The following is a 99,805-nucleotide window of genomic DNA, read 5'->3' on the forward strand; positions in this document are numbered from 1 at the left end:
CTGCCGGGCGACATGAAGGAAAAGGTCGACCCTTATCTTCGTCCCCTCTACGACGCGCTCTACGACATGATCCCCGCTGACAAGGTTGAGCGGGCGATTGCCGCAGAGGTGATCGAGATCGCTCCGCTCGCCTTCATGCGCGGACGCACACTGCGCAATGCAGCGGTGATCCTCGATGAAGCACAGAACACCACCGCGATGCAGATGAAGATGTTTCTGACGCGTCTCGGCGAAGGTGGGCGCATGATCGTCACGGGCGATCCGTCGCAGATCGACCTGCCACCGAATACGCGCTCCGGGCTGGTCGAAGCCCTTCAGGTCCTCGAAGGCGTGCAGGGCATCGTGACGGTTCGCTTCAATGATGTTGACGTTGTCCGTCATCCTCTGGTCGCCGAAATCGTCAAGGCGTATGACCGCCACGGTGCCGGCTCAGGCCCAAGAGGACGCGAAGACATTTGATTGACATCGACATATCGGTGGAGGCCGGAGGCTGGGCCCCCGAAGCCACCCTTCACTCAATTGTGAACACGGCAGTTACGGCCTGCCTCGCCGAACTTGGCCTGGAAGGGGATAGCGAATTGTCCCTTCTCTTCACAGATGACGCGCATATTCAGGTGCTTAACCGCGAATGGCGCGGCAAGGACAAGCCGACCAATGTGCTGTCCTTTCCAGCATTCGATACGGCTCCCGGTGATCCTCTTCCACCCATGCTGGGCGATATCGCCATCGCCTTTGAAACGGTGGAATCGGAAGCGTCACTGGAAAAAAAGACATTCGATCACCATCTTACGCATCTCATAGTCCATGGGCAGTTGCATCTGCTCGGATACGACCATGAGGACGAAGAAGAAGCCGAGGAAATGGAGGCGCTTGAACGCCAGATCCTCGCAAGGCTTGATATTCCTGATCCATATGAGTAACTGAGATCGTCCAACGATCTGGAAGCGATGACCGAGAACGCACAGAGTGCTGCGCCTGCCGAGCAGGGTAACAGCAGCCACCAGGGCGCCGAGCAATCAGGCGAAGCCCCCAGTACACCCGCCGGGCGATCCGGCGCGAGACCAACCATCATTGATCGGCTGTTCGCCCGGTTCCGGCAGCGGAACGGTTCGAATCTGCGCGAGGATCTTGCTGACGCCCTGTCGGAAGATGCGACCGAAGATACCGGATCGACCTTCTCGCCGGCTGAGCGTGCGATGCTCAACAACATCCTGCGCCTGCGCGAATTGCGGGTCGAGGATGTGATGGTGCCGCGCGCTGACATCGAGGCGATCGACCTTTCGACCAAGCTCAGCGACCTCCTGACCCTTTTCGAAGAGTCCGGTCGCTCGCGCATGCCGGTCTATCACGAAAATCTCGATGACCCGCGTGGCATGGTCCACATCCGCGATGTCGTCGGCCACATCACCCGCACTGCCAAGCAAAAGCGTGGGCGCACCCGCAAGAACGGCAGCAACGGGGTGCTGGATCTGAGCTCCATCGACCTGTCGCAGACGGTGGAAGACGCCAACATCATCCGGCCGGTTCTGTTCGTTCCTCCCTCCATGCTGGCATCAGATCTGATGGCGCGCATGCAGGCAGAGCGCATTCAGATGGCGCTCGTGATCGACGAATATGGCGGCACGGACGGCCTCGTCTCGCTGGAAGACGTGGTCGAAATGGTTGTTGGCGACATTGAAGACGAGCACGACGACGATGAGCCAATGATCGTGCGCGCCTCCGAAGGTGTCTTCCTTGTTGATGCCAAGGCCGAGATCGAAGAGGTTTCGGAGGTCATCGGCGATGCCTTCGCCGCTGGTGAGCATGCTGAGGACGTCGACACCATCGGCGGCATGATCTTCAACACGCTGGGCCGCGTCCCGATCCGTGGCGAGGTCGTGCAGGCGATTCCGGGCTTCGAGTTCCATGTCCTCGACGCTGATCCACGCAGGGTCAAGCGCGTGCGCATCGTGCAGACGCGGGTGGCAGAGCGCCGCCGTGCGAAGGCTGCAGCAGCACGCGAGGCAAAGGCGATGACGCCAGCTGAGACTGTTGAGCCTGTGGAACAGACGGAAGCTGCTGCCAGCTAGTTCGGGAAGATCCCGCGTTCGGCGACCTGAATTCCAGCCGGACCGAGGATCACCGCGAACAGGACAGGCAGAAAGAAAAGGATCATCGGCACTGTCAATTTGGGCGGCAGTGCCGCGGCCTTCTTCTCCGCCTCATTCATTCTCATGTCCCGGCTTTCTGCGGCCAGAACGCGAAGCGCATGGGCAACCGGCGTTCCGTAGCGCTCGGCTTGCACCAGTGCCTGGGTGACGCTGCGCACAGTCTGCAATCCGGTGCGCGCAGCAAGGTTATCGTAGGCCTGACGTCGCTCCTGCAGGAACGACAGCTCCGCATTGGTCAGGACCAGCTCCTCCGCAAGTTCAACCGACTGAGCGCCGATCTCATCGGCGACCCTTCGAAAGGCGGCCTCAACCGACATGCCGGATTCCACACAGATGAGAAGCAGGTCGAGGGCGTCCGGCCATGCCTTCTGGATCGACTGCTTTCGCTTGGTCGCACGGTTCGAGACGTAGAGGTTCGGTGCATAAAATCCCGCATAGGCGAGCAGGATCACGACGAACAGCTTCATGAGCCCCGGCTGATCGGGAAGCCCCCCGAGCACGAAGATGTAGATAAGGCCGAGGGCCACGCCGACAAACGGGAGTATGAGCCGGAAGAAGAGAAAATAGGTCAGCGGGTTTTGGCCGCGAAAACCGGCGACCTTCAGTTTGGCAATCGTCTGCTCGTCCGCCAATGCGCGCCGCAGGTCAAGGCGTTCCACAATCTTGCGCATGCCTGCTGGTGAGGCATCTTCACGTAATCCGCGCCGCCTCCGGTCCGCCTCTGCTGCAAGACGTGCGCGCTGCTGCGCACGCAGTTCGTCGCGCTCGAGTGCCACCGATTTCATCCGCACCTTCAGCGGATCACCTCGCCATGAAGGCAGCAGCGTAATGACCGTTAGAAACACCGCCACGGACACCACCAGAGCAACCATGAAGGCGGGATCTGTAACGGATGAGGCAACCAGCTTGATCATGACGCCCTAGACCTCGAAGTTCATCATCTTCCTCATCACGAAGATGCCGATCGACATCCACACGCCCGCAACGGTGAGGATGAAGTGGCCTGTCGGATGAGTGAACAATGGCATGATGTAGCCAGGGCTCGACAGGTAAACGAGGAAGGCAACGACGAATGGCAGCGCGCCGATGATAACGGCCGACGCCTTCGCTTCCATCGATAGCGCCTGAATCTTGGCTTTCATTTTCTTGCGATCGCGCAACACCTTGGAAAGATTGTTAAGCGCTTCGGAAAGATTACCACCGGCCTGGCTCTGAATCTGGATCACGATGCCGAAGAAGCTTGCTTCAGGGCACGGCATGGTTTCCGGCATTCGCAAGACCGCTTCGGGTAGTGAAAGACCCAGCTGTTGAGACTCAACCACTCGGCGGAATTCACTTCTGACCGGCTCCGGCGATTCCGATGCGATAAGGCGAACCGCATCGTTCAACGGCAGGCCCGACTTAACCGCGCGAACGATGACGTCCAGGGCATTCGGGAATTCGTTGAGGAACGCCTTGACCCGCCTTGCGCGGATGAAGTTCACCGTCCAGCGAGGCAATCCGACTGCCCCGACACCCAGCGCCCCCGGCACAGCCAGAAGCGGCGCTCCGATCATCAGCACAAGCAGCGCACAGACGAGGCCGCACAAAGCCGAGTAAACGTAAAAGCGGCGCATCGAAATATCGAGCCCGGCCTGCCGCAGCTGCACCCGCATCGGTGGCTTGCTGACCTTGAGGTTCCGGCTCTTCTGCTTGGCCTCAAGCTCTTTGAGCGAATCCTGAAGCGACTTTCGTCGTCGAGCAACTTCCGCGGTTCTGTCCCGGGTGGCTCGCAGCGCATTCATGTCGGTCTCGGCGCGCTTGATCGCGTTGAGGCGCTGCCCAACCTTGCGCTCGCTCTCCACCGTCTTGAAAAGCAGCCCATAGGCCAGAGCGGCAGCGCTTGTTGCAGCGAGCAGAACGAAGATGAGGGTGCCGCTCATGCCCGACATGGCAGCCTCCCGGCGCTCTGCTCATACATACATTGAAGCCAACCGTTCATAAGGTCGCCTTTTCCATGGCTTCGAGAGCGTTCGCCAGGCGTGCTTCTTCGCCATAGTAGCTTGCGCGATCCCAGAAGGCCGGCCGCGCAACCCCGGTCGATACGTGCTGTCCCAGAAGGCGACCCTGCGCGTCCTCACCCTTGATGTCGTAGTTGATCAGATCTTGGGTGATGATCACGTCACCCTCCATCCCGATCACTTCAGTGACGTGAGTGATGCGGCGCGAGCCATCGCGAAGACGCGCGGCCTGGATGATGATATCGACCGAGCCGACGATGATTTCGCGCACCGTCTTTTGCGGTAGTGTGTAACCGCCCACCGCGATCATTGATTCGATACGGTTGAGGCATTCACGCGGGCTGTTGGCGTGGATGGTGCCCATCGAGCCGTCATGACCGGTGTTCATCGCCTGCAAGAGGTCGAACACCTCCGGTCCGCGTACTTCACCGACGATGATGCGTTCAGGGCGCATACGAAGGCAGTTCTTAACCAGATCGCGCATCGTCACCTCGCCCTCGCCTTCAAGGTTTGGCGGGCGGGTTTCAAGGCGCACGACATGCGGCTGCTGCAGCTGCAATTCAGCCGAGTCCTCGCAGGTGATGATGCGCTCGTCGCGATCGATATAGTTGGTCAGGCAGTTAAGCAGCGTCGTCTTGCCCGAGCCGGTGCCGCCCGAGATGACGACGTTGCAGCGCACACGGCCGATGATTTTCAGCACTTCCGCGCCTTCCGGCGTGATCGCACCAAAACGCACCAGCTGGTCGAGCGTCAGCTTGTCCTTTTTGAACTTACGAATGGTCAGCGCAGCGCCATCAATCGCCAGAGGTGGCGCGATCACGTTGACACGCGAGCCATCTGGCAGACGCGCGTCGCAGATCGGGCTCGATTCGTCGACGCGGCGGCCGACCTGGCTGACGATGCGCTGGCAGATGTTGAGAAGCTGCTGGTTGTCGCGGAAGCGGATGCCGGTCTTCTCAACCTTGCCACCGACTTCGATGAACACTTCCTTCGACCCGTTGACCATGATGTCGGCGATGTCATCGCGCGCCAGCAGGGGTTCGAGCGGGCCGTAGCCCAGGACGTCGTTACAGATGTCCTCGAGCAGCTCTTCCTGCTCGGAGATCGACATCGCAAAGTTCTTGATGGCGATGATGTCGTTGACGATGTCGCGAATTTCTTCGCGCGCAGCGTCTGCTTCTAGCTTCGCCAGCTGCGACAGATCGATCGTGTCGATCAGCGCCGCGAAGACCTGGCTCTTGGTATCGTAATAGCTATCACTGCGCTCCCGGCGTCCGCGCTGCGGCGGCTCGGAAAGAGCACTCATTGCTTCCGGCGCACGCGCCGTCGTTGCCGGGTATTGCGTTGCCACCGTCTGGCTCGGTTTCGCCGCCAGCTCGTTGAGAACCGGCACGCCTGGGGCGCCCGGGGCAATCGACGCGCTTGCCGGGCGAAACTCCGGCGTTTCGCGGATACCCCTGTCGCTACCTCTTCTGCCAAACATTTACGACCGCTCACACGTCCTGAGTTATTTCTTGATCCGCAGCCGGCTGATGATGCCGCCGAAACCTGCCTTCTTCTTCGTCCTGACTTCCGCCCGTCCTGTCACGACATGGGCGATCTCGTTCACCATCTTCACGATGGCGTGGTTGGCATCCATTTCGCCGAGCATCCGCCCGTTATTCGCGCTGGCTCCGAAAAATGCGGCGTCAAACGGGATCACCGCCATCGGCTCGAGTCCGAGCGGCTCGGCAAAATCTCCCGGTGAAATTTCCGGGCGCTTTGGAATGCCTACCTGGTTGATGATCAACTTTGGCGGCATGTCATTGGGCCGCAGTTTCTTAAGCGTATCGACGAGATTTTTCGCATTGCGCAGATTGGCCAGCTCTGGCGTTGCCGTGATGACGATCTCATCGGCATGCGTCAGCACGCTCTTGGACCAATTGCTCCATATATGCGGAACGTCGAGAACGATCAGCGGCGCGCTGCGCTGAGCGACCTCGACGATCGTGGTGAAGGCGTCGCCATCGAAATCATAGGTTCGATCCAGCATTGATGGCGATGCGAGAAGCGAGAGATGCTCCGCACATTGCGCAAGGAGGCGGTCGAGATAGACTTCATCGATACGCTCCGGCGCAAACACCGCTTCGGCAATACCCTGCGGGGGATCCTGATCGAAATTGATGTTGGCCGTGCCGAAGGCAAGGTCGAGATCCGCGACAATCACCTCCGACCGGAACAGCGTCGACATCGCCCAACCGACATTGTGCGCCATGGTCGATGAGCCCGCCCCGCCCTTGGCACCAACGAACGCAATCGTCTTGCCAAGAGGCTCCGCATCGGGCCCGACGAAGATGCCGGAGATCACACTCAGAATATCGACCAGCGTGACCGGCGCCACGACATATTCGGAAATGCCGAAGCGGATCAGCTCACGGTAGAGCCACACATCATTATAATGGCCAATCACGATGACGCGCGTCGACGCATCGCAGACCTCAGCCAGCTGCCCCAGTGAAGCAATCAGTTGCTTGGGCTCTTCCCGCGATTCAACGATGATCAGATTGGGGGTCTGCGCCTGCTGGTAAAACTCGATTGCCGTAGCAATCCCGCCCATGTGAACCTTCAGATGCGCCTTCGCCATCCGACGATCAAGCGCGGCACGCTCCAGCGGACTTGCCACCGCCTCCGTCTCGCAAAATGCCTGGATCGAGATACGTGGGATCAGGCGCAGATCGTTCAGGGCTGACGGGTCCTGCTCAGTCCGCAATCCGCTGTCTTCATAAGCAAGATTGTTCATCGCTCGCCCACCCGTCAGTAGTTAACTTCGGAAGCCCAGTCCGTGTAGCGATCGCGATAGTCGTCAATCGTCACACCCCGGCGTGCTGCATCGATTTCCGCAGGTTGCCTCGGCCCCAGGAGATCGGCGGGATTTGCGATCTGCGCGGCCAGATTGTTCTGATAGGAACATCCGAAATTCGCCCAGTGCTTGTTGTCCGAGGTCTCCAGGAGGTCCTTCGGCCAGCGTCCGCACTGTCCCGTCGACGCCGTCATTTCCGCATAAACAAGCCGGATGGGAGCGGTGGCACCATATTTCGATGCATCGTAAGGCTGATGCGCAATGTGCCCGGAAGGGACGCCCTTGGCATGAAGGCGTTTGGCTATACCTTCCGCCACCAGACCTGCCGCCACCTGATTGCCAGACCCGTGCGGGACCAGCAGAGATACGACCGGAGCAGCCTTGCGGTCGTATCCGGCCATGAAACCGTCCACGATCGTCTTCTGCACTCGGGTCATGCCGCGGTCCATGCTGCCGACCGGGATATCGACTTTCTTGTCTCGCTCACCGACGACGATCGGATGGTTGGTCCGGTAATCGTCCGGCACCGAGCCCACCGTGATGCTATCCCGGTTGGCGCAGCCCCCCAAAAGAGCTGCGGCCATGACAATCACCAGCGGCACGCTTCCCTTGCGAGATAGTGTCGTGAAAGCCCCTTCACACATGTGCCCGTCCCCAATCACTTGTAAATGAAGCCCACGACGCCGTGGTAGCGCCCGGCTGGCTTGTCGGTCTTCATGGTCCCGTAGACGCGATTGACGCGGTTCAGGAACATGCCGGCGCCATCGCTGGCGGGATTGAAATTGTCATCCGGCTTGGCCAGCGCGGTTCGCGCCACCGGCTTTGACAGGTAGGGCGTCACGATGATGACCAGTTCGGTCTCGTTGCGCACAAAGTCTCGGCTGCGAAAAAGCGATCCCAGAACCGGGATTTTCGACAGGCCAGGCAATCCATTGGCCACCTGCCGCACATCATCGCGCACCAGCCCCGCGATCATCATCGACCCGCCCGACGGGAGTTCGATCGTCGTGTCCGCCAGGCGCTTGCGGATGGAAATGATGTTGGAATCATGCGACGAGATCGATCCTTCGACGGTCGGTTCCGACACCGAAGTCCGCACCTTCAGGCTGATCCTTCCGGGGGACAAAACCACCGGCAAGAATTCGAGACCAATGCCATACTCGATCTGCCGATGGGTGTACTTGCGTTCCAGCGAGCCGTCATCGCGCTCCTCATTGCTGGTTTCGCTCAGCAAATTGAACTCGCCGCCGACGCGGAAGGTCGCCTTCTCTCCAGACACAGCAGTCAGAGTCGGCTCTGCCAGCGTCTTCATCACACCGGATTGTTCCATCGCCCTGAGGTAGGAGCTCAGCCGACCCTGCTGGAGCGTCAGATTGGAATCTGAGAGGGACTTTCCCAGACCGGGATACGTCTCGGACAGAGCGCTCCATGAGATGCCATCGACGTTGCCTGCACCAATCAGATTTACGCCAAGCTGCTTCATCACGCTGCGACTGACTTCCGCCACCGTGACCTTGAGCGTGACCTGATCTTCGCCGACGATCTTCAGCATGTTGACGATACGGCTGGTGCGGCGTTGCTGATCCGGGTTGTTGATGTCGACGCCGCCTGCCGCATTGCCGCCAGCGGCGGTCATCGCATATTGGCCAGTCGTCGCTTCACCACCGGACACAAACAGCTGAGCGAGTTCTTCGGCCCGTTTGGCGTCGAGCGGCGTCTCGACTGTTCCGGTCAAGACAACGTTGTCATTGATCAGTTCGGCCCGGATGTCCGATTCCGGCAGGAAGCGCTTGAGGTAGCCTTCCAAACCGGTCACATCGCGCTCGACCTGGATCTCGAGGCTCGCAACCTGCTCTCCGTTCGGGCCAAAGACGAAGATGTTCGTTTCGCCGACGGTCTTGCCGAACAGATAAATGCGTCTTGCCGTACGCGTCACCGCATCCGCAACTGCGGGATTGGCGACCAGAATGTCATAGGCATCGCGCGGAAGATCGATGACCCTCGACTTGTTCAGGCCAAGCTTGATCCGCTGATGAGCGCTTTGAGAAGAAACATTTACGGTTCCCTGCGCGTAGGCTGCAGGCAGCGAAAGGTTCATCGCTCCACCACAGGCCAGAAGCATCGCGATTACGCCTCCGGCAAATCGCGTCAGTATAGATGCTGCGGTCATTTGCCCGCCCCCACTTCCGTCACCTCACCGGAGCGGATCAGACGAACAACACCTCTTCGATCCATCCCGTAAACCAGATAGTCAGCCTCACGATCGACCTTTTCCTGCGCGTCAGCTACCGAGCGAAGCGCCAGCGTGAGACGGTCGGCCATTTGTTGCGCAACCGTGATGATTTCTGCCTGCTGCGGCGTCAGTTCGAGGGTCGCCGTATCGCCGACACGCACCAGCTTGCCGTCCTCATCTTCCTGAATGGCCTGATCGATCGCCAGAACCCTGATGTTCTTCAGGATCGTTTCGGTAACGTACCGTTCGCCCGCGCCGCTTTCTGTGTCGGTCGACCTGCGCGTCATGATGACGTCGACATTGTCATTGGGAAGAATAAAGCCGCCTGCAGACGTATCGGCCGCAATGCGCGTGGCAACCGCGCGCTTGCCGGATGGCAGGATCGCCGACATGAAGCTGTGCCCCTCACCAATCAGCTTGGCGCGGCGAAGAGGTTCACCCGCGTAAAGAGGAACACGCGCTATCGCGCCACCGAGTTCATCGAGTGCGTTTGGATCGCCGCTCTTGGTGATGAAGGCGTCGTTGACGCCGTCGGCTGGCCATGATTGCCAGGAGATGTTGCCGCCGATCGGCGCTCCCATCGGGACATCGCCGGATAGCACCATGACCTCAACCAGCTCTACCGCCGGCTCTTGAGCGACTGCCTGGAAATCCGTGTCAGCCGGCGTTGTCGCCATGTTCTTGGCGACGTACCCAGCTCCCACAGCTGCCGCAACAGCAATGCCGAGTATGATCACACGAGATGGTGCCATTCGTCCGGTCCCCATACAGACGCTCAATACGCCGACCGGACATTGACCTTCAATTCGTCAAATTATGGTTAATGATGAACTTACATCAATGCTTAATATTTAGCTTTTCATTGTTTCATCCAGTAACGACCCTATCGAGAACCGTTTGAACCAATGAAGTGGACGGGTAGACGTAGAGCCCTGCCGCCCCTAGGGCGATGCCATAAGGTATTCCGGCTTTCTCATCAGCAAGATTGCGCAAGAAAATGTTATGACCGCTATAGGCCGCAACAACTGATCCGCGATACATAAGAATCGCCAAGGTAATCGTTCCGCCAAATATTGCGCCATAGGTGAGGTACTCCATCAGAACCACCGATGGCCCCATCCAGAGGGCAGTCGAAGCAAGCAGCTTCGCATCTCCGCCACCCATGACACCCGCCGCGAAAAGGGCGAACGTAACGCACAAGACTACAATGGCAGCAGCGAAGTGGCCGGAAATGGTAAAGAGATCCATTCCAGCAAATGGCGAGACAATGACGAACGAGACGACAAGGATCGCCGAGACGCGATTGGCGATGGTCATCGAAAGCAAATCCGACACCATCGCGAAGACCATGCAGAAGGGAAAGACAACAAAGATCAATGCTTCAAGCATTCACAAAGCCTTCATGGCCAAATCGAGCGCTGACCTGCGAATCAGAAAGATCGCCGAGACGGCGACCCTCCTGATTCGATGCTCATTACTTAACAGTGGTCGTCAGCTTGCCGGCGATCGCCGTGAACTGTTTGTCCAGGTTACCACCAAGCGTCGTAGCTCCAGCGATAATCGCAACTGCAATTAGCGCGGCGATCAGACCGTATTCGATGGCAGTAGCGCCGGATTCGTCTTTTACAAAACGTGCAATGAACTTTGACATGCGAGACTCCTAGCTCCAGGTGTTTACAGCTCTCCGTCAACGTTCTGCCGTGTTGATCGGATGGCTTGACTATACTGACCCTCAATTGCCGCCACCTTAAGAAACACGATTACCGAAATCTTTACTTGGAGCTCTTCCTTGCTTGGTTAAGCTCCGATGAAGTACTACTTAAAATCCGATACAATTCTTTGCGCGCCCTTTCACAGCAGCAATTCCTGCAGGATCAAGCAGGTTGTTTAACCGTTGATTCACCATTCTCCCGCACTTTCCGCTCAGTAGTGGCGCGGGAGAACGCAGATGTTGCGTCAGGTTTCTGTTTATTTGAGCTCGGCAATACTGGGAATGGCTGTCGCCACGTTGATGGTCGGCGCTGCCAGCGCTGAACCGATCATGGTCGAGATGAACCAGGCCCGGATTGTAAAGCTTGCCCGCGCAGCAGACACTATTATCATCGGCAACCCGAATATTGCGGATGCTTCCGTCCAAGACGCCTCTACTCTTGTTCTGACAGGTAAAGGTTTCGGGGTCACCAATATGGTGGTTATCGATGCAGACGGTGAAGTCATCGTGGATGAGCAGATCGCCGTATCCCGGAACACAGCCAACACGGTCAGGGTGTACCGCCGCGCGCAGGTACAGACTCTCTCATGCTCGCCCTTCTGCGAAGGCGCCTATATGAATGAAGCGGAGCAGCAGGCGCAGAGCGCCCAGAACTTCGGTCACTGACGCGCCAAACGCCTCGCAACCTAGGCTTGATGCAGCGCGACAGGCGCTAACAAGTTCTTTCCGGAAACGGTCGCATTCGCGCAATCCCCAAAACGGGACATAAACACGACGCATGTAACCTTGCAGTATAAGTCGCGGGGGACTGCATCGTGCAGGTAAAATCAGATCAGATCAGGCAATCCGGAAAACGGAAGTTTGAACTGCGTTACTTCTCGCGGGACGATGCTGGCAGCGTCGTCGTCGAGTTCGCTGTTCTTGCGATACCGTTCTCGCTCCTGGTGTTTGCCATTCTGGAGAGCTGCATCTCCTTCGCCGGCAACCAGCTTCTGATGAACGCAACTGACGAGGTAGCCCGGGAGCTTCGGACCGGCCAGGTACGCGTACGAGATCTGGACAAGGACGAGAAGAAGAACATCGCCTTCGTTCGTGGCAAGGTCTGCGAAAAAATCGAAATCATTGTCTCGAAAGGCTGCCCGGGACTTCTCGTCGATCTGAAGAGCTATTCGACATTCACTGAGGCTGCCGATGCCCGGATCAAGTTCAAGAATGACGACGTCGATGACAGTGATTTCGGGGCGGAGCTTGGCAAATCCGGCACCATCAACCAGCTTCGCACCTTTTATCGCTGGCCGGTCATGACCGACATCCTGCGCCAGTCCATGTCCAACATTAAGGGCGGCAAGACCCTCCATTACGCCAGCGTCACCTGGCGAAATGAGCTGTTCGATGACTAGGAGCCGAGGCAGCGCTATGAATTCATCGATACAAGCCTTGAACCGGCCTTTCGCATGGCTCCGCTCGCAGCTGCGGTCTCTGGCCCACAACCAGCGCGGCGTCGCTGCAGTTGAGTTTGCACTCATCGCACCGATTTTGTTTGTGCTTTACTTTCTTTCCATGGAAGTTTCGCAAGCAATCGAGACAAATAAAAAGGTCAGCAGAATATCTTCCATGGTGGCAGATCTCGTGACACAGGGGAGCATGTCTGCCACCACCCTTGATGAGATCATGGATATCGGAAAGGCGATCGTCTATCCCTACAACCGCACCGTCCCTTCCATTGAGATCATCGGCATCGAGGTTACCAATGAAAACAAGCCTCGTGCACGCGTTGCGTGGTCAAGGAAGAGCGTCAACAACAAGACGTCCGCCGGAACTACGAAGGGTACCGAGGTTTCGATCCCGGAGAGCTTGAAGGTCAAGGGCACCTTTTTGGTTCAGGTGAAAGCCTCGCTGGATTATCGCCCCGTCATTACTTGGGCGGCAGATGCGAAAGCGTCCCTTGGCCTCGTAGGCGCTTTCGACAGGATCCAGATGGGCGAAAGCTACTATCTGCGCCCCCGCACGACATCCACCATCACCTGTAACAACTGCTGATCGGCTGTTCTCCCGACAGCTCTCGGATTGCCAACGCGGGGAGAGGATCATATCTGTGATCGATTCTTCATGGCGAACGGCGCATAAATGTCCCGAGCATTTCTCCTTGTCCTCGACTCCTTCGGCATTGGTGGCGCGCCCGACGCGGCTGCCTATGGCGACGAGGGTGCCAACACGTTCGAACACATCAGGACTGCGTGCGCGGCGGGACTTGCCGATGTAGAGGAGCTGCGTGCGGGCGCGCTTCATCTGCCTCATATGGAATCACTCGGGCTTGCGCACGCAGCAGCCCTTGCCTGCGCCCATGAATTGCCCGACACTATTACCAGCGGCTTCTTCGCTGCTGCCACCGAAACCTCGAAGGGCAAAGATACGCCCTCCGGCCACTGGGAACTGGCCGGACTGCCAGTCGATTTCGACTGGGGCTATCTTCCTCAGTCTGAACCATCCTTCCCGACCTCCTTTACGCACGCCTTGATGAGGCAAGCGAACATCCCGGGCATCCTCGCGGACAAGCACGCTGCCGGTATTCCCGTGATTGAAGAGTTTGGCGAGGAGCATATCCGGACAGGCAAACCGATCATCTACACGTCGGTCGACTCCGTTATTCAGATCGCGGCGCATGAGGAGCATTTCGGCCTCGAACGCCTTTACGAGGTCTGCCGCATTGCCCGCCTCCTTGCCGATGATCTGCGGATCGGCCGCGTGATTGCCCGCCCCTTCATTGGGGAAACGCGCGATACGTTTGTCCGGACCGCAAACCGCAAGGATTTCGCGACGCCCCCGCCGGCACCGACATTGCTGGACCGCCTGACCGCGGCTGGCCGCAAGGTTCATGCCGTTGGAAAAATCGCTGACATCTTTGCTCAAAGAGGCATAAGCACGATTCGCAAAGCGCCCGACAACATGCGTATGTTCGAGGCTCTGCTGGACGCCATGGCGGAAGCCGGTGACGGTGACCTCGTCTTTGCAAACTTCGTGGACTTCGACACCAATTTCGGCCACCGCCGCGATGTTGCAGGCTATGCTGCAGCGCTTGAGGCGTTCGATGCCCGGTTGCCGCAGGCGCTTTCCCTGATGCGGGATGGCGATCTCCTGATGATCACCGCCGACCATGGCTGCGATCCGACCTGGCAGGGCACCGACCACACGCGCGAGCGGGTGCCGGTCCTCGGGTCCGGTCCATCATTTGTGCCTGGCAGCGTCGGTGTTAGACCTTCCTTTGCGGATGTTGGCGAAACCATCGCGCAGCACCTTGGCATCGCCCCCGGCCAGCACGGCAATTCCTTTCTGGATCTGATCAAACGAGATGCCTGAACTTCCTGAAGTAGAGACAGTCCGACGGGGTCTGGAGCCCGTCATGGAGGGAGCCCTCATCCGTGATGTCGAGCAGCGGCGCCCCAATCTTCGCTGTCCGTTTCCCGCGGACTTTGTCGAGGCGCTGACGGGACGCCGGATTGTCTCCCTCGGCCGGCGAGCGAAATATCTCATCGTTCATCTTGACCGTGACCCGATCCTGATCTGCCATCTTGGCATGTCAGGATCGTTTCGCATTCAAAACGATGTGACCGACGGCACTGTCGGTGAATTTCACCACGAACGCTCAAAGAACGAAGCGCATGACCACGTGGTCTTTCATCTGGAAGACCGAGAGGGCGCACATCGACGGGTAATATATAATGACCCCCGTCGTTTCGGCTTCATGCTGTTCAGCGATGCTGCATCGATCGACAGCCACCCGTCCCTCATCGGGCTTGGGGTCGAGCCGACCGGCAACGCGCTCGACGGGCCACTGCTGCAGAGCCTCCTCGCCGGAAGGCGGACACCGATCAAAAGCGCGCTGCTCGATCAACGCCTGATCGCTGGCTTGGGCAATATCTATGTCTGCGAGGCCCTGTGGCGGACCGGCATCGATCCGCGCCGCGAGGCAAGAGAGATTGCCGCCGATACCATCTTGTGCGCCGCCCTCGCGGAGGCGATCAGACTTGTCATCGCCGAGGCCATCGTCGCCGGCGGCTCATCGCTGCGCGACCATGTCCAGACGGACGGCTCAATGGGCTATTTCCAGCACTCGTTCAAAGTCTATGATCGCGCGGGACAACCGTGCCTTCGCAAGGGCTGCGAGGGAGGGGTCGGCCGAATGGTCCAGGGTGGACGCTCAACCTTCTACTGCACCTCATGTCAGAAGTGACAATTTCAGGGAGATGATGATGGCTTACGAAACAATCCTTGTCGAAACCCGCGGCAAAGTGGGCATCATCACCCTGAACCGCCCTCAGGCGCTCAATGCCCTCAACACGACCGTGATGGCTGAGGTCGTTGCAGCGCTGCAAGGCTATGAAGCCAACGACGCCGTTGGCGCAATCGTTATTACGGGCTCGGAAAAGGCCTTCGCAGCCGGTGCCGATATCAAGGAAATGCAGAGCAAGACCTATGCCGAGGTCTTCGCGGGCGACCTGTTCGCGGAATGGGACGGGCTTTTGCGCATTCGCAAGCCCGTCATCGCTGCTGTTGCAGGTTACGCGCTGGGCGGCGGCTGTGAGTTGGCGATGATGTGCGACTTCATCATTGCCGGCGAGAACGCAAAGTTCGGCCAGCCCGAAATCACACTTGGCGTCATGCCCGGCATGGGTGGCTCCCAGCGCCTGACCCGCTTCGTCGGCAAGTCCAAGGCCATGGACATGTGCCTGACCGGCCGCATGATGGATGCCGCCGAGGCCGAGCGATCAGGTCTGGTGTCTCGCGTGGTGCCGGTAGCTGACCTTCTTTCCGAGGCAATCGGTGCGGCAGAAAAGATCGCGAATCTCTCCATGCCCGCAGTGATGATGAACAAGGAGGCGGTCAACCGCGCCTATGAGACAACGCTCGCGGAAGGGCTTCGCTTCGAACGCCGACTATTTCACTCCATGTTTGCGCTCGATGACCAGAAAGAGGGAATGAGCGCATTCGTCGAGAAGCGCAAAGCCAACTTCACGAACCGATGATCCGGCCGGATTCAACCGTTGACGTATGAACAAAGCTATTCTATAAGCCAGCGCAACTGAGGCGGCCCCCGTGCCGCCCCTTGTGTTATAGAGCGTTCTCGTGACCGTATCCTTTCGGTACGTCTTTTGCGAGTACAGACATCAGTTCGAGAGAGAGGCACCATGGCCAATACGTCTTCGGCCAAGAAGGCTACGCGAAAAATCGCCCGCCGCACTGCGGTCAACAAGAACCGCCGCTCGCGCGTTCGCACCTTCCTTCGCAAGGTCGAGGAAGCACTGGCATCGGGTAACAAGGAAGTTGCACAGGCAGCTTTCGCAGAGGCACAGCCTGAGCTGATGCGCGCTGCTTCCAAGGGTGTCATCCACCGCAACACTGCTGCCCGCAAGGTATCGCGCCTTGCTCAGCGCGTGAAGTCGCTCAGCGCGTAAGCGACGAGCCTTCAGTTTGAATTCGGAAAAACCCGGTACCTTTGGTGCCGGGTTTTTTGTTGCCCGAATTTCTTGGGAATAGTTTCCGCGCGCAGTCCTCGCGATGGAATCGGTTTGCAACCCTAGGTGTGAGGCGACTGAATCCGTGAAATTTTGACGATTCCCGCATCTTCAACCTCCTCATAAAATATCGTTTGTTTTCAAGGGCTTATCTACGGTTGAGATTCTATCGGAGATTCTCTCGCGGGCTCGGCGCTCACCCAATCATGTCAAGAAGAATTTGTTTGCCGGGGGTGATTCTCAGGCCGATATGCAAAAGGTTTTGAATCAAAAAGACTTTGTGGCCTGCCTCCTCTTGCCGGGTTGCGAGTCAAGGGCCGAAGCGGCCTTGAGGCAGGAAAAATTCCCGGTGGATCACTTGCCCTCTCGCCGCCATTTTTTGTAGTGTCTGGACATCGAAGGGCGGGGCCCAAAAGCCTTGCTGATCTAGCCAGACAGCAGCGACAGTGCACGTGAGCGCAAGCTCACGGGAGGCGACCTTTGCTCTTTCGAGACTAAGGGGACTACCCAGACTTAGGACAATTTGACTCAGGGCATGCGCTCTGGGAACGACATCATTTTGCCTGCCCGGCAGAGGAGTAAGCTCCGTGACGGGACGGGCTGTGCAGAAGGAAGGGCAAGCGCGAGGATCGCAAACAGCCGACAGGGCAACAGATAAACAGCGTGCCACCAAGCCGAGAAACACCCGACGAGATCGGGCCGATGCAAAGGCGTCGAGACACAATCGGCAGGGACACGCGCAGGGCGTTAAAGACAGGGATTTATTGCATGCACGGCGGCATTGCGGCGCGAGGCGAGAACGCTTCGCTTATTCATGGCAGCGGGATTGATGAGGGTGAAGGCATGACTCAGTCGAGCGGGCCCGAAGCAAACTTTGAGCGCGTGAAGGCGCAACTGAAGGCCCGGCTTGGTAATGATGTCTACTCCAGCTGGTTTGGCAGGATGCAGCTCGCCGAGGTTTCCAAGGGTCTGATCAGACTCTCTGTGCCTACGGCATTCCTGCGCCAGTGGATCAACAGCCACTATGTCGAGCTCATTTCCGAATTGTGGAAGCAGAGCGATCCATCCACCCTGCGCGTCGAGATTGTCGTGCGCTCGGCAGTGCGCGCGGTCATCCAGCCTGTAGAAGAGCGCACAACCACGCGTTCCACTCAGCGTCCGGCTGCGCCTGCTGCCACCCCGATGGCAGCGAGCGGCGAGCAGGCGGCCAGGGCTTCTGCAGGTCGCGGCAGTGCAGCACAGGACACGCAGGGCAAGCAGTCGGTGCTCGGCTCTCCGCTGGATGCACGCTACACCTTCGATTCCTTCGTTGAAGGTCCGTCGAACCGCGTGGCATTTGCTGCGGCACGGGCTGTTGCAGAGTTTTCGCCGACTGCCCTGCGCTTCAACCCGCTTTTCCTGCATGCCTCTGTTGGCCTCGGTAAGACACACATCCTGCAGGCAATTGCTGCAGAAGCGATCCGCCAGCGGCCGCAGGCTCGCGTCGTCTACCTGACGGCAGAGTATTTCATGTGGCGCTTTGCGACGGCAATCCGTGACAATTATGCGCTCCACCTCAAGGAGCAGCTGCGCGACATCGACCTTCTGATCATCGATGACATGCAGTTCCTGCAGGGCAAGTCGATCCAGCACGAGTTCTGCCACCTGATCAACATGCTGCTCGACAGCGCAAAGCAGGTGGTGGTCGCGGCAGACCGTCCGCCCGCAGAGCTGGAATCGCTCGAGCCGCGCGTGAGATCGCGCCTCAATGGTGGCGTGGCGCTTGAGCTTGCGACACCTGACTACGAGATGCGTCTTGCGATCCTTCGCCAGCGTTATGAGGCTGCTGCAGCGGAAGACCCGTCACTGAAGCTTCCGGACGAGATCCTGAGCCACATCGCTCAGGCAGTCACGGGCAGCGGACGTGAACTGGAAGGTGCGTTCAACCAGATCCTGTTCCGCCAGTCGTTCGAGCCGGAAATGTCGGTCGAGTGGGTGGATGAAGTTCTGGGCAACATGTACCGCTCGGGCGAGCCGAGGCGGGTGCGGATTGAAGACATCCAGCGCGTTGTCGCACGTCATTACAACGTGTCGAAGGTCGAGCTTTTGTCGAACCGCCGCACGCGTACCATCGTGAAGCCGCGTCAGGTTGCCATGTATCTGTCGAAGATCATGACGCCCCGTTCGCTTCCGGAGATCGGACGTCGCTTTGGCGGCCGGGACCACACGACGGTGCTCCACGCTGTGCGAAAGATCGAAGGTTTGACGGGGTCCGACAACACGCTGGCGCAGGAAGTGGAACTGCTCAAGCGTCTCATCAGCGACCAGACGAGCTGACCCGCTCGTCCCTGTTGAAATTTTCGACACGGATACAACTAGACCGGCTGGATGGCTTGCCTTCCGGCCGGTTTCCCGTCAGGGTCATTTTCCATTTGCGCCAGCCATTCTGACTGGAAATACTGGCCGCCCTGTAAAAACATACTGCGGGATATTGCGTGTCATGCGTGTCATTCTCGAACGCTCCAACCTGCTGAAGTCATTGAACCACGTCCACCGCGTGGTCGAACGCCGGAACACCATTCCGATTCTCTCCAACGTCATGCTGTCGGCATCGCAAGACGGCCTCGAAATGAAGGCGACCGACCTTGATCTGGAAGTAACCGAGGCGACTGCTGCCAGCATCGAGCAGACTGGCGCAACGACGGTTCCCGCGCATCTTCTGTACGACATCGTCCGCAAGCTGCCGGACGGCTCCGAGGTGATGCTGAAGCTCGACGAAAACGGAAACGCGATGACGGTCGCGTCCGGTCGCTCGTCCTTTCGTCTCCAGTGCCTGCCACAGGCCGACTTTCCCGAGCTCACCGCAGGCTCCTTCACCCACAGCTTCCGTATCGATTCCTCTGCCCTCAAGGGCCTGATCGAGAAGACGCAGTTTGCGATCTCGACCGAAGAGACGCGCTACTACCTGAACGGCATCTATTTCCACACTCATGAAGATGACGGACGTCTGACCTTGCGCTCGGTCGCAACCGACGGTCACCGCCTTGCGCGCGCTGAAGTCGAGGCACCATCAGGTTCCGAAGGCATGCCGGGCATCATCATCCCGCGCAAGACCGTCAGCGAATTGCAAAAGCTTGTCGACACACCTGACGTCTCGGTCCAGGTCGAGCTTTCGGACACCAAGATCCGCTTCACGATCGGAAGCGTGGTCCTCACTTCCAAGCTGATCGATGGCACATTCCCCGACTATCAGCGCGTCATCCCGACCGGCAACGACAAACAGCTCGTGATCGACCGTCAGAGCTTCGCGCAGGCGGTGGACCGCGTCTCCACCATTTCGTCCGAACGCGGACGCGCGGTCAAACTGTCTATCGCCTCAGGCCTCGTGACGTTGACGGTCAACAATCCGGACTCCGGCAGTGCGACGGAAGAGATCGCCGCAGGCTACGAATCTGATCCAATCGAGATCGGTTTCAACGCGAAATACCTTCTCGACGTCGCCGCGCAGCTTTCCGGCACCGAAGCCTGCTTCCTTCTGGCCGACGCGGGTTCACCGACCCTTATCCATGACACCAGCGACGAGCACGCGCTCTACGTGCTAATGCCGATGCGCGTGTAACGACACGCGCATCGACCGGCTGCCGTGACACAGGATTTCGATAGTGCGCTGCTGAAGGCGGAAGCGCAGACGCATGTGTCACGGCTTATCCTCACGGATTTCCGCAACTATCACAGCCTGTCCCTCGACTTCTCGCCCGGGGCAATTGTCCTGACCGGCGACAATGGTGCGGGCAAGACCAATCTCCTCGAAGCGATCTCATTTCTGACGCCGGGCCGTGGCTTGCGTCGCGCCTCTCATGACGACGTTACCCGCGCCGGGGCGATGAACGGATTTGCCATCCATGCCCGCATTGAAGGTGCTTTTGGCGAGGTCGAGATCGGTACCGGTACGATCGGCGATGGTGAGGCGAGCGGCCGTAAGGTTCGCATAAATGGCGCACCCGCCCGTTCAGCAGACGAGATGCTGGAATGGCTGCGTGTGATCTGGCTGGTTCCGTCGATGGATTCGCTGTTCACCGGGCCCGCCTCTGACCGCCGCCGCTTCATTGATCGGCTGGTTCTGGCAATCGATCCGTCGCATGGCCGGCGAGCCCTTGATTATGAAAAGGCGATGCGAGGCCGGAACCGCCTTTTGAGCGAAAATGCGCGCGATGAGGGATGGTTCGAGGCAATCGAGCGCCAAATGGCAGAGACCGGCACAGCAATCGCGGCAGCCAGAGTGGAGATGGTCCGGCTCCTGTGCGGCATGATCGAGCATTTGCCGTCCGATGGCCCCTTCCCCAAGGCAGACATCGCCTTATCCGGAACCCTCGAAGAAGCGCTGGCCTACCAGCCTGCGGTCGATGTCGAAGAAGCGTTTCTGCGCTCGCTATCGGCGAATCGATATCGTGACCGCGCTGCTGGCCGCACGCTTGAAGGCCCGCATCGCTCCGACCTCAATGTACGCCACCGCCCGAAAGATATGCCCGCAGGGCTTTGCTCTACAGGCGAACAGAAAGCGCTCCTGACCGGGCTCGTACTTTCGCATACGCGCCTTGTTGCCGAACTGACGCGCTCTGCCCCCGTCCTGCTGCTGGACGAAATTGCCGCTCACCTCGACGCGGGGCGTCGCGCCGCGCTGTTTGAAATTCTCGAAGAGCTGAATTGCCAGGCTTTCATGTCCGGCACCGACGCAGCTCTCTTCTCCGCACTCGAGGGCCGCGCACAATTCCTCAACGTTTCAGGCGGTAGCATCAGCTCACGCTGACATTGCTGCTTCAAGCCGTTATCATGGCGCCATGAACCAGACGCCGCCACTTTCCGATGAAGAACTGGAGCGCTACGCGCGCCATATCGTGCTGCCCGAAATTGGTGGCGCAGGCCAGCAGAAGCTGAAGCGCGCACGCGTCCTCGTCGTTGGCGCGGGAGGCCTTGGCGCACCGATCCTGTTCTATCTCGCAGGTGCCGGCGTCGGTACCCTCGGCATCATCGACGACGACACTGTCTCGCTCTCCAATCTGCAGCGCCAGATCATCCACGGCATGCCGACGCTTGGCATGACCAAGGTGGACAGCGCCGAAGATGCCATCAAGCGCATCAATCCGAATGTGAAGGTAGAGAAGCATCCAATCCGTCTCACCCCCGAAAATATCGCCGATATCGTCTCGCGATATGATCTGGTTATCGACGGGACCGACAATTTCGCGACCCGCTACGCCGTGGCTGATGCCTGCCATTCGGTCCAGCGCCCCCTGGTGACGGGTGCAGTCGGGCGCTTTGACGGATCGGTCACGGTGCTGAAGCCCTTCGAGGCAGGTCCTGATGCCCGTCCGAACCCGTCTTACCGCGACCTGTTTCCGGAGCCCCCGCCAGCCGGGCTGGTTCCGTCCTGCGCAGAGGCCGGAATTGTCGGGGCTCTTGTCGGGGTCATCGGCACTCTTCAGGCGATGGAAGCGATCAAGCTCATCACCGGCATCGGTGAGCCGCTGGTCGGGCGCCTGCTGATGTATGACAGCCTGGGCGCCTCGTTCGATACGGTGCGCTACCAGGCTAGCCGCAAGACCGTCAGGCCTTGATCGGCAGCACCCGATCCGGCGGACGATGACCGTCAAAGAAGGCGCGGATGTTGATGATGACCTTCTCGCCCATGTCGATACGGCCCTCAATCGTCGCCGAACCCATGTGAGGCAGGATCACCACCTTGCCTTTCGCGGCCAACTTAACCAGTTTCGGGTTAACCGCAGGCTCGTGTTCGAAAACGTCCAACCCGGCACCGGCAAGCTTGCCGTTTTCCAACATCTTGATGAGCGCATCCTCGTCGATGATATCACCGCGTGCCGTGTTCACCAAAAAGGCGTTGGGCTGCATCAGCGCCAGCCGTCTTGCTGACAGAAGATGGAAGGTGGCGGGCGTCGAAGGGCAATTCACCGAGATGATGTCCATACGGGCGAGCATCTGGTCGAGGCTCTCCCAATAAGTCGCCTCCAGCGCATCTTCGGTGGCGGGCGCAACCCGTCGGCGGTTGTGATAGTGGATCGACAGGCCGAACGCCTTGGCGCGGCGGGCAACTGCGGTGCCGATCCGTCCCATACCCACAATGCCGAGGCGCTTGCCCCAGATACGGTTGCCCAGCATCCAGGTAGGCGACCATCCGGACCATTTTCCATCGCCCTTCAGGACACTTGCGCCTTCGACCAGCCTACGCGGCACGGCAAGCATGAGCGCCATGGTCATGTCCGCCGTATCTTCGGTCAGCACGTTGGGCGTGTTGGTGACGACGATGCCCTTCTTGGCTGCCGCCGCGACGTCGATCTTGTCGACGCCATTGCCGAAATTGGCGATCAGCTTGAGGTTGGGGCCAGCCTGCTCGATCAAGCCCGCATCGATCCGGTCTGTCACGGTCGGCACGAGCACGTCAGCTTCTTTCACCGCAGCCACAAGTTCGGGCTGCGTCATCGGGCGGTCTTCGACATTTAGCCGCGCATCAAAAAGCTCCCGCATACGGGTCTCGATCGCGTCCGGCAATTTGCGGGTCAACACGACGAGAGGCTTTTTCCTGCCGGTCATAGCATCCTCATAAAAGGGTCTGTTGAGACCTCTTTAACCAAGATTGGCGACACTTGGAAATGGTGCCGGCAGTCTTCGGTCTCCGATCTTGTGTATCAAGCCGACCTGCCAATGACAAAGAAAAAGGGTCCCGGCGCGCCAGACGTGCCGAGGCGGAGTCTGTAGTAGAGCGTACTGGAAAAAATGGCCCCCCGCACGATGTCCAGAACCATCCTGATCGCCACGATGGCGGCGTTCGCAATTCTCGGATTGTCCACGTTCCTGCACCCCCCCCTCGTTTTCGCTCAGGCGACCGCAGTCGGCCCGAGCGGCCTTCCTCTCCCCCGATTCGTTAGCCTGAAATCCGGCAAGGTCAATCTCCGGATCGGCCCTGGCCTCAACTATCCCGTCGAGTGGATGTACACCAAGGCTGGCGTACCGATGGAAATCATCCAGGAGTTTGACAATTGGCGGCGCGTGCGCGACGCCGAAGGCGCAGAAGGCTGGATCAACCAGTCCTTGCTGTCAGGCCGCCGCACCGCGATTGCTGCCCCGTGGCAGCAGGGCAAGGAGGCAGAGCTGATGTTGCGAGCAGGACCGGACACAAGCTCGCGCATCGTTGCCCGCCTGCAGCCTGGCGTCATCGGCACGATCAAGGAATGCGACGGCCAGTGGTGCGAAATGGAGTTTTCCGGACATCGCGGCTGGATCAGCCAGACGCAGATCTGGGGCGCATATCCCGGCGAGGTCTACAAGGACTGATCACGCAGACGGCGGGATTCAGATCCCGCCAAGCCCTTCGCGTTTAGATCACGCCGCACTCAGAACGACTTTGAGCGCAGACGCACCACGATATCGACATTGGCGATTTCCATACCTTCCGGCGGCTCTGGAAGGTTGTTGACCGTCACTGCGCCCGTGTCGATGTCCATCACGCGGTTTTCACCTTCAACGAAGAAATGATGGTGGTCGGACGTGTTGGTGTCGAAATAGGTCCGCGAGCCTTCGACCGCCAGGATGCGAAGAAGTCCGACATCGGTGAACTGATGCAGGGTATTGTATACGGTCGCCAATGAGACGGTGACGCCCGCATCAAGCGCTTCTTCGTGCAGCTCTTCGGCTGAAAGGTGCCGATCGCCCTTCGCAAACAGGAGATCAGCCAGCGCAACTCGTTGACGCGTCGGGCGCAGCCCAGCCGCGCGAACCCGTGCCTCCAAATCACATGACTTTGTATTATGCTTATCCGTCAAGACAGCACTTTCCTGTTGCAGATGGCACTTGAGCCCATCATTCCATTGTCAACATATATTCGGTTCATGATAGCCGATCAATAGCGGCACGTTGACCGTCTCGTCTGAGCACGTTAAGCCGCTGCGGCGATTTCCTGTCCCATGCAGTCTATGATAGGGGATTGTCACGGATTATAAGCACGATACGACCGTGCCGAGGCAAAGGGACCGCTACGAACGATGTTCGAACAGAAGTCGAGCTATGAATATGAAGATCTGCTGGCCTGCTCTCGCGGAGAGCTGTTCGGGCCAGGGAACGCCCAGCTTCCAGCCCCGCCGATGCTCATGTTCGATCGCATCACCGAGATCAGCGAGACCGGTGGCGAGTTCGACAAGGGCTTCGTTCGCGCCGAGTTGGAGATCAAGCCGGACCATTGGTTCTTCCCTTGCCACTTCCCGGGCAATCCGATCATGCCGGGCTGCCTTGGCCTCGACGCCATGTGGCAGCTGACGGGTTTCTTCCTCGGCTGGCTGGGCGAGCCGGGCAAGGGCATGGCCCTTTCCACCGGCGAAGTGAAGTTCAAAGGCATGGTCACGCCTTCGGTCAAGAAGGTCGAGTACGGTGTCGACTTCAAGCGCGTTATGCGCGGCCGCCTGGTCCTGGGCACAGCTGACGGCTGGCTGAAGGCCGACGGAGAACAGATTTACAAGGCCACCGATCTGCGCGTGGGCTTGTCGAAGCAGGAATCGGCCTAAACGGCCGATCCCGCCGCGCAGTATTCAAGGAGCGCCATATGAGACGAGTTGTCGTCACCGGACTGGGAATCGTTTCCTCCATCGGAAACAACGCAGACGAGGTTCAGGCTTCGCTGTTTGATGCAAAGTCTGGCATCACCTTTTCGGATGTCTTTGCAGAGCACGGCTTCCGCTGCCAGGTCTGGGGCGCCCCGACGCTTGACCCGACGGATCTCGTAGACAGGCGCGCCATGCGCTTCCTGCACCGCGGTGGCGCATGGAACTATGTCGCCATGCAGCAGGCGATCACCGATGCAGGTCTCGAAGACAGCGATGTGTCGAATGAGCGCACCGGCATCATCATGGGCTCCGGCGGCGCCTCGACCAAGACGATCGTTGAAGCTGCCGAGATCACGAAGGCGAACAACAGCCCCAAGCGCATCGGGCCGTTCGCTGTGCCGAAGGCAATGTCCTCGACCGCCTCGGCTACCCTTGCCACCTTCTTTAAGATCCACGGCGTCAACTACTCGATCTCGTCGGCTTGCTCGACCTCGGCGCACTGCATCGGCAATGCGTATGAGCTGATCCAGTTCGGCAAGCAGGACATGGTCTTTGCCGGCGGCCACGAAGATCTCGACTGGACGATGTCGAACCTGTTCGACGCGATGGGCGCGATGTCGTCGAAGTTCAACGACCGCCCGTCGGTTGCTTCGCGCGCATATGACGCCAACCGTGACGGCTTCGTCATCGCTGGCGGTGCAGGCGTTATCGTTCTCGAAGAACTCGAGCATGCCAAGGCACGCGGCGCGAAGATCTACGCTGAAGTCGTTGGCTACGGCGCAACCTCGGACGGCTACGACATGGTCGCACCGTCGGGCGAAGGCGCGATCCGCTGCATGCGTCAGGCCATGTCCACCGTCACCGGCGACATCGATTACATCAACACGCATGGCACTTCGACGCCGGTTGGCGATTCGAAGGAAATGGCCGCCATCCGCGAAGTGCTTGGCGACAAGCTGCCGGCGATCTCGTCCACCAAGTCGCTCACCGGCCACTCGCTCGGCGCTGCTGGCGTTCAGGAATCGATCTACTCGATCCTGATGATGCAGGGCGGCTTTATCGGCGAGAGCGCGCATATCGAAGACTTCGATCCGGAGTTCGAGGGTATGCCGGTCGTGCGCGAGCGCATTGAGAATGCCAAGATCGATACCGTACTTTCAAACTCGTTCGGGTTCGGCGGCACCAACGCAACGCTGGTTTTCCAGCGCTACCAAGGCTGACCGGGAGCACGACACATGACCGGACTGATGAAGGGCAAGCGCGGCCTGATTATGGGCGTCGCGAATGACCACTCAATTGCATGGGGCATAGCCAAACACGCTGCTGAGCAGGGTGCCGAGCTTGCCTTTACGTATCAGGGCGAGGCCTTTGGCCGTCGCGTGAAGCCGCTTGCCGACAAGATCGGCACCAAATTGCTGCTGCCATGCGATGTCGAGGATATCTCGACCGTCGATTCCGTCTTCGAAACTTTGAAGGCCGAGTGGGGCAAGATCGACTTCATCGTTCACGCCATCGGATTTTCCGATCGCAACGAACTGAAGGGGCTTTACGCCGACACGACGCGCGAAAACTTCGTGCGCACGATGGTTATCTCCTGCTTCTCGTTTACTGAAATTGCTCGTCGCGCGGCTGATCTGATGGAAGAAGGCGGCTCGATGCTGACCCTGACCTATGCAGGTTCGGTTCGCGTCATGCCGAACTACAATGTCATGGGCGTCGCCAAGGCGGGTCTGGAAGCCAGCATTCGCTATCTGGCAAACGACTTTGGCCCGCGCGGCATCCGCGTCAACGGCCTGTCGGCTGGCCCGGTTCGCACGCTCGCAGGTGCCGGCATCGCCGACTCGCGCCTGATGTACAACTACCAGCAGCGCAATGCGCCGATGCGTCGCCCCGTGACCATTGAAGATGTCGGCAAATCCGGCCTCTACCTCCTGTCTGACCTGTCGTCAGGTGTCACCGGCGAAATCCATTACGTCGACAGCGGCTATCACATCGTCTCGATGCCAACGCTGGACGAGCTGAAGCGCACCGATCAGGATTAATGATCGGCAAAGCATGAAACAAAAACGGGCGCCTTGATCGGGCGCCCGTTTTGTATTCGGGATCTGGATGGCGGCTCTGCGGCTCAGCGAGCCGCCCACAGCACCTTGAAGCGCTCATCGCGGCAGATCTCGCCATGACGCGAGAAACTCGCCTCCAGCGTCTTCTCATAGGGCAACGAGCGATTGGCAACCAGGTACAGCCTGCCGCCCGGCTTCAAGGCCGCAGAAGCGGCGCGGATCATCCCCTCGCCTATTGAAGGCTCGGCCGCCCTGCCCTGATGGAAAGGCGGGTTCATGATGATGTTGTCGTAGACGCGCTCCAGCTTTTCCGCGAGGAGGTCAATCCACTGCACGCGGCATTCGATATGCGCGGCGAGGTTGTCCATATTGGCCTTGGCGGCAACACACGCCTGGAAGCTTGCATCGAACATGTCGATCGTGAACGGCTCCTTGGCGATCTGTGACAGGCGAACCGCCAGATAGCCCCAGCCCGTACCGAAATCCGCGACCCGCCCCTTGATGGTGTCGGGCATATTATCCGCCAGCAGGCGTGAGCCCTGATCCTCGTGCTCTTGTGAGAAGACGCCCGGAACCGTGAGGAAGCCCCCATCGAGGATCAGCGGCGGGTTTGCGGCTTCAAGGGCATCGATACAAGCAACCGACTCTTCGGTCCGCGTCAGCCAGAAGGCAACGCCGTGGTTCTTGGATGCATGGTCATCGATGACGTGCAGCGCCGACAGGCGCTTGCGTAAGCTTGCAATGCCGTCTGTCTTGCCGCCAGCGACAACGACGATGCCGCCCAGCCGAACCCTCTTCAGCGCCTCGGCAACCCAAAGCTCGTTCTGGCCGCGATGTCGTCCGGTCAGCACCAGGACCGTGTCATACTCCTCGCCGAAGGGCTGGGGCTGAACGACATGCGCTCCACCTTCAAGGCGGCGGAAGAACGGCCTTAATTCCTGCTGGAGGGCGACGGCTTGAGGGAAGTTCTCAGGAAGAGCGAAGCCCGGAGCAGCGTTCAGGAACAGGACCCGCGCATCCTCGCCTGGTCCGTCCAGCATTCCGCTCTCGAAAGGATAGAATAGCGTCTTCAGCGATCCGTCGTTCATCAGCAACTCGTTCCTTCAAGTGAAACGGGCGCAGACCTTTCGGCCGCGCCCGCCCCAATCATGTCTGGTGCAAAAGTCAGGCGTCAGCTTCTTCAGCGTCTTCGGACTTCTTCTCCTTGGCGAGTTCCTTGCCGGTGGTCTGGTCGACGACCTTCATCGACAGGCGAACCTTGCCGCGCTCGTCGAAGCCCATGAGCTTGACGAAAACCTTGTCGCCTTCCTTGACCACATCGGTCGTCTTCTGCACGCGGTCTGCTGCGAGCTGCGAGATGTGAACGAGGCCGTCCTTCGGGCCGAAGAAGTTGACGAATGCGCCGAAGTCAGCGGTCTTGACGACGGTGCCTTCGTAGATTTCGCCGACTTCCGGCTCAGCAACGATCGTGTGGATCCACTTCTTCGCCGCCTCGATTTCCTTGGCGTTCGACGAAGCGATCTTCACGGTGCCATCGTCTTCGATGTTGATCTTGGCGCCGGTCTTTTCAACGATCTCGCGGATGACCTTGCCGCCCGAACCGATCACGTCGCGGATCTTGTCGGTCGGGATGTTCATCACTTCGATGCGCGGAGCGAACTCACCGAGTTCCGAACGGCCTTCGGTGATCGCCTTGGACATCTCGCCAAGAATGTGCTCGCGACCGCCCTTGGCCTGCTCCAGAGCGATCTTCATGATCTCTTCGGTGATACCCGAGATCTTGATGTCCATCTGCAGCGAGGTGATGCCTGCGTCGGTACCGGCGACCTTGAAGTCCATGTCGCCGAGGTGATCCTCGTCACCAAGGATGTCGGAGAGAACTGCAAAGCGCTCGCCTTCCTTGATCAGACCCATGGCGATACCCGCGACAGGCTTTGCCAGCGGAACGCCCGCATCCATCAGCGCCAGCGAAGTGCCGCAAACGGTAGCCATCGAGGACGAGCCATTCGACTCGGTGATCTCAGAGACAACGCGGAGCGTGTACGGGAACTGCTCAGCCGACGGCAGCATCGGGTGCAGCGCGCGCCATGCGAGCTTGCCGTGACCGATCTCACGACGGCCGGGCGAACCCATGCGGCCGGTCTCACCAACGGAATATGGCGGGAAGTTGTAGTGCAGGAGGAACGTCTCCTTGCGAGTACCGGTCAGCTCGTCGATGTACTGCTCGTCTTCACCGGTGCCGAGAGTGGCAACGACGATTGCCTGCGTCTCGCCGCGGGTGAAGAGCGCCGAACCGTGCGTGCGCGGCAGGATGCCGACTTCGGAGACGATCGGACGAACGGTCGAGAGGTCACGGCCGTCGATACGCGAACCGGTATCGAGGATGTTCCAGCGAACGATCTTCGCCTGCAGTTCCTTGAAGACGGTGGAAACCTGCTCCGCCGACCACTTTGCTTCCTCGCCTTCAGCCGGCGTGAAGTGTGCCTTCACCTTGGCCTTGACCGCGTCGACAGCAGCATAACGGTCCTGCTTGACGGTGTTCTTGTAAGCTTCGCGCAGCTCGCCTTCGACCAGCGAAAGCATCTCAGCCTCAAGTTCCGAATAATCGGGTGCCGAGAAATCGCGCGGATCCTTCGCAGCAACTTCGGCCAGCTTGATGATGGCGTCGATGACCGGCTGGAATGCCTTGTGGCCGAACATGACGGCACCGAGCATGATTTCCTCCGAAAGCTCCTGAGCTTCGGATTCCACCATCAAAACTGCATCGCTCGTACCGGCGACGATCAGATCGAGCTTCGACTCGGCCATCTCATCGAGGTGCGGGTTCAGCTTGAATTCGCCGTTGATGTAGCCAACACGAGCGCCGCCGATCGGGCCCATGAAAGGAACGCCGGAAAGCGTCAGTGCAGCGCTGGTTGCGACCATGGACAGGACGTCCGGATCGTTCTCAAGGTCGTGCTGAACGACGGTGACCACGATCTGGGTGTCGTTCTTGTAGCCCTCTGCGAAGAGCGGGCGGATCGGGCGGTCGATCAGGCGGGAGACCAGCGTCTCCTTCTCGGACGGACGGCCTTCACGCTTGAAGTAGCCGCCGGGGATCTTGCCGGCAGCAAACGTCTTTTCCTGGTAGTTGACGGTAAGCGGGAAGAAGTCGAGGCCCGGCTTAGGCTCCTTGGCGGAAACCACCGTCGCCAGAACTACGGTCTCACCGTAGGTTGCGAGCACTGCGCCGTCGGCCTGACGGGCGATCTTGCCGGTTTCGAGGATGAGCGGACGACCGCCCCACTCGATTTCCACTTTGTGCTGATTGAACATGTCTTGTCCTTAACTGCTGGTGCGGATCGCAATCTTGCGAAGCTTCGCACCTGGCTTCGTTCGGGGACGAGCCACGGGCAAGACAACGAGACGCTTTTCTTATTCGGGCAACGGTCAACCGTCAAAAGCGCCCTGCAATCCTGCCCCATGACCCTGTCCCGGGGCGTCCGCGCAACTGCATGAACTATGCGCGAAACTAGTTGGCCATCTATGGCCGAGTCGATCGGCCGGCAACACGCCAAGGCGCCGCCGGCCAAACTTTATTAACGGCGCAGACCGAGCTTGCCGATCAGAGCCTGGTAACGAGCTTCTTCCTTACGCTTGAGATAATCAAGCAGGCTACGACGCTGCGAAACCAGAGCCAGAAGACCACGACGGGAATGGTTGTCCTTCTTGTGGTCCTTGAAGTGTTCGGTCAGGTTCTTGATGCGCTCGGTAAGGATCGCAACCTGGACTTCCGGAGAACCGGTGTCGCCCTTGACGGTCGCGAATTCGGTCATCAATTCCTGCTTGCGCTCAGCGGTAATCGACATCGCGTTTTTCCTTTCTTGTTTTCAGGAAACGGGACGCCCTCGGCCGGGATGTCGTCCAGCAGGGGCCAGTGAACATGCGCCAAGATGGCGGATGCTCGGCGGCATATAGGGCAAATTGATCCCTGACGCCAGTGAATTCGCCGAACAGCCACCGCCTCCGATCATATGTGCCCGGCGCGCTCCGGCTCCAGATTGGCGGTAGGCATGATGACCCGGTAGTCCAGACCATCGCTCCGTAACTCTCTTTCAATGGTTGCTCCAAGCGTGCCGCCAAGCATGCGCTCAATGACTTCGGTTCCAAAGCCGCGCTTGTCGCCATCAGGGCTGGTGACCTGAACGTGTTCGCGCCACCTGAACTCAACGGCATCGGCCGCGCGTTTCCAGGAGATCTGCAGCGTCCCCTCATTGGAGGCAAACGCTCCGTATTTTGCGGCGTTGGTGGCGAGTTCGTGAAGGGCGAGCCCAAGCGTCTGCGCCGCCTGGTTCGATAGACGCAGCGCCCGGCCCTCAATGGTCACGCGTTCACCGCTTGGCCTGAACGGCTCAAGCTGCACCTCCACGAGCTCGCGCAACTCCACCCCGGCAACGCCGCCTGCAATCAGCAAGTCAGTGGAACGCGCAAGCGCGTGGATCCGCTTCTGGAATGCGTCCTGAAACCCTTCGAAACTCGCGGCGTGCCGGCCCGTCTGCTTGGCGATCGACGATACGACCGTCAACTGGTTCTTCGAGCGATGCGCAACTTCCCGCATCAGAAAGCGGATTTCGTTTTCTGCCTGCTGCCGTGCGTTCGATGCCTGCTCCAGAGCCTCGGAGACGGTCGCAATCTCGGAGACAATGTAATTGACCGCCTTCACCTCTTCGCCTGCGCCAAGCCTTCGAGCATCGCGTGCAAGCGCACGGATCGGGCCGGTGATCTGCCGCCCGATCACCCATGCAAGCACCGCCCCGATAGCGATGATAGCCAATCCGCCCATCGCGAATGCTCTGAAGGTTCGGGCGCTCGGCGCGCGCACTGTTTTGGTCGGCGCCCAGACGATCGTCTCCCATTCGCTCGTTTCCGAGCGGGACTGGACGATATCGTACGTTTGGCCGTCAAATTCGATCTGGTGATGACGAGTGCCCTGAGCTTCGGCGATCTCGTCTCGCAGGAAGAAAGGCTTTCCGATGTCGGAGGACATGAAGGAGGACGCCGCAACAACACCATTGCCGTCAATGATAACGGCATTCCAACCACCGCGCAGGTTTTGGCTGGAAATCGACTTTTCCAACCCTTCCACCGGCTGCGAGAGCATCAGGAAGCGTACGGGGCCGCCAAGCTCGGCAAGCGGGTAGATAACCCTGAAGCTCCACTGATGGGACGTCTCGTTGTGAAAGAGGCGGGTTACGACCGGTTGGTCCGCGCCTAACTCGCGGTTGCCAAGATCTGCCTCAACGAATTCACCAAGAGGGGTGGTAAACTCATAGCGCGTATCAAAAAGCTGCTGAAGATTTTCATCAAGCCCGATGAGATAGGTACCGCTGCCTTCGAGTGCGAAACGTGCACGCTGGTGAAATTGGCGAAGATTTCCTGCGGGCAGAGACTGCGCGGTGCTGAACACCCGCAGGTTCGTTTCCATCCCCTCGACATGACGCTCAAATGCCTGCGTGATGGAAGCGGCGGTCGCTTCTGCGAGCGCCGTCACCATAGACTGCTGAGCCCTGTCGTTCCGCTGCAACAGGATGATCGCGGAGAACAGCGCCGGCAAGATAATTGCGGCCATTAATAAGGCCAGGATGGCGCTGACTGAGATTTCACCAGCCGGGGCGTTCGATGCACCAACTGGTGCCACGCTGCCGGGACTTTCGCTGGCCTGAAGTTCCAACTGCTACAAGCTCCGTACGGTTGCCCCCGCTACGGTATAGCGTAGCGATAGCCGTTCGCAGGAGCTTTTACCAGTGGCCAGCGAAAGCCTGTTCCCGATTAGGCCGCAAAGACCCGCTTGGGGCGGAACATCCCCGCTTCGATCGAGCCGATCGCAAGAAGCTTGCCATGGCTGAATGCGCAGGCCTCATCGGCCTCAACAGGTGCGTCACGACCACGAACGATCGCCGGGTTACCCGAGCGGATGCGCGCGGCCGTATCGTCGCTGACGATGATCTGCGGCAGCGATTCAAGGCCCGCACCTGTATCGAGCAGGAGCTTGTCGAGAAACTTCCACTGATCTGGACCAGGCTTCGGAGAGCGCGGACGCTCATCGCCTTCGCGAGGTTCCGGTTCAGGCATCGGAACCTGAGCAAGTGCCTCCTCGATCTCCTCCATCGTCACCATGTCTTCTTCGGTGAATGGATAGACTTCGGTGCGGCGAAGGCTGGATATGTAGCCATAACATCCAAGATCGCGGCCCATATCGCGAGCGAGCGAGCGAACATACGTTCCCTTGCCGCATTCGATCTCGAAGACTGCCGAATCCTCATCGACGATTTCGATCAGATCGAACCGGGCGATTTCGACTTCGCGTGCAGGAATGTCGACCGTTTCGCCATCACGCGCCATGTCATAGGCACGCTCGCCAGCGATCTTGATCGCCGAGAACTGCGGCGGAACCTGCATGATGATGCCGGTATATTTCGGCAGCAGAGCAAGGATCGATTCCTTGTCCGGACGCTGATCGGAGCTCTTGGCTACCTCACCTTCCAGATCGTCGGTCGTGCGCTCTTCGCCCCAGCTAATTGTGAAACGATAGACCTTCGCGCCGTCCTGAACGTAGGGAACCGTCTTGGTTGCCTCGCCAAGGGCGAGCGGCAGCATCCCGGAAGCGAGCGGATCGAGCGTGCCGGCATGCCCTGCCTTCTCCGCTCCGAACAGCCACTTGATCTTGGATACCGCCTCGGTAGACCCCATGCGATACGGCTTGTCGAGCACCAGCCAGCCGGAGACGGGCCTGCCCTTCTTTTTACGTGGACGGGACATTAATCCTCTTCTTTTTCGTCGCCAGACAAATCCCGGACGACCTCGGGAGAACGCAATAGATTGTCGATCCGCGACATGTTCTCGAAGCTCGTATCGAGGCGGAAGCGGAACTCCGGCATGTATTTCAACTGTCGAAGCGCGCTGGAGACCCGGCCGCGGATGAATTTTGCATTGCGTGCCAGCGCCTTGATGACAGCCTCGTCATCGGAGGCCCCAAGCGGAGATACGAAGGCCGTGGCGATCTTCAGGTCCGGGGACATCCGCACCTCGTTGATCGAGATCACAGTATTCTCAATCACGTCGTCGCGAACTTCGCCTCTCTGCAGCACCGCCGAAAGGGCGTGGCGAACCTGTTCACCGACGCGAAGTTGGCGCTGCGAGGGGCCTGAACTTGCAAACCGTGCCATGACGGATTTCCTTATTGCGCGGCGGACGGACTAGGACCGGCCCCGCGATCAACGAACACAAAGGGCGGCGGAATATCCGCCACCCTGGGATCGTACTACCTGCGCCGCGACTAGAGTGAGCGCTTGATCATCTCGACGCGGAAGGCCTCGATGACATCGCCTTCGCGCATGTCTTCGTAGTTCTGGAACGCCATACCGCATTCCTGACCGACCGGCACTTCCGAGACTTCGTCCTTGAAACGCTTCAGGGTCTTCAGCGTGCCTTCGTGGACCACAACGTTGTCGCGGATCAGGCGGACGCCTGCGCCACGCTCCATCTTGCCTTCGGTGACACGGCAGCCGGCAACCTTGCCGACCTTCGTGATGTTGAAGACCTCGAGAATCTCGGCATTGCCGATGAAGGTCTCGCGACGCTCTGGCGACAGAAGGCCGGACATGGCCTGCTTAATGTCGTCCACGAGATCGTAGATGATGTTGTAGTAACGGATCTCGATGCCGTCCTGATCAGCTGCAGCGCGTGCCTGCTTGTTGGCACGGACGTTGAAGCCGAGGATGACTGCACCCGAGGTCTCTGCCAGCGAAATATCGCTCTCGGTGATCGCACCAGCGCCCGAATGGACGATGCGTGCACGCACTTCGTCGGTGCCGAGCTTGTCGAGCGCGACGTTGATCGCTTCGACCGAACCCTGCACGTCACCCTTGATGATGAGCGGGAACTGCTTGAGACCCGAGGTCTGCAGCTGCGACATCATCTGCTCGAGCGAACCGCGCTGACCAGCCTGGCGTGCAACGGCCTTTTCACGGGCAAGACGCTGACGGTAGTCCGAAATCTCGCGCGCCTTCGCCTCGTTCTCGACTACGGCGAAGCGGTCACCAGCCTGCGGCGTTCCCTGAAGGCCGAGGATCTCGACCGGCATGGACGGACCTGCGCTCTTGATCTGCTCGCCACCGTCATTGACCAGGGCGCGCACACGTCCCCACTCATTACCGACGGCAATGATGTCGCCAACGTTGAGCGTACCGGTGTTAACGAGAACCGTTGCAACCGAACCGCGACCCTTGTCGAGCTTGGCTTCGATGACGACACCTTCGGCGGTGCGGTCCGGGTTTGCCTTGAGGTCGAGAATTTCGGCCTGCAGCAAAACGGCTTCGAGCAGCTTGTCGATATTGAGCTTCTTCGTCGCCGAAATCTCGACGTCGAGAACCTCACCACCCATCGATTCCACAAACACGTCGTGCTGCAGAAGCTGGTTCCGAACCTTCTGCGCGTCTGCTTCGTGCTTGTCGATCTTGTTGATGGCCACGATGATCGGCACACCGGCCGCCTTCGCATGGCTGATCGACTCGATCGTCTGCGGCATGACGCTGTCATCTGCAGCAACCACCAGGATCGCAATATCGGTCACCTGCGCACCGCGGGCACGCATCTGGGTGAACGCGGCGTGGCCCGGCGTATCGATGAAGGTGATCTTCTGGCCATTGTGCTCGACCTGATAGGCGCCAATGTGCTGGGTGATACCACCGGCTTCACCGGAGGCCACACGCGCATCGCGGATCGCATCGAGCGTCGAGGTCTTGCCGTGGTCAACGTGACCCATGATCGTGACAACCGGCGGACGCGACTGCAGATCTTCGGAGCGATCCTCGATGTTGAACATGCCTTCTTCAACGTCGGATTCGGCAACACGCTTGACGGTGTGGCCAAACTCAACGGCGATCAGTTCAGCAGTATCCGCATCGATCACGTCGCCTGGCTTCATCATCTGGCCCTGCTTCATGAAGAACTTGACCAGATCTACGGCACGCTCGGCCATACGCTGGGCGAGTTCCTGGATCGTGATCGTCTCTGGCAGAACGACCTCACGCGAAATCTTCTCGCGCGGTTCGTTATGCATCGAGCGCTTGAACTTTTCCTGGCGGCGACGCATCGAGGACAGCGAGCGGCCACGGGCTTCGTCACCCGAAAGCGCCTTTGTCAGCGTCAGCTTGCCACGACGGCGATCTGGCTCAGCCTTTTTAACGGGCTTGGGAGCAACCACTTCCGGCTTGACCGGGCCCCGCTTGACGGCTGTGGCACCGCGCGGGCGCACATCTTCATCATCATCGGCAACCACCGGCTTTACAGGAGCAACGACCTTTGGCTTCTCCTCGGCAGGCGCGCGACGCTTGGCCTCTTCTTCGGCGCGGCGGCGGGCTTCGGCCTCGGCAGCCAGGCGTGCATCTTCCTCAGCCTGACGGCGGGCAGATTCTTCCTGTTCCTTGCGGCGACGCTCTTCTTCCTCGGCGCGACGTGCGGCTTCCTCGGCTGCGCGCTTGCGCTCCTCAACCTCACGCAGACGCGAATCCTGGAGGGCGCGGCGACGTGCCTCCATCTCTTCGCTGGACAGCGTGTTCAGCACCATCCCAGCACGCGGCTGTGTAGGCGCGGGGCGCGGAGCCTGTGTCGGAGCCGGCCTCGGAGGCTGCGGCGCGCGCGGCTTCAAGGTTACTGTCGGCGCAGGAGCTTCAGGCTTCTCGCCAGGCAAAGAGAACTTACGCTTCTTTGTCTCAACGACGACAGCCTTTGAACGCCCGTGCGAGAAGTTCTGGCGCACAGTGCCCTGCTCAGAGCCGGGGCGCTTCATCGTCAGAGTCTTCTTGGAGTTGACGCCCAGCGTCTTGTCGTCTTTCGTATCGCTCATTCCGTATCCTCTGCGGCGTCATCATGATCGCCGGTCGCCGCCAACATCGTCCGGTCTTCGGGGGAACCGCCCCTATATCGGTCAAGCGCCACCATGCGCTTCAGCACAGCCTTGCCCGTGTCTCCGGCGAGCACGGCTGCATGTATCACATTTGTGCCCCCTATTGCCAAACCCAATTCGGCCTCCGAAAAGAGTTTATAGGCGGGGATCGACGGGCCATCCTGATATACGACCCAACGACGGGCCTGATCGATCTTGCGGACGCCATCCGGTGCAGCTTCATTCGCATGCAGGACCAGCATCGCTTTGCCCGAACGTACAGAGGCCTCGACCTTCGCGGCCCCCATCACGACCTGGCCTGCCTTGCGGGCAAGTCCAAGCGAGCCAAGGACAGACTGCGCTAACAGCCTGTCCACCATTTCCCCGAGATCGTCGGGAGAAGTCACTTTAGCCTTAAAAGCGCGCGTGAAGAGATTCTTCTTCGCCGCCTGCTCTACAAAGCTGCGTTCAGCTGTAACCCAGCATCCTCGTCCGGGGAGCTTGCGCCTGATATCCGGGACGACAGACATGTCCGGTCCCACGACGAAGCGCAGCAAACCTTCCGGCTCGCCGACCTGCCGCGTTACTATACATGTTCGTTCGCTCATAACTTTCAAGCGCTACTCCATCCGGACGCATAATCATGCTCCGGCTTCTTCCTCTGCCGATGCCTCTTCCTCGTCGCCTTCGGCAACGAGATCGTCTTCATTCAGCCAGCCCATCTTCAGGCGCGCTGCCACGACCATCTGCTCAGCGTCGGCACGGCTGACGCCGAAGTCGCTCAGAACGCCGGGGTAAGAACGGCTCTCGCCATCCTTGCGCTCCTTCCAGCCGACCAGATCGTCGACGGCGTAACCGGCGAAATCCTCGATCGTCTTCACACCGTCCTGTCCGACTGCAACCATCATTGCGGTTGTGATGTTCGGAAGGTCGCGCAGCTCGTCCTCAACGCCCAGATCACGACGCTTGGCGTCATGCTCGGCTTCGATACGGTCGAGATATTCACGTGCGCGGGTCTGGATTTCTTCGGCGGTCGATTCATCGAAGCCGTCGATCGACGAGATTTCGTCCGCCTCGACATAAGCAACTTCCTCGATCGAGGTGAAGCCTTCCGACGCCAGCACCTGGCCAACCATCTCATCTACGTCGAGTGCGTTCATGAACAGGTTCGAACGCTCGACGAATTCCTTCTGGCGACGCTCGCTCTCTTCCTGTTCGGTCAGGATGTCGATATCCCAGCCGGTCAACTGCGAAGCGAGACGAACGTTCTGGCCGCGACGGCCGATGGCCAGCGACAGCTGATCATCGGGAACCACGACTTCGATGCGCTCGGCATCCTCGTCGAGAACCACCTTGGCGACTTCCGCCGGCTGCAGACCGTTGACGATGAATGCCGCGGCATCCTGTGACCACGGAATAATGTCGATCTTCTCGCCCTGAAGCTCTGCGACAACCGCCTGAACACGGCTACCACGCATACCGACGCACGCACCGACCGGATCAATCGAGGAATCGCGCGAGGTGACCGCGATCTTCGCACGGCTGCCCGGATCACGCGCAACCGACTTGATCTCGATGATGCCGTCGTAGATTTCCGGCACTTCCATGGTGAAGAGCTTCGCCATGAACTGCGGATGGGTACGCGACAGGAAGATCTGCGGACCACGCTGCTCGCGGCGAACATCATAGACATAGGCACGGACACGGTCGCCGTACTTGTAGCTCTCGCGCGGGATCAGCTCGTCACGACGAATGATACCTTCGCCACGACCGAGATCGACGACAACGTTACCATATTCCACGCGCTTGACCGTACCATTGACGATCTCACCGACGCGATCCTTATACTCGTCATACTGGCGATCGCGCTCGGCTTCGCGAACCTTCTGAACGATGACCTGCTTGGCAGACTGCGCAGCGATGCGGCCAAAATCCATCGGCGGCAGAGGCTCCGCAATAAAGTCACCAACCTGCGCATCAGGATTGCGCGTGCGCGCATCGACCAGCGAAATCTCGCGGGCATATTCCTCGACGGTCTCAACGACCTCGAGCAAGCGCTGCAGCTTCATCTCACCGGTGTTGTGATTGATGTCTGCCCGAATATTGGTCTCCTGACCGTAGCGCGAACGAGCAGCTTTTTGGATTGCATCAGCCATCGCTTCGATGACGATCTTCTTGTCGATCGACTTCTCACGCGCGACAGCATCCGCAATCTGCAGAAGCTCCAGCCTGTTTGCACTGACTACCATGTCGGTCTCCTCGGACAACTCCGTCGCCTTAGCGGCGGGTGCTCGTCTCAGTTTGCGTTTTCGTCATCGTCCTGCGCATCGCCCAGCTCGGCCTCGCGCTGTTTCTTGGCGAGCTTGTCACGTCGCAACGCCTCATCGATCAGGTCGTCGGTCAGGATCAACTTTGCCTCGGCAATAGTATCCCAAGGGATCAACACCTGCGGCTCTTCGCCGTAAGCAACCTGATCGCGGGCGATGGTGACACCCTCCTCGGAGGAGGTAACAATCTTGCCGCGGAAGCGCTTGCGATCAGCAACCATCACCGCTGTTTCCAGCTTGATGAGATGACCCGAAGCAGCTTCAAAATCCGAGATCCTCACCATCGGGCGATCAATACCCGGAGAGGACACCTCCAAATGATAAGCCTTGTCGATCGGATCTTCCACATCGAGCGCCGGAGAAATTGCACGACTGAGCTCTTCACAGCCATCAACATCCATCGTCCCATCCGGGCGCTCGGCCATGATCTGCAGCGTGAGACCATCCTGATTCAGCAGGCGAACCCGCACGAGCCGGTAACCAGCAGCCGAAATAACAGGCAGGACAACGGCCGCCACGCGGGCGTCAATACCAGTTTCCTTGATGAGGCGATCGTCGCCGGAATTCTCTTCAGCCATGCTCTCTCCAGAGGCCGGCTAACAAAAAAGAGCGGGACCGGGTGGACCCACTCTTCGCCATACCGACCAAGAATTTGAGCGGTATATACACCCTTAAAGGCTCGTAATCAAGCAGGCGCAGCGTTGGTTACTGCGTTTGCCACTGATAGAAAGACAGAACGATTCGCGGGGGACACCCACTCCTATGGAGCATCTGGCCGGCAAGGTAATACTTCTATCCGGATGGCGGAGAGCGCTGCTCGCATTTGCGGCTGGCGGCTTTTGCGCCCTTGGGCAACCACCCTACGATTTCCCTGCCGCGTGCTTCATCGCCTTCCCAATCCTGGTCTGGCTCCTGGACGGTGCCGCTACAGTTCCCGGGCACTCGATCCTGCGCCGCCTCGCACTTCCATTCCTGATCGGCTGGCTATTCGGCTTTGGATATTTCCTTGCTGGTCTCTGGTGGATCGGAAATGCACTTCTCGTTGAGGCGGATCTCTTTGCCTGGGCGCTCCCCCTCGCCTCGCTCGGTCTCCCCGCCCTCATCGCGATTTTCTACGGCGCCGCCGCAGCTTTTGCGCGACTGATCTGGAGCGACGGCGCTGGCCGCATCGCAATGCTCGCCGCCGCGTTTGGCCTGTCCGAGTGGCTTCGCACCTTCATCCTGACAGGCTTCCCCTGGAACGCGATCGGCCAGCCGGTGATGCCGGTGCCAAGCCTGATGCAGTCCGTTGGCATCGTCGGCATGATCGGGATTAATACACTAGCCGTGTTCGTCTTCGCCGCCCCGGCCCTCCTGGCATCTACCCGGGGGCTGCGCGCCGGCTGCGGCCTTGCCGCCCTGATCGCCGCGCTCCACATCGGCTACGGCTATATGCGGATTGCCGGAGCGGATGCACCGGCGGACAAATCCATCCAGGTTCGCCTCGTCCAGCCTTCGGTCAACCAGGGCGAAAAATGGGATGAGGAGATGCGCGACCACATCTTCGAGACCTATCTGGACCTGTCCCGCACGACGGAAGACAGCGGGCCCTCACTGATCGTCTGGCCTGAAACGGCAGTACCGTTCATCCTGTCGCAGCAGCCGGAGGCGCTTGTGGCACTCGGCGAGCTGATCGGGGACAGGCAAGACCTTCTGGCAGGCGCGGTACGCATCGAAGGCAGCGGAACCGATGCCCGCTTCTACAATTCCGTTGTGGCGATCAACTCCGGCGGCGAAATCTTCGATGCGGTCGACAAGATCCGCCTCGTGCCGTTCGGTGAATATCTTCCGCTCGCCGATCTGCTCTCCAACTTCGGCATGCGCAGGCTCGTCGAATCCGTCTCCGATTTTTCCCCCGGAGGTCAGCGTCATCCGATCATCCTTTCGGATGACATAAAAGTGCTACCCTTCATCTGTTATGAGATCATCTTTCCGGGCATTGCGGGATACTCTGACGCAGACTCGGATCTGATCCTCAACATTACAAACGACGCGTGGTTCGGCGACACCCCGGGCCCCTATCAGCATTTTCGACAGGCCCAAATCAGGGCTGTCGAGGCAGGGCGGCCCCTCATCCGGTCAGCAAATAACGGAATTTCGGGGGCCGTGGACGCCTATGGCCGCGTAATCGACGCCTACGGGATCGACGCCGTCGGCGCGTTGGACGTGACCGTCCCGCTGCAACGCCTACAACCTATGGTTAAGCACCCTGACCTGCTCGGCGCCGCGATCGTCGCTGTTTTCGGGGTTTGGGGAGCAGCCTCCAGCCTCGCCTCAAGACGGCGTTTCGATTGACAGCAAATGCTCCACAACACATAGTAAACGGATCTTTCCCCAAGGATTCGAGCCGCCGGGACCGGGCTGTTCGCGACCGTACTACCGTCGCGGTGAGGACATGATGCCGACGCAAAAGAAACAACCTAACCCGATAGACGTTTATGTCGGTAGCCGGATCCGGATGCGCCGCAACATGCTTGGCATGAGCCAGGAAAAGCTTGGCGAGAGCCTCGGCATTACATTTCAGCAAATTCAGAAATACGAAAAAGGCACCAATCGGGTGGGTGCATCGCGCCTGCAGGCCATAGCGTCCGTGCTGGAGGTTTCACCCTCGTTCTTCTTCGACGGCTCACCCGGCGCTGAACAGGGTTTTGCCGAAGACAGCCAAGCCAGCTACGTCGCGAGCTTCCCTGCCAGCCCGGAGGGACTTCAACTCAACCGTGCCTTTGCCCGGATCCAGGATCCGAAGATCCGCAGGAAAGTGGTCGATCTCGTCCGCGCCCTCGCTGGCGACGAATAGCCCCACTTCATCGCCTGCACTTCGCGCGCAAAAGACGCGCATGCGCCTTGACGCGCCAATCCCCCGACAGATAACAGAATGTGCATGTGTCGATCTGTTCGACTTCTTTCTAGAGGGGATTACCCGTGGCACGCCAGAATTACCTTTTTACGAGCGAGTCGGTTTCCGAAGGCCATCCAGATAAGGTCTGCGACAGAATTTCGGACGAGATCGTAGACCTTGTCTATCGCGAAGCAAAAAGGACCGGGGTCGATCCCTGGAGCGTGCGCATCGCCTGCGAGACGCTTGCAACGACGAACCGCGTCATCATCGCTGGCGAGGTCCGCCTTCCGGATTCGCTGATGAAGCTGGACAAGAACGGCAACAAGGTCATCAACCCGACCAAGTTCCGCTCGCTCGCCCGCAAGGCCATCCGCAACATCGGCTATGAGCAGGAAGGCTTCAACTGGAAGACCGCGAAGATCGACGTCCTCCTGCACTCGCAGTCCGCTGACATCGCTCAGGGCGTTGACAATGCTGCCGACCAGCAGGGCCAGGAAGGCGCTGGCGATCAGGGCATCATGTTCGGATATGCCTGCAACGAGACGCCGGACCTGATGCCGGCGCCAATCTACTACGCGCACAAGATGCTCGAGCTCCTCGCCGACGCCCGCCACAAGAACGAAGGCGAAGCAGGCCGGCTCGGCCCGGACGCCAAGAGCCAGGTCACGGTTCGTTATGTTGACGGCAAGGCGACCGAAGTCACGCAGATCGTGCTGTCGACGCAGCACCTCGATCCGGATTGGGACTCCAGCAAGGTCCGTGAAGTCGTGGAGCCCTACATCCGCAAGGCGCTCGGTGATCTTCAGATCGCGGAAGATTGCAACTGGTACATCAATCCGACAGGCAAGTTCGTGATTGGCGGCCCCGATGGCGATGCTGGCCTTACCGGTCGCAAGATCATCGTCGACACCTATGGCGGCGCAGCGCCACACGGCGGCGGCGCATTCTCCGGCAAGGACACGACCAAGGTGGATCGTTCCGCAGCATATGCCGCGCGCTACCTTGCAAAGAACGTTGTAGCTGCAAAGCTCGCGGACCGCTGCACCATCCAGCTTTCCTATGCCATCGGCGTTGCCCAGCCGCTATCGATCTATGTCGATCTGCACGGCACCGGCAAGGGGGTTAACGAAGCCCAGATCGAGGATGCTATCCGCAAGGTAATGGATCTGTCCCCAAGCGGCATTCGTCGCCATCTTGACCTGAACAAGCCAATCTATGCAAAGACGGCTGCGTACGGCCATTTTGGCCGCAAGCCAGGGCGCGATGGTTCGTTCTCCTGGGAAAAGACCGATTTGACCAAGGCTCTGAAAGACGCGATCGCGGCTTGAGCCAGCAACGAGAGCACTGAGTGACATGACGGCCGAACGACCTTCACGTAGCACCGAAGCGTTTTTCGGCCGCAGACACGGCAAGCCATTGCGTCCGCTTCAGGTTGATGCAATGGCCACGATCTTGCCGAGGCTCAAAGTCGATCTGGAAAGCCCTGCGCCGTCAGATTTGCGCAGCCTGTACGACAAGGCTGTCGACGGTGTTCGTCTTGAAATCGGCTTTGGCGGCGGCGAGCATCTGCATCACGAGGCCAGCCGCTTCCCGTCCACCGGCTTCATCGGCGTCGAGCCCTTCATCAACGGCATGGCCAAGATGATCACGCGCCTTGCCACGCAGCCGCTCGACAATCTGCGCGTTCATGACGACGATGCTACGCAGTTGCTCGACTGGCTGCCGGCAGATTCGGTCGATGGCATCGACCTCTTCTATCCGGACCCGTGGCACAAAAAGCGTCACTGGAAGCGCCGCTTTGTCAGCCCCACCAATCTCGACCGTTTCGCTCGCGTGTTGAAGTCGGGTGCAAAATTCCGCTTCGCCTCGGATATTGACTCTTATGTGAACTGGACGCTGCAGCATTGCCGCGCGCATGACGCGTTCGAGTGGGTGGCAGCATCGCCGCTTGATTGGCACACGCCCTATGAGGCGTGGCCGGGCACCCGTTACGAGGCCAAGGCGTTCCGCGAAGGCCGCACCGCTGCCTATCTCACCTTCATCCGCCGATAGGCGAACAAATCGCCCAAAACAAAAGCGGCCCCGCATCCTCTCGGATAGCTGAGCCGCCAGACGGTCAGATGAGACACGCTTGATTGGCGTGTGCTTCTTGTCGCGCTGTTAGAAGCGCTTGATTTCGCGGAAGCGCTGCGGGTCGATACCCAGACGCTGCAGATCGGAAGTCCGCGCCTGGCGGCCTTCGCGGGTTGCTGCCGAAACAGCTACGGCGCTACCCATGATGTCGAAGAATTCCGAAATTCCCCTGGTGAAACGGTTGGACATTGTCCTGTGCCTTTCGTTGTGCGTTGCAACATAGGTAGGGATGGCAACCCACTATTTGAAGGCCTGAATCTTCATATCATCCATGCAATTGTGCAATGCAGCAGAAAGCAGAAGAAAAAAGCCACCGTGGCGGAGGGGAACCACGGTGGCCTCATTAAAATGCAGCGGGAGCCCGGAGAGGGGGATGAGGCTCCCGCAGTGTCCGGTGCAGGCGGGGGACGGGCCTTTCTCCGGACTCGGCGATAATTGCCGATGAGGAGCATTTGGGACCCGGATAGTGGCGATTCAAGGGCACGAAACATTACAGTTCTGTAACAAGGGCGTGATGGCCTTTATGCACTCTGTTTCTGACTAATCGCCCCCAGTCTCCTGATGCTTTGGGATGGACAGTGTCCACCGCGCGCGTTACCCGTTCAGGCCATGAAACAGGGTGATCATCTCTTCCTCGTCGATGGCTCGGGCTACATTTTCCGCGCTTATCACGCACTGCCACCGCTGACCCGCAAATCTGACGGCCTGCCCGTCGGCGCCGCGGCGGGTTTCTGCAATATGCTCTGGAAGCTCATGCAGGATGCGCGCAACACCGATGTCGGTGACGCGCCGACGCACTTTGCCGTGATCTTCGATTATTCGTCGAAGACATTCCGGAACGAGCTTTACCCTGAATACAAGGCCAATCGTTCCGCTCCACCGGAAGACCTGATCCCGCAATTCGGATTGATCCGCCATGCAACCCGCGCATTCGACTTGCCATGCGTCGAGATGGAGGGTTTTGAGGCAGACGACCTGATCGCCACCTACGCTCGTCTGGCTTCCGAGGCCGGCGCGGAGACCACCATCATTTCCTCCGACAAGGATCTGATGCAGCTGGTCACTCCTCAGGTGTCGCTTTACGACCCGATGAAGGACAAGGAGATCAAGGTTCCCGAGGTGATCGAGAAGTGGGGCGTCCCGCCAGAGAAGATGATCGATCTTCAGGCGCTGATGGGCGACTCTGTCGATAACATTCCTGGCGTTCCTGGCATCGGCCAAAAGACCGCTGCCCAGCTTCTGGCAGAATATGGCGACCTCGACACGCTCCTCTCGCGTGCCCACGAGATCAAGCAGAACAAGCGCCGGGAATCGTTGATCGAGCACCGTGAAAAGGCGTTGATGTCACGCGAGCTGGTGCGGCTGAAACAGGACGTTCCCATCACGGAAGGTCTTGAAACCTTTACTCTCCAGCCGCCGAACGGTCCGAAGCTCATCTCGTTCCTCAAGGCGATGGAATTCACCACGCTCACCCGGCGCGTGGCTGAAATCACGGATTGCGACGCATCGGCCATCGAAGCCGCGCATGTCCCGGTCCAATGGGGCAAGGAGGCGCGCGGCCCCGATCTTGATCCTGGCACGGCTTCCGCAACATCGACTCCGGTCGCTGCCGACGCTTCATCCCATAATGGCGTGACGCACTACACGCCGGCTGCGCTTGCCAGCGCGCGTGCATCCGCTGCCGCAGGCGCGCCTTTCGATACAAGCGCCTATGTGGTGATCCATGATCTGGCCACCCTCAACGCTTGGATCGGCGAAGCGCGCGAAGCTGGCGTCATCGCCTTCAACACCAAGAGCAATTCCGCTGATCCGATGCAGGCCGAACTGGCCGGTTTTGCCATTGCCACACGCCCGGGCCGTGCCGCCTATGTCCCGCTTGGCCACAAGTCCGGTGACACCGACATGTTCGGCGGCGGCCTTCGCGACGGACAGATCCCGGCGCGCGATGCCCTTGCAGCGCTCAAGCCGCTTCTCGAAGACAGCTCAGTTCTGAAGATCTCTCAGAATTTGAAGCACGATTTCGTGGTCATGAATCGCCACGTCATCGACATCAGGGCTTTCGACGACACACAATTGCTGTCTTACGTCCTCGATGCAGGCACCCACAGCCATAGCTTCGAGGCCTTGGCCGAACGCTGGCTTGGTCACCAGGTCATTGCGGCGAAAGACATTTACGGATCAGGCAAGAGCTCCCGCAGCTTCGACATGGTCGAAATTGCACAGGCCGCCGCCTATGCCGCAGAAGATGCGGACGTCACCTTGCGTCTGTGGCGCGTGCTAAGACCACGTCTCGTTGAAGACGGGCTGGTCAATGTTTACGAGCGTCTGGAGCGTCCTCTGGTTCCGGCGCTTGCCCAAATGGAGCAGCGCGGCATTTCGATAGACCGTCAGATCCTGTCCCGCATTTCCGGGGAACTCGCTCAAGGCGCCGCCGCGCTGGAGGAAGAGATTCAGGTGCTCGCCGGCGAGAAATTCAATGTCGGCTCGCCAAAGCAGCTAGGCGAGATCCTGTTTGGAAAACTGAACCTGCCCGGCGGCAGCAAGACCAAGACGGGTCAGTGGGCAACATCGGCCCAGATCCTGGAAGATCTCGCCGCCGAAGGACACGAACTTCCGCGCAAAATTGTCGACTGGCGCCAGCTGACCAAGCTGAAGTCAACCTATACGGACGCTCTCCCCGGTTTCATCAACCCGGAGACGGGGCGCGTTCATACGTCCTACGCATTGGCGGCTACCACCACCGGCCGCCTCTCCTCCTCCGACCCCAATTTGCAGAACATCCCAGTCCGCACCGCCGAGGGAAGACGCATCCGCGCAGCCTTTATCCCGGAGCCGGGCAATGTCCTGATTTCGGCGGACTACAGCCAGATCGAGTTGCGGGTTCTCGCGCATGTTGCCGAAATTCCGCAACTTCGCCAGGCTTTCTCCGACGGCGTCGACATTCACGCCATGACCGCGTCGGAGATGTTCGGAGTACCTGTCGAGGGGATGCCGGGTGAAGTTCGGCGTCGCGCCAAGGCGATCAATTTCGGCATCATCTACGGGATCTCGGCATTCGGCCTTGCCAACCAGCTGTCGATTCCGCGGGAAGAGGCAAGCGCCTATATCCGCAAGTATTTCGAGCGTTTCCCCGGCATCAAGGACTATATGGAATCGACAAAGGCCTTCGCCCGCGAGCATGGCTATGTCGAAACCATTTTCGGCCGTCGGGCTCACTATCCTGAAATCCGGGCCTCGAACCCCTCCATTCGCGCCTTCAATGAACGCGCCGCAATCAATGCCCCGATCCAGGGTTCTGCAGCCGACATCATCCGCCGCGCCATGGTGCGGATGGAAGAGGCCCTGGCAAAGGCTGGTCTCGACCAGACCCGCATGCTCCTTCAGGTTCATGACGAATTGATCTTCGAGGCGCCGGAGTCAGAGGCTGAGGCAGCCATCCCAATCATCCGCTCGGTGATGGAGGGTGCGGCAATGCCTGCAGTTGCGATGAAGGTTCCGCTCCATGTTGATGCACGCGCCGCGCGCAACTGGGATGAAGCGCACTGAATACTGAATAGCTCAAGATATTTTGCTTAACGCAATGTTAAGCGACAATTGTCACCTTCTCTCAACTTGTCCGCGGGGGAGAACACGGATGAATGTCGCAGCATTGCGTTTGGCCCATGATGCCGACGCACATTCGCATGACGTCGACATTGCAGCTATCGGCGAACGCGGAAGTCGCCTTGGTGTCGAAATCGCTGATCTCGTCGGGCTGATCGAGGACGTTGGTGCCCTCGGGCGCCAGCAGATGCAGACCTTGCGCGACGTCGTCCGTTCCGCGCAATCCTCTGGCGAGACCAACGCCCAGCTTGCGGCGTCGATGCAAGAGGTCGGAACATCTGCATCGCAGACGCGGTCGCTGCTGGCGAGCAGCGCCGACACGGTGGCCGGGACCCTCGACGGGGCGGTCACAAATATGCGCGCCCTCAGCGATGGCGTGATGGAATTCTCCGAAACTCTTTCCAAGGTCTCGGAGACCATCAAGCTGGTGCGCGATGTCAGCGCATCGATCAACGAGATCGCGCGAGAGACCCAGCTTGTTGCGATCAACGCCTCGATCGAGGCTGCGCGGCTGGGTGATGCCGGAAAAGGCTTTGCCGTGATCGGATCTGCCCTGAAGGCGCTGGCCGATCAGGTTGGAAACGCGGCCAAGCGAAACGAGGCGAGCCTTGCCGCACTTCAGGACACGCTTGGCGAACTCACCCAAAGTGCGCATTCCAGCGCCCACACGGCAGAAGAGGCAATTACCGCATCGGCAAGAGCGACGGAAGCAACGCGCACGATCCAGTCGCTCGTACAGTCCGTCGAGGAGCTGGCAGACAATATCGACCTGATGGCAGAGCCGGTCCGGCGCAACATCGAAGCCAGCGACGAGGTGCGCGGCCATCTGCGCTCGATGGTCACCGCTGTAAAGGCTTCTGACGCGAAGCTTGCCGCCGCAGACGAACGCTCGCATGCGATTCTCGACATTTCCGAGGACTTCATCCTCTTCATCGCCGGCTCAGGCATCGAAACCCCGGATACGCCGCTGATCGAAATCTGCAAATATCGCGCAGGTGAAGTTTCTGCGCTCTTTGAAGAAGCAATCGACCGGGGCCGCATCAGCATGGCGGATCTTTTCGATGAGGGTTACCGTCCGGTGCTGGGCACGAACCCTGAGCAATTCCTGGCCCGTTTCACCTCATTCACCGACGCCGTACTGCCCTCGATTCAGGAGCCTGTGCTGCAGATGGACGAGCGGATTGCCTTCTGCGCCGCCATCGACCGCAATGGCTATCTGCCGACGCACAATTTGATCTATTCAAAGCCGCAGGGAAATGATCCAGTCTGGAACATGGCCAATTGCCGGAACCACCGCATGTTCCGCGACCGCACCGGCCTTGGCGCCGGCCAGAACACCCGCCCGTTCCTGTTGCAGACCTATCGCCGCGACATGGGCGGCGGCGAGTTCGTTCTGATGAAGGATGTCTCTGCCCCGATCATGGTGAAAGGCCGCCACTGGGGCGGCTTCCGTATCGGTTACAGGGTGTGAGCTAGACGGCGCGGCCAGCGGCAAGGTCCGCTGCTGTGCGGATCGCCTCGATGTTGCGCGCGTAGCTTTCCTGCGAATTGCCCTTGAAGACGGCCGAGCCGGCAACCAGCACGTTGGCGCCGGCAGCTGTCACCAGCGGTGCAGTCTCCGGCGTCACGCCGCCGTCGATCTCGATATCGATCGGGCGGTCGCCGATCATCGCCTTCACGCGGCGAACCTTTTCGACCACCGACGGAATGAACGCCTGGCCACCAAAGCCCGGATTAACGGTCATCAGAAGGACGAGGTCGAGACGGTCGAGCACGTATTCGATCACCGATTCCGACGTCGACGGGTTCAGCGACACGCCCGCCTTCTTGCCAAGCGCCTTGATCGCCTGCAGCGAGCGGTCGAGGTGCGGACCAGCTTCGGCGTGAACCGTGATGATGTCACAGCCGGCATCCGCAAAGGCGGCAAGGTAGGCGTCGGTCGGCGAGATCATCAGATGGCAATCGAACACCTTGTCGGTGCGATTGCGGATCGACTTGATGATCTGCGGCCCGAAGGTGATGTTCGGCACGAAGTGGCCGTCCATGACGTCGAGGTGGATCCAGTCCGCTCCCGCCGCGACGACAGTCTCCACCTCATCTCCGAGGCGTGAGAAATCGGCTGAAAGAACGGATGGCGCGATGATGGTACCGGTCATGGCGGACAGCTAGCTCCCTTGATCTGCCGCCCGCCTAGCCTGTGACGCCCTGCTTGTCGAGAGCGCGAGTGACGCAGCTATTCGATTCCCATCATCTTGCGCACCGCAGCGCGGTCTGTGCCCGTGCCCGCGAAATCGTCGAAGGCCTTCTCCGTCACCTGGATCAGATAGCTTTCGATGAAGGGCGCACCTTCCGCCGCGCCCTGCTCGGGATGCTTGAGGCAGCATTCCCATTCAAGGACTGCCCAGCGATCATAGCCATACTGCGTCAGTTTGGAGAAGATGCCGCCGAAATCGACCTGTCCGTCACCCAGCGAGCGGAAGCGTCCCACGCGGTTCGTCCAGCCCTGGTAGCCTGAATAAACGCCCTGTCGGCCGGTCGGATTGAACTCCGCATCCTTCACATGGAAGGCCGAAATACGCTCGTGATAGATGTCGATGAATTCCAGATAGTCGAGCTGCTGCAGGAGGAAGTGGGAGGGATCGTAATTGATCATGCAGCGCTTGTGTCCGCCGACCGCGTCGAGGAACATTTCAAACGTCGCGCCGTCAAACACGTCCTCGCCGGGATGAATTTCGAACCCGACATCGCAGCCTGCATCTTCATAGGCATCAAGGATCGGCTTCCAGCGGCGGCCAAGTTCGGAAAAGGCCTCCTCGACAAGTCCGGCAGGCCGCTGCGGCCAGGGATAAAGATAGGGGAACGCAAGCGATCCCGTGAAGGAGACCGAGCCCGGCAGGCCAAGATTGGACGACGCCTTCGCTGCCTTCAGCATCTGGTCGACGGCCCATTCCTGCCGCGCCTTGGGATTGCCGCGAACCTCCTCAGGCGCAAATCCGTCGAACTGCGCGTCATATGCCGGGTGGACCGCTACCAGCTGCCCCTGAAGATGGGTCGACAGTTCGGTAATGACGACCCCGGCCTCGGCGCAGATCCCCTTGATTTCATCGCAGTAATCCCTGGAGCTTGCGGCCTTGTCGAGATCGAAGAGACGGGGGGCGCTGGTGGGAATCTGAACCCCTTTATAGCCAAGCTCTGCTGCCCAGCGGGTTATGGAAGCAAGCGAATTGAATGGTGCATCGTCTCGGGCGAACTGCGCCAGGAATATTCCGGGCCCCTTGATCTGCGTCGGCATTGGATTTTCCTTCGAAAGTCGCTGCCAGCCTGCCGGCTGGCCTGTCCTGAAATCGTGCGTGTTCGTGCTTTCCTATTTCCGGGCCGGGCCGCTGCGCTCAGCCGAGGCCGCCCAGATGTTGACGTTCCCGTCGCGCGCATATTTGTCGATCTCGGACAGTTCCTCCGCGCTGAATTCACGATTGGCGAGGGCTCCAAGGCAGTCCTCGATCTGGCTCGGCCTGCTGGCTCCGATGAGCGCCGATGTCACGCGGCCACCTCTAAGCACCCAGGCGAGAGCCATCTGCGCCAGCGTCTGCCCGCGATTTCGGGCGATCTCGTTCAGGGCGTGGATATTGGCCAGCGTGTCATCTGCCAAGAATTCCGGCCTCAGCGACTTGCCCTTTGCAGCCCGCGCATCTTCCGGCACGCCCTTCAGATATTTGTCGGTTAGCATGCCTTGGGCGAGCGGCGAGAAAACGATCGACCCGACCCCGAGATCATCGAGCGTATCGAGAAGCCCGTCTTCCTCGACCCAGCGATTGATCATCGAATAGGATGGCTGATGGATCAGGCAGGGCGTGCCAAGCTCCTTGAGGATCGCGACTGCCTCGCGGGTTCGCTTCGAATTGTAGGAGGACAAACCCACATAAAGCGCCTTGCCGGAGCGCACCGCCTGATCAAGCGCCATCATTGTTTCTTCAAGCGGCGTTTCCGGGTCGAAACGATGCGAATAGAAGATGTCGACATAGTCGAGCCCCATGCGCTTGAGGCTCTGATCGAGCGAGGCGAGGAGATATTTGCGGCTGCCCCACTCGCCATAGGGTCCGGGCCACATATTGTAGCCGGCCTTGGTCGAGATGATCATCTCATCCCGATATCCGCGAAAGTCGGTGCGCAAGATCTGGCCGAATGCAAGTTCCGCAGATCCGGGCGGCGGACCATAATTGTTGGCAAGGTCGAAATGGGTGATCCCGAGATCGAATGCCTTGCGGCACAGGGCCCTCTTGGTCTCATGCGCCGCGTCATCGCCGAAATTGTGCCACAGGCCAAGCGAGATAGCAGGCAGCTTCAGGCCAGAGCGACCGCACCTGTTATAGGTCATCGTGTCGTAGCGCGTGGCGGCAGGCATGTAGGACATCAATTCTCCCCTCCCCATAGACGATGCGTAGTCGTAGCCGGTTCTTTCGAACCAGCATAGTCTTTCACATCTTCAGGAAAAGCCGCAAACAACCTGAAAAAAGAAAGGCACGCGTTCGACTGCGTGCCTTCACCTTCTCGATTACAAGCTACAGCCGTTCTCAGGCAGAAGCCGCACCCGACCCCCAGGGGCCGTGATGTTCTCCACCCTCATCGATCCGCTCAAAGCCGTGCGCGCCGAAATAGTCACGCTGTGCCTGAATGAGGTTTGCCGTGCTGCGCGCCTGACGGAACGCATCGAAATAACCGAGCGCTGCCGACAATGCCGGAACCGGCAGGCCAGCAAGCGCGGCCTGCGCGACGACGCGGCGAAGCGCTGGATGCGCCTCTTCCATCATTGATACGAAATCGTTGATGAGCAGCAGGTTCTCCGCATCCGGATCCGCCTCGAACGAACGCGCGAGCGTTCCAAGGAACTGCGAGCGGATGATGCAGCCTGCGCGCCAGATACGCGCAATGGTCGGCATTGGCAGGTTCCACTGGAACTCGTCCGACGCCTGGTCCATCACGGCAAACCCTTGCGCGTAAGCCGCGATCTTGCCCGCGAAAAGCGCCAGTTCGAGGTCCTGGATCACCGAAGCATCGGGCTTGGTGTTCGTCGGTGCCGGTGCGCTGCCATAGGTTTTCGATGCAAGGAGGCGCAGCTCGCGGTCTGCCGAAATGCTGCGTGCAGCGACGGCCGATTCAATCGCGGTCGCCGGAACGCCCATCATCTGGGCCTCGATCGCCGACCAGCGCCCGGTGCCCTTTTGACCTGCTCGGTCGAGGATCCGGTCAACGATCGGATCACCGGACATCGGATCGTCAGCCTCGAGAACCGCGGCTGTGATCTCGACCAGATATGAGTTCAGGCGGCCCTCGTTCCACTTGGCGAAAATGCCGCCAATATCCTTGGCGCCCATGCCGAAGCCGTCTCGCAGGATGCCGTAGATCTCGGCAATCATCTGCATATCGGCATATTCGATACCGTTGTGAATGGTCTTCACGAAGTGACCAGCGCCGCCATGGCCAAGCCAGGCGCAGCACGGCTCTCCTTCAAATTTTGCCGCAATCGACTTCAGAACGCTTTCGACACGCTCATAGGCCTGCTTCTCGCCACCCACCATGATGGACGGTCCGTGGCGCGCGCCCTCTTCACCGCCCGATACGCCCATGCCGATGAAGGTCAGGCCGGAATTTTCCAGTTCGTCAAAACGGCGGATGGTGTCGCGGAAATTTGCATTGCCGGCGTCGATGATGATGTCGCCAGCGGAGAGGAAATCACGCAGTCCTTCGATCTGCTCGTCAACGGCCTTGCCGGCCTGGACCATCAGGATGATCGGACGCGGCGGCTTAATCTGCGCGACAAATTCTTCCAGGGTTGCGCACGGAACGACGTTCTCACGCAGGTCGCCGGCGTTTTCGAAGAAGGTACCAGTCCGCGAAGCTGTCCGGTTGAACACCGCGACAGGGTAGCCCTTCTCCGCGATATTGAGAGCGAGATTGGCGCCCATCACGCCCAGGCCGATCAGGCCGATTTCAGCTTTGGACATCGCCATCTCTCCATAAGACACTGCCAGCTTATCATGTGAATTGGTTTGCTACCGTCAACCGCCGCAACTGCATGGCAGCCATGCCACAACTTTCCGCGGGCGACCCAGCGTCCTTCGCATGTAAATTAACGCGCGTTCAACCTATCAGTTTCATATATGCCCGCGCTTGGGGCGACGAAGATCCGCTCGGCCGGGGTGGCGCGAAAAACATGATGACAGTCCTATATTGCATCAGGGACGACCATAACATCGTCCTGGTGTTGCTGGCGGCCGCAGTATGCGTGGGAGGCACGATTACGATCAAGCGCCTGCTCACCGACGCTACACGAACATGCGGGATGCAGAAGGCGGCTTGGCTGTTCATTGCTGCCGTAGCGGCTGGCGCATCCATCTGGTGCACGCATTTCATCGCCATGCTCGGCTACGAACCCGGGGCGCCGGTATCGTTCGACCCGGTCATGACGGTGATCTCGTTGCTGGTTGCTGTCGGAGGCTGCGGTGTCGGCTTCACCGTTGCCACCAGCGGCAAGACGCGGCTGTCACCGGCGCTCGGCGGAGCATTCGTCGGCTTGTCCATCGCCGCGATGCACTATACCGGCATGATCGCATATCGCATTCAGGGCATCCTGACATGGGATATGAACTACCTTTACGCGTCGATCGTCCTCGCGACGGTTTTCTCGGCGCTCGCGCTGCATATTTTCATGCGCCCTCCCCTGCCGCGCGCACGTCTGGCAGCAACCGGATCGCTGGTTCTGGCGATCGTCAGCCTGCACTTTACCGGCATGGCTGCATTTCGCGTCGAGCCAATGCTGATCGACGGATCCTTCTCTGATCCTGCAGCCCTGCGGGCACTTGCAATTGCGATTGCCGGTGTGAGCATCATCATTGTCGGCTCGGCCCTTGCCAGCCACCTCATCGACGGAAGCGTGCGGGCGGAATCCATCGAGCGGCTGCGCGAAATGGCGTTGACCGACAGCCTCACCAGCCTGCCGAACCGCGTCAGCTTCAACGATCGGATCGATCATGAAATCGAGCTGGCAAATGAATCAGGCGGGAAACTCGCGCTGATCTGCATTGACCTTGACCGTTTCAAGGAGATCAACGACTTGAGGGGTCATGCGGCCGGCGATCTCGTCCTGCAGACAATCGGCCAGAGGATGCGTGACCGGCTTCAGGGACATGATTTCATCGCCCGGCTGGGAGGTGACGAATTCGCCGCGCTTCATCGCTACAAAAGCAAGACAGGCCTCTCCGATTTTCTTGCCAAGATCGAAGCTGCAGTCAATGAGCCCATCCAGATTGACGAGACCGAGTTCTCGCCGGGCGCAAGCATCGGTGTCGCGCTCTTGCCAGACGACGCGATCTCCAAGGAAGCCCTGATCAACAATGCGGATCTGGCGATGTATCGCGCCAAGGCCGATCTGGTCCATTCGATCTGCTTCTACGAACAGTCAATGGACGAGACGGTTCGTGCGCGCCGGACGCTGACGGCAGACCTCAAGGAGGCCATCGAGAAGGATCAGCTCGACATCCACTATCAGGTGCAGACATCGGTCGCGACGGGCGAAATTCGCGGATTTGAGGCTTTGCTTCGCTGGAAGCACCCGGAGCGTGGACATATCTCGCCAATGGAGTTCATCCCGCTGGCAGAAGAAAGCGGCCTGATCCTTCCGCTCGGTGAATGGGTTCTGCGAACAGCTTGCTCGCGGGCGGCCAACTGGCAGCCGGCCTACAAGGTGTCGATCAACATCTCGCCGGTGCAGTTCGTTCATGCAGATTTACCGCGCTTGATCGATGAAATCCTCAAGGAGACCGGCCTGCAACCAGCGCGGCTTGAGCTTGAGCTGACCGAATCCACGATCTTCGCAGACAAGGAGCGCTCCTTCGCCATGTTGCGGCAGATCAAGGAACTTGGTGTCAGCATCGCGCTCGATGATTTCGGGACCGGCTATTCCTCCCTCGAAACGCTGCGCTCCTTTCCCTTCGACAAGATCAAGCTCGATCGTTCTTTCATGGGAGAGGCAGAGACCAGCCCCCAGGCGAAGGCGATCATCCGTGCCGTGCTCGCGCTCGGCAAAAGCCTTGAGATCCCCGTCCTCGCTGAAGGCATCGAGACGCAGGGGCAATTGTCGCTTCTCAGCGCTGAAGGGTGTGACGAAGCGCAGGGCTATCTGCTGGGCCGCCCGGTCCCGTTGTTCAACATCATCGAATCCGGCCAGGTTAAACTCGCGACCATCGCACTGCCCGATGCAATTGCGTGTCCCAACGGCATCAAGGGCGGGCAGGCGGTCGCCTGACACGCTATTTCTTGCGCCGTCGCCGCCCGTAAAGCTCAAGGCGATGGTGCACGATGTCATAACCGAGCGCACGGGCGATTTCCTGCTGCAGCTCTTCGATGCGCTCGGAGTGAAACTCGATCACGTCGCCGGTCTCGATATCGATCAGGTGATCGTGATGCTCACCGATTGCCGGCTCGAAGCGTGACGGCCCGCCTTCAAAGGCGTGGCGGTGGATGGCGCCAATCCCTTCCAGCAGCTTCATCGTCCGGTAGACCGTCGATAGCGAAATGCTCGGATCCAGAGCGACCGCCCGCTTGAAAATCTCCATCGCATCCGGGTGATCTTCCGCATCTGTGAGGATGCCAAGGATAACCCGCCGCGGACGCGTAATACGCACACCCGCTTCGCGCAGTGCCGTCTCATAATCCGGCTTCTGAATCACAGTCTCAGTCATCGCGCGACTATGCGACAGCGGTGCCCGCGATGCAAAGCGGCCATGAAAGATGCGCCCAGCTTTCCATCAGCTTGCCCCGCAACCTTCGAGAAATGAGTTCCTCTGCGGGCGGCGTCCGGACCTTACCGACCTTCCTGTCAAAACTTCAGCTCTTTGCGCGGGATTGCCACCAGCCAAAATCGCGACCGTCGCCCGTGCGGACAGCCACTGCCTCCTGACCTCTGACCTCTGACCTCTGACCTCGTCGGATGAAAAACACCGCTCTAGTTGCAAACGATTTGCAATTGCATTGACAGCTTGCGTGACCTCCCCTACGTTAGGCACGCAATCTTCCATTCCGGAGTACAAATGCGCCTGAAGACAATCCTATTAGCGGCCGCCACGGGACTGACCCTGATGACCGCTCCTGCCCTTGCTGAAAAGTTCAAGGTCGTGACCACGTTCACCGTGATCGCCGACATTGCCAAGAATGTTGCGGGCGATGCGGCTGAGGTGGAGTCCATCACTCGCCCCAACGCCGAGATCCATGAATATCAGCCGACACCCGGCGACATGCTGCGTGCGCAGGATGCGGACCTCGTCCTGTGGAACGGCCTCAATCTCGAACTCTGGTTCGAGCGCTTCTTCAACAATCTGCGCGACGTGCCGAGCGTTACCGTCAGCGACGGCGTCGAGCCGATGAGCATTTCGGACGGCCCCTATTCGGGTAAGCCGAACCCCCATGCCTGGATGAGCCCGTCCGACGCGATCAAATATGTCGAGAACATCCGCGCAGCATTTGCCGAGCATGATCCGGAAAACGCCGAGATCTATGCCGCCAATGCTGCAAGCTACACTGCCGAGATCGAGGCTGCCGTCGCGCCGATCCGCGAGCAACTCGCTGCGATCCCGGAAGAGCGCCGCTGGTTTGTCACCAGTGAAGGCGCATTCTCCTATCTCGCCCGCGATTTCGGCCTGAAGGAGCTTTATCTCTGGCCGATCAACGCCGACAGCCAGGGCACGCCGCAACAGATCCGCAAAGTCATTGACGCGGTGCGCGAGCACAAGATCCCTGCCGTCTTCAGCGAAAGCACGGTCTCGTCCGACCCGGCCGAGCAGGTCGCACGCGAGACCGGCGCCAAGTATGGCGGCGTCCTCTATGTCGATTCACTCTCTGATGAAAGCGGTCCGGTCCCGACATATCTGGATCTCTTGAAGGTCACCGCGCAGACCATTGCCAAGGGGCTGTCTGAATGAACCAAGTCGTGCTCAAAAAAGCACCGAAAGAGGCCGGCACTTCGGGTGCCGGCCTCGCCGTTGACTCGGTCACCGTCAGCTACCGGAATGGCTTGACGGCGCTGACCAATGTCAATTTTTCCATCCCTCGCGGCACGATCACCGCGCTTGTCGGCGTCAACGGCTCGGGCAAGTCCACCCTCTTCAAGGCGATCATGGGCTTTGTCCCGCTCGCGGGCGGCTCCGTCTCGATCATGAGCCTTCCTGCCAGGCAGGCCTTGACGAAAAACCTCGTTGCCTATGTGCCGCAGGCCGAAGAGGTCGACTGGAATTTCCCGATCCTCGTCGAAGACGTCGTCATGATGGGCCGCTACGGCCACATGAACTTTTTGCGCATCCCCTCGTCCAACGACCGCCGCAAGGTTGATGAGGCGCTCGAGCGGGTTGGCATGAGCGCTTATCGCAAGCGCCAGATCGGCGAATTGTCGGGCGGTCAAAAGAAGCGCGTCTTCCTTGCCCGTGCGCTGGCGCAGGAGGGGCAGGTCATCCTGCTTGACGAACCATTCACCGGCGTCGACGTCACCACCGAAGAAGCAATCATCGCGCTATTGCGTGACCTCCGTGACGAAGGCCGTGTCATGCTGGTCTCGACGCACAATCTGGGATCTGTGCCAGAATTCTGCGACCGGGCCGTCCTGCTTCTCAACCGCACGGTTCTTGCCTCGGGCACGACCCACGACGTCTTCACGCGTGACAATCTCGAGCAGACCTTTGGCGGCGTGTTGCGCCACTTCGTTCTCGGCGGATCTGCTCTGCACGACGACGAAGATGCGCGCTCAGTCACGGTTCTGACCGACGATGAACGCCCCTTCGTGCTCTACGGCGACAAGGCGCATTCAACCAGCGGACCGACATCAGCGGCCTCTGAGGAGAAGGGTGGATCGTGAGCCTCCTCCTTGAACCCTTTTCCTATGGCTACATGGTCAATGCCATGTGGGTCTCGGCGCTGGTGGGCGCGGTCTGCGCGTTCCTCTCGGCCTATCTGATGCTCAAAGGCTGGTCGCTGATTGGTGATGCGCTCTCGCACGCGATCGTGCCGGGCGTTGCCGGGGCCTATATGCTGGGCCTCCCCTTCGCCGTCGGCGCGTTCCTGTCAGGCGGGCTTGCGGCCGGCGCGATGCTGTTTCTCACCCAGCAGACCAAGCTGCGCGAAGATGCCGTCATCGGTCTCATCTTCTCGTCCTTCTTTGGCCTTGGCCTCTTCATCGTCTCGCTGTCGCCGACCTCGGTGAACATCCAGACTATCGTGCTGGGCAATATCCTTGCTGTCACGCCCTCCGATACTCTGCAGCTCGTCCTGATCGCCGGCATCTCGCTCGCTATCCTGATCGTGAAGTGGAAGGATCTGATGGTCGTCTTCTTCGACGAGAACCACGCGCGCTCGATCGGGCTTAATCCCGGCCTGCTGCGCGTCCTGTTCTTCACGCTTCTGGCTGCCTCAACTGTCGCCGCTTTGCAGACGGTCGGTGCATTCCTCGTCATCGCCATGGTGGTGACGCCGGGCGCGACCGCTTATCTCCTCACCGATCGCTTTCCGCGCCTCATTGTCATCAGCGTCGCCATTGGCACGCTGACGAGCTTCGTCGGTGCCTATGCCAGCTACTTCATCGACGGCGCGACCGGCGGCATCATCGTTGTTTTCCAGACGCTGATCTTCCTTGCTGCATTCGTCTTCGCGCCCAAGCACGGCGTGCTGGCCGCACGACGTCAGGCGCGCAAGGCACTTGCGGAGGCGACGCGATGATCGAGACATTGCTTTTGCCGTTCCAGTTTCCGTTCATGCAGCAGGCCTTCATCATCGGCCTGCTGGTCGCGCTGCCGATGGGGCTTCTGTCGCCGTTTCTGGTGCTGAAGGGCTGGTCGTTGATGGGAGATGCCATCAGCCATGCTGTGCTGCCCGGCATCGTGCTTGCCTATCTAGCCGGTCTGCCGCTGGCGGTTGGCGCGTTCTCTGCCGGCATGGTCTGCTCGCTGGCGGTCGGCTACCTCAAGGAAAACAGCCGCGTGAAGGAAGACACCGTCATGGGCGTCGTCTTTTCGGGAATGTTCGGCCTTGGCATCGTCATGTTCTCGATGATCGAGAGCGACCTGCATCTTCTGCACGTGCTCTTCGGCGACATTTTGGGCGTCACCTGGCGTGATGTCATCGAGACGGGCGTGATTGCGCTGGTGACGCTTGGCTTTGGCGGGCTTTTGCGCCGCGATCTTCTGCTTGCCGCCTTCGATCCGCAGCATGCGCGCGCCATCGGCCTGCCGGTGCGCGTCTATCACTACGGATTGCTGGCGATCCTGTCGCTGACGATCGTTGGCGCGCTGAAAGCAGTCGGCATCATTCTCGCCATAGCCATGCTGATTGCGCCCGGCGCAACCGCGTTCCTTCTAACCCGCCGCTTCGAAGCGATGGTGGCGGTCTCGATGCTGATCGCAACCGCCTGTGCGTTCTTCGGCGTCTATCTGTCGTTCTTCATCGACAGTGCGCCGGCACCGACCATCGTGGTCCTGATGGCGCTGGTTTTCATCGCCGCATTCATCAAGACCACAGTGTCAGCCTCTAGGGCCGCGGCGGCACGTTAAGGCCGATTTGGCTTGCCGGGCGAGCGATGCAACGCTCGACCCAGGCCTTGGTGTTCGGCAGATCATCAAGGCCGAGTACCTCGGCAGCGCCATAACCTTCGCGCAGCGAGCGCACCCACGGGAAGATCGCAAGGTCAGCGATGGTGTACTCGTCGCCCATGAACCAGGTGCGGCCTTCCATGCGCTGTTCGATCACGCCGAGCAGGCGCTTGGCCTCGTTCTGGTAGCGCTCAAGCGGGCGCTTGTCCTCGATGTCCTTGCCGGCAAACTTGAAGAAGAAGCCGAACTGCCCAAACATTGGGCCGACGCCGCCCATCTGGAAGAATACCCACTGGATGGTCTCTGCACGCAGTGCCGGATCTTGAGGCAGCAGCTTGCCTGTCTTTTCAGCAAGGTAGAGCAAGATCGCACCGGATTCGAACAGGCCGAACGGCTTGCCGCCCGGACCGTTGGGATCGACGATCGCCGGGATCTTCCCGTTCGGATTGAGCGTCAGGAAATCTTCCGTCCAGGTCTCATTCTTCCCGATATGGACCAGATGAGCTTCATAGGGGATGCCGAGCTCTTCGAGCGCGATGGAAACCTTCACACCATTGGGCGTCGGGAACGAGTAGAGCTGCAGCTTGCTCGGGTCCTGCGCTGGCCAGCGCTTGGTGATGGGGAAGCGGGAGAGATCAGTCATGAGGTGGGTATACCTTTCGTGCATGGTCCGGCTCAGCGGAACATTGAGAGATAGCCATCGCTGGTAAAGGCGCAAGCAGAACGGACAGCTTCACCGCTTATGTCGCGATGACAGCCGACGCCGGACCTATTCGGTCTCCGGCTTTTTTCCCCTGACGAAAATCGTCACGCCGTTCTGATCGTCGAATTCGAGCGCAATAACGTCAGTGAGCATGACCGACCGCGAATCGACGGCGTGATAGAACATGGCACTGCCCTGGATCGACTCTCGGAGCTCGGTGATCTGGGGCTTGTATTCCAGCAGCTTCGCCTCGACGTCGGTGTCCTCGTCGTTCAGATCCGGGATGAAGACGATCTCGACCCGGTCCAGCGAGAATTTGCGCCTGACGGTCGCCGCCGCCTGCGACGCGTTTTCGATCGCGGCAATGATGCGGCCCTCATCCTTCGTTGCGGCTTCCTCGCCCGTGGTGACGTCGGAGCCCACGATCGTGTCGATCGCTCCCTCTTTGTCCAAGCCTTGGGCAAAAGACGTGACTGCCCCTGCAAACAGCATGGCAATCAAAAGGAGAAGTCTCATCCGCAGATTTCCTCACTAAACGTGTTTCGGGATATTTTGGGTGAACGGTGCAGATAACCTTTGCGTTCCTTAAACCAAAACGACGCGAAGGGCTCGCGTCGTCAGGTCTGTCTGAATGTCAGAATTATCTATAGCTGATAAAGGACCAGTGCGCCATTACCGGCCACTTCAGCGCCCACTATGCTTGATAGATCAACGCCTTGAGCTGCGAGGCTGTCCGCCACTTCAGGATTGCTCGCTATGGCCGACTGAAGCTCATATACCGACTGTCGATTTTCCGAGACGACGAAATTGATCTGCGCGTTGTCAGCGCCGGTGATACGGGTAACCGTAACTCCGCTGAAGCTGTCCATTGACGTGATTGAACGAATTGCGCCGGCGCTACCGGTAACCACGGAGAATGCGTCGCTGGTGTTCGCCTGTTGATCGATGGAAGCTGTGGTGCCTTCATCGATTTCCGCACCAAGATCAGCGCTTACCTGCGCATAAACCGGGGCGGAAACAACGGCTGCACCCATTACGAAGGCGGCGGTCGTAGCTTGAAGACGTTTCATAGGGGTTGTCCTCCTTGGGACGGTTCCGGCTTGGAAGGAGGCGTCCTCGCGTCCACCTTGCAATGATGGGCTCTTAAGAAGCCTCATGGCCGGGAACGTCATCTGAAGGAAATTTTACGGCGAGATTATGGAACGCGACCAGAGGGAGGGAACACCCCATCCAGAGCGCTCCCAAGGAGGAACGTCCACCCTGGTCGCCCACCTTTCCTCTACGGCAAGATTCCAGATGTTTTTCAAGAAGCCGCGTGTAACATTGGTGTAGAGCGGGAAAACATCTCGCCACACGCGGGCGGAACGGACATCAAATCTTCTCCGCGTGCAATAAAGAAACCGACAGGATGTGGACCAGATGAAGCGTATTGTTCTAGGCCTCATGGCCGCCGCCGCAATGACCGCCACGTCATGGGCTCAGGAAGATATACAGCCCGGCCTTCTCTTTGATCTTGGCGGAAAATTCGACAAATCCTTCAACGAAGCTTCCTTTAACGGAGCCGAAGCTTTCAAGAAGGAAACGGGAATCTCCTACGTCGAGTTTGAAATCTCCAACGACGCCCAGCGCGAGCAGGCGCTTCGTCGCTTTGCCGAAGACGGACGCAACCCCATCGTAATGGCAGGCTTTTCCTGGGCATCCGCCCTCGAAATCGTTGCCGACGAATTCCCGGACACGCATTTTGCGGTGATCGACGTCGTCGTGGACAAGCCGAATGTCCGCTCGGTCGTTTTCAAGGAAGAAGAGGGCTCTTATCTTGTCGGACTGCTGGCAGCCATGGCCTCGCAGACGGGCACCGTCGGCTTTGTCGGTGGCATGCAGGTTCCGCTGATCGGCAAGTTCGAGTGCGGCTATGTGCAGGGAGCGATCGAGACCAAGGAAGGCACCAAGGTCATCCGGAATTACACCGGCGACACGCCTTCGGCCTGGAACGATCCAAGCCGCGGTGCCGAGATCACCCGCTCGCAGATGGATCAGGGCGCAGACGTGATCTATCACGCAGCTGGCGGCACGGGCGTCGGCGTTCTTCAGGCAGCGGCCGATGCCGGCAAGCTCGGGATCGGCGTCGATTCCAACCAGAACGCAATGCACCCTGGCCACGTCCTGACCTCGATGATCAAGCAGGTCGATGTCGCGGTCTATAATGCGTTCAACGATGCAAGGTCCGGCAAGTTCACCGCTGGCCTCAACCATCTTGGGCTTGCTGAGGATGGCGTCGGCTATTCGCTGGACGAGCACAATGAAGCGCTGATCACCGCTGAAATGAAGGAGGCCGTCGAGACCGCGAAAGCGAAGATCATCGCCGGCGAAATCAAGGTCCACGACTTCATGAGCGACAATTCCTGCCCGTTCTGATGGCAGCTCTTAGAGGACACCTTACCGCCGGGCGTTCGTCCGGCGGTTATTTTTGACCAGCAGATTTCAGCACATCCCTTTATGACAGCCATACCGGTTTCCTCGCGCGGCAAGCGTTTGACTGCCGTCATCCTCATCCTTCTCGCCGGCGTCACCACCGGCGCCCAGCTTGGCAAGATCGCGCCCCTGATACCCTGGTATCAGGCCGAGCTTGGTCTGCCACTGGTCGCAGCGGGCTGGCTGGCCTCCATCCTTGGCATTTTCATTGCCAAGGCCGCCCTTCCCACCGGATGGGTCATCGCCCGCATCGGCGTGATCCGTGGCATCGCCGCCGGCGTCGCCATCATGTTTGGCGGGGGCATGCTGCTCGCGTTCTCATCTGACCCTGTGATCGTCTTTTCGGCGCGGCTCATCGAGGCCGTGGGCTACCTCATCCTTTGTGTCGCGCTTCCGTCCGCCCTCAATGCCATCTGTCCTCCCTCCTGGAAGGGCCCGGTGCTGGCAATCTGGAGCGGGTTCGTACCGCTAGGCTTTGCCTTGGCGGATCTGATGGCGAACGCCATCACCGCTTACTTTTCGCCAAGGGTGTTTCTGTTCACCCTGATGGTTCTGTTCGGACTTTTCTCCGCAGCAACGTTGTGTCTCCTGCGGGGCCTTCTGAATCAAGGCACACAACCAGCGGCAATCTCGGGACGCGTCGCCGATTCCATCGGGCGCAACATCACGTTGAACGCGCTCTCCTTCGCGTCCTATGTCGTCCTGACCGTCTCGTACTTCAATTTTCTGCCGGTGTTCATCTCGAGCGCGGGCGCGCACTTCCTCTTGCCCGCAGGAGCGATCACGCTTGCAGTGCCCATCGGCAACATCCTCGCCAGCATTTCGGTGCGGGGCAGATCATCGACGTTCATCGCCAGGCTGACGATCTGCGGCTTTCTGGTAGGAACCGCTACGATCGTCCCTGCCCTCACCTCGCAAAACGCCCTTGTCGCAACTTCCTGCGCGATCCTTGCAGTGATCGCAGGTGCCGTCGTCGCCTCGGCGCACTTCGCGCTGGTGCCGTTCCTCACCCCGGAACGCGGCTCCACCCCGATGGCCTTCGGGATGATGTCGCAGATGGGAGGGATTGGCACCATGTTCGGACCACCGCTTGCTGCCGGGGTCATCGACGCACAGGGCTGGGCGATCTTCGCCTACTTCCTTGTTGCCTTCGGCGTTCTGGGGGCGGCGTTCATGGTGCCGCTCAGCGCTCGATCGCGCTCGCGACACCCTTGAACAAAGCCGGACCGGGTGCCTGCCCCTGGCTCACGCCCGGCGCATCTTCCAGCGTTATGGAATAGGTGACGCCGTCTCGCGGCAGTGGAAGCTCCGGTCCGCGCAACAACGCCTCGAGACTGGAAGGCAGCACCGCGACCGGCTTCCCGTCGATCCAGAACTGGAGCACCTTGCCCTCAGGCACCTCGGTCCTGTTCAATGGAACGAGGCGCACACTTCGGTCCTGCCACGCCTCTATGAAGACAGCGGGATTATCCGCGTCATCGGCCAGCAGCGACAAGGCGACCGGGCTCGGCAGTCGCGACGACTGCTCCCCGACGACATAGCCCATCCCCAATGCCGCGATCAGTCCAAGCGAAACGATTGTCGCTTTGAACCCTGCAAAATGATGTGCCAGCGGACGTCGCAGCTTTAGCATCCCCTTTCGCGAAGGATCGCCATCATTGCTCAGCGCCAGGCCCGCCAGGTGTTCGGCAGATCCTGCCCCGGCCATCTGCGGCAAGGCGGCAATTCGCTGGCTGATTTCGTTCCAGGCACGGTTCGAAAAGGAGACCGATCCCCGCTTTTCCTGACGCAGGCGACGAAGCTGCTCAGCGAGGACCATCACACATTCACGGAATTCGGGATCGATTTCCATGTCGCGCTCAGCCCGATGGCGCTCCTGCTCGTCCATCAGCCCAAAGACGTAATCTTCGGCGCGGGCCATACGATCGCTGAGCGTCATCGGCTGCATTCTCCCTACCAGTGCGGAGGCTGCGTGATCGGCACCTCTGGCGCCGACTGTTCTTCGAGTTCAAGAAAGCGATTGATCAGCGCGTTCAGCTTGCGCTCCAGCACATTGACGACCTTCCATTGCTCCGCAAGTTCGTTTGAAAGCTCGGCGATCGTCCGTTCCTGCTCCGCCACGAGAATTTCAAGTTGGACGATACGTTCCTCGGTCATTCGAGATCCTTTCAACGCCTGTGCATGTTGCATGCGCTGAGCCTTTTCCATCCCTCGGTCGAAGATGGCAATGGCTTTCACGATTGTCGAGGGCAGGGGCATGCTCGCATTGGCAAGCGCCCGGACGGCTGCTAGACCTTTTGCAGAGAAGACAAATAAGCTTCCGGGGGATCGCTTGTATAATGGCAGAAACCGCGATCGAACTTGTCGGCATCAACAAGACATTTGGTACTGTTCATGCCAATCGCGACATTAATATAGCCATTCCGCGCGGAACAATTCAGGGCATCATCGGCGAGAACGGCGCGGGCAAGTCCACGCTGATGTCGATCCTCTACGGCTTCTACCGCGCAGATTCCGGGGAAATTCTCGTCAATGGCGAGCCACGGACGATCGCCACTTCCAATGATGCGATCGCAGCCGGAATCGGCATGGTCCACCAGCACTTCATGCTGGTGCAGAACTTCTCCGTCCTCGAAAATGTCATACTGGGTGCAGAGGGTGAGGCGCTGCTTGGACGGTCCATCGCGAAGGCCCGGGCGGAACTTAAGCGGCTTGAGCGCGAATATGGCCTCGACGTTGATCCGGATGCGCTGATCGAGGACCTGCCGGTCGGACTTCAGCAGCGCGTCGAAATCCTCAAGGCGCTCTATCGAGGAGCGGAAATCCTCATTCTCGATGAGCCAACCGGCGTGTTGACCCCGGCCGAGGCGGACCACCTGTTTCGCATCCTCGCCCAGTTGAAGGCCGAGGGGAAAACGATCGTCCTCATCACCCACAAGCTGCGGGAGATCATGGCGATCACCGACAATGTGTCGGTCATGCGCCAGGGCACGATGGTTGCGACCCGCAAGACATCCGAGACGAATGTTGAGGAACTGGCGGAACTGATGGTCGGCCGTCGGGTCCTGCTGCGGGTGGAAAAGGGCGAAGCAGCGCCTGGCGACGTCCTCCTCTCGGTGAAAAACCTGACGGTTCGGGATTCCCGGGATTGCATCGTCGTTCAGGACGTCGGCTTCGATGTCCGAGCCGGTGAGATCGTCGGCATTGCCGGTGTTGCCGGGAACGGTCAGTCCGAACTGATCGAGACGATCAGCGGCATACGTCGCGCCGAAGCCGGGACTGCCTGGCTGAAAGGCGACACCATCGACCTCACCGGTGATGTCGGTTCCGGAGAACTGCGAATGAAGGGGCTCGCCCACGTTCCGGAAGATCGCCACCATGTGGGCCTCGTCCTGCCATTCGAGGCGAGTGAGAACACCATCCTCGGATACCACGATCAACCCCGCTATCTCCACGGGCCGATGCTGGACATTGACGCGATCCGGCAAGGGGCGCGCGATAAGATCGCCCGCTACGACATCCGTCCGCCCAATGAATATCTGAAGACCGCCAACTTCTCCGGTGGCAACCAGCAAAAGCTTGTCCTTGCCCGGGAGATCGAGAACGATCCTGATGTTCTGATCGTCGGGCAGCCGACCCGCGGCGTCGATGTCGGCGCGATCGAGTTCATTCACAAGCGACTGATCGAGATGCGCGATGCGGGCAAGGCCGTCCTGCTTGTATCGGTAGAGCTCGACGAGATCCGCTCCCTGTCAGACCGCATCCTCGTCATGTTCGATGGCCGGATTGTCGGCGAGCGTGCCGGCGACGCAAGCGAAGGCGACCTCGGCCTTCTCATGGCAGGTGTTGAACACAGAAGGGCTGCCGAATGAGTGTGCCTTTCGCGAAATTGCCAGCCTGGGCAGATTACGGCCTCATACCGTTGATCAATCTTGTCGTCGCCTTTGCGGTAGCAGGGCTGGTGGTTTTGCTCGTGGGTGAAAGCCCCTTTCGCGCAGCAGCGATCATGGTTGAGGGTGCCTTCGGCTCAGGTCGCAACATCGCCTACACGCTCTACTATTCAACGAGCTTCATCTTCACCGGGCTGGCTGTGGCGGTCGCCTTTCATGGCGGGCTCTTCAACATTGGCGGCGAAGGTCAGGCTTACATTGGTGGGCTCGGCGTTGCGCTGGTCTGCCTCGCATTCGATTCAATCCTGCCCTGGTGGCTAACCTTTCCGCTTGCGGTCCTCGGGGCAGCTGCCATTGGCGCAGGCTGGGCTTTCGTACCTGCCTATCTGCAAGCCAAGCGCGGCTCCCACATCGTCATCACGACGATCATGTTCAATTTCATCGCCGCAAGCCTGATGGTCTATCTGCTGGTAGGCCCTCTGAAGCCTGGAAACTCCATGGCCCCGCAAACGCGCAATTTCCTTGAGGGCGGCCAGCTCCCAAAACTCAACTGGCTGATCGAGCTGTTTGGCGGCACGGTCAGATCCTCTCCCTTCAACCTGTCCTTCCTGTTGGCTCTTTTATGCGCGTTTCTCGTCTGGGTGCTGATCTGGCGCACACGCCTTGGCTATGAGATCCGAACGCAGGGCCATTCGCCGAAGGCGGCGCGCTATGCAGGCATAGGCGAAACGCGAATTATTCTGACTACCATGATGATCTCCGGCGCGCTGGCGGGGATGATGGCGCTTAATCCGGTAATGGGCGATCAGGGACGGCTGCAACTCGACTTCGTGACAGGGGCAGGCTTTGTCGGCATTGCCGCCGCGCTGATGGGCCGTTCGCACCCGGCGGGAATTGTTCCTGCAGCGCTGCTCTTTGGCATGCTCTATCAGGGCGGTGCGGAACTTGCCTTCGAGATGCCCGCCATTTCGCGCGACATGATCGTCATCATCCAGGGGCTGGTCATCTTGTTTGCCGGGGCGCTGGAAAACATGTTCCGCCCCTCGATCCAGACGCTCTTTGCCAGTGTCAGCCCTCGGGCAGTGGGCGTTGCAAAATCGCGTGGCGGGGAGGCCTGAGATGGAACTCCTCAACACACTCATCGTCGTCCTCGACTCGACAATCCGCCTTTCGATCCCCCTGTTGTTTGCCTGTCTCGCCGGTCTCTATTCCGAGCGTGCCGGCGTCTTCGACATTGGACTTGAAGGCAAGATGCTGATGGCTGCCTTTGCATCAGCTTCGGTCGCCGCGATCAGCGGTTCGGCTTGGTTCGGGCTGGGCGCGGGCATCCTCGCCTCAATTTTCTTTGCCCTCGTACATGGCTTTGCTTCCATCACCCATCGTGGCAACCAGATCGTCTCGGGCGTCGCGCTGAATTTCGTTGCCGCTGGAACGACCGTGATTCTGGGACAGGCATGGTTTGCGCAGGGGGGGCGCACACCGTCTCTGGGGACCGACGCGCGCTTCAATGCGATCACCTTGCCCTTCGCCGACGCCGTGCGTGAGATCCCGGTGGTCGGCTCCATCTATTATGAATTGCTGTCCGGTCATTCGATCCTCGTCTATTTCGCCTTCTTCATGGTGTGGGCGACGTGGTGGATCCTGTTTCGAACCCGCTTTGGGCTGCGCTTGCGGGCGGTGGGAGAAAATCCCGCTGCCGTTGATACCGCTGGCATCTCCGTTGCTGGGCTGCGCTACCGCGCGGTGATCTGCACGGGGATATTGTGCGGGCTTGCCGGAACCTATCTGGCGCTGGCTCAAAATGCCGGCTTCGTGAAGGACATGACGGCAGGCAAGGGCTACATCGCGCTGGCGGCCCTCATCTTTGCCAAATGGCGGCCCGTTCCCGCCATGTTCGCCTGCCTGCTTTTTGGCTTTCTCGATGCGCTGGCGATCAGGCTGCAGGGAACGCCGTTGCCATTGATCGGTCGCGTCCCCTCGCAGGTTTTTCAGGCCCTTCCCTATGTCTTGACGGTCATCCTGCTCGCCGGCTTCATCGGCAAGGCCATCCCGCCACGCGCAGGCGGAATTCCTTACGTCAAAGAGCGGTAGACGTATGAATATGGACCGGCTAGGCGCGTTTACGAAGCACAATCGAGGGTGTCGACACGATGTCTGACAATCTTTTCCTTGCGGCACGCGAAGCCATGGCGATGGCCTACGCGCCCTATTCACGATTTCCAGTCGGCGCAGCACTGCGGACGAAAGATGGCCGGATCTTCAGCGGTGCCAACATCGAGGTCGCTTCCTTTCCTGAAGGCTGGTGCGCCGAGACCACAGCACTCGGCCACTACGTCATGGGTGGCGGCGGACCCATTGCGGAGATAGCGGTGGTTGCCGAGAAGATGGACCGCATCACGCCTTGTGGCGGCTGCAGACAGCGCCTTGCAGAGTTTGCGGCACCAGACACGCTTGTGCATCTTTGTGACCAGACCGGCATTGTTCAGACCCTGACGATGACGGAACTCCTGCCCCTTGGTTTTGCCGGAGACACGCTGAAATGAACGAGACGGTCACCAGGATCATCGAACAGCTTCAGGGACGAACGCCACGCGTCGCACTCGTGCTCGGATCTGGTCTTGGCGGCCTGATCGACGAGGTTGAGGAGGCTGTGCGGGTTCCCTACAGCGACCTTCCCGGCTTCCCGCATAGCGGCGTCACCGGTCATGCCGGACTGCTGGTGTCGGGAAGGCTGGGAACGACCGACATTCTCATGCTCGCCGGCAGAGCCCACTATTACGAGACCGGCAACCCGACCGCGATGCGGCCCGTTCTGGAGGCGCTGGCCGGGATTGGCGTTGAAGAACTGATCCTGACCAACGCGGCTGGCTCCCTTGAAACCGAAATGACCCCTGGCTCGGTCATGCTTGTCACCGACCATATCAATTTCTCCGGCACCAACCCGCTGATCGGCGAGCCGAGTGACCGGCGTTTCGTCGGGATGACGGAAGCTTATGATCCGCAGCTTTGCGCTCGTATTGAAGCAGCAGCGATTGAAACCGGAACGCCACTTCATCGCGGCGTCTATATGTGGTTCTCCGGACCCTCTTTCGAAACGCCGGCCGAAATTCGTGCCGCGCGCATCCTTGGCGCTCAGGCTGTTGGCATGTCGACGGTGCCTGAGGTCATCCTTGCGCGTTATCTTGGCCTGCGGGTCGCAGCATGTTCGGTCATCACCAATTTTGCCGCAGGGATGACCGGCGATGAACTGTCGCACGATGAAACCAAACAGATGGCGCCGATCGGTGGTAAGCGTCTCGCAACCATCCTGCGCCACATGTTTTCGACAGTATCGAGCACGCCTGAGACATGATCATCCTCGCCATCGACACCGCTGCAAATCTTTGCGCCGCCAGCGTCTTCGACACGCAACGCGGTGAACTTGGCCAGCACGTGCTTGACCTCGGCAAAGGACATGCCGAGCAGTTGATGGGCACGATTGAGGCAGCTCTTGCGGCAGCTGGCGTCACCTATGCCGATCTTGGCGCCATCGCCGTCTCCATCGGCCCCGGCTCGTTTACCGGCGTACGCGTTGGCGTCTCGACCGCCCGCGGCCTTGCGCTGACGCTGAAGATCCCGGCAGTTGGCGTCAGCACGCTTGAAGCCCTTGCCAGCGAGGCGGCCTCCGGCAAATCCGTTATCGCCCGCATCGATGCAGGCCGGGGCCAGGCTTATGTCGCGCGATATTCTGCGGACGGCGAAACCGAATTCGGACCCGCCGCGCTTTCCCTCGACGAGGCAGACGTGATGGTCGCCAGCGGAGAAGGTGAAGCGGATATCGTTGAGGACAAGGCAGCCAGCATCAGCGTCTATGCAAGGCTCGCAGCCGCGAAGCTTGCCTCCGGCAATGCGGCACCACCCAAGCCGCTTTATCTGCGCGATGCCGATGCCAAGCCGCAGACCTCGTTCGCCCTGCCCCGCAAGGTTGCATCGTGAAGCTTCCCTTTCTGGCAAAAGAATACGCGATCGAAGCGCTGAATGTGGACGATGCCGAAAAGCTGACGGCAATCCACGAAGAGGACTTTGTCCGGCCATGGTCGCCCAACGAGTTTGAATCCCTGCTCGAGCAGGACACCGTCTTCGGCTTCGCCGCCTGGCGGGTTGGCCATCGCCGCGGCGATCCTGCCGGGTTCGTCCTTGCCCGGCTTGCCGCGGGCGAAGGCGAGATCCTGACCATCGCCGTCAGCCGCGCCCACCGCCGTCAGGGCCTTGGGCGCGATCTGATGGAGGCCGTGCTGCGCGAGCTTCACGCCGAACGCGCCGAAGCGCTGTTCCTCGAAGTTGATGAAACCAACAACGCCGCCATCGCGATGTACAAGCGGCTCGGATTCACCGAAATTGCACGGCGGCCCGGCTATTACGAGCATGGTGCCGACAAGCGGCGGACCGACGCGCTGGTGATGCGGCGCGATCCGAAATGATCGGAACGCTTCGAAGCGCCGCAGCAATCGCCCTCATCCTGATCGCCTCGCTGCCAATGGCCCTCTGGCAGATCATCGCGCTCAAGAGCAATGGCCGCCTCGACGACGGCCGGATCCCGCGACTGTGGCACCGCATGGCGGTCAGACTGCTTGGCATCCGCATTCATGTACGCGGCGCACCATCCAAAAAGCGCCCGCTCCTCATCGCCTCCAACCACATTTCGTGGTCAGACATCATGGTGCTGGGCTCGCTCGACGAGGTTCATTTCATCGCCAAGGCCGAGGTCGCCACCTGGCCGATCTTCGGCACACTCGCGCGCCTTCAGCGCTCCGTCTTCGTTGAGCGTCAGGCTCGGCGCAAATCCGGCGAACAGGCCACCGAGATCGCCAGGCGCATGAGCGATGGCGATCCGATGGTGCTCTTTGCCGAGGGCACCACCGGCGACGGCAACACGCTCCTGCCCTTCAAATCGACGCTCTTCGGCGCGGCGCAGATGGCGCTCAGCGAGGGCGGCAGCGAGACCGTCTCGATCCAGCCGGTCGCCATTGCCTATACGCGCCTACAGGGCCTGCCGATGGAGCGCCGCCACCGCCCGCATGCGGCCTGGATCGGCGATCTCGACCTCATGCCGCATCTCCTTCGGCTGCTGCGCGAGGGCGCAATGGACGTCGAAGTCCATTTCGGCGAACCGATCACGTTTACCCCCGGTGATGACCGCAAGAAGCTGGCCCGCGAGGTCGAACGACAGGTGCGCGACATGTTCGCGGCGGTGCTCAGGAACCCGGCCTGACGCCGGAGACTTGTCGGTCCTGCTCAAGCGTCAGCGGCACGATGCCCGGCTCGATTGCTGGCGTCTGCGGCTCTGTGCCGACAACACCAGCAGCTGCACCAGCCGCAACGTGATGCGCCGCCCCTGACGATCGCGCGCCGGCGCAGCCGCCAAGGGCTAGCGCCGCCATCACGCCGATGAACGCGACGGGCCGCAGTCTCATTTCGCCGCCGTGTCGAGCCAGATCGTCACCGGCCCGGAATTGACCAGCGCGACCTGCATGTCCGCCCCGAACTCGCCATTGGCAACGCGGATTCCCTGACCCGCAAGCGATGCCGAAAAATACTCATAGAGCCGCCGCCCGTCTTCGGGCGCAGCTGCGCTTGAAAAGCCGGGCCGGTTTCCCTTGGTCTCGGCGGCCAGCGTGAACTGGCTGACCACCAGCGCCTCACCACCAATATCCAGCAGCGATCGGTTCATCCGGTGTTCGTCGTCGCGAAAGATCCGCAGCTTCGCAATCTTCTGCGCCAGCCAATCGGCTTCCTTTTCCGTATCTCCCTGCATGGCGCAGACGAGGACCAGCAAACCGGCTCCAACCTCGCCGACCACCCGCCCGTCAACCGTGACCGACGCCGAAGAAACCCGCTGAACCAACGCGCGCATATGCAGACCTGTTTTGTGATTGAGTGAAAAGGTGGGAATGAGGCCGACGATAGAAGCGTACCTGACGGACCTGTGTGCCCTTCATCGGTTCCCGTAATGGGCTAAGTTGCAGAAAGCATCTCGGGCGGAAGGTTTTGCCGCGCGTTCATGACTTCCATGCCAACGATACGGCCATCGCAGTCGAAATCGAGAACAATACCAACTGAAACACCATCGCTTTCTTGTACGGGTTCTGACGAAAACCCTATGTAAGCAGCATCAGCTTCTGGATCGTATTTGAATGTAGGCGTCATTCTCGCCTTCTCGCTCGCCGGTCTAGAAAGGCCGTTATTATACGGATTTCAGACCCCGTTTCCACCACAGCTACCCGCACCACACGCCCATCCCTCTCAGGAAGCGCGAGAAGCCGCCGTTCCACGGCCTCTTGCGTCGGATCGGTGTCGACCCATGCCGGCAATTCCACTGCCCTCTCGATCAATTCCTCCCCTTTAGTTGCGCCTTTAAGAGTTTCCGCGCCCAGGCAACCAGTCCCGCTCAATCGCTTCAGAGCAAAAGGGGTGATACGCGCCGGTTTGGTCTGCCTCGACTGAAATGATTAGCCGGGACAGGGCTTGAAGCTGCGCGCAGGGAGGAAAGATACTGTTCAACAGTGATGTCTGCGCATCAAGAGGTAGCCGCATGCCAGGCGAGACTACAAAAACTTCGCGTCAACGCGTGGAGGCGGCTGACACTGCGCCGGCAGCGCCCGTCGACGTCGTCCACATGGCGGCGGTGCTGGTCTCCGCTTCCGTCGTTGTCGCCGCCCTATACCTTGGGCGCGATGTCCTTCTGCCACTGGCCGTCGCCTTTCTGATCGGCTTTGCTCTCAGTCCGCTTGTTACCTGGCTGGGCCATCGCGGTCTTCCTCGCCTGCTGAACGTCATTCTCGTCATGGCACTCGTGCTGGTGGTCCTGGGTGGCCTTGGCGTTCTCCTCACGCAGCAAGCCCGGTCACTCTCTGCGCAACTGCCTACCTACCAGACGACCATTCGCGGCAAGCTGAGCGATCTGCGGGAAATGATGCAGGGGCCCGGCATCTTCGATGGCGCAATACGTACGGTGGATGTGGTTCAGGATGAGGTTACGACCGAACCTGCCCAGGAAATTGGGCCGCCGCCGCAAAAGGTGGAAGTCATCGAGCCTGCCCAATCGCCTTTCAAAACCGCGATTGAGTGGCTGACCCCGGCCATCGAGCCGTTGACGACCCTTGGCATCATATTCGTCTTCGTCTTCCTGGCTCTACTCGACCGGCGCGATCTGCGTGACCGGCTTCTGCGACTTCTGGGTGGCAATCTGCATCGCTCGACCGCAGCAATTGAAGAGGCCGGCGCGCGGATCAGTCGCTACCTCCTGATGCAACTCCTGGTGAATGTCAGCTACGGCATTCCGATGGCGCTCGGTCTCTGGTTCATCGGCGTTCCGGGTGCGCTGATGTGGGGAACGCTTGCAGCGGTCATGCGCTTCATCCCCTATCTCGGGCCAGCGCTGTCCGCGATCTTCCCCATCGCACTTGCCTTCGCCGTTGATCCCAGCTGGAACATGGTCCTGATGACGGTCGCGCTGATTGTCTTTCTCGAGCTCGTTTCCAACAACATCGTCGAGCCGCTTCTATACGGAACGAGCACAGGCCTTTCTGCTCTCTCGCTGATCGCCGCTGCAACATTCTGGACGCTGCTTTGGGGGCCGGTCGGCCTGATCCTGTCGACCCCGCTGACCGTGTGCCTGCTGGTGCTCGGTCGAAATCTGCCACAGATGCAGTTCCTGGTCACGCTGCTTGGCTCGACGCCTGCGCTCGACACGCCAACACGCATCTACCAGCGCCTCATTGCCGATGATCCGGAAGAGGCGGTGGAGATCGCGACTGAGGCGATCGAGGAAACCTCGCTGGTCGACTTCTACGACGATGTCGGAATGGAAGTCTTGCGGCACACCATCGCCGACTATTCGCGCAACTCCACTGCCGAGTTCCGGCTGCGCATTTCGAATGGTCTCGACGACATGCTCGAAGACCTGCGTGAAGATTTCCCGCCATCACCAAATTCTGCCGTCGGACCGCGCATCCTGTGCATCGGCGGCAAATGGGAACTGGACGCGGTCGCTTCGGAAATGCTCGCTCACGCGCTTGTGCATGAAGGCATGCGCGCGGAATTCCACGGTTTCAGCGCCACCGGATTGCGCAAGGTCGCCAAGCTTGAACTGGGCGATGTGGACACCATCGTCATCAGCTACTTCAGCGACAAGCCTGCGGCACCAGCGCGCCAGATCAGCCGGCGAATCCGCCAGCATTGGCCGAACGTGAAGATCGTTCTTGCCCTATGGGATGCCCCGGAAGATATGCTGAGCAAAGACGCACATCAAAGCCTCGGCGCAGACGCCCTCGTCACCACCATTGGCGAAGCAGTTGCCCGGCTGCGGCGCATGGTCAAGCCTGACGAAGCACAGGCCGTCGAAGCGGTCATCGCTCCTGACAATGATGCCGAGCGCATTGAAATCCTGCACGAGACAGGGGTGCTGGATGGCCACGCACGCGAGGACCTCGATCTTCTTGCAAAGCGTGCAGCTGATGTCTTCAAGGTGGGCTTTGCCGTCATTTCCGCGATCGACGGCGACAAGGAGTTCATCATCGGCCAGAGCAAGGATCTGCCGGGGGCTCGTACGCGGGACGGAACAGACATGATCGTCATGCCGCGGGACGATGCGGTCTGCAACCACGTCGTCTCGACAGGCGAGGTTATGGTGGTGGATGACACCGAGCGCGACCCGCGTTTTGCCGATCATCCCGCAGTCGACCTCTGGAAGATCCGCTTCTACGCCGGCGCTCCGTTGAAGACGGCTGAGGGACATGTCCTCGGCGCGTTGTGTCTGCTCGACACCAAGCCCCATGAACTGACGGACAATGAAACCGCCCTTCTGGAGACACTTGCGGGCGACGTCGTTGCGGCCATCACCGGCGATGAGGATAACGAGGTGGACGTGCGGCATCCCGAGGAAGAAACCGCCTCCGCCACGGTGGGACAGAAGGTGCCGAATTAGCGGCACCGGTTTGGGAACATATTGAAACGTTCGCCATTCCCCAAAGGAGCGAGGGGAGAAACGGATGGCACAAGCCTATTGTGGACCGGCACCGGAGCCGCACTCTCTGGCCACGGCATGGAATTTCGACGTCGTCGCCTTGTCGATGTCATGCGCGCTTCTGTGTCTTTTTCTGTCGTCCGGCAGACGCGATGGAAGCCTGCCCCTCGCTGCCGCTCTCGGCGTCTTTCTGATCCTCTTCGTGTCACCATTTTGCGCCCTGACGGTGGCGCTGTTTTCCGCTCGGGTCGCGCACCACGTTATTCTCATCGCCATCGTCGCCCCGCTTCTTGCGTTGGCGTTTCCTCGGCCAAACAAGCTGTCTCTGCAGTTCCTCGTCGCCATCCACGCGCTGATCGTTTGGCTCTGGCACGCCCCGCCCGTCTACGATTTCGCGATTGCCTCGGCTTTGCCGTACTGGACCATGCAGGTAACTCTGCTCGGGAGCGCTTTTCTGCTATGGCAGCGTGTGCTTTCGCCGCAAACGCAATTGGCGTCGGCTCTGCTCGCGCTTCTCGCGACGCTGGTTCAGATGGGGATGCTGGGGGCGCTCCTCACATTTGCGCGTGAGCCACTCTATCAGGCGCATTTTTCAACCACGCTTCCCTTCGGCCTGACGCCGCATGCCGATCAGCAGCTTTCAGGCCTCATCATGTGGGTGCCTGCCGCGCTGCCTTACATGGTTGCGGCCGCGCTTCTGGCGACACGGTCGCTGGACCGACATCGCGCATCGGCCACTCGATGATCTGGCTGAAGCTCCTCCACTTTGCCGCGATAGCGATCTGGAGCGCCGGGCTCATATCTCTGCCATCTCTCTATGTCCGGCGCGCCCAGGTGCCTGACGATGAATCCAGGCACAGGCTTCAGGCGCTCGTCCGCTTTTTCTATGTGGTGATCATTTCCCCCGCCGCCTTTGTGGCGGTGGCAAGTGGCACGGCGCTGATCTTCCTGCGTGCAGCCTTCGAGCCATGGTTCTCGCTGAAGCTTCTCCTTGTCGGAGCGATGGTGCTGCTTCACGTCTTCACCGGCCTCATCATCATCCGCCTTTTTGAGGTCGGCAAGACCTATCCGCTCTGGCGTTCCGCGGCCGCAACCACGCTTACCAGCGCGATTGTCGGCTCCATTCTTCTCGTCGTCCTCGCCAAACCGGACCTGCCCAATCTCATGCCCGAAATCTTGAATGAACCCGGCGGACTGAAAAGGCTCGCCGCCGACCTCAATCCTTTTCAGAGATGATGAGGCCGACGCCGTGATCGAACACCAGCTTGCCACCATGCCAACCCGCCAGTCCGGTGAAGACGCTCGCCAGCACCGACAGCATCAAGCCATGCGGCAGGACGACATCGGGATCGGCAAGCCGAAGTCCCCAATTGAGGCCGGCAATCGAAATCAGCATCATCGCCGCAAGGGCATGGGTCCAGCTGGCGACGCGCGCACGAATGCCCGGAACCAGCAGCAATTCGGCCGTGCCAATCATCCCGGCCGCCACGCCGGCAGCGAAACCGAATCCTGCTGCCCACACGCCAGCCCGCAGCCAGAACGAATCGGCGCTCCACCAATAGAACACGTCGCATCCAAGCGTCGCGATGACAAAGGCGATGGGGAAATGCACGCTCATCGCATGCAAGGGATGTCCGGCAACAGCAACTGCCGATTCCACCGGCTTGCTTGCAACTTTCTCGATGACGGGGTTGTGGCCGCTGGTTCTGGTCTCGCTCATGAAAGATCTCCCTCTCGAGCGAGAAGCGATTTGGTCGCCGCATGGTTCCGGAGTTCTGCGGCAATCGTGTCAATCATCAGCCTTGCGGCCTGTGCTGGTCCCTTGTCTGCACTTCAGCCGGAAGGTCCTGCGGCTCGAGGCACTGCCACCCTTTGGTGGTCGATGCTGATCGGGGCTGCGGTGATCTTTCTCGCCGTCCTGGCCATTTCGGCGCTGGCTATTCTTCGCCCTGCCGTCGTCGCGTCCTTCGGTGCGCGTCGTACCATCTTGTGGGGCGGACTGATCGTCCCGACCGTGATCCTCACCATCCTGGTCATTGCAGCCTTTGCGCTTGGCGAGCGCCTGCTCGCAACGCCACGCGAGGAGATGCCCTTGCGCATCGACGTGACCGCCCGCCAATGGAACTGGGAATTTCGATACCCGGGTGGAGAGAGTACTGCGAACAAGGTGCGCATCCCGGTTGGCGAGGACGTCGATTTCGCGCTTACCAGCGAGGACGTCATCCACGGCTTTTGGATTCCGCGCCTCGGCGGCAAGCTCGACGCCATTCCGGGGCACACCAACGTCATCCGACTCCGCGCCGACCGACCCGGCACCTATGGTGGCGTTTGCGCTGAATATTGTGGCACCGGCCATGCGGTGATGCCGTTTACGGTCGAGGCAGTGTCGCGAGAAGAATTCTATTCGGTTCCCGCACAATCTGCGGAGCTGCGGCCATGAGTCTCGACCGGAAGCCCGATCCGATCCGACTGCACAAGGAGCTCACCGCCATCTGGGAGACGCCGCCGGGATGGGCCCGCCTTTCGGCGGTGAACCATACGACACTTGGCAAACGGTTCATCATCACCGCCTTTGTTTTTTTCGCGATTGGCGGTCTTCTGGCGATGCTGATCCGCGTCCAGATTGCCACCTCCTCTACGGCCTTCGTCAGCCCGGAACTCTACGGCCAGTTCTTCACCATGCACGGCACGGTGATGATGTTCCTCTTCGCGATCCCGATGTTCGAAGGGTTCGCGATGTATCTCCTGCCCAAGATCCTCGGCGCGCGCGATCTCGCCTTCCCCCGCCTCTCGGCCTACGGCTTCTGGTGCTACCTCTTCGGCGGCTCGATCCTTATCGTGGCGCTGTTGCTCGGCGCTGCGCCCGACAGCGGCTGGTTCATGTACACGCCGCTCTCTTCGTCGACCTATTCGCCCGGCATCAACAATGACATCTGGCTGCTCGGCATCACTTTCGTTGAGATCTCCGCGCTATCGGCCGCCATCGAGATCATCGTCAGCATCCTGAGATTGCGTGCGCCCGGTATGAGCCTCGAGCGCATGCCGATCATGGCCTGGTATCTTCTCATCACGGCCATGATGATGCTGTTCGGCTTCCCACCGCTGATCCTCGGCTCGATCCTGCTTGAACTCGAGCGCGCTTTCGACCTGCCGTTTTTTGATCCGACACGTGGGGGGGATTCACTTCTGTGGCAACACCTCTTCTGGCTGTTCGGCCACCCCGAGGTCTACATCATCTTCCTGCCTGCAGCAGGCGCGATCTCGATGATGATCCCGACCTTCGCCAGACATGAACTAGTTGGCTACACCGCGATCGTGGTTGCCGTCGTCGCCGTTGCGTTCCTCTCCTTTGGCCTTTGGGTCCACCACATGTTCACGGTGGGAATTCCACATCTGGCGCTAGCCTTTTTCTCTGCTGCAAGTGGCCTCGTAGCGATCCCTACAGGCGTGCAGATCTTTGCCTGGATCGCGACACTGGCGCAGGGACGACGCCCCCGCTGGGACGTGCCCATGCTTTATCTCGGCGGCTTCCTGTTCATCTTCGTGCTTGGCGGCCTTACCGGGGTGATGGTCGCGATGGTCCCGTTCAACTGGCAGGCGCACGACACCCATTTTGTCGTCGCGCATTTGCACTATGTGCTGGTCGGCGGCTTTGTCTTTCCTATGATGGCGGCGACCTACTACTGGCTGCCGCATTTCACTGGCCGCGTCAGCGATCACAAGATTTCGATCCCTGCCTTCTGGCTCATCTTTGGCGGCTTCAACCTCACCTTCTTCCTGATGCACCTGACGGGGCTTCGCGGCATGCCGCGCCGGATCGACGCCTATCCGGCGGAGGCAGGCTGGGACTGGCTCAATCTAATCTCGTCGATCGGTGGCTTTGTCATGGCCGCCGGCTTTGCTCTCTTCGTCGTGGACCTGGTGCTTCAGGTCAGGTTCGGCACGGCGGCACCGCGCAATCCCTGGGGCGCCAGAACTGCGGAGTGGGCTATGCCTACGCCCCCTCCTGCCTATGCATTCGCCTCTCTGCCGCAGGTTCAGGATCGCGCAGACCGGCTTGACCCGAACAGTCTCGGGACTGACCTTGCCGCTGGAAAGGGCTACCTTCCCTTCGCTCGCAACGGCTGGATGGAAACGCTCGGTGTCGACATGGCAACCGGCAAGCCGGGTGAAGTCATCGTCCTGCCCAATCGCACCTACAAGCCGCTGATCAGCGGGGTGCTGACCTGCGCCTTCGTGCTTTGCCTGCTTTTCAAGTTTTATTGGGCGTCGCTGCTTGTCCTCGCACTGGTCGTCGGCTCGTTGCTTGGATGGGCTTCAGGCATGGGCTCGCGGCGGGATTGCGCGCTGCTGGAGGCAGGCAGGGGCCTCGTCCTTCCTCCGCATTGGCAAACCGAAAGGCCGCCATCCTGGTGGGCGATGGTGCTTGTCTGCGCAGCAGATGCGACGCTCTTTGCTTCGCTTCTGTTCGGCGGGTTGTTCTTGTGGCTGGTTGCTCCGGCATGGCCACCACCTCTTGTCGCTCAACCTTCGCTGACAATCGCACTCTTTGCAGCGATGATGGTGATTGGCGCTTCTTTGTCCGGCCGGCTCGCGGTGTCTGCGTTGCGGCAGAAGAGATCTGCAATTGTCATGCTGAGGCTTGCTGGCGTTGCTCAAGCAGCCGGCTTTGCCACCTTCCTCCTGATGGCGCTGCAGGTGCCGGATCCGACGGCTCACGCTCATCTGGCGGTGATCTTCGTGGTCCTGATCTACGCAGCAATCCACGCAGGGATCGGCGTGATCCTTGCACTGCATGGGCTGTGGCGGTGGCATGGGGGCTACCTGTCTGCGCTGCGCAGCCTTGATCTGCGGATCGCTCAACTTTGGCATTATTATGCAGCTGTCACCGCCATCATCTCGCTTCTGGCGACGTTCCTCTTCGCGTTCCTTGCCAGCCATGCAGAAGGGCCTCGGTCATGACGAGCCAGACCTTGAGCGGAAAGAAGATCGGCGGTGGAACGCTGCTGCTACTGGCAGCGGGTTTCACCATTTGGGCCGCCGCCTTCGTTGCGCTTTACGCGATGCAATCCGTCGGCTGTGCATATGGCTGGCAGGAGCTTGAGATTTTGTCGGGCGTGACGCTGCAGCGCCTGCAGATGTCAGCGATCTTGACGATACATTTGGGTGCGATCGCTCTTCTTGTGCGTCTGCTGCACAATCACCGGGACCAATTCCTGCTGCGCGCAGCCTATTGGGCCGCGCTGGCAGCACTCGGCGCGAGCATTTTCAACTTCGCGCCGATCTTTGTGTTGTCGCCCTGCACGTAAGTCCAGGGACCGAGCTTGTGATCAGGCCGTTTGCTGCTGCTGTTGTGGGGCCGCCGTCGCGCGCTCGTCGGACGTGCGCAGGCCGGTGGCGACGACAGACACCTTGAACGTGCCTTCCAGCGTCTGGTCGAAGATCGCACCGACGATGATGTCGGCATCGGCGTCGACTTCTTCGCGGATACGAGTAGCCGCTTCATCGACCTCGAACAGCGTCATGTCCGGTCCGCCGGAGATCGAGACGAGGACGCCACGCGCACCTCCCATCGATGCTTCATCGAGCAGCGGATTGGCAATTGCAGCCTCGGCTGCGGCCATGGCACGGCCCGAGCCATTGGCTTCGCCCGTCCCCATCATTGCGCGGCCCATGTCGCGCATCACGGAACGAACGTCCGCGAAGTCCAGGTTGATGAGGCCTTCCTTGACGATCAGGTCGGTGATGCAGCGCACGCCTGAATAGAGGACCCGGTCCGCCATGGCGAACGCATCGGCGAAGGTGGTCTGCGCATTGGCGACGCGGAAGAGGTTCTGGTTGGGAATGACGATGACGGTGTCAGCGCATTGGCGCAGGCGTTCAATGCCTTCTTCCGCAGCGCGCATGCGGCGCGTGCCTTCGAAAACAAACGGCTTGGTGACAACGGCGACGGTGAGAATGCCTGCCTGGCGAGCAGCATGTGCAATAACCGGGGCCGCGCCGGTTCCGGTTCCGCCACCCATTCCGGCGGTGACGAAGCACATATGCGTACCGGCAAGCCGGTCCATGATTTCGCCAATCGATTCTTCTGCAGCCGCATAGCCGATTTCCGGCAGCGATCCTGCACCAAGGCCCTCAGTCGTCAGCGCACCAAGCTGGATCAGGTGCTCTGCCTTCGACATGCCCAAAGCTTGCGCATCGGTATTCGCGACGATGAATTCGACGCCTTCCAGGCCCTGCGTGATCATGTTGTTGACGGCATTGCCGCCGCCACCACCCACGCCGACCACGGTAATGCGGGGCTTCAGTTCTACGATATTATGGGTGGCAGTCATCGCCAGTCTCCAGCAAATCAGTTTTCCCGCCTGCCATGCAGGCAGAAAGTATCCGAATCAAGGCAATCTCCGCCTTCTATAGGTGACCAGAGAGAGACTCGCTTCGCAAGGTCCGCAACGCGTCTCCGCGCGCGATCACGGTCACATTTTAGGTCAGAGCGCACAGCCCGGTGAGCGGCCCTCAAAGGGCGAGCTGTCGTGAGGTTCTAAAAGAGCGTTCCCGTCTGGTCAGGTGCCGAACGTATCGGTTGCCATCAGCGTTCGACGCGCCATGATGATGCGTTTAAGCTCATCTTCGGAAGTGACGCCGCGCTGAAATTCATGCACCAAAAGGCTGGCGAGATGCAGACCTTCTGCACCCTTTTGCATTAGGCCCGTTTCATCACACACCGCCGCATGGACGCGCATGATCATCGACATATCATCTGAAGAAAGGTGCTGCTGCGGGGAAGACATCAAAATCCTCCTTTCATCCATTTGCCGAGGCAACGGATTGGTCCACACAGATCCTTGCTCAACGAGGATCAGAAATAGTCTAGAAGTCCTCCCGCCAATAGGCGAGGAGCATGTTCGTTGCTTGCCACATGGCCTGACGTACGGGGGAAGTGCGGAGGCTTTACTTGCCCTTGCGAATGGTACGCCGCTTTGCGGCCGGTACGGGCTTTTCAACGGCCTCGGCCTCTGCAATTTCTGCTTCGCGTGCAAGGCGTGCTTCGCGCAGTCGCGCGGTTTTCGCATCGCGCAGCTTAGCCTCTTCGCCGATGATTGCACGTGCTGCCGTGTCCGTGAGGTCAGCCTTCGTCTGGGCTTTGCTTGCCTGCGGCTTGAAGAGGGAATGTTCGGTGAGGGGCTGGGTCATAAAGTCACCTTTCTGTCCAGAAAAACAAAAAGGCCGGGCGAACCCGACCTTTCTCCTGCAACTCGATGATCAGTGCCAGTACATCCGTGGTCAAAGATCAGAGCTGCAATCCTTAGGCAGCCTGAAGGTTGTCGGCGGCGTTCTTGCCGCTGCGACGGTCAGCTACAACGTCGAAGCTGATCTTCTGGCCATCAACGAGGGTACGCATGCCTGCGCGCTCAACAGCGGAGATGTGGACGAAAACGTCTACGCCGCCATCATCCGGCTGAATGAAGCCAAAACCTTTGGTTGCATTGAAGAACTTAACGGTACCAGTAGCCATGACGATTTCCTTTTCAAATAGTCAGGTAGTTTTCCCTATCACAACAGCGCGACAGGCGGTGAGATCGATTTGAAAGAGGAAGATCGTAGTGGGCGATAAACGCCGTAGACAAAGTTCAACAAGCAAGATCGATAGGCTCTAGATAAAGGAAATTGTTGTCGAAAACAAGACGGCCTGCGAAAATATCCCCGAGCGGGGCGAGAAAGATGCCGCGAGCAGCCCCTCTCGACGCCTTGGCCGTCGCTGGTGCAGATTGCTGTGCGCATCGCGGCGCAATTGCCAGCCTATCATTGCCTGAAGCGCCGCCATGGTCGATTCTGGCTTCAATGATTCCAGAAGACCAGAAGCCATCGCGCCGGCGTCGGAAGCCAAAGCCGCTCCCGGGCCCGCTCGAACATCCCGTCGCGCCAGTGCCCGCCTGGCTGCGCGACGCATCCCGCTCGCCCGCAAGCCTTGAGGAGGCCAGCTTTATTGCTGGAACCGCGCTGGGTGCGCTCGACCATCTGGTCCGGCGTCGTCAGATCTGGGCAGGTCTCTGGCGCCAGCGCCTTGCGCTTGCCAGCGCTGCCACGACTGTCCGCCGCATTGGCCGGCTCGAGGATGAAGAGGCTTTGCGCGACGCAATTCACCTGACGCGAAACGGAGATTCCGTTGGGCCGGCGGGTGAGATGCTATTGGCATGGCGCGACGCTGTCAGCTTGCCCCCGCAAGACTGTTTGCTGCCCGAAGCCCTTGCGACGCAGTTCCAGCGCTTTGGCAGGCGCGATGATGACGCAGTCGCAGTTCTTGCCGACGCTTTGGCAGACAATGCGAACGCGGGCGCGATCTCGCAAACGATCGACAGCTTTGAGCTCGTCCTTCGCCATAGTGCAGTCCCGGAGGCCGCACCTTTCGTCAGCGACCTCATTCTCGCGCGCGCATTCGGATGGGAACGGGCCGTGCCGCTCATCGCCCCGGACGTTGCACGGGGCGGTTTCACTCGCGCCATTTCGGAAGAGCCGGCACCCATTCGGGAAGAGCGTCGTATCAAACTTTTGTCCGCCTATGCGTGTGCCGCGATACGTGCCATCGATCTTTCCATCGATCTTGGCCGCAAGTCAGAGCGTCTCCTTGAGGCAGCGCCCGAACTGCGCGCCAAGGCCTCCGGAGCTGTTGTCGAGAAACTCTTGTCGGAGGATTCGCTGACGGCTTCCACGCCAATCGTTGGTATCACGCGCTGGGGGATGCATCGCATCTTTGAGCGGTTGATAGCGTTTGGCGTGCTGCGTGAGCTTACGGGGCGCAGCACGTTCCGGATTTACGGGGTCTGAGCATGTCGGCTCGCGGGACAAGGAAAAAGGGGCAGAGCGCGTCACTTTTTGATCCCGAGCTTGAGCATCTGCCTCCCGAGATGCGCTGGCGCGAATGGATGAACCGGGTCGAAGCCGTCATCTTTGCCGCCAGCGAGCCAGTCCCGCGTGTCGATCTTGCCCGCGTGGTAGGACGCAACTGCAACATCGACCTCGTCATCGACGACATCCGTGAAGAGCTACGCGGCAGGCCCTATGACATCGTCCAAGTGGCAGGTGGTTATCAGCACCGGACCCGGCCTTCCTACGCGGATGCAATTCGCACTGTCAGCGGCGCGGTGGAGAAAGCGGTCGATTTGAACCAGACAGAGGCGTTGGTCTTGATGACGATTGCCTACTTCCAGCCGATCACACGCTCGGAGCTGTCGACCTTCTTTGGCCGCGAAATCTCGCGGGACCTGATCTCAACGCTACGAGGCTTCGGGTTCATCGGCTACGGTCCGCGTTCGCCACGGCCCGGCGCACCCTACACCTATGTGACCACGGCGGCCTTTCTGAGCCATTTTGGTCTCGCATCGCTCCGCGACATGCCGGACTATGAAGCGCTGGAGGATGCGGGCCTCCTGTCGAAAGAAAAGGCGCTGGCGGGTGATCTCATGCAGATCAAGCTTGAGGACGAAGGAGAGTAGCCATGCGATTTTTCGACTTCAGCTCATGGCAGGGCGTGCTTTTCACGCTTCTTGGCATCGCGATGTTCACCTTGATCAGCATGGGCATCCGCCTTGTCATGATGTTCACGATCCAGCAAAAGCAGCAGCGCACCAACCGGCAGATCAATGAACGGCTGAAGACGCTGATTGCAGCGTACAAGACCCTTGGCGGCTCTTTCACGGGCACGCTGAGCGTTGATCCAACGCATTTGCGAGACCTGCGGCGCAAGGCCGAGATCGAGGGCGAGGAAGTCGAGGAGGAAGCCCTGGTTCTTCCGGATACCAGCTTTGATCGCCCACGTCGTATTCGCGACGCAGTGGAAGCCGCTCTCGCCGATATCATTCTCCTTGGCACCGAAGAGCAGGTAAGGCTTGCGGCAGAAGCGACCCGCGATCTTGTCGCGGGAAAGCCCGTCTATACGGACGAGCTTGTCGTTTCGCTTCGCGACTTCATCCGCGATGCGCTCGATCTCGCTCCGGTGCCAGCTTCGATTGAAATTCCCTCGCAAGGCCCGACCCGTCCTTCCTCCTCTGGCGGTCGCTCGCGCGGTGGCGGTGGCGAAGGTGGCGGTGGCGAAGGTGGCCGTGGCGGCGGCGGGGGTGGTGGTGGCGGAATGGCCGGCGGCGGCGGTATGGGATTGGGCCTTGGCCTCGGCAGCCGTCGCGACGACAGCTAGTTTAGCCGCCTGCCACGCGCTCATGCGGCGCTCAAAGATCCTATGTCTAGGCCGCCAGCGATGGGCGTGCTTTGCGCAGCTCCTGCGGGCTGACCTGAAATTTTCGTCGGAACATGCGCGACAGATGCGAGGAATCGCAGAAGCCGCATTCGGCGGCGATTTCCGCGATCGACTTGTCGCTGTTTTCGAGAAGGTGGTGCACCAGCGACAGGCGCATATTCATGAAGGCCGCAAAGGGCGAACAGGACAGCGCCTCACGAAAATGTCGTTCGAGCCGACGCTTTCCGACATTCAGCTGCTTGGCGATCTGCTCGATGGAAACGGGCATGTCGATACATTGCTGCATCAATAAGAGCGCCCTGTGAACGAGGGGGTCGCTGGCCCTGATGTCGAGGGTGAGCCCCGGTTGGGGTGTATCTCCTGTTTCAGCCTCCGGGATCATCATGATGTGAAGGCTCTTGGTGGCAGGTGCGCGGCCGATATGGCGCTCAATCAGGAATGCGGCGAGATGGGCCGTGCTTGCTCCCCCCGCTGAAGTCAGCCGGTCGCGGTCGATGACGAAAATCTGGTCCGAAACGGGTGTAAGGCCGTCGAACTGCGACAGAAATTCCTTGTGGTGGAACCAGCTGACGCAGCCTCGCCGGCCATTCATCAGGCCTGCGCGAAACAGAATGAAAGTGCCGGTACAAAGCCCCACCAGCGGAACGCCTGCGGCCGCTGCCTGTCGCAAGAAGGCGTCGATCTGGTCCGCGTTGCGATCTGCCTCGTCAAGCAGGCCTCCCACCACCACGATGTAGTCGAAGCGCGTGGGATCACCGAACGTTTCCTGCGGCTGGATCTCAACCCCGCTGCTGGACGGAATTGGCTGCATGTTGGGGGCGATGACCTTCCATCGGCAGTGGATCGGACGACTGCGATCACCCTCATCGGCGGCAAGACGCAGCACATCGACAAAATTTGCAAAGGCGCAGAGGGTAAATCGCCAGCACAGAACAAAGCCCACGTTGAGACGTGGCAGACTTTCTGCCTCGCCTGCCTTGTGGGGATGAACAGAAAGCGATGCTTTCATAGTCGCCGTCTCATTTGTACCGCCCAAATGTCGCAGACATTCTTTGCATCTGCGTACGCTGCGTCAATACTTCAAAAAAAGTTACAGAAACGGCGCCATCAGGGACGCCGTCAGGGGAACTGACATGGACAGGTTGGAGAAGACTCGACGTCTGTTTGTTTTCTATCTCGTGCCTGATTTCACAATGCTCGCCTTTACCTCTGCTGTTGAGGTGCTTCGTCTCGCAAACGAGACTCTGGGCGAAGACGTGTATGAATGGCGCCTTGCGTCGGCTGACGGCGGCAAGGTGCGCTCCAGCTGCGGCCTGAGCCTTGATGTGGACGGTTCCGTCGCCGCCGAACGAGCAGCTCTTTCCAGCATGCAACGGCCGTTCATGGCCTTGGTCTGCGCCGGTCATCATGTTGAGGAACACACGGACAGGCTTCTCGATGCCTGGCTGCGCGAATGCCGCCAGCGCGGTGTTGCGGTAGCTGGCCTCTGCACCGGCGCGCACATCCTTGCTCGCGCAGGTCTCTTGGCAAACCGCCGCTGTACAATCCATTGGGAAAACTTCCCGGGTTTCACCGAGCAGTTCCGCTCGAGCCAGGTTTCGCTTCGGTTGTTCGATGCCGATGGCGGGGTCCATACCTGCGCGGGCGGCACTGCCGCCTTCGACATGATGTCCGAGATCGTGAAGGCGGACTATGGCGATGCCGTGGTTGCGGGTATCTGCGAACGGGGCCTGGTAGACCGGGTGCGTTGCGCTACCGAGCGTCAGCGTCTGCCATTTGCCAAGCGGGTCGGCGATATCCACCCGGCGGTGAAAGAACTCATCGAGAAGATGGAGAACAACCTCAGCGATCCGATCCAGATCGATCGTCTGGCGACCTCATCGCGCCTGTCGCGCCGTCAGATCGAGCGTCTTTTCCGTGCCGAGATGGGCTGTTCGCCAGCGCGCTATTACGTCAAGCTGAGACTGGAGCGAGCGCGTCTGCTCCTGTTGCAGACGTCGATCCCGGTCGTCGAGGTCGCGATTGCCAGCGGGTTCCTGTCCGCGTCACACTTCTCACGCTGCTATCGCGAGACGTTCAACTGCTCGCCTCAGGAGACCCGCAACATGCGCATGGAAACGGTGCCGGGGTGGCTGGAGGAAGCCCCCGCGCGCAAGGTCCCGGCATCGCGCATGCCAAATTTGCTGGTTAACGCTGCCTGAGGGGGCAGCGGGACGCAAAATTGCGTCCGGTTCGGGTTCGACTGTCCGCGTAAGCGGTACCGCGGGCAGTTGTGATGAAGGCACCGCAGGGAGGAAATTTCATGATGAAGCATCTTCTGGCCACGACCTGCCTTGCACTGGGATTGGGCGTGATGGGCGCGACCACTGCCTCGGCAGAATGCGGCGACGTGACGGTCGCCAGCATGAACTGGCAGAGCGCGGAGGTTCTCGCCAGCCTCGACCAGTTCATTCTCAACAATGGCTATGGCTGCAACGCCTCGATCATCGTGGGTGATACGGTGCCGACCGTCACCTCGATGGTAGAAAAGGGTGATCCAGACATTGCGCCTGAAGGCTGGATCGACCTTATCCCGGAAGTCGTCAACCAGGGCATTGAGGAAGGCCGGCTGATCAAGGCAGCCGTCGCCCTGTCCGACGGCGCGGTCCAGGGCTGGTGGATCCCGAAATACATTGCCGACGCCAACCCCGACATCAAGACGATCGAAGACGCGCTGAAACGCCCGGACCTTTTCCCGGACTCCGAAGACTCCAGCAAGGGCGCGGTTCACAATGGCCCGCAAGGCTGGGGCGGCACGGTCGTCACCACCCAGTTCTTCAAGGCCTATGGCGGTGAAGAAGCCGGCTTTACCCTCGTCGATACCGGTTCTTCGGCGGGCCTCGATGGCTCAATCGCCCGTGCTTACGAGCGTCAGCAGGGATGGCTCGGCTATTATTGGGCTCCGACCGCGCTTCTTGGCCGCTACGAGATGGTCAAGCTCGAGCACGGTGCCGAGCAGAACATGGATGAGTGGAACCGTTGCAACACGGTTGCAGATTGCCCTGACCCGCAGAAAAACGACTGGCCGGTCGACACGGTCCAGACCTTGGTGACACCGAAATTTGCCGAGCGCGCTGGCGAGGACGTGATGGGCTACCTCAACACCCGCGCCTGGTCGAACAACACGGTCAACGCGCTGATGGCGTGGATGACGGAAAACCAGGCCACCGGCGAGGACGGTGCCAGATACTTCCTCCAGAACAATGAAGAGCTTTGGACGAAGTGGGTCAGCCCGGAAGTTGCCGAGAAGATCAAGGCAGCTCTCTGACCCGATTGCACTGGCGGCGGAGCGTGCATGCGCGAACCGCCGCCATTTTTGTCAGCATTTGCATTGACGTGAAAGGTCCGGCCCCTGCTCTATGGGCCGGTGGGGCACCAAGGGGAAAGCAATGGACTGGTTCTGGTCGTTCCCGCATCTCAGCGATGACTTCCTGCGCGACCTGAGACGCGCCATCGACGACAGCTTCCGCACCTTCACGCGAAGCTATGGCGACATGCTGGAAGCGTTCTTCGATCCGCTTCGCATCTTTCTCATTCAGTCCGAGCGTTTGATGCTCAACACGCCCTGGCCGATCGTCCTGCTGGTCATTGCCGCGATTGCCTGGTTCGCAAGCCGCAGCATCTGGATCGTTCTCGGCAGCGTTGTCACCCTCTTCCTCATTGGCATGTTCGACATGTGGGAAGACACGATGCGGACCGTATCGATGATCTTCGTCTGTACGGTCATCGCCATTGCCGTCGGCATCCCCCTTGGAATTTTGATGGCGAAATCGGACCGGGTGCGCAACGTCATCAACCCGATCCTCGACGTGATGCAGACGATGCCAAGCTTCGTCTATCTCATTCCCGTGGTCATGCTGCTGGGCATCGGCCGCGTTCCCGGCCTCATCGCCGTTGTCATCTACGCGATCCCGCCCATCATCCGCCTGACCAATCTTGGTATCCGCCTTGTCGACCGTGATGTGCTGGAGGCTGCAGATGCCTTCGGATCCTCAAGCTGGCAGAAGCTCAAGAACGTCCAGCTGCCGCTGGCGCTGCCGACCATCATGGCCGGCATCAACCAGACCATCATGATGGCGCTGGCCATGGTGGTGATTGCGTCGATGATCGGCGTTCAGGGGCTTGGCCAGCCAGTGCTGCGCGCGATCAACAACCAGTATTTCACCCTCGGCGTATTTAACGGCCTCGCCATCGTCGGCATTGCCATCATCTTCGACCGCGTCAGCCAGGCCTATGGCAAGCGGCTCCAAAAGCATCTGGAAATTGTTCATGGCTGACATGCGCAACGATCACGGCATCGAGATCCGGGGCCTGTCCAAGATCTTCGGCCCCAATGCTCACCAGCTGGCCCCGCTTCTCGACCAGGGCATCACCAAGAGTGAGCTCAACGAGAAGCATGGTCATGTCCTCGGCCTGAAAGACATCAACATCTCGATGTCCGCCGGCTGCATTCAGGTCATTATGGGCCTTTCAGGCTCCGGCAAGTCCACCCTCATCCGCCACATCAATCGGCTGATCGACCCGACGCGCGGCGAAGTGTTGGTGGGCAGCGAAGATGTCGTGAAGATGTCGCCGCGCGAACTGCGAGAGTTCCGCCGTCACAAGACCGCGATGGTGTTCCAGAAATTTGCGCTTCTGCCTCACCGGAACGTCCTTGAAAATACGGTCTACGGCCTCGAGATCCAAGGTGTGCCGCGCAACCGCCAGGTCGATGCGGCGATGCACTGGATCGAACGAGTGGGCCTCAGCGGGTTTGAAAAAAGCTATCCAAATCAGCTCTCGGGCGGGATGCAGCAGCGCGTTGGCCTTGCCCGCGCACTGTCCAACGACGCGCCGATCCTGCTGATGGACGAGGCGTTCTCCGCGCTTGATCCGCTGATCCGCGTGGACATGCAGACGATCCTCCTTGAACTCCAGAAGGAGATCCGCAAAACAATCGTCTTCATTACCCACGATCTGGACGAGGCGCTGCGCCTTGGCGACCGCATCGCGATCTTGCGTGACGGCGAGGTGATCCAGCAAGGCACCGCGCAGGAGATCGTCCTGACACCGGCCGACGACTACATCATGAGCTTCGTTGAACACGTCAACCGCGGCAAGGTCGTTCAGGTCGACACCATCATGACGCCGCTGCATGAGGGGCAGGTGCCGCAAGGTGGCGTCACCATTATGCAGGGAACGCTGCTGGAAGACGCCGCGCGTGAAATGCTGTCTGCGGGCAGCGACCGGCTGACCGTTGTCTCCGCAGATGGCGCACCGATCGGCAGCCTGTCCCTGCAAAAACTGATGTCTGCGATGGTGAGGTCCGACAAAGCGGCATAGGACTGACCGAGGCCCGCCTATTGCTGGCGGGCGTTTCCCCGGCTACCCCTGAAGGGCTTCCGGATCAGTCAGGTTCTTCATGTCAGATAATTATCGCGGCGCATTGTTCATGACGCTTGCCATGTTTTGCTTTGCACTCGAAGACATGGCGCTGAAGGCTGCGGTGCAGGAGGTGCCGGTTGGTCAGGCAATCCTGATCTTCGGGATTGCTGGCACGCTCGTCTTCACCTTGATTGCGCGCGCGTCATCGCAGCCGGCGCTTCATCCGGCGATCACCTCCCCGGTGATGCTGCTGCGCTCGCTGAGCGAAATCTGCGGCCGTCTGTTTTATTCCGTCGCCATCGCGCTCACGACACTTTCCAGCGTCTCGGCGATCTTACAGGCAACGCCCCTGATCGTGGCGTTGGGCGCGGTCCTTTTCTTTAACGAGAAAGTCGGCCTGTCACGCTGGACCGCAATTGCCGTCGGTTTTGTCGGCGTCCTGTTCATATTGCGGCCAGGGGTAGACGGCTTCGAACCTGCCTCGATCTTCGCTGTCCTCGGAACACTTGGCTTTGCCGGGCGCGATCTTGCAACCCGAGCAAGCCCTGTCTCCATGACAACGGCTCAGCTTGGCGTCCTCGGCTTTTCCGTCTTGTCAGTCTCGGGCCTCATCCTACTTGCATGGTCGGGCGAAGCTGTCTGGCCGACGGCGCGTGCCTGGGCTCTATTGGCACTGACCACCGCAGTTGGCTGCATCGCTTATGGTGCCCTGACGCGGGCGATGCGCAGCGGCGACATTTCGGTGGTCGCTGCGTTCCGCTATTCCCGCCTGCTTTTCGCCTTCGCACTGGGTATCTTCGTTTTCAACGAGCGGCCTGATCTGCTGACCTATATCGGCTGCGTCATCGTGGTCGGAAGCGGCATTGCCCTGTTGCGAAGCCCCCGGACTTCCCGTACGGAAGCGGGTACAGCATCACCGCTCTAAAATAACACTTATCGCAATATGAGATTGCGGTGAGCAGCGCGGTTGTGAGGCCGACGGAAGGAAAGGCGTTCAACAATGGGGAATGAGGCAAGGGGGCCTGCGCCACTCGATGATCAGCTTTGCTATGCGATCTATTCTGCGGGAATGGCGATTCAGCGCTTCTACAAGCCGCTGCTCGACCAGATAGGTCTGACCTATCCGCAATATCTTGTCCTGAATGTTCTATGGCGCCAGGACGAGCAGACGGTCGGCGGCATCGCTTCTCAACTTGCTTTGGAATCCAGCACGTTAACGCCGCTTCTGAAGCGCCTCGAAGCTGCGGGTCTTCTACGCCGCACGCGCAACCCTTTAAATGAGCGTCAGGTCGTGGTCGCGCTGACCGACAAGGGGCGGGCATTGCAGCGTGAAGTCGGCTCCCTTGGCTCAGCGCTTACCGCCGCTTCCGGTAGTTCTCAACAGCGCCTCGAAGAACTCAACGGCGACATTCGCTGGCTGCGCGACACGCTCTACCAGCATCTTGGCACCTGGTCAGCCGCCGCGAAAAATCGCGATTAATCGGGGACCGTGACAGGGAACGAACCACCCCTCATTTTCCGACAAACCGGCCATCGGGCGTGGCCCGGATATGGCCGTAGATCGACAGGTTCATCAGCATCTGCGCAACACGCGCCTCAATCTTCCGTCCGCCATTCTGGAACGAACGCGCGATCGATACAGCATCTGTTCCAGTAGAGGTGCTGTTTATGACGGCTTCGACGGCGAGAAGCTGAAGGTCCCGTTGCTTTGGGAAGGGTGGTTTGCGGTCATCGACCGTTGTCGCAGCAGGAGTTACCTCAAGTTCCATGTTCTTGCTCCCCTGCTTGGAGAAGCGCTGTACTTGATAGCTCGGCCGCAGCCACATGACGCTGCCCTGCGCTTCTTCCTTCGCCCGTTCCAGATTGAGCGCGACCAAGCGAGATACGATCTCTTCATCCCCAAGATCGTGGGGCCATTCGTACGCTTCGGCAGTCAGAGCATCGATGGTCTCGTGCAACTCGCGCAAGATGACGACGAGCCCGCGCCGTTTAACGTCTTCCTCCCTGGCGGTCAGCGCCACGTCGGATTTTATCTTCTCGAGCACGTTGTAGAGACCAGTCAGCGTCAGATCTGGATTGTCGTGCAGAGCGCGCTTACGCAGCGCGTCAAGCTCTTCGCCTGCATTGCGAAGCTGGCGCCGAATTTCGCTCGACGGATCGGGAAACGGGAATGGGTCGAAGCAGCGGGATTTCACATAAACTGCTTCCCTATCATAGACACCGAGCATTCCTGAATTTGCTAGAAACCAACGTTCGTGAATGTTGGAATGAAGTATCGCCAAATCTGCACCGTCATCGAGCGCGATGCAGACGATTTTGTTATCCGGCAAAATCTCCGCATTCAGGAATTGGAAAACCCGGTGCTTTGCCGTCTCAACGGTCGCGATGTAGCGGGGCAAGCCTTCGAGCGCCTCCCGCAATTCTCTGCGCGGCTCGCCGAAGAGCCACCATTTGCTTCGGTAGGTCGGGCGATTGTTCCACTCTCGGCCAAGTCGTCGCCCTCGTCTGTCCGTTCGCGGCTGACCGTCAGGGCCGAGACTGTACCGGACACGCTCCGTCAGATGTTGATAAAGCATCGGAAAGTCATGCCGGACCTGTCCTGCCGTCAGGCCGTAAAGGTCAATCACCAGCTTGTTGCGGGAGTGGCCAGTAAGGTCGCTGCCATTTCGGTAGGCGCGGATATGGCCTGAGATGGAACTGTCATTGCCAACACCAAGACTGCGAGCCTCTTCCCGCGTCACGATGAACCCGTCGCCCATGAGTTGTACACCCCGCGAGCAGATTCCCACCGAGGCCCGCAATTCCTTCGCTTCGTTCAGATTGACCCCGATCGAAAGATCCGAGTTAATCGGACCGGCCTTCACAGCATATTCAATTCTCGGTGCGTCGGATGAGAGATCGCGCTCATCGATTACAGTGTATCTGGTTCCCGGTTTCCGCCCCGCTTCGACAACGGTCATCGCAATCCGAACCGCTGCGCTTTCCTTGCTGGCTTTTGTCCAAGGGTGATCTGGAATGGCCATCACGATGCTGACCGGCTTCTTCCCACCGAGATGGCGCTCAACCGTCCGCCGCTGAAAAACCTGACATATTGAATTGGTCGTAACAAAGCCGAAGCGCTTGAGTGATGTCCCCTTTCGTGTGAGAGCTTCAGCTGCCCGGTCCCACCAATACATGACAAGATCTGCACTCTCGTTCATGTGGGGATATGCTTTCCAAAGCGCTTCGGCATAGGCGTCGCCTAGACGCGAGCGAAGATCTTTACCGCCCATATAGGGGGGATTGCCAACAATGAAGTCGGCTTTTGGCCATGCGCTTGGGCGGGAATTTGGGCAGGTTTCAAATCGCTTGCCATCTTTCGCGACAACTGCGATCTCGGGCGCATCATCCCAGGAAATCAAAGCATCGTACCCGGATCGAGCACCGTAATTGATGTTGGTGAACGCTCTTAAAATGGGCTCGCTGGGATGACCGGTGCGCGTGCGGTAATGCTGCTGCAGGTAGCCAATCCAGATTACGAGTTCTGCAATCGCAGCGGCACGCAGGTTCACTTCCAGACCAAGGAATTGATGCGGTCCGACGGTTAGCAAATCCAGTCCCAGCGCATCGCTGACACCAAGCTGCGCCAGCATCTCCAGCACTTCACCTTCAAGCCGCTTCATCAGCTCCATGCTGACATAGATGAAGTTCCCGGTTCCGCAGGCGGGGTCCAATATGCGTAGCGCGCACAGCCGCCGGTGGAACGCTTGAACGATGTTGATGGCCTCCCGGCCATCTCCACGTTCTGTCGCATCTTCTGCGAGCTTTACTGCCGTTGCCCATTCTGTTCGTAGGACCTCCATAATCGTTCCTTCGACCAGACGCTCCACATAGGCACGCGGCGTGTAGTGCGCACCCAGTTTGCGACGTTCGTCTGGCTCCAGAGCCTGTTCAAGCAGTGTCCCGAAGATTGCGGGATCGACATCAATCCAGTCAAATTCGGCGGCAGCAATGAGTTCGCCAATAGCCTCGCTGCTTAGGGACAGGACACGGGGATTACGGTACAGGTTTCCATTGAAGTGCCTCACATTACCGCAAAAATAAGCGAAGAATCTGTCCGCGCGATCGGCGGTATCCATCTTGGTCCAAAGTTCAGTGAGGAGCGGAACCAGCGCCGCCGGAGATTTCTGGCATTCTTCAAGCAGGGCAACGAATCTTCCTTTGGGCAGAAGAGCGACGCTGCTGGCAAACATGCAGAAGATGCAGCGCATCAGGAACAGCGCGACTTCCTCAGGGTGATGGTCTTGCTCAAGCGCCTTGCTCACCACCGCAAGCCTTCCCGCAACCTTCCGCGTGACGAGTGCTTTCCTGCGAGCGGGGTCCAGACTGTACGGGTCAGTCCAGATACGTTGGAAAAACTCCCTTATCTCCGGCCGGCGGAGCTCATGAATGGAAATGCGGTATTGATTTCTGTCCGGGAAGTGAGTGTAGCCGCGCCCCGTCCCCGAGAAATCGGCGTATATTTCAAAAACATTGCCGACATCGTAGACGAGGATGAAGGGCGGCGCGGGATGATCAGGTTCGAGCAGAAATACATATTGCTCCGCCTGTCGTCGTGCATTGCGCATCATCACGTCCCAAGATGACGGCATACCCTGCTTTACTCGTCCCGCATCGCCTGCGCCGGATTGCCTGGGAGGCAGCGCATTACGCGCTCCCGGCATTCTCGATTGCTTGGCTTCAAGAATGAAGCAGCCGCGCTTGTAGAGGTCGATGCGCCGGTACGAGGTCACCCCGTCGCTGTCGCGCCGCCGCACCGCGCGCTCAAACACATAGTCATTGAATTCACGGCTGGCGCCAGCGGGGTCAGGCCTCGCGACCAAAATGACATCGCAAAACTCGCACATGCTCATCGCCTGGTTCGAGCGCTCCGCTCCTCCTTCGCCTGGGCTCCAGCGCACGATGTAAGTCTCGGCATCCACAGCTGCCCCTCCCCATCATCGCCATGCGGCGGACGGCACCTAAGCCGCAACTGCAATTATCGGTTGTAAATTTGCCTATGCAACCAAAAAGTGCAATTCGCCGCCTGTTCTTTGCGTGGATGCACCGCGGATTGGCTGGCGTCGCATTTCGTCCGGCCTTCTGATGCGACGAGGTCCTCTGTGCTTCGCAAACGCTTGTTAACCCATTGCTCCCCTGCTAAAGCGCGGGGTATGAGCACACCTCTTTCGCACATCCGTAATTTCTCCATCGTCGCCCACATCGACCATGGCAAATCCACGCTTGCCGACCGGCTGATCCAGAACACGGGATCGCTGGAACAGCGCGAGATGAAGGAGCAGGTGCTCGATGCCATGGACATCGAGCGCGAGCGCGGCATCACCATCAAGGCGAACACCGTTCGTCTCGAGTACAATGCCAAGAACGGCGAGCACTATGTGCTGAACCTGATCGACACGCCCGGCCACGTCGACTTCGCCTATGAGGTCTCGCGTTCGCTGGCAGCGTGCGAAGGCTCGCTCCTCGTCGTGGACGCCTCGCAGGGCGTGGAAGCGCAGACGCTCGCCAACGTTTATCAGGCGATCGACAACAATCACGAGATCGTCGTCGTTCTCAACAAGGTCGATCTGCCCGCCGCCGAGCCGGACCGCGTGCGTGAGCAGGTCGAGGAAGTCATCGGGATCGACGCCTCCGAGGCAGTCCTGATTTCCGCAAAGACCGGCATCGGCATCGATGATGTGCTTGAGGCCATCGTCCATCAGCTGCCCGCGCCCAAGGAAGGCGAGATCAACGCGCCACTGAAGGCGATGCTGGTCGACAGCTGGTACGACACCTACCTCGGCGTCATCGTTCTCGTCCGCATCATCGACGGCACCCTGAAGAAGGGCCAGCAGATCCGCATGATGGGCACCAACGCCAAGTACAGCGTGGATCGCGTCGGCGTCATCACGCCGAAAATGGTCATGGTGGACCAGCTCGGACCAGGTGAGATCGGCTTCATCACCGCTTCGATCAAGGAAGTGGCCGACACGCGCGTCGGCGACACCATCACCGATGACAAGCGTCCGACATCAGCGCCGCTGCCAGGCTTCAAGCCAGCCCAGCCGGTTGTGTTCTGCGGACTGTTCCCGGTGGACGCCGCCGACTTTGAAGATCTGCGCGCCGCGATGGGCAAGCTGCGCCTCAACGACGCCTCGTTCTCCTTCGAGATGGAAACGTCGGCAGCGCTCGGCTTCGGCTTCCGCTGCGGTTTCCTTGGCCTGCTGCACCTTGAGATCATCCAGGAGCGGCTGGAGCGCGAGTTCAATCTCGACCTGATCGCGACCGCGCCGTCGGTGGTCTACCACATGCACATGACCGACGGCTCGATGATCGAACTGCACAATCCGGCTGACATGCCGGACGTCGTCAAGATCGATCGCATCGAGGAGCCGTGGATCCGCGCCACGATCATGACGCCCGACGATTATCTCGGCGCGATCCTGAAGCTGTGCCAGGAACGTCGCGGCATTCAGGTGGATTTGAGCTACGTCGGCAAGCGCGCCATGGCGACCTATGATTTACCGCTCAACGAAGTCGTGTTCGATTTCTACGATCGCCTCAAGTCGATCTCGAAGGGCTACGCCTCGTTCGACTACCAGCTGACCGATTATCGCGAGGGCGACCTCGTCAAGATGTCGATCCTCGTCAACGAAGAACCGGTCGACGCGCTGTCGATGCTGGTGCACCGTTCGGCGGCGGAAAAGCGTGGGCGCGTCATGTGCGAGAAGCTGAAGGACCTGATCCCCAAGCACATGTTCAAAATCCCGATCCAGGCAGCGATTGGCGGCAAGGTCATTGCCCGCGAGACCATCTCGGCGCTGCGCAAGGACGTGACAGCCAAGTGTTATGGTGGCGACGTCTCGCGAAAACGCAAGCTTCTGGAAAAGCAGAAGGAAGGCAAGAAGCGCATGCGTCAGTTCGGCAGGGTCGAAATCCCGCAAACCGCCTTCATCGAAGCCCTCAAGATGGGCGACGAATAGTCGAGACCAAAAGGCCGCCATGCGCGGCCTTTTTCTTTGGCTTGGCCCGCCGGTAGCACCGCCTCACAAGCCGCGGCCACATGCGAGACGCAGAAATCATCTGCGTCACAGACACCCGACGGCCATCATGACGTCGCGAGCTTGAGTGCATAAAGCACATTGCACTGCGCGCGTTCCAGCCATAGCGGCGACACGCGCCGGGCTGGCCCAGTGGCAGGTGCCGCGGATCGGTGTCTTGCGAAACGCGAACGCTCACGCTTTCCCCCTCCGGCACTTCGTGCCACCTTGTAAGTTAAATCCCGCCGCATCTGCTATCATTGTTGGTGCGGTGGCGGATGCGAGGCCGCAGCCACCTGGGGACACCAAGCCCGTGGGGGAGCAAGGGTCCACATCCGCCGTTCCATCGAACCCGAACAGTCGCCTGGGCCGCTGCAAACGAAGCCCGTTTAGACAAGGATGGGACAAGATGGACGCGCATTTTGTTGGCATTGACG

General features: G+C 59.8%; 97 protein-coding genes (1 of these 97 running past the window's edge). 55 read left to right on the forward strand and 42 right to left on the reverse strand.

Annotated features, from left to right (window positions below):
- The 3 genes in view from IOD40_RS09590 to IOD40_RS09600 are tightly spaced (at most 27 nt apart) and all read left to right on the forward strand, a layout consistent with a single transcriptional unit that may run on beyond the window.
- On the forward strand, positions 1 to 459 hold the final stretch of the coding sequence (locus IOD40_RS09590) for a PhoH family protein (protein WP_198476417.1). The gene continues 537 nt to the left of window position 1, outside the view; only the last 459 of its 996 coding nucleotides appear in the window; its start codon lies beyond the left edge, outside the window; the stop codon is at positions 457 to 459.
- Positions 456 to 920, forward strand: a complete 465-nt coding sequence (gene ybeY / locus IOD40_RS09595; RefSeq protein WP_198476322.1) for an rRNA maturation RNase YbeY — start codon at positions 456 to 458, stop codon at positions 918 to 920. The genes IOD40_RS09590 and ybeY overlap by 4 nt, the downstream gene beginning before the upstream one ends.
- A 27-nt stretch (positions 921 to 947) precedes the next feature.
- Positions 948 to 2,069: a hemolysin family protein gene (locus tag IOD40_RS09600; protein ID WP_198476323.1), complete on the forward strand. Its 1,122-nt coding sequence runs from the start codon at positions 948 to 950 to the stop codon at positions 2,067 to 2,069.
- Here the strand turns inward: IOD40_RS09600 and IOD40_RS09605 are convergent.
- The 9 genes from IOD40_RS09605 to IOD40_RS09645 form a co-directional block, all read right to left on the reverse strand.
- A complete protein-coding gene (locus tag IOD40_RS09605) occupies positions 2,066 to 3,064 on the reverse strand; it encodes a type II secretion system F family protein (protein WP_198476324.1) in 999 nt (332 codons plus the stop codon). The two genes, IOD40_RS09600 and IOD40_RS09605, sit on opposite strands and share 4 nt — an antisense overlap.
- A gap of 6 nt (positions 3,065 to 3,070) precedes the next feature.
- On the reverse strand, positions 3,071 to 4,081 hold the full coding sequence (locus IOD40_RS09610) for a type II secretion system F family protein (RefSeq protein ID WP_198476325.1): 1,011 nt from the start codon (positions 4,079 to 4,081) through the stop codon (positions 3,071 to 3,073).
- Between the two features lie 46 nt (positions 4,082 to 4,127).
- Positions 4,128 to 5,633: a CpaF family protein gene (locus tag IOD40_RS09615; RefSeq protein ID WP_198476326.1), complete on the reverse strand. Its 1,506-nt coding sequence runs from the start codon at positions 5,631 to 5,633 to the stop codon at positions 4,128 to 4,130.
- Positions 5,634 to 5,657: 24 nt separating this feature from the next.
- Positions 5,658 to 6,929 carry an AAA family ATPase gene (locus IOD40_RS09620; RefSeq protein ID WP_198476327.1) on the reverse strand — a complete coding sequence of 424 codons (1,272 nt, stop codon included), beginning with the start codon at positions 6,927 to 6,929 and terminating at the stop codon, positions 5,658 to 5,660.
- A gap of 14 nt (positions 6,930 to 6,943) precedes the next feature.
- Positions 6,944 to 7,633, reverse strand: a complete 690-nt coding sequence (locus IOD40_RS09625; RefSeq protein WP_198476328.1) for a CpaD family pilus assembly protein — start codon at positions 7,631 to 7,633, stop codon at positions 6,944 to 6,946.
- 14 nt (positions 7,634 to 7,647) lie between these two features.
- Complete coding sequence (locus IOD40_RS09630) at positions 7,648 to 9,087, reverse strand: type II and III secretion system protein family protein (protein ID WP_233713926.1); 1,440 nt, start codon at positions 9,085 to 9,087, stop codon at positions 7,648 to 7,650.
- 68 nt (positions 9,088 to 9,155) lie between these two features.
- Positions 9,156 to 9,974 (reverse strand): Flp pilus assembly protein CpaB, encoded by an 819-nt coding sequence (gene cpaB / locus IOD40_RS09635; protein WP_198476329.1) that lies wholly within the window; start codon positions 9,972 to 9,974, stop codon positions 9,156 to 9,158.
- A 115-nt stretch (positions 9,975 to 10,089) separates the two neighbouring features.
- Positions 10,090 to 10,611 carry an A24 family peptidase gene (locus tag IOD40_RS09640; protein ID WP_198476330.1) on the reverse strand — a complete coding sequence of 174 codons (522 nt, stop codon included), beginning with the start codon at positions 10,609 to 10,611 and terminating at the stop codon, positions 10,090 to 10,092.
- An 85-nt stretch (positions 10,612 to 10,696) separates the two neighbouring features.
- The gene (locus IOD40_RS09645) at positions 10,697 to 10,873 is read right to left on the reverse strand and encodes a Flp family type IVb pilin (protein WP_198476331.1); all 177 of its coding nucleotides are present in this window, start codon (positions 10,871 to 10,873) and stop codon (positions 10,697 to 10,699) included.
- Between the two features lie 297 nt (positions 10,874 to 11,170).
- Here IOD40_RS09645 and IOD40_RS09650 point away from each other — a divergent pair, with 297 nt between their 5' ends.
- From IOD40_RS09650 to IOD40_RS09700, 11 genes are all read left to right on the forward strand, one after another.
- Positions 11,171 to 11,599: a pilus assembly protein N-terminal domain-containing protein gene (locus IOD40_RS09650; protein WP_198476332.1), complete on the forward strand. Its 429-nt coding sequence runs from the start codon at positions 11,171 to 11,173 to the stop codon at positions 11,597 to 11,599.
- Positions 11,600 to 11,748: 149 nt separating this feature from the next.
- Complete coding sequence (locus tag IOD40_RS09655; RefSeq protein ID WP_325099699.1) at positions 11,749 to 12,333, forward strand: TadE/TadG family type IV pilus assembly protein; 585 nt, start codon at positions 11,749 to 11,751, stop codon at positions 12,331 to 12,333.
- A gap of 37 nt (positions 12,334 to 12,370) precedes the next feature.
- Positions 12,371 to 12,973 carry a TadE/TadG family type IV pilus assembly protein gene (locus tag IOD40_RS09660; RefSeq protein ID WP_233713918.1) on the forward strand — a complete coding sequence of 201 codons (603 nt, stop codon included), beginning with the start codon at positions 12,371 to 12,373 and terminating at the stop codon, positions 12,971 to 12,973.
- Between the two features lie 87 nt (positions 12,974 to 13,060).
- On the forward strand, positions 13,061 to 14,290 hold the full coding sequence (locus IOD40_RS09665) for a phosphopentomutase (RefSeq protein ID WP_198476333.1): 1,230 nt from the start codon (positions 13,061 to 13,063) through the stop codon (positions 14,288 to 14,290).
- Positions 14,283 to 15,164, forward strand: coding sequence for a bifunctional DNA-formamidopyrimidine glycosylase/DNA-(apurinic or apyrimidinic site) lyase (mutM, locus tag IOD40_RS09670; protein WP_198476334.1), 882 nt, complete (start codon positions 14,283 to 14,285; stop codon positions 15,162 to 15,164). Before IOD40_RS09665 ends, mutM begins: the two co-directional genes overlap by 8 nt.
- Positions 15,165 to 15,183: 19 nt before the next feature.
- The gene (locus IOD40_RS09675; RefSeq protein WP_198476335.1) at positions 15,184 to 15,957 is read left to right on the forward strand and encodes an enoyl-CoA hydratase; all 774 of its coding nucleotides are present in this window, start codon (positions 15,184 to 15,186) and stop codon (positions 15,955 to 15,957) included.
- A 162-nt stretch (positions 15,958 to 16,119) separates the two neighbouring features.
- The gene (gene rpsT, locus IOD40_RS09680; RefSeq protein ID WP_198476336.1) at positions 16,120 to 16,386 is read left to right on the forward strand and encodes a 30S ribosomal protein S20; all 267 of its coding nucleotides are present in this window, start codon (positions 16,120 to 16,122) and stop codon (positions 16,384 to 16,386) included.
- An 828-nt stretch (positions 16,387 to 17,214) separates the two neighbouring features.
- The gene (dnaA, locus tag IOD40_RS09685) at positions 17,215 to 18,762 is read left to right on the forward strand and encodes a chromosomal replication initiator protein DnaA (RefSeq protein WP_407649144.1); all 1,548 of its coding nucleotides are present in this window, start codon (positions 17,215 to 17,217) and stop codon (positions 18,760 to 18,762) included.
- A 163-nt stretch (positions 18,763 to 18,925) separates the two neighbouring features.
- A complete protein-coding gene (gene dnaN / locus IOD40_RS09690) occupies positions 18,926 to 20,044 on the forward strand; it encodes a DNA polymerase III subunit beta (protein ID WP_198476338.1) in 1,119 nt (372 codons plus the stop codon).
- Positions 20,045 to 20,068: 24 nt separating this feature from the next.
- Entirely contained in the window at positions 20,069 to 21,232 is a 1,164-nt protein-coding gene (gene recF / locus IOD40_RS09695; protein ID WP_325099700.1) for a DNA replication/repair protein RecF, read from the forward strand.
- Between the two features lie 31 nt (positions 21,233 to 21,263).
- Entirely contained in the window at positions 21,264 to 22,040 is a 777-nt protein-coding gene (locus IOD40_RS09700; RefSeq protein ID WP_198476339.1) for a molybdopterin-synthase adenylyltransferase MoeB, read from the forward strand.
- Here the strand turns inward: IOD40_RS09700 and IOD40_RS09705 are convergent.
- Positions 22,030 to 23,031: a 2-hydroxyacid dehydrogenase gene (locus tag IOD40_RS09705; protein WP_198476340.1), complete on the reverse strand. Its 1,002-nt coding sequence runs from the start codon at positions 23,029 to 23,031 to the stop codon at positions 22,030 to 22,032. The two genes, IOD40_RS09700 and IOD40_RS09705, sit on opposite strands and share 11 nt — an antisense overlap.
- Positions 23,032 to 23,229: 198 nt before the next feature.
- On the opposite strand from IOD40_RS09705, the gene IOD40_RS09710 reads away from it, so the two are divergent.
- Entirely contained in the window at positions 23,230 to 23,772 is a 543-nt protein-coding gene (locus IOD40_RS09710; protein WP_198476341.1) for an SH3 domain-containing protein, read from the forward strand.
- A 59-nt stretch (positions 23,773 to 23,831) separates the two neighbouring features.
- Here the strand turns inward: IOD40_RS09710 and irrA are convergent, their stop codons facing one another.
- On the reverse strand, positions 23,832 to 24,260 hold the full coding sequence (gene irrA / locus IOD40_RS09715; RefSeq protein ID WP_325099701.1) for an iron response transcriptional regulator IrrA: 429 nt from the start codon (positions 24,258 to 24,260) through the stop codon (positions 23,832 to 23,834).
- Between the two features lie 219 nt (positions 24,261 to 24,479).
- Here irrA and fabA point away from each other — a divergent pair, with 219 nt between their 5' ends.
- Genes fabA through fabI form a run of 3 tightly spaced genes read left to right on the forward strand, consistent with a single transcriptional unit; the run spans position 24,480 to position 27,076 of the window.
- Positions 24,480 to 24,995, forward strand: a complete 516-nt coding sequence (gene fabA, locus IOD40_RS09720; RefSeq protein WP_198476342.1) for a 3-hydroxyacyl-[acyl-carrier-protein] dehydratase FabA — start codon at positions 24,480 to 24,482, stop codon at positions 24,993 to 24,995.
- Between the two features lie 38 nt (positions 24,996 to 25,033).
- A complete protein-coding gene (gene fabB, locus IOD40_RS09725; RefSeq protein ID WP_198476343.1) occupies positions 25,034 to 26,254 on the forward strand; it encodes a beta-ketoacyl-ACP synthase I in 1,221 nt (406 codons plus the stop codon).
- A 15-nt stretch (positions 26,255 to 26,269) separates the two neighbouring features.
- Positions 26,270 to 27,076, forward strand: a complete 807-nt coding sequence (gene fabI / locus IOD40_RS09730; RefSeq protein ID WP_198476344.1) for an enoyl-ACP reductase FabI — start codon at positions 26,270 to 26,272, stop codon at positions 27,074 to 27,076.
- An 83-nt stretch (positions 27,077 to 27,159) separates the two neighbouring features.
- On the opposite strand, the gene IOD40_RS09735 is transcribed toward fabI, so the two are convergent.
- The 10 genes from IOD40_RS09735 to rimP form a co-directional block, all read right to left on the reverse strand.
- Positions 27,160 to 28,182, reverse strand: coding sequence for a class I SAM-dependent methyltransferase (locus tag IOD40_RS09735; RefSeq protein ID WP_198476345.1), 1,023 nt, complete (start codon positions 28,180 to 28,182; stop codon positions 27,160 to 27,162).
- 76 nt (positions 28,183 to 28,258) lie between these two features.
- Complete coding sequence (gene pnp / locus IOD40_RS09740; protein ID WP_198476346.1) at positions 28,259 to 30,409, reverse strand: polyribonucleotide nucleotidyltransferase; 2,151 nt, start codon at positions 30,407 to 30,409, stop codon at positions 28,259 to 28,261.
- A 263-nt stretch (positions 30,410 to 30,672) separates the two neighbouring features.
- A complete protein-coding gene (gene rpsO, locus IOD40_RS09745) occupies positions 30,673 to 30,942 on the reverse strand; it encodes a 30S ribosomal protein S15 (protein ID WP_198476347.1) in 270 nt (89 codons plus the stop codon).
- A gap of 161 nt (positions 30,943 to 31,103) precedes the next feature.
- Positions 31,104 to 32,702: a sensor histidine kinase gene (locus IOD40_RS09750; RefSeq protein ID WP_198476348.1), complete on the reverse strand. Its 1,599-nt coding sequence runs from the start codon at positions 32,700 to 32,702 to the stop codon at positions 31,104 to 31,106.
- 200 nt (positions 32,703 to 32,902) lie between these two features.
- Positions 32,903 to 33,892: a tRNA pseudouridine(55) synthase TruB gene (gene truB / locus IOD40_RS09755; protein WP_198476349.1), complete on the reverse strand. Its 990-nt coding sequence runs from the start codon at positions 33,890 to 33,892 to the stop codon at positions 32,903 to 32,905.
- The gene (gene rbfA / locus IOD40_RS09760) at positions 33,892 to 34,299 is read right to left on the reverse strand and encodes a 30S ribosome-binding factor RbfA (protein ID WP_198476350.1); all 408 of its coding nucleotides are present in this window, start codon (positions 34,297 to 34,299) and stop codon (positions 33,892 to 33,894) included. Before rbfA ends, truB begins: the two co-directional genes overlap by 1 nt.
- Positions 34,300 to 34,409: 110 nt before the next feature.
- Positions 34,410 to 36,980, reverse strand: a complete 2,571-nt coding sequence (infB, locus tag IOD40_RS09765) for a translation initiation factor IF-2 (RefSeq protein ID WP_198476351.1) — start codon at positions 36,978 to 36,980, stop codon at positions 34,410 to 34,412.
- Positions 36,977 to 37,627, reverse strand: a complete 651-nt coding sequence (locus IOD40_RS09770) for an RNA-binding protein (RefSeq protein ID WP_198476423.1) — start codon at positions 37,625 to 37,627, stop codon at positions 36,977 to 36,979. Before IOD40_RS09770 ends, infB begins: the two co-directional genes overlap by 4 nt.
- Positions 37,628 to 37,660: 33 nt before the next feature.
- Positions 37,661 to 39,268, reverse strand: a complete 1,608-nt coding sequence (gene nusA, locus IOD40_RS09775) for a transcription termination factor NusA (protein WP_198476352.1) — start codon at positions 39,266 to 39,268, stop codon at positions 37,661 to 37,663.
- 47 nt (positions 39,269 to 39,315) lie between these two features.
- On the reverse strand, positions 39,316 to 39,924 hold the full coding sequence (gene rimP, locus IOD40_RS09780) for a ribosome maturation factor RimP (RefSeq protein ID WP_198476353.1): 609 nt from the start codon (positions 39,922 to 39,924) through the stop codon (positions 39,316 to 39,318).
- Between the two features lie 184 nt (positions 39,925 to 40,108).
- On the opposite strand from rimP, the gene lnt reads away from it, so the two are divergent.
- The 4 genes from lnt (at position 40,109) to trmB (ending at position 44,276) form a co-directional block, all read left to right on the forward strand.
- Positions 40,109 to 41,680 carry an apolipoprotein N-acyltransferase gene (gene lnt / locus IOD40_RS09785; protein WP_198476354.1) on the forward strand — a complete coding sequence of 524 codons (1,572 nt, stop codon included), beginning with the start codon at positions 40,109 to 40,111 and terminating at the stop codon, positions 41,678 to 41,680.
- Positions 41,681 to 41,780: 100 nt separating this feature from the next.
- The gene (locus tag IOD40_RS09790) at positions 41,781 to 42,182 is read left to right on the forward strand and encodes a helix-turn-helix domain-containing protein (RefSeq protein ID WP_407649146.1); all 402 of its coding nucleotides are present in this window, start codon (positions 41,781 to 41,783) and stop codon (positions 42,180 to 42,182) included.
- A gap of 125 nt (positions 42,183 to 42,307) precedes the next feature.
- On the forward strand, positions 42,308 to 43,552 hold the full coding sequence (gene metK, locus IOD40_RS09795) for a methionine adenosyltransferase (RefSeq protein ID WP_198476355.1): 1,245 nt from the start codon (positions 42,308 to 42,310) through the stop codon (positions 43,550 to 43,552).
- 25 nt (positions 43,553 to 43,577) lie between these two features.
- Complete coding sequence (gene trmB, locus IOD40_RS09800; RefSeq protein ID WP_198476356.1) at positions 43,578 to 44,276, forward strand: tRNA (guanine(46)-N(7))-methyltransferase TrmB; 699 nt, start codon at positions 43,578 to 43,580, stop codon at positions 44,274 to 44,276.
- Positions 44,277 to 44,384: 108 nt separating this feature from the next.
- Here the strand turns inward: trmB and IOD40_RS09805 are convergent, their stop codons facing one another.
- Positions 44,385 to 44,546, reverse strand: a complete 162-nt coding sequence (locus IOD40_RS09805) for a hypothetical protein (protein ID WP_198476357.1) — start codon at positions 44,544 to 44,546, stop codon at positions 44,385 to 44,387.
- Positions 44,547 to 44,966: 420 nt separating this feature from the next.
- Between IOD40_RS09805 and polA the strand changes: the two genes are divergently transcribed.
- Both polA and IOD40_RS09815 read left to right on the forward strand, forming a co-directional pair.
- A complete protein-coding gene (gene polA / locus IOD40_RS09810) occupies positions 44,967 to 47,903 on the forward strand; it encodes a DNA polymerase I (RefSeq protein ID WP_198476358.1) in 2,937 nt (978 codons plus the stop codon).
- 88 nt (positions 47,904 to 47,991) lie between these two features.
- On the forward strand, positions 47,992 to 49,431 hold the full coding sequence (locus IOD40_RS09815) for a methyl-accepting chemotaxis protein (protein ID WP_198476359.1): 1,440 nt from the start codon (positions 47,992 to 47,994) through the stop codon (positions 49,429 to 49,431).
- 1 nt (position 49,432) lies between these two features.
- Here the strand turns inward: IOD40_RS09815 and rpe are convergent, their stop codons facing one another.
- The 4 genes from rpe to gndA form a co-directional block, all read right to left on the reverse strand.
- Positions 49,433 to 50,116, reverse strand: a complete 684-nt coding sequence (gene rpe / locus IOD40_RS09820; protein WP_198476360.1) for a ribulose-phosphate 3-epimerase — start codon at positions 50,114 to 50,116, stop codon at positions 49,433 to 49,435.
- A gap of 77 nt (positions 50,117 to 50,193) precedes the next feature.
- Positions 50,194 to 51,252 carry a sugar phosphate isomerase/epimerase family protein gene (locus IOD40_RS09825; protein WP_198476361.1) on the reverse strand — a complete coding sequence of 353 codons (1,059 nt, stop codon included), beginning with the start codon at positions 51,250 to 51,252 and terminating at the stop codon, positions 50,194 to 50,196.
- 72 nt (positions 51,253 to 51,324) lie between these two features.
- Positions 51,325 to 52,371, reverse strand: coding sequence for an L-glyceraldehyde 3-phosphate reductase (mgrA, locus tag IOD40_RS09830; protein ID WP_198476362.1), 1,047 nt, complete (start codon positions 52,369 to 52,371; stop codon positions 51,325 to 51,327).
- 160 nt (positions 52,372 to 52,531) lie between these two features.
- Positions 52,532 to 53,962 (reverse strand): NADP-dependent phosphogluconate dehydrogenase, encoded by a 1,431-nt coding sequence (gndA, locus tag IOD40_RS09835; RefSeq protein ID WP_198476363.1) that lies wholly within the window; start codon positions 53,960 to 53,962, stop codon positions 52,532 to 52,534.
- A 209-nt stretch (positions 53,963 to 54,171) separates the two neighbouring features.
- Between gndA and IOD40_RS09840 the strand changes: the two genes are divergently transcribed.
- Positions 54,172 to 56,262: a putative bifunctional diguanylate cyclase/phosphodiesterase gene (locus IOD40_RS09840; protein ID WP_198476364.1), complete on the forward strand. Its 2,091-nt coding sequence runs from the start codon at positions 54,172 to 54,174 to the stop codon at positions 56,260 to 56,262.
- A gap of 4 nt (positions 56,263 to 56,266) precedes the next feature.
- Here IOD40_RS09840 and IOD40_RS09845 read toward each other — a convergent pair whose 3' ends face one another.
- The gene (locus IOD40_RS09845; RefSeq protein WP_198476365.1) at positions 56,267 to 56,698 is read right to left on the reverse strand and encodes a Fur family transcriptional regulator; all 432 of its coding nucleotides are present in this window, start codon (positions 56,696 to 56,698) and stop codon (positions 56,267 to 56,269) included.
- A gap of 348 nt (positions 56,699 to 57,046) precedes the next feature.
- On the opposite strand from IOD40_RS09845, the gene IOD40_RS09850 reads away from it, so the two are divergent.
- Genes IOD40_RS09850 through IOD40_RS09865 form a run of 4 tightly spaced genes read left to right on the forward strand, consistent with a single transcriptional unit; the run spans position 57,047 to position 60,547 of the window.
- Entirely contained in the window at positions 57,047 to 57,934 is an 888-nt protein-coding gene (locus IOD40_RS09850; protein WP_198476366.1) for a metal ABC transporter substrate-binding protein, read from the forward strand.
- The gene (locus IOD40_RS09855; RefSeq protein ID WP_198476367.1) at positions 57,931 to 58,860 is read left to right on the forward strand and encodes a manganese/iron ABC transporter ATP-binding protein; all 930 of its coding nucleotides are present in this window, start codon (positions 57,931 to 57,933) and stop codon (positions 58,858 to 58,860) included. Before IOD40_RS09850 ends, IOD40_RS09855 begins: the two co-directional genes overlap by 4 nt.
- On the forward strand, positions 58,854 to 59,717 hold the full coding sequence (locus tag IOD40_RS09860; protein WP_325099705.1) for a metal ABC transporter permease: 864 nt from the start codon (positions 58,854 to 58,856) through the stop codon (positions 59,715 to 59,717). Before IOD40_RS09855 ends, IOD40_RS09860 begins: the two co-directional genes overlap by 7 nt.
- Entirely contained in the window at positions 59,714 to 60,547 is an 834-nt protein-coding gene (locus IOD40_RS09865) for a metal ABC transporter permease (RefSeq protein ID WP_198476369.1), read from the forward strand. The genes IOD40_RS09860 and IOD40_RS09865 overlap by 4 nt, the downstream gene beginning before the upstream one ends.
- On the opposite strand, the gene IOD40_RS09870 is transcribed toward IOD40_RS09865, so the two are convergent.
- The 3 genes from IOD40_RS09870 to IOD40_RS09880 form a co-directional block, all read right to left on the reverse strand.
- Entirely contained in the window at positions 60,525 to 61,229 is a 705-nt protein-coding gene (locus tag IOD40_RS09870) for a glutathione binding-like protein (RefSeq protein WP_198476370.1), read from the reverse strand. The two genes, IOD40_RS09865 and IOD40_RS09870, sit on opposite strands and share 23 nt — an antisense overlap.
- Before the next feature lie 126 nt (positions 61,230 to 61,355).
- Complete coding sequence (locus tag IOD40_RS09875) at positions 61,356 to 61,805, reverse strand: hypothetical protein (RefSeq protein WP_198476371.1); 450 nt, start codon at positions 61,803 to 61,805, stop codon at positions 61,356 to 61,358.
- 128 nt (positions 61,806 to 61,933) lie between these two features.
- Positions 61,934 to 62,359 (reverse strand): hypothetical protein, encoded by a 426-nt coding sequence (locus IOD40_RS09880; RefSeq protein ID WP_198476372.1) that lies wholly within the window; start codon positions 62,357 to 62,359, stop codon positions 61,934 to 61,936.
- Positions 62,360 to 62,708: 349 nt separating this feature from the next.
- Here IOD40_RS09880 and IOD40_RS09885 point away from each other — a divergent pair, with 349 nt between their 5' ends.
- A complete protein-coding gene (locus IOD40_RS09885; protein ID WP_198476373.1) occupies positions 62,709 to 63,704 on the forward strand; it encodes a BMP family lipoprotein in 996 nt (331 codons plus the stop codon).
- A gap of 81 nt (positions 63,705 to 63,785) precedes the next feature.
- A complete protein-coding gene (locus IOD40_RS09890) occupies positions 63,786 to 64,976 on the forward strand; it encodes an MFS transporter (RefSeq protein ID WP_198476374.1) in 1,191 nt (396 codons plus the stop codon).
- On the opposite strand, the gene IOD40_RS09895 is transcribed toward IOD40_RS09890, so the two are convergent.
- Both IOD40_RS09895 and IOD40_RS09900 read right to left on the reverse strand, forming a co-directional pair.
- A complete protein-coding gene (locus IOD40_RS09895; protein ID WP_198476375.1) occupies positions 64,945 to 65,700 on the reverse strand; it encodes an anti-sigma factor in 756 nt (251 codons plus the stop codon). The two genes, IOD40_RS09890 and IOD40_RS09895, sit on opposite strands and share 32 nt — an antisense overlap.
- Before the next feature lie 14 nt (positions 65,701 to 65,714).
- Positions 65,715 to 65,918 (reverse strand): SlyX family protein, encoded by a 204-nt coding sequence (locus IOD40_RS09900; protein ID WP_198476376.1) that lies wholly within the window; start codon positions 65,916 to 65,918, stop codon positions 65,715 to 65,717.
- Between the two features lie 182 nt (positions 65,919 to 66,100).
- Between IOD40_RS09900 and IOD40_RS09905 the strand changes: the two genes are divergently transcribed.
- Genes IOD40_RS09905 through IOD40_RS09940 form a run of 8 tightly spaced genes read left to right on the forward strand, consistent with a single transcriptional unit; the run spans position 66,101 to position 72,902 of the window.
- Entirely contained in the window at positions 66,101 to 67,633 is a 1,533-nt protein-coding gene (locus IOD40_RS09905; RefSeq protein WP_198476377.1) for an ABC transporter ATP-binding protein, read from the forward strand.
- Positions 67,630 to 68,769 carry an ABC transporter permease gene (locus IOD40_RS09910; RefSeq protein ID WP_198476378.1) on the forward strand — a complete coding sequence of 380 codons (1,140 nt, stop codon included), beginning with the start codon at positions 67,630 to 67,632 and terminating at the stop codon, positions 68,767 to 68,769. The genes IOD40_RS09905 and IOD40_RS09910 overlap by 4 nt, the downstream gene beginning before the upstream one ends.
- A 1-nt stretch (position 68,770) precedes the next feature.
- Positions 68,771 to 69,742 (forward strand): ABC transporter permease, encoded by a 972-nt coding sequence (locus IOD40_RS09915; RefSeq protein ID WP_198476379.1) that lies wholly within the window; start codon positions 68,771 to 68,773, stop codon positions 69,740 to 69,742.
- A 59-nt stretch (positions 69,743 to 69,801) separates the two neighbouring features.
- Entirely contained in the window at positions 69,802 to 70,194 is a 393-nt protein-coding gene (gene cdd / locus IOD40_RS09920) for a cytidine deaminase (RefSeq protein WP_198476380.1), read from the forward strand.
- Positions 70,191 to 71,003, forward strand: coding sequence for a purine-nucleoside phosphorylase (locus IOD40_RS09925; protein WP_198476381.1), 813 nt, complete (start codon positions 70,191 to 70,193; stop codon positions 71,001 to 71,003). Before cdd ends, IOD40_RS09925 begins: the two co-directional genes overlap by 4 nt.
- On the forward strand, positions 71,000 to 71,626 hold the full coding sequence (gene tsaB / locus IOD40_RS09930) for a tRNA (adenosine(37)-N6)-threonylcarbamoyltransferase complex dimerization subunit type 1 TsaB (protein ID WP_198476382.1): 627 nt from the start codon (positions 71,000 to 71,002) through the stop codon (positions 71,624 to 71,626). Before IOD40_RS09925 ends, tsaB begins: the two co-directional genes overlap by 4 nt.
- Positions 71,623 to 72,111 carry a ribosomal protein S18-alanine N-acetyltransferase gene (rimI, locus tag IOD40_RS09935; RefSeq protein ID WP_198476383.1) on the forward strand — a complete coding sequence of 163 codons (489 nt, stop codon included), beginning with the start codon at positions 71,623 to 71,625 and terminating at the stop codon, positions 72,109 to 72,111. The genes tsaB and rimI overlap by 4 nt, the downstream gene beginning before the upstream one ends.
- A complete protein-coding gene (locus IOD40_RS09940) occupies positions 72,108 to 72,902 on the forward strand; it encodes a lysophospholipid acyltransferase family protein (protein WP_198476384.1) in 795 nt (264 codons plus the stop codon). The genes rimI and IOD40_RS09940 overlap by 4 nt, the downstream gene beginning before the upstream one ends.
- On the opposite strand, the gene IOD40_RS09945 is transcribed toward IOD40_RS09940, so the two are convergent.
- The 3 genes from IOD40_RS09945 to IOD40_RS09955 all read right to left on the reverse strand — a co-directional run bounded on the left by IOD40_RS09945 (position 72,886) and on the right by IOD40_RS09955 (position 73,837).
- A complete protein-coding gene (locus IOD40_RS09945; protein WP_198476385.1) occupies positions 72,886 to 73,104 on the reverse strand; it encodes a hypothetical protein in 219 nt (72 codons plus the stop codon). The two genes, IOD40_RS09940 and IOD40_RS09945, sit on opposite strands and share 17 nt — an antisense overlap.
- Positions 73,101 to 73,544: a D-aminoacyl-tRNA deacylase gene (dtd, locus tag IOD40_RS09950; protein ID WP_198476386.1), complete on the reverse strand. Its 444-nt coding sequence runs from the start codon at positions 73,542 to 73,544 to the stop codon at positions 73,101 to 73,103. The genes IOD40_RS09945 and dtd overlap by 4 nt, the downstream gene beginning before the upstream one ends.
- Positions 73,545 to 73,645: 101 nt before the next feature.
- A complete protein-coding gene (locus IOD40_RS09955; protein ID WP_198476387.1) occupies positions 73,646 to 73,837 on the reverse strand; it encodes a DUF2283 domain-containing protein in 192 nt (63 codons plus the stop codon).
- Positions 73,838 to 74,222: 385 nt separating this feature from the next.
- Here IOD40_RS09955 and IOD40_RS09960 point away from each other — a divergent pair, with 385 nt between their 5' ends.
- The 3 genes from IOD40_RS09960 (at position 74,223) to IOD40_RS09970 (ending at position 77,891) form a co-directional block, all read left to right on the forward strand.
- Positions 74,223 to 76,616: an AI-2E family transporter gene (locus tag IOD40_RS09960; RefSeq protein ID WP_198476388.1), complete on the forward strand. Its 2,394-nt coding sequence runs from the start codon at positions 74,223 to 74,225 to the stop codon at positions 76,614 to 76,616.
- Positions 76,617 to 76,680: 64 nt separating this feature from the next.
- Positions 76,681 to 77,400, forward strand: a complete 720-nt coding sequence (locus tag IOD40_RS09965) for a cytochrome c oxidase assembly protein (RefSeq protein WP_198476389.1) — start codon at positions 76,681 to 76,683, stop codon at positions 77,398 to 77,400.
- The gene (locus IOD40_RS09970) at positions 77,397 to 77,891 is read left to right on the forward strand and encodes a CopD family protein (protein ID WP_198476390.1); all 495 of its coding nucleotides are present in this window, start codon (positions 77,397 to 77,399) and stop codon (positions 77,889 to 77,891) included. Before IOD40_RS09965 ends, IOD40_RS09970 begins: the two co-directional genes overlap by 4 nt.
- Here IOD40_RS09970 and IOD40_RS09975 read toward each other — a convergent pair.
- The gene (locus IOD40_RS09975; protein WP_198476391.1) at positions 77,872 to 78,375 is read right to left on the reverse strand and encodes a DUF2231 domain-containing protein; all 504 of its coding nucleotides are present in this window, start codon (positions 78,373 to 78,375) and stop codon (positions 77,872 to 77,874) included. The two genes, IOD40_RS09970 and IOD40_RS09975, sit on opposite strands and share 20 nt — an antisense overlap.
- Before the next feature lie 66 nt (positions 78,376 to 78,441).
- On the opposite strand from IOD40_RS09975, the gene coxB reads away from it, so the two are divergent.
- The 3 genes from coxB to IOD40_RS09990 are packed head-to-tail and all read left to right on the forward strand — an operon-like array spanning position 78,442 to position 81,964.
- Positions 78,442 to 79,095 carry a cytochrome c oxidase subunit II gene (gene coxB / locus IOD40_RS09980; protein WP_325099702.1) on the forward strand — a complete coding sequence of 218 codons (654 nt, stop codon included), beginning with the start codon at positions 78,442 to 78,444 and terminating at the stop codon, positions 79,093 to 79,095.
- Positions 79,092 to 81,617 (forward strand): cytochrome c oxidase subunit I, encoded by a 2,526-nt coding sequence (ctaD, locus tag IOD40_RS09985; protein WP_198476393.1) that lies wholly within the window; start codon positions 79,092 to 79,094, stop codon positions 81,615 to 81,617. Before coxB ends, ctaD begins: the two co-directional genes overlap by 4 nt.
- On the forward strand, positions 81,614 to 81,964 hold the full coding sequence (locus tag IOD40_RS09990; protein ID WP_198476394.1) for a hypothetical protein: 351 nt from the start codon (positions 81,614 to 81,616) through the stop codon (positions 81,962 to 81,964). Before ctaD ends, IOD40_RS09990 begins: the two co-directional genes overlap by 4 nt.
- Positions 81,965 to 81,985: 21 nt before the next feature.
- Here the strand turns inward: IOD40_RS09990 and ftsZ are convergent, their stop codons facing one another.
- From ftsZ to IOD40_RS10010, 4 genes are all read right to left on the reverse strand, one after another.
- A complete protein-coding gene (gene ftsZ, locus IOD40_RS09995; RefSeq protein ID WP_198476395.1) occupies positions 81,986 to 82,990 on the reverse strand; it encodes a cell division protein FtsZ in 1,005 nt (334 codons plus the stop codon).
- A gap of 228 nt (positions 82,991 to 83,218) precedes the next feature.
- Positions 83,219 to 83,446: a hypothetical protein gene (locus IOD40_RS10000; RefSeq protein ID WP_198476396.1), complete on the reverse strand. Its 228-nt coding sequence runs from the start codon at positions 83,444 to 83,446 to the stop codon at positions 83,219 to 83,221.
- Positions 83,447 to 83,606: 160 nt separating this feature from the next.
- Positions 83,607 to 83,849, reverse strand: coding sequence for a hypothetical protein (locus IOD40_RS10005; protein ID WP_198476397.1), 243 nt, complete (start codon positions 83,847 to 83,849; stop codon positions 83,607 to 83,609).
- A 112-nt stretch (positions 83,850 to 83,961) separates the two neighbouring features.
- Positions 83,962 to 84,171 (reverse strand): cold-shock protein, encoded by a 210-nt coding sequence (locus tag IOD40_RS10010; protein ID WP_198476398.1) that lies wholly within the window; start codon positions 84,169 to 84,171, stop codon positions 83,962 to 83,964.
- A gap of 206 nt (positions 84,172 to 84,377) precedes the next feature.
- Here IOD40_RS10010 and IOD40_RS10015 point away from each other — a divergent pair, with 206 nt between their 5' ends.
- The 3 genes from IOD40_RS10015 to IOD40_RS10025 are packed head-to-tail and all read left to right on the forward strand — an operon-like array spanning position 84,378 to position 86,847.
- A complete protein-coding gene (locus IOD40_RS10015) occupies positions 84,378 to 85,481 on the forward strand; it encodes a DUF1403 family protein (protein ID WP_198476399.1) in 1,104 nt (367 codons plus the stop codon).
- Between the two features lie 2 nt (positions 85,482 to 85,483).
- On the forward strand, positions 85,484 to 86,149 hold the full coding sequence (gene scpB, locus IOD40_RS10020) for an SMC-Scp complex subunit ScpB (RefSeq protein ID WP_198476400.1): 666 nt from the start codon (positions 85,484 to 85,486) through the stop codon (positions 86,147 to 86,149).
- Positions 86,150 to 86,151: 2 nt separating this feature from the next.
- Positions 86,152 to 86,847: a hypothetical protein gene (locus IOD40_RS10025; protein WP_198476401.1), complete on the forward strand. Its 696-nt coding sequence runs from the start codon at positions 86,152 to 86,154 to the stop codon at positions 86,845 to 86,847.
- 46 nt (positions 86,848 to 86,893) lie between these two features.
- On the opposite strand, the gene IOD40_RS10030 is transcribed toward IOD40_RS10025, so the two are convergent.
- Complete coding sequence (locus tag IOD40_RS10030) at positions 86,894 to 87,916, reverse strand: GlxA family transcriptional regulator (RefSeq protein WP_198476402.1); 1,023 nt, start codon at positions 87,914 to 87,916, stop codon at positions 86,894 to 86,896.
- Between the two features lie 124 nt (positions 87,917 to 88,040).
- Between IOD40_RS10030 and IOD40_RS10035 the strand changes: the two genes are divergently transcribed.
- The 6 genes from IOD40_RS10035 to IOD40_RS10060 all read left to right on the forward strand — a co-directional run bounded on the left by IOD40_RS10035 (position 88,041) and on the right by IOD40_RS10060 (position 93,790).
- On the forward strand, positions 88,041 to 89,108 hold the full coding sequence (locus tag IOD40_RS10035) for a GlxA family transcriptional regulator (protein WP_198476403.1): 1,068 nt from the start codon (positions 88,041 to 88,043) through the stop codon (positions 89,106 to 89,108).
- A gap of 104 nt (positions 89,109 to 89,212) precedes the next feature.
- Positions 89,213 to 90,214, forward strand: coding sequence for an ABC transporter substrate-binding protein (locus IOD40_RS10040; protein WP_198476425.1), 1,002 nt, complete (start codon positions 89,213 to 89,215; stop codon positions 90,212 to 90,214).
- A 121-nt stretch (positions 90,215 to 90,335) separates the two neighbouring features.
- A complete protein-coding gene (locus tag IOD40_RS10045) occupies positions 90,336 to 91,223 on the forward strand; it encodes an ABC transporter permease (RefSeq protein ID WP_198476404.1) in 888 nt (295 codons plus the stop codon).
- Positions 91,216 to 92,268 (forward strand): quaternary amine ABC transporter ATP-binding protein, encoded by a 1,053-nt coding sequence (locus tag IOD40_RS10050; protein WP_198476405.1) that lies wholly within the window; start codon positions 91,216 to 91,218, stop codon positions 92,266 to 92,268. The genes IOD40_RS10045 and IOD40_RS10050 overlap by 8 nt, the downstream gene beginning before the upstream one ends.
- 79 nt (positions 92,269 to 92,347) lie before the next feature.
- Positions 92,348 to 93,235 (forward strand): DMT family transporter, encoded by an 888-nt coding sequence (locus tag IOD40_RS10055; RefSeq protein WP_233713919.1) that lies wholly within the window; start codon positions 92,348 to 92,350, stop codon positions 93,233 to 93,235.
- 75 nt (positions 93,236 to 93,310) lie between these two features.
- Positions 93,311 to 93,790, forward strand: coding sequence for a MarR family winged helix-turn-helix transcriptional regulator (locus tag IOD40_RS10060; protein WP_198476406.1), 480 nt, complete (start codon positions 93,311 to 93,313; stop codon positions 93,788 to 93,790).
- Positions 93,791 to 93,821: 31 nt separating this feature from the next.
- Here IOD40_RS10060 and IOD40_RS10065 read toward each other — a convergent pair whose 3' ends face one another.
- A complete protein-coding gene (locus IOD40_RS10065) occupies positions 93,822 to 97,271 on the reverse strand; it encodes a class I SAM-dependent DNA methyltransferase (protein WP_198476407.1) in 3,450 nt (1,149 codons plus the stop codon).
- Between the two features lie 231 nt (positions 97,272 to 97,502).
- Between IOD40_RS10065 and lepA the strand changes: the two genes are divergently transcribed.
- Positions 97,503 to 99,311: a translation elongation factor 4 gene (gene lepA / locus IOD40_RS10070; RefSeq protein WP_198476408.1), complete on the forward strand. Its 1,809-nt coding sequence runs from the start codon at positions 97,503 to 97,505 to the stop codon at positions 99,309 to 99,311.
- The last annotated feature ends 494 nt before the right edge of the window (positions 99,312 to 99,805 follow it).

Source organism: Aquamicrobium zhengzhouense (genome assembly GCF_016124105.1).
Lineage (GTDB): Bacteria > Pseudomonadota > Alphaproteobacteria > Rhizobiales > Rhizobiaceae > Aerobium > Aerobium zhengzhouense.

Bases quoted from the DNA above. Each gene is read 5' to 3' on its own strand.
- IOD40_RS09600 (WP_198476323.1), top strand. From the start codon at position 948: ATGACCGAGAACGCACAGAGTGCTGCGCCTGCCGAGCAGGGTAACAGC.
- IOD40_RS09605 (WP_198476324.1), bottom strand. From the start codon at position 3,064: ATGATCAAGCTGGTTGCCTCATCCGTTACAGATCCCGCCTTCATGGTT.
- IOD40_RS09610 (WP_198476325.1), bottom strand. From the start codon at position 4,081: ATGTCGGGCATGAGCGGCACCCTCATCTTCGTTCTGCTCGCTGCAACA.
- IOD40_RS09615 (WP_198476326.1), bottom strand. From the start codon at position 5,633: ATGTTTGGCAGAAGAGGTAGCGACAGGGGTATCCGCGAAACGCCGGAG.
- IOD40_RS09620 (WP_198476327.1), bottom strand. From the start codon at position 6,929: ATGAACAATCTTGCTTATGAAGACAGCGGATTGCGGACTGAGCAGGAC.
- IOD40_RS09625 (WP_198476328.1), bottom strand. From the start codon at position 7,633: ATGTGTGAAGGGGCTTTCACGACACTATCTCGCAAGGGAAGCGTGCCG.
- IOD40_RS09630 (WP_233713926.1), bottom strand. From the start codon at position 9,087: ATGAACCTTTCGCTGCCTGCAGCCTACGCGCAGGGAACCGTAAATGTT.
- cpaB (WP_198476329.1), bottom strand. From the start codon at position 9,974: ATGGCACCATCTCGTGTGATCATACTCGGCATTGCTGTTGCGGCAGCT.
- IOD40_RS09640 (WP_198476330.1), bottom strand. From the start codon at position 10,611: ATGCTTGAAGCATTGATCTTTGTTGTCTTTCCCTTCTGCATGGTCTTC.
- IOD40_RS09645 (WP_198476331.1), bottom strand. From the start codon at position 10,873: ATGTCAAAGTTCATTGCACGTTTTGTAAAAGACGAATCCGGCGCTACT.
- IOD40_RS09650 (WP_198476332.1), top strand. From the start codon at position 11,171: ATGTTGCGTCAGGTTTCTGTTTATTTGAGCTCGGCAATACTGGGAATG.
- IOD40_RS09665 (WP_198476333.1), top strand. From the start codon at position 13,061: ATGTCCCGAGCATTTCTCCTTGTCCTCGACTCCTTCGGCATTGGTGGC.
- mutM (WP_198476334.1), top strand. From the start codon at position 14,283: ATGCCTGAACTTCCTGAAGTAGAGACAGTCCGACGGGGTCTGGAGCCC.
- IOD40_RS09675 (WP_198476335.1), top strand. From the start codon at position 15,184: ATGGCTTACGAAACAATCCTTGTCGAAACCCGCGGCAAAGTGGGCATC.
- rpsT (WP_198476336.1), top strand. From the start codon at position 16,120: ATGGCCAATACGTCTTCGGCCAAGAAGGCTACGCGAAAAATCGCCCGC.
- dnaA (WP_407649144.1), top strand. From the start codon at position 17,215: ATGCACGGCGGCATTGCGGCGCGAGGCGAGAACGCTTCGCTTATTCAT.
- dnaN (WP_198476338.1), top strand. From the start codon at position 18,926: ATGCGTGTCATTCTCGAACGCTCCAACCTGCTGAAGTCATTGAACCAC.
- IOD40_RS09700 (WP_198476339.1), top strand. From the start codon at position 21,264: ATGAACCAGACGCCGCCACTTTCCGATGAAGAACTGGAGCGCTACGCG.
- IOD40_RS09705 (WP_198476340.1), bottom strand. From the start codon at position 23,031: ATGACCGGCAGGAAAAAGCCTCTCGTCGTGTTGACCCGCAAATTGCCG.
- IOD40_RS09710 (WP_198476341.1), top strand. From the start codon at position 23,230: ATGTCCAGAACCATCCTGATCGCCACGATGGCGGCGTTCGCAATTCTC.
- fabA (WP_198476342.1), top strand. From the start codon at position 24,480: ATGTTCGAACAGAAGTCGAGCTATGAATATGAAGATCTGCTGGCCTGC.
- fabB (WP_198476343.1), top strand. From the start codon at position 25,034: ATGAGACGAGTTGTCGTCACCGGACTGGGAATCGTTTCCTCCATCGGA.
- fabI (WP_198476344.1), top strand. From the start codon at position 26,270: ATGACCGGACTGATGAAGGGCAAGCGCGGCCTGATTATGGGCGTCGCG.
- IOD40_RS09735 (WP_198476345.1), bottom strand. From the start codon at position 28,182: ATGAACGACGGATCGCTGAAGACGCTATTCTATCCTTTCGAGAGCGGA.
- pnp (WP_198476346.1), bottom strand. From the start codon at position 30,409: ATGTTCAATCAGCACAAAGTGGAAATCGAGTGGGGCGGTCGTCCGCTC.
- rpsO (WP_198476347.1), bottom strand. From the start codon at position 30,942: ATGTCGATTACCGCTGAGCGCAAGCAGGAATTGATGACCGAATTCGCG.
- IOD40_RS09750 (WP_198476348.1), bottom strand. From the start codon at position 32,702: ATGGCCGCAATTATCTTGCCGGCGCTGTTCTCCGCGATCATCCTGTTG.
- truB (WP_198476349.1), bottom strand. From the start codon at position 33,892: ATGTCCCGTCCACGTAAAAAGAAGGGCAGGCCCGTCTCCGGCTGGCTG.
- rbfA (WP_198476350.1), bottom strand. From the start codon at position 34,299: ATGGCACGGTTTGCAAGTTCAGGCCCCTCGCAGCGCCAACTTCGCGTC.
- infB (WP_198476351.1), bottom strand. From the start codon at position 36,980: ATGAGCGATACGAAAGACGACAAGACGCTGGGCGTCAACTCCAAGAAG.
- IOD40_RS09770 (WP_198476423.1), bottom strand. From the start codon at position 37,627: ATGAGCGAACGAACATGTATAGTAACGCGGCAGGTCGGCGAGCCGGAA.
- nusA (WP_198476352.1), bottom strand. From the start codon at position 39,268: ATGGTAGTCAGTGCAAACAGGCTGGAGCTTCTGCAGATTGCGGATGCT.
- rimP (WP_198476353.1), bottom strand. From the start codon at position 39,924: ATGGCTGAAGAGAATTCCGGCGACGATCGCCTCATCAAGGAAACTGGT.
- lnt (WP_198476354.1), top strand. From the start codon at position 40,109: ATGGAGCATCTGGCCGGCAAGGTAATACTTCTATCCGGATGGCGGAGA.
- IOD40_RS09790 (WP_407649146.1), top strand. From the start codon at position 41,781: ATGATGCCGACGCAAAAGAAACAACCTAACCCGATAGACGTTTATGTC.
- trmB (WP_198476356.1), top strand. From the start codon at position 43,578: ATGACGGCCGAACGACCTTCACGTAGCACCGAAGCGTTTTTCGGCCGC.
- IOD40_RS09805 (WP_198476357.1), bottom strand. From the start codon at position 44,546: ATGTCCAACCGTTTCACCAGGGGAATTTCGGAATTCTTCGACATCATG.
- polA (WP_198476358.1), top strand. From the start codon at position 44,967: ATGAAACAGGGTGATCATCTCTTCCTCGTCGATGGCTCGGGCTACATT.
- IOD40_RS09815 (WP_198476359.1), top strand. From the start codon at position 47,992: ATGAATGTCGCAGCATTGCGTTTGGCCCATGATGCCGACGCACATTCG.
- rpe (WP_198476360.1), bottom strand. From the start codon at position 50,116: ATGACCGGTACCATCATCGCGCCATCCGTTCTTTCAGCCGATTTCTCA.
- IOD40_RS09825 (WP_198476361.1), bottom strand. From the start codon at position 51,252: ATGCCGACGCAGATCAAGGGGCCCGGAATATTCCTGGCGCAGTTCGCC.
- mgrA (WP_198476362.1), bottom strand. From the start codon at position 52,371: ATGTCCTACATGCCTGCCGCCACGCGCTACGACACGATGACCTATAAC.
- gndA (WP_198476363.1), bottom strand. From the start codon at position 53,962: ATGTCCAAAGCTGAAATCGGCCTGATCGGCCTGGGCGTGATGGGCGCC.
- IOD40_RS09840 (WP_198476364.1), top strand. From the start codon at position 54,172: ATGATGACAGTCCTATATTGCATCAGGGACGACCATAACATCGTCCTG.
- IOD40_RS09845 (WP_198476365.1), bottom strand. From the start codon at position 56,698: ATGACTGAGACTGTGATTCAGAAGCCGGATTATGAGACGGCACTGCGC.
- IOD40_RS09850 (WP_198476366.1), top strand. From the start codon at position 57,047: ATGCGCCTGAAGACAATCCTATTAGCGGCCGCCACGGGACTGACCCTG.
- IOD40_RS09855 (WP_198476367.1), top strand. From the start codon at position 57,931: ATGAACCAAGTCGTGCTCAAAAAAGCACCGAAAGAGGCCGGCACTTCG.
- IOD40_RS09865 (WP_198476369.1), top strand. From the start codon at position 59,714: ATGATCGAGACATTGCTTTTGCCGTTCCAGTTTCCGTTCATGCAGCAG.
- IOD40_RS09870 (WP_198476370.1), bottom strand. From the start codon at position 61,229: ATGACTGATCTCTCCCGCTTCCCCATCACCAAGCGCTGGCCAGCGCAG.
- IOD40_RS09875 (WP_198476371.1), bottom strand. From the start codon at position 61,805: ATGAGACTTCTCCTTTTGATTGCCATGCTGTTTGCAGGGGCAGTCACG.
- IOD40_RS09880 (WP_198476372.1), bottom strand. From the start codon at position 62,359: ATGAAACGTCTTCAAGCTACGACCGCCGCCTTCGTAATGGGTGCAGCC.
- IOD40_RS09885 (WP_198476373.1), top strand. From the start codon at position 62,709: ATGAAGCGTATTGTTCTAGGCCTCATGGCCGCCGCCGCAATGACCGCC.
- IOD40_RS09890 (WP_198476374.1), top strand. From the start codon at position 63,786: ATGACAGCCATACCGGTTTCCTCGCGCGGCAAGCGTTTGACTGCCGTC.
- IOD40_RS09895 (WP_198476375.1), bottom strand. From the start codon at position 65,700: ATGACGCTCAGCGATCGTATGGCCCGCGCCGAAGATTACGTCTTTGGG.
- IOD40_RS09900 (WP_198476376.1), bottom strand. From the start codon at position 65,918: ATGACCGAGGAACGTATCGTCCAACTTGAAATTCTCGTGGCGGAGCAG.
- IOD40_RS09905 (WP_198476377.1), top strand. From the start codon at position 66,101: ATGGCAGAAACCGCGATCGAACTTGTCGGCATCAACAAGACATTTGGT.
- IOD40_RS09910 (WP_198476378.1), top strand. From the start codon at position 67,630: ATGAGTGTGCCTTTCGCGAAATTGCCAGCCTGGGCAGATTACGGCCTC.
- IOD40_RS09915 (WP_198476379.1), top strand. From the start codon at position 68,771: ATGGAACTCCTCAACACACTCATCGTCGTCCTCGACTCGACAATCCGC.
- cdd (WP_198476380.1), top strand. From the start codon at position 69,802: ATGTCTGACAATCTTTTCCTTGCGGCACGCGAAGCCATGGCGATGGCC.
- IOD40_RS09925 (WP_198476381.1), top strand. From the start codon at position 70,191: ATGAACGAGACGGTCACCAGGATCATCGAACAGCTTCAGGGACGAACG.
- tsaB (WP_198476382.1), top strand. From the start codon at position 71,000: ATGATCATCCTCGCCATCGACACCGCTGCAAATCTTTGCGCCGCCAGC.
- IOD40_RS09940 (WP_198476384.1), top strand. From the start codon at position 72,108: ATGATCGGAACGCTTCGAAGCGCCGCAGCAATCGCCCTCATCCTGATC.
- IOD40_RS09945 (WP_198476385.1), bottom strand. From the start codon at position 73,104: ATGAGACTGCGGCCCGTCGCGTTCATCGGCGTGATGGCGGCGCTAGCC.
- dtd (WP_198476386.1), bottom strand. From the start codon at position 73,544: ATGCGCGCGTTGGTTCAGCGGGTTTCTTCGGCGTCGGTCACGGTTGAC.
- IOD40_RS09955 (WP_198476387.1), bottom strand. From the start codon at position 73,837: ATGACGCCTACATTCAAATACGATCCAGAAGCTGATGCTGCTTACATA.
- IOD40_RS09960 (WP_198476388.1), top strand. From the start codon at position 74,223: ATGCCAGGCGAGACTACAAAAACTTCGCGTCAACGCGTGGAGGCGGCT.
- IOD40_RS09965 (WP_198476389.1), top strand. From the start codon at position 76,681: ATGGCACAAGCCTATTGTGGACCGGCACCGGAGCCGCACTCTCTGGCC.
- IOD40_RS09970 (WP_198476390.1), top strand. From the start codon at position 77,397: ATGATCTGGCTGAAGCTCCTCCACTTTGCCGCGATAGCGATCTGGAGC.
- IOD40_RS09975 (WP_198476391.1), bottom strand. From the start codon at position 78,375: ATGAGCGAGACCAGAACCAGCGGCCACAACCCCGTCATCGAGAAAGTT.
- ctaD (WP_198476393.1), top strand. From the start codon at position 79,092: ATGAGTCTCGACCGGAAGCCCGATCCGATCCGACTGCACAAGGAGCTC.
- IOD40_RS09990 (WP_198476394.1), top strand. From the start codon at position 81,614: ATGACGAGCCAGACCTTGAGCGGAAAGAAGATCGGCGGTGGAACGCTG.
- ftsZ (WP_198476395.1), bottom strand. From the start codon at position 82,990: ATGACTGCCACCCATAATATCGTAGAACTGAAGCCCCGCATTACCGTG.
- IOD40_RS10000 (WP_198476396.1), bottom strand. From the start codon at position 83,446: ATGTCTTCCCCGCAGCAGCACCTTTCTTCAGATGATATGTCGATGATC.
- IOD40_RS10005 (WP_198476397.1), bottom strand. From the start codon at position 83,849: ATGACCCAGCCCCTCACCGAACATTCCCTCTTCAAGCCGCAGGCAAGC.
- IOD40_RS10010 (WP_198476398.1), bottom strand. From the start codon at position 84,171: ATGGCTACTGGTACCGTTAAGTTCTTCAATGCAACCAAAGGTTTTGGC.
- IOD40_RS10015 (WP_198476399.1), top strand. From the start codon at position 84,378: ATGCCGCGAGCAGCCCCTCTCGACGCCTTGGCCGTCGCTGGTGCAGAT.
- scpB (WP_198476400.1), top strand. From the start codon at position 85,484: ATGTCGGCTCGCGGGACAAGGAAAAAGGGGCAGAGCGCGTCACTTTTT.
- IOD40_RS10025 (WP_198476401.1), top strand. From the start codon at position 86,152: ATGCGATTTTTCGACTTCAGCTCATGGCAGGGCGTGCTTTTCACGCTT.
- IOD40_RS10030 (WP_198476402.1), bottom strand. From the start codon at position 87,916: ATGAAAGCATCGCTTTCTGTTCATCCCCACAAGGCAGGCGAGGCAGAA.
- IOD40_RS10035 (WP_198476403.1), top strand. From the start codon at position 88,041: ATGGACAGGTTGGAGAAGACTCGACGTCTGTTTGTTTTCTATCTCGTG.
- IOD40_RS10040 (WP_198476425.1), top strand. From the start codon at position 89,213: ATGAAGCATCTTCTGGCCACGACCTGCCTTGCACTGGGATTGGGCGTG.
- IOD40_RS10045 (WP_198476404.1), top strand. From the start codon at position 90,336: ATGGACTGGTTCTGGTCGTTCCCGCATCTCAGCGATGACTTCCTGCGC.
- IOD40_RS10050 (WP_198476405.1), top strand. From the start codon at position 91,216: ATGGCTGACATGCGCAACGATCACGGCATCGAGATCCGGGGCCTGTCC.
- IOD40_RS10055 (WP_233713919.1), top strand. From the start codon at position 92,348: ATGTCAGATAATTATCGCGGCGCATTGTTCATGACGCTTGCCATGTTT.
- IOD40_RS10060 (WP_198476406.1), top strand. From the start codon at position 93,311: ATGGGGAATGAGGCAAGGGGGCCTGCGCCACTCGATGATCAGCTTTGC.
- lepA (WP_198476408.1), top strand. From the start codon at position 97,503: ATGAGCACACCTCTTTCGCACATCCGTAATTTCTCCATCGTCGCCCAC.